Genomic DNA, 115,343 nt, shown 5'->3' on the forward strand with positions numbered 1-115,343 from the left:
CCGCCGGCCTCGGCGTCCCGGTACTGCTGGTCGTGGTCTTCCTGCTGCGCACCCACATCCGCATCCGCCGCTACCCCGGCGGCCGCTGGGAGTTCCAGATCGAGCACAAGCCCGGGGACACCAAGCTCCTGACCGATCTGCTCAGGCGCATCCAAGCGCTGCTGCCTGGAACGGGGGCCGGCGGGGATTGACCGGCTGCCGCCCGGACGGAGTCCAAGGCTGAAGCCCTGGACTCCAGAAGAACAGCGCTGGCCGCAACGATGACCAAGCTTGCTCCCGACCTATCCATGCGAATGCAGTCGCGTCAGCACGCCGGACCGGCTGAAGCCTCGACCTCCGGTGGTCGGAACGACGATCGAGGCCGCCGCGTCCGCAACGTTTCGGCACCCGGCAGGTTGGCGGACAAGCTCTGCTTGTCCGCCCGAGCCTATCCCCACCCCGCGGAGTCAGCGACCATGCCAACACGCAAGCTCATCAGCTTCGACTGGGCCATGAAACGGCTGCTGCGCAGCAAGGCCAACTTCGGCATCCTCGAGGGCTTTCTGAGCGAGTTGCTGCGCGTGGACGTCCAGATCCTGGAGGTTTTGGAATCGGAGTCGAACCGTGACACCGCCGACGACCGCTCCCACCGCCTGGATCTCAAGGTGCGCAACCACCGCGGCGAGTTGGTACTGACCGGGGTCCAGTACGAACGCCAACACGATTATCTGTCGCGGATGCTCTACGGCAGCGCCCGGACCTTAGTCGAGCACCTGGACGCCGGCCAGCCCTATGCGGACCTGGTCAAGGTCATCTCGGTCAACATCCTCTATTTCGACCTGGGTCACGGTGAGGACTATATCTACCGCGGCACCACGCGCTTCCACGGCCTGCACAAGCACGACGAGCTGGCCCTGAGCCTCGCCCAGCGCCGGCTGTTTCCGGGCCGCGAAGCGACCCACGAGTTGTTTCCCGAGTACTATCTGATCAAGGTCGACCGGTTCGACGACATCGCCCGCGACACCCTCGACGAGTGGGTCTACTTCTTCAAGCACGAGGCGATTCAGGACGGCTTCTCGGCCAAGGGACTCGGCGAGGCCAAGGAGAAGCTCGACGTGCTCAAGCTCGCCCCGGCGGAGCGCGCCGCCTACGAGCGCTGGCAGGACGATCTGCACCTGCAGGCGAGCCTGGTGGCGTCGAACTATGGGCTCGGTAAGATCGAGGGGCGCGAGGAGGGGCGCGAGGAGGGGCGAGATGAGGGTCGCGAGGAGCGCACGCTGGAGATCGCCCGGGCGATGAAGGCCAACGGCGTCGCGCCGGACGTCATCGCCCAGTCTACCGGGTTGGACCACGAGGTCATTGCCGGCCTTTGACTATCCGGACGCTTAGCGTCCGAACACGGACCGCAGCACCGCTACCGGCTTGCCATTGACGGCGAGTTGCTTCGAGCCGGACCGGGTATGCCCCATCAACCGCAGCGGGATCGGGCATTCGCCCCGTCCCGAACGTTCATTTCGTCGCCGACTACTTGGCACGCGCCCGCAGGTCCATAGAAAACGTTGCGGACGGGGCGAATGCCCCGTCCGGCGCGAGATTCAATCCGTCGCCGCTGGTCGCCTCTTTTGGCACCAACCGGCGCGACACGTCAGGCCCTTGGCAAGCTCGGATGCTGGGATGATCGTTGCTCCCATACTCAGTAGTGCCGTGAAAATCTTATCGCTAAACTTCTTAGTATCCTTTCCCTGACGTTTCGCCATTTCATACGGAATAATAAGGCACCATGCTTCATTAGTCCCGCGCACGGAAAGTTCAATCCCAAAAGGAATGCCGTTAGCTCCCGCCAAAAAGATGAAAATTAAGTTATAAGGGGTTGTGCCGGGCAGTTTTCCTTTCCACCACCTGCTCACCCCGTTCTCCTCGAATCGGCAGGAGTTAGCCGTTTCTGGGACATAAAGGGACTGCAAGAAGATCAAAGCCTGGTCTTTGGGTAGATTAGCTGCGACCTCCCGGGAAAAACCCATTTCTGCATTATAGACTTTGGTGGCGCAGGACGATACGCTCATCGCAACTAGGGTCGATAGGATAAGCAATAGAGTGAATCTTGGAATCATATCTGCCCGAGACCTCATGCCTGTTGTTTTCTTGTCTATTATTTCCAGGACCTGGCTTACTTACGCGAGTGAACTGAAGCCTTAGAATATATTGGCAGCCTTACCCCCATACTGAGTAAAGCGGTCAAAATCTTACCCGTAAACTTCGCGACGACCTTTCCATGTCGGTCTGCGTTGGATTCAGCAGCAATATCGCACCACTGCTTCCCGCTATTAGGCCCAAAAAGCGAGATGGTCACCATTACCCCCGGCCTCAGCGCAATCGCGTAAAATGAGTTATAGGGATATTTTTCGGGCAGTAATCGCCCCGATTTCTGCCATCTAAGCACGCCATCGGTCTCAAACACACAGTATGTCTGAATCACTGGACTTCTGTTGGAACCGAGGGACTTCAAGAAATCCAGAGCCTGGTCTCGTGGCAGATTATCCACGATGTCCTGGGAGATGTTCATTTCTCGAACGTCGGGGCCACAGGAGGAAGCACCTACCGTAAGTAGGGCCGAGAGTAAGAGTATGAAGGGTAGACGCTGTATCATTTTCCGGCCAAGACCTCGTTGATGACGCTTTCGGAGATACCGGCAAGCCGCTTTCCTTTAAGGAATATGCCGATTTGAGTGACTGTATCTAGTAACTGCAGTATGTCCGGCCGCGTTTACGCTTATTGGATCTGACCAAATCTCACATTTCGTTGAATCGCTTAAGTGCCCGGATCTGTTCTGGAGTGTACCGGGAAGAACCGGATTGTGAGGGGGCGGGGTGCGGTGGCTCGGGCTTACGCTGTGCGGTATCGACCTGCTTCCTGGGTTGCTGCTTTGGCTTGTCCGGGACCCTCGGCGGGCTGGCTGGAGCGCTCGGGGCGGGGCGCGTCTGTTGCTCCGCTTGACGGCGCGCCCGCTGTTCCGCCTGAAGCCGTGCCTGTTGTTCCGCCTCGCGCAAGGCTGTGATTCGCGCCCGTGCTAAACTGGCGTATTGCCCAGTGGGATAAAGGGAAACGAAGTCGGTGAGCGCTGGGGCGCTGCCGGATGATTGTATCGATTCCCAATAGATCCGCTGCGCCTGGGTCGCATCCCCCTCCTGGCCCAAGCGCTCAAGTTGAGCCCGGTCGAGAAAGCCCGAAGCGGGCAGCGCCGCGGAGCGTTGCCAGGAACGCAGCGCCTCTCTGGTGGCCCAACCGAACTCACCGTCCAGAGGACCCGGATTCAAATTCAAGCCGGTAAGCCAGGCCTGCACCTGACGGCGCTGTGCGGACGAGAGTTCAAGCGCCTGCTCGGTGAGTTCGTTCGGGGGCGAGGACAAGCCATCCGGGCCAGCCGCCGCCTGGCCTTCGGCCGACTGCGCAGGGGATTCTAAATTTGTTGGCGCCGGGGTTCGGACCTGAGGTACCGCAGCCAGTGCATCAGGGACCTCGCGGGCGTCTGTCGCAGGTTTCTCGTTGCTGGTGGGGGTGGCCGAAATGGTCGACGACACGGGGGGCGGGGGCGCGTTTGTCAGCGCGACCGCTGGGGGCATCCCGGTGCCAGGGGTCGTCGTCGGCCGGGCCGGCGTCATGCTGATTGGGTCGCCGGTGCTCGCCGTCGTGTTTTCGGCCGACGTCTGAGCTGGGGAACGCCAGTAGAGCCACGCTGCGCCAACCACCAGCAGTGCGCCAACAACGCCCGTCCCGACCCACCCCCAGGACGGTCGACGCGCCGCCGGTCCAGGCCCGGCCGGTGATTGCTCGGTCCCGGACGGACTGGTCACCGGCCGCTGCGACCGTCGCATCGACGGCAATTGGACGCTGGCAAGACTTACGTCTCGCGGACTCAATCCCGCCATCAATGCCGCGGGATCGGTCGCAACGACGGTACGCGGGCTGGCGCTCCCCGCCTGCACCAGTGCCAGGCAGTGGGAGAACTCGGCCATGGTCTGTTGGCGCTTGTGGAGATTGAGCTCCAATGCCTGGCAAATCGCGCTATCAAGAAGCGGCGGTATCTCGGGAAAGAACTTGGACGGGGGTTCCAGGACCGTTCCGGTGATGCGCTCATGGGCCGCAGGGGGGACCCGTCCGGTGATCGCGCAGTAGAGGATGGCACCGAGCGCATAGACGTCAGAGCGCACATCGGTGCCGGTCCCAAGAACCTGCTCGGGGGGGCTGAAGCCATTGCTGACGGCTCGCCCGAGGGTGCGCGTCATATTCTGTTCATTGCTCTCCTTGGCGATACCGAAGTCGATCAGCATCACCCGCTCGTTTTCGTCCAGCAGGATGTTCTCCGGCTTCAGGTCACGGTGGATGACAGGCGGGTCCTGGGAGTGCAGGTAGACCAGGGCGGCACAGACCTGCTCGATCCAGGGCAGCAGGAGAAAGACGGGGATGCGGCCTCCCTGTCTATCCATTTCGATTCGCAGGGTTCGGCTGCCGCCGAACTCCAAGACCAGATACACCATTGCGTCCACAGCGAAGCGATCGATGATGTCCGGAATGGCGGGATGATTCAGGCGGCCCAGCAGGCGGGTTTCGTACTCGTCGAACAGCAGCCCCGGGATCTCTTTGAGTGCGCGCCGTTTGCCCGCCAGGCGGATATCGTCCACCAGATAGGTGACGCCGAATCCGCCCTTGCCGAGCACGGCGGTGACCTGATAGCGTTCGTTGACCACGGTGCCCAGGCCCAATACCCAACCGAAGACCCCGCGCACGGCGCCATTGGCGGCCATGTCGATGTGGGCCAACTCCAGCCCGCAACCGACACAGCGGTATTGGCGGCGCTCCAGTGCGGCCAGTTCGTTGTGCGTCCGGCATTTTGGGCAGACCCGATCCTCCGGGCCGACGGTGCCGAGGGGTTTGGTTTGCGCAGGCATGAATTCTCCGGATTTCACACTTTCCGGTCGCGAAGCTTGAGCCCGACGGCCGCGATGATCAGGAAACCGAGCGCCAGACCGCCCAGCGCCAATGAGTCGGTGGCCCAATCCCCGTTGACCGCGATAAGTAGAGAGCCATCAGGGCCGCGCAGGGCGAGCACCGGCGCCTCAAGTGTGGCGCGCATGGCATCGACGCCCCAGTAGGCGATGACCGTCACCTTGGCCAGCGCCTCGGCGATCCCGTCGAGCGGCACTATGGCGTTGGAGAGGATGAATTGCGGGATGAGCAGAAGCGGCAGGGTCGCAATCGCCTTGTCGTTGCTGGCGACGAAGGCGCTGACCGCCAGTCCCATGCCGGTGGCCGCGAACCCCGCCAGGAAGAGGGTGAGCAGGCGCTCCAGAAAAGGCCCCGGAAAATCGAGCATCAGGGTAACGATCGCCAGAAAACTCAGGCATTGGATGGCACACAATGCCGCCAAGGGCAGCAGCTTGCTCAGCATGTACGCCGGTATGCGCAAGACCACGGCGCGCTCGCGCAGATACACCGGGAGTTCCTTGACGATCTCCCGACAGGAGTTGATCCCGCCAAACCAAATGGCGGAGAGGACCAGGACGAAGGTGATCTGGCCGTGCGTCTGGGCGCGCTCCAACGGGGTTCCGGAGGTATCGAAAATGGCCCCGACCACCAACGCGATCAGGGGTGCCTGGAGCAACAGGACCGCCAGATTGAGGCGGTCGGAGTGCAGCAAGTCCAGGTAGCGACGCGTGAGGGTCCAGATCTGGCGCGGATCGAGCCATCCCGAGCGTCCCGCGACCGCGGCGGATGACTTGGCGCGGGGGGCCGCGTCCATCCGGCGCGGGGCCGCGTCTGCGGACAGCCGCGATTGGACGAAGCGGCGGAAATGATCCGAGGCGCGGAAGCGCTCGCCCCAGCGTCGGGCATCCTCGCCGTCCAGTCGCTCGTAGACCTCCGACAGCCGGGCGATGCCGAAGTAGTCGGGAACGTCCGCGGGCGGCCCGTAATACACCAGGACTCCCTGGTGCAGCAGCGCGACCAAGTGACAACTGGCAACGTTCTCAAGCGTATGGGTGACACAGATCACGGTCTTCCCGTCGGCGGCCAGTTCCGCAAAGAGGCGCATCATCTTCTTGTCGGTGCCGGCATCCAGTCCGCTGGTGGCCTCGTCCAAGAACAGAACATTGGGGTTGGCGACCAGTTCCACGGCGAGGTTGACCCGCTTGAGTTGGCCGCCGCTCAGCGGCTCGGGGGTGTCGACCGCCAGGTTCCCCTTGTCGAACAGGCCAACCCGCTGGAGTACCCGATCGATATGTGCGGCGATCTCCGCGGCGCTGGTGTCGCGCGGGAGTCTCAGGCGTGCCGTGTAACGTAGCGCGTTGCGGATCGTGATCTTGCGGTGAACGATGTCCTGCTGCGGGACATAGCCGATACCGGCACGGAAGGCCGCGAATGAGTCATAGAGATTGACACCGTTGTACAGGACCCGTCCCGAGGTCGCCGGCCGCCTCCCATTGAGCGAATCGAGCAGGGTGGACTTGCCCGATCCGCTGGTGCCGAAGATGACCACGAATTCGCCCGGCTCGATCACCAGGTCGATCCCGTCGAGCAGGTGGCGGGGTTGCTTGGTGGTGCGGTCCGTCACCGTCTTGGTCAAGTTCCGCGCCTCGACGCGTACCCGCCCACCGGACTGCGCCGGGTGCAGGGCCGAGCCGGTGAACAGGTAAACAAAGGTGGCGAACGAAACCTGATCGCCGGGGGCGAGGAGTACCGGTTCAAGGATGCGATCGGCGTTGACGAAGGTCCCATTGGTGCTGCGCAGGTCTTCCAGATACAGGCCATCGGCCGTCGGCAGCAGACGCGCGTGTTCGCGCGAGATCAGCGGGGAGTCGATCGTCAGACCACAATTCGGGAGTCGGCCGACGACGACTGGCGCAGGCCTTGCGCTCCCGCCGAACTGGATATCCGGCTCGCGCTCGTCCGCGGCTTCGCTGGCCTCCGGGAGAAACACCTGAAAGGCGGACGAACCAAAGACCAGCCAATCGCCGTGGCGTACCGATTGTCTGGCGTCAACCGGTTGTCCGTTGACAAGGACGAACGCCTGAGGCAACGGCTCGACTGAGCGTATGACACCGCGGACTCCCTAATACGCGGACCTGTGGTTCCAGTCCCGGCGGAGCACAAGCTCGGCGCGGCGCGGCGAACGGCGCGGCAGCTTGGGGCGGTAGGAGTGGAACGACAACTGCCTACCGTCCAAACACCGACCGCAGCAGCGGCACCGGCTTGCCATTGACGCTCAGTTGCCCATCGGCAAGCCGCACGGTGCTGGTGACGCGCCCGTCCCGGGCGTTGACCCAGCCGCCGTCGATCCAGGTCTGAAGGCGCTGCGCGGGGGCGGGGGGGACGGCGGTGTCGGCGCGGGCCAGCCATTCGAGCGCGATGGCTTGGGGCAGGTCGATGGCGCCATCGCCTTTGATGCCTGCCAGCCAGTTGGCCTTGCCGCGGTTCAGCAGGGCGCCCAGGAGGGCGGCGGCACCATTGGCGCCGCCGCCGGCCTGCGCGGTGGCGCCCAGGGACAGGTGCGCGGCGACGGGGCCCTCGGGGGTAGTCAGGGTGAAAGGGTCGAGCGTGAGGCTGGGGCCGGCGGTGAGGAAGCGGGGCAGCAGTTGGGTCAGCAGCGTGGCGCCCACCAGTCCGCGCATGGCCCGCGAGGCACCGTCGTCCGACAGGGTGCGCAGTGCCGTGTTGATCTCGGCGAGTGCCGCGGCGTCCAGCGACCGGGCGGCGAGGCCGATGACGGGGGTGCGGTAGTCGACGCTGCCCAGTCGCAGCAGGTCGGCCGCGGCGTCGAGGCGCAGGTCGAGGCGCAGGGTCGGGGTCTGGCCCTGGGGGACCTGCTCCAGGTTCAGGCGCAGCCGTTGGACCAAGGCCGCCTTGGCGTTCGCATCCGGTTGCGGCGGTGGGCTGAACTCGGCCGAATCGACCTCCAGGCTGGTGCGCCCGGTGAAGAGGCCGCCGATCCAGCCGGTGAGATCGGCCTTCAGCCGGGCGTCGGTGAGGCGCGCGACGGGTCCGGCCGTGTCCAGCAGAGCCAGGCCGGGGATCCTCAGGTCGGCCGCGAGCTGCCGCGGGTTCGGCCGGTAGCGGGCCGTGCCGGTGATGTCCTGGCTTTGCAGCCGCAAGCCGTCCGGTGTGCCGCTCTGTTCCGTGGCCGGGATCAGCAGCCGCGTGAGGCCTGAGCCGTCGGCGCCGATGGTGGTGGTGAAGAGGAGCGGCGGGACCCGCAGCGGATCGGCGAGCAATTCGACGCGGGTGTGGACCTGGGTCAGTGCCGGGAAGATCTCGGCGTTGAACCAGGCCCAGGGACCCTGCTCGATGCGGCTGTCCAGACGGATGCGACTGACCCCGGCGGTGGTCTGACCGGGCAGGGGTTGCCGGGTCAGTTCGGCGTTGGCCCTGGAACTGAACCAGCCGCGCTCATAGTGCTCCACCAGGACCCAGCCGGGGGGCAGGGCCGCGACGGTGCCGCGCAGCAGATCTTGGTAGGCCTGCTGGGCCCGGGCGCCGAGGGCCGGCGGGAGGGCGATTGCCGCCAGGAGCAGGATGCCCCCGAGCGTGATCAGGGCGATGAGTGAACGCCTGGCGGTTGGGCCTGTTGGCAGTCTCATACGATCTCCCTATTGCGGGGCTGGCGCCGCACTGGGGTGCGGCGCTCCCGGTGGTGCCGGGCTTAGGCGGCGGCGATGGCGCCCAGGCACGGAATGGGCGCGAGCCCCAGTCGCTCCATCTCGGCGTGCACCCGGGCGGTGATGCCGGCGGCGTCGAGTCCGCACATGGCGAGCTGGGCGGGTTGTTCGGCGTGCTCCACGTTGCGGTCCGGCAGCCCCAGGTGGATGCAGCGCACCAGGACGCCGCGCTCCGACAGCAGTTCGGAGACGGCGCTGCCGGCCCCGCCGGCGATGGCGTTCTCCTCCAAGGTCACCAGCAGGTCGTGTCCCTGGGCCAGGTCCAGGATCAGGTCCTCGTCCAGCGGCTTGACGAAGCGCATGTCCGCCACCGTGGCATCGAGCCCCTCGGCGGCGGCGAGCGCCGGGCCGACCAGGCTGCCGAAGGCGAGCATGGCGCAGTGTCGGCCTTCCCGCAGGAGGCGCCCGCGCCCGATGGGCAGCGCCGGGGTGGCGGGGTCGATGGCCACGCCGCGGCCGCTGCCGCGGGGATAGCGCACCAGGGCGGGACCGGGATACTCATAGGCGGTGCGCAGCATGGCCCGACACTCGTTCTCGTCGGACGGGGCCAGGATCAGCAGGTTGGGGATGGGGCGCGCGAAGCTCAGATCGAAGCTGCCGGCGTGGGTGGCGCCGTCCGCCCCGACCAGGCCGCCGCGGTCGACGGCGAAGGTCACGTCCAGGTCCTGCAGGCAGACATCGTGGATGAGCTGGTCATAGGCACGTTGCAGGAAGCTCGAATAGATGGCCACGACCGGCTTGAGGCCATCGCAGGCCATCCCGGCGGCCAGGGTGACGGCGTGCTGTTCGGCGATGCCGACGTCGAAGAAGCGCTCCGGGTAGCGCTTGGCGAAGGCGGTGAGCCCGGAGCCCTCGCACATGGCGGGGGTGATGCCGACCAGGCGGGGGTCGAGTTCCGCGGTATCGCACAGCCATTGGCCGAAGATCTGGGTGTAGCTCGGGCTGCCGGGCGCGCCCTTGTGCAGACGCCCGGTATGGCGATCGAAGGGGGTCACGCCGTGATAGGTGACCGGCTCACCCTCGGCCGGCTCATAGCCGTGGCCCTTCTGGGTCACCACGTGCAGCAGGCGCGGGCCCGGGATGCCGCGCATGTTGCGCAGGGTGCGGATCAGGCTCGGGATATCGTGACCGTCGATAGGGCCGATGTAATTGAAGCCCAACTCCTCGAACAGGGTGCCGCCCATCACCATGCCCTTCATGTGCTCTTCCCAGCGGCCCACGAACTCGCGCAGTTGGGGCATGGCCTTGAGCGCGCTCTTGCCGCCCTCGCGCACCGAGGTGTAGAGCTTGCCGGAGAGCAGCCGGGAGAGGTGGTTGCTGATGGCCCCCACCGGCGGGGAGATGGACATCTTGTTGTCGTTCAAGATCACCATCAGGTCGACGTCCAGGGCGCCGGCGTGGTTCAGGGCCTCGAAGGCCATGCCGCCGCTCAGGGCCCCGTCACCGATCACCGCGACCACCTGGCGGCGCTCCCCGTGCTGCCGGGCGGCGAGCGCCATGCCGACGGCGGCGCTGATGGAGGTGCTGGAGTGGCCGACGCCGAAGCAGTCGTAGGGGCTTTCGCTGCGCTTGGGGAAGCCGGAGAGCCCGCCCTCCTGGCGTAGCGAGCACATCTGCGCGCGGCGTCCGGTGAGGATCTTGTGCGGGTAGGCCTGGTGGCCCACGTCCCACACCAGGCGGTCGCGCGGGGTGTCGAAGCAGTAGTGCAGCGCGATGGTCAGTTCCACCACGCCGAGCCCGGCCGCCAGGTGGCCGCCGGTCTGTGACACACAGTCGATCAGGAAACTGCGCAGTTCGCCCGCGAGTTGCTGTAACTGGGGCTCGGCGAGGGCGCGCAGGTCCGCGGGGCTGTCGATGGAATGGAGCAGCGGGTGCCGGTGAGGCATAGTGGTCGGTGGTCTCGCTAGCGGCGCCGGTCAGTCGTGGCCGACGGTAGCGTCCTAGTGTAGTCCAACAGCCCCGGCGGGGCACAGTTGAACATAACAGTAAGGGTCGCAGGGTCGACGCCTTCGCGACCTGGGCTTTTCGCGCGGCGGGAAGCTGCGCCGACGCAGAAAACTCAGGGTTCGAGCCCGCCGCGACGAAATGGACAGGATTGACAGGATTTCGCAGGATTAACAGGATTTCAGAGGGGGATAAGTCATGCAATGATCATCCTGTAAATCCTGAAAAATCCTGTTAATCCTGTCTAATTTCCTGCGGCTTGCTCAATGGCCCAGGCGGTGTCGGGGGCGCCGCTTCCGCGGTCGGCAAGGGCGCCGGGGCGGCGATCCGCGGCCCCTCCTGGACCACGAAGTCGCGGAAGGCACGGGCGGCGGGCGAGAGCCGCTTGCCGCGCCGGTAGACCAGGTGCCACTTGCGCGCCAGCGGGAAGCCTTCCACGTCCAGGACCATGAGCCGCCCGGTCTCCAGTTCCAGTTCGATGGTGTGCAGGGAGACGACGCTCAGCCCCAGCCCGGAGCGGACCGCCTGCTTCACCGCCTCGTTGCGGGTCATCTGCATCCCGTGGCGGATGGTGAGCCCCTGCTCCTTGAAGAAGCGCTCCATCGCCTGGCGGGTCCCGGAGCCCGGCTCGCGCATCACGAAGACCTCGCCCGTCAGGCGTGCCGTCGGGATCAGCCGCTCACTGACCAGGGGGTGGGTGGGCGGGGCTATGACCACCAGCGGGTTCTCCATGAAAGATTCGGATTCCACGTCGATGTCAGTGGGCGGCTGCCCCATGACGGCGATGTCGATGCTGTTGCTGTCGAGCAGGCGCATCAGGGTCTCGCGGTTGGTCACGTCCAGCCGCGGGGTGATACCCGGGTAGCGCTGGTGGAAGACCGCCAGCAGGCGCGGGGCGAAATAGTTGACGGTGCTGGCCACGGCCACATGCAGACGGCCGCGGTTGACGCCCTTTAAGGACTGCATGACCTCGTCCATCTCCTGGAGCGAGCGGTTGATGCTGCGGCTGTAGCTGTAGACCTCGCGCCCGGCCTCGGTCAGTCCGACCCCCTTGCCCAGGCGCTCGAAGAGCGGCAGCCCCGCCGCCTCCTCCAACTGGCGCACCTGCATGGAGACGGCCGGCTGACTCAGGTGCAATTCCTCGGCGGCGCGGGTGTAGCTCAGGTGCCGCGCGACCGCCTCGAAGACCCGGAGCTGGCGCAGGGTCAGGTGCATGGATGTTCTCCAGTGGTGGGGGAGGGCGGCCCGCCGCCGCGCGCGAGGACTGTCTCCCCCGCGGGCAGGCGCACGCCCAGACATAACCCCTGGCTTATGTGATCCATAAAATACTTAGAATGTACTTATGCTAAAAATCCAGGTAATTTACCCGTTCAGTGGATGCGCGGCGCCCTTGCGACCCACGGGGCCGGACGCCCGGCCCCCCGCACCACTGAAACGATCCCGGCTATCTTAACCCTCCAGGAAAAAAATCCATGTCGCTTGACCAGTCCGCGCGCTACTCCGACCTCAGCCTGACCGAAGCCGACCTGATCGCGGGCGGCAAGCATATCCTCGTCGCCTACCGTATGAAGCCCAAGCCCGGTTACGGCTACCTGGAGGCCGCCGCGCACTTCGCCGCCGAGTCCTCCACCGGCACCAACGTTGAGGTCTCCACCACGGACGACTTCACCAAGGGTGTCGATGCGCTGGTCTACTATATCGACGAGGCGACCGAGGATATGCGCATCGCCTATCCGATCGAGCTGTTCGACCGGAACATGACCGACGGGCGCATGATGATCGTCTCCTTCCTGACGCTCGTCATCGGCAACAACCAGGGCATGGGCGATATCGAGCACGGCAAGATCTACGACTTCTACATGCCCGAGCGTGCCATCCAGTTGTTCGACGGCCCCGCCAAGGACATCACCGACATGTGGCGCATCCTGGGCCGCCCGATGAAGGACGGCGGCTACATCGCCGGCACCATCATCAAGCCCAAGCTCGGGCTGCGCCCCGAACCCTTCGCCGCCGCTGCCTACCAGTTCTGGCTGGGTGGCGACTTCATCAAGAACGACGAGCCGCAGGGCAACCAGGTCTTCTGCCCCGCCAAGAAGGTCTACCCGCTGGTCTACGACGCCATGAAACGCGCCCAGGACGAGACCGGTCAGGCCAAGATTTTCTCTGCTAACATCACCGCCGACGACCATTACGAGATGCTCGCCCGCGCGGACTTCATCCTGGAGACCTTCGGCCCCGATGCGGATAAGGTCGCCTTCCTGGTCGACGGTTTTGTCGGCGGCCCCGGTATGATCACCACCGCCCGGCGTCAGTACCCCGGCCAGTACCTGCACTACCATCGTGCCGGTCACGGTATGATCACCTCGCCGTCGGCCAAGCGCGGCTACACCGCCTTCGTGCTGGGCAAGATCGCCCGCCTCCAGGGAGCGTCGGGCATCCATGTCGGTACCATGGGCTACGGCAAGATGGAGGGCGATCAGTCCGACAAGATCATCTGCTACATGCTGGAGCGCGACGAGTGCCAGGGCCCGGTCTACTACCAGAAGTGGTACGGCATGAAGCCCACCACCTCGATCATCTCCGGCGGCATGAACGCCCTGCGCCTGCCCGGCTTCTTTGAGAACCTGGGTCACGGCAACGTCATCAATACCTCCGGCGGCGGCTCCTACGGTCATATCGATTCCCCGGCCGCCGGCGCGATATCGCTGCGCCAATCCTACGAGTGCTGGAAGGCCGGCGCCGACCCGATCGAATTCGCCAAGGACCACAAGGAGTTCGCCCGCGCCTTCGTGTCCTTCCCGGGCGATGCCGACAAGCTATACCCCGGCTGGCGCGAGAAGCTCGGCGCCGCTGCGCAGCACAAGTAATCCCGTTTGATCCGTGGAACCTGGGCCCCCGCACCGCGGGGGCCTTTGTTGTCGGTCGTTGTCGTTGTCGTTGTCGTAATCGGAGAAGCGACGCAATTTGGGGTGCGCGAGAATCCAGCGTGCTACGATAATCTCGACAACGACAACGACAACGACAACGACAACGACAACGACAACGACAACGACAACGACAACGACGCCGATCGCATTCCCTAATGGACTTGTTTACCTTATTAGTGAACCGTTCCTAGTATAAAAGGGGTATACCCCTCACCCGCCAGCAAACCCGCGAGTCACCATGAGCATCGACACCGAGCAGTACAAGGTCCAAGCAGAGCCCTTCTACCAGCCCCAGGGCAACGAGATCGCACTCTACGAGGCCGCCTACCGGCGCCGCCTCCCGGTCATGGTCAAGGGCCCCACGGGCTGCGGCAAGTCCCGTTTCGTCGAATACATGGCCTGGCGCCTGGGCAAACCGCTGATTACCGTCGCCTGCAACGAGGACATGACCGCCTCGGACCTGGTCGGGCGCTATCTGCTGGACGCCACCGGTACCCGCTGGCTGGACGGCCCGCTCACGGTCGCCGCGCGCATCGGCGCCATCTGCTATCTGGATGAGATCGTCGAGGCCCGCCAGGACACCACCGTCGTCATCCACCCCCTGACCGACCACCGGCGCGCCATGCCGCTCGACAAGAAGGGCGAGGTCGTCACCGCCCATGCGGACTTCCAACTCGTCATCTCCTACAATCCGGGCTACCAATCCCTGATGAAGGACCTCAAACAGTCCACCAAGCAGCGCTTCTCCGCCCTGGTCTTCGACTATCCCCCGGCCGACCTGGAAACCCAGATCGTCGCCACCGAGACCGGCACCAGCCTGGAACTGGCCGCCGCCCTGGTCAAGATCGCCGCCGCCGCCCGCAACCTCAAGGGCCACGGGCTCGACGAGGGGATCTCCACGCGCCTTTTGGTCTATGCTGCCAATCTGATGGATGAGGGCATCCCACCGCGGGAGGCGAGTCGGATGGCGCTGGTTGATCCGATTACCGACGATGAGGATATTCGGTCGACACTGCACCATGCGATCGATGCGGTTTTCCTATAAGCATTTTCCCGGTGCGCGCGCCGGGCACTGTGCCGCGGTTTGTGTCAGTACCGCGTGCACGGTGGATAAATGCTTATTGTGATAGGGTCGCACGTTCGCGTGACGCTGGAGCGCGATATCGTATAATCATTTTTAGGACTGAAGTTTCCGGGTTCTGAAAGCTCTCCAGGGCCAGGCACTTGGGGGCGGGAGTTTTGGCAGGGTTTGGCTGGATCTGCGCAAACCCCCCGAAAATCCCCCCAGCGTAACCCCCCTCCCCTCCGGTACCCCCCTGGAAAAGCCGGAAACTTCAGTTTTAGGAGTCACCATGAGTAATCAATGAAAAAAATGCGGCAGTAGAAACACCGTGACCGTCAAGGCAAGAGATATGGCGGAGAAAACTGGTGACGGTAGCTTCATGACCGCTTCAAGCGGCATGGTAAGCCCAATCCTGATTGTGGAAGCCCTCAAGGCAATATTCGAGTTCCTCGGAAAGCTATTTGGATGGCTTGAAGAGGCAGAGAAGAATGATCGAAGTGTCGTTGTATGTAAAGACTGTGGATACTGGGAAAGGGTATAAATCTACATGCCACATTTCTCAATCAACACATGGGTTTGCGACGATTTAATCCAACCTTTTGGCGACGCGAACGCGAAGAATAGCTACTTGTGCTTTCAGGGCCTCGTTGGAAGAAATGGCGTGTATATTTTCCAAGATAAAGCAACGGGCGCGGTTCTATATATTGGCGAGGCACATTCACAGGATCTTAAACAGCGTATTACTCAAAATTTTGCCCCGAACGATACGGGAGGCACGTTTCGGAAAGATTGGTGTGATAAGGAGAAAAAGGAGTTCACTCAGTTCAAGGAAGCATTACAACATTGGTTGATAAGAGCGATATTGATTGAAACCGAGTCAAAAGATTTAATTCGTGCCATTGAAGAGACTTTTATTTCAGAGTTAAAACCGAAATACAACAAGTTCGTAGGTCGGCCTAGCGTAGGGTGACCCGACGCGGCGATGGAGATTCGGGCTCCGCTGCGCTAATCCGTCCTATCCACTTCCCGGCGTTCTGGGAGACATATTGCGCACATCGCGTATTTATCAATGTACAAAAAAGATGCATGAAAATTGATAGTCTTGTCTGGCCTGAGGACCGCATTGAACATATCGCACGTCATCATGTAACCCCAACCGAAGTCGAGGAAGTCTGTTTCGGTCAGCCCCTAGTACTACGTGCGAAATCAGAGGGTAACAATCCAGTCTATTATGTGCTTGGGCCGACGGCAGCGGGGCGGTATCTCTTTTGCGTTATCATTCAATTTCCCGACGGCACTGGCTATCCGGTAACCGCGCGCCCGATGACACAAGCCGAGAAACAACGATTTATGCAGTCGAAAAGACGATGAAAACACAAGAGCTTCCTCGCACTGACTCGATTGAGGAGTTGGCCCAATTCTGGGACACTCACGATCTGACTGACTTTGAGGATCAGCTTGAAGCTGTTGCCGCGCCTGTCTTTACCCCTAAGGCGGAAGCGGTGATGAAGATACATCTGCGACGCCAAGAGATCGCTGCCGTTACCCGCATCGCCCGGTCCCGCGGATTACCTAGGGAATCATTGGTTCGAGAATGGGTACTTGAAAAGCTCCGTGAGTAGTCAGTGGTTGCCAACTTCCAGGGTCGCATGCTGGGCCGGATCATAGCATTTTCCTCATTCCCACGCTCCGCGTGGGAATGCAGTTCTGGGCGCTCCAGCGGCCTGTATACGACCGCGACGCTGGAGCGTCGCGACTTGCTCCCACGCTGGAGCGCTCTTCGTTATACACAAGTGTCACCGGCTCAACGTAAATCTATGATTTTATGATGTGACGGCACTTTTTGGTACGCGTGACGAAGCTCGTAAAAACAGATACTTACGGACTTCTGTATAAGGTGGAGCGCTGGAGCGTGGGAGCGAGAAGAAAGGAAGGACCCGCCCCCCCGCGCAGATTGCCCCTCTTAATTGATCGGAGTTTCAACATGCTGCACGATGTGACGGCGGCAACCCATCAGGGTGGTTACCTCATTGAAATCGAGTTCGACGATGGCAGTCGAGGCATTGCCGACTTCTCCACGTATCTAACGCGGGGCGGCGTCTTTGAGCGCCTCAAGGACCCCGCGTATTTCCGCCAATTCACGGTTGATCAAGAGGCCGGCACCCTGGTCTGGGGCGATGAACTGGACATCGCCCCGGAGAGTCTTTACGCCCAGGCCACCGGGAAAGGGCTTCCGGCCTGGATGGCGTCGGATGAAGAAGCGGCAGCGAATCTTCGCTATGCCGTTCAACAATAGGGCGCAGCATGAACAGTTTACCGCAATGTCCGGCCTGCGGCTCGGAACACACCTACGAAGACGGGAACAGGTATGTCTGTCCGGAATGCGCGCATGAGTGGTCGAGGGATGCGCTACTGCAAGACCCTGACCAAGGGCTGGTGGTGAATGATGCCTTTGGGAACGCGCTGGCCGACGGAGACAGCGTGACGGTGATCAAGGACCTGAAGGTCAAGGGCACCTCAGCGGTCGTCAAGGTCGGGACCAAAGTCAGGGGTATCCGCCTCGTCGATGGCGATCACAATATCGACTGCAAGATCGATGGGATCGGTGCCATGCAGTTGAAATCCGAATTCGTGAAAAAGGCCTGACCGCCGCTTTCTTTGCGTCTTTGTGTCTCCGTGAGATAAACTCTTTTTCGGCGATCGGGATGAACGCAGTTCCCGAAGCCCGCAACAGTCCTGCCGGAGGCCCCATGTCCCTACCAGTCCCACTGCCGCCCGAAGTCCTCCTGCCCTACCGCGAGCAATTGCGCTGCAACTTCCCGCAACTCGATCAGGTCTTTCCCGACCTGATGGCCGAGGCGCAGACCCTGTTGAGTGCGGCGGGGATCAGGGACTATCTGGACGGGGCCTCGCTGATCTGCCGCATCGGACGGGGTTTCGAGCCGGTCCTGGTCTATCTGGAGGAACTGCCGCACGTCGCCGCCACGCTCGGCGAGCAGACCCTGGGCCTCGTTTCCCAGACCGTGTGGAAGATGTCGCGCAGTCCCAACGGCAAGGCGATCCTGCCCTTCCTGCAGAGCATCGCGGAGGCGTCGCGGCGCCTGGGCAGTGCCGAGTTGCTGGGCCGCTACATCGACCTGATTCTGGATTTCATGGAGCGCACCACCGGCTCGATCCACGGGTTCCACACCACCATCCCCAGTCCCGGCCTGCCCGATCTGCTGGAGCGCGTCCCGTTTCTCCTGGGCCAACTCACCTGCCAGGGACTGAGCAATTGGATCGAGTATGGCTTGCGTCACTATTCCGACCACCCCGACCGTCAGCGTGACTATTTCGGCCTGCAATCGACCGATAGCCGGGCCGTGCTCCAGCGGGAGCGTCACGGTACCCTGTTCATCGACAATGAGCGTCGCCTGGACCTCTACCTGCGGGCACTGTGGCGGGAGCGCCGGCCATTCGTCCCCTATTCGGATGCCTTCGACGAACTGCGCAAGCCGCTGCCCTATTTCGACGCGCTGGGCGTGCGCATCCCGGACTGTTACGACGACCGTGACGGGGTGGCCGGGATCGACCGCTACCGCGCCCTGCTGGCCCATGTCGCGGCCCATTTGCGTTGGAGCGGCTCGCTGGTGGCGGACAACCTGAGCCCCTTTCAGCGTCTCGCGGTCGAGACCTTCGAGGATTGCCGGGTCGAGACCCTGGCCCTGCGTGAATACCCGGGGTTGCGTCGGCTCTTGTTGGCCCTGCACCCCCGGCCGGTAGAAGACGCCTGCGACCCCGAGCACGAATCCTGTATCCGCCATCGTCTCGCCATGTTCTCGCGCGCCGTCCTCGACCCCGACCACGGCTACCGCAACCCCGATCTACTCGACTTCGTCGCCCGTTTTCATGCCGAATTGGCCGCCGGTCCGGCCAGCACCCAGGCCATGGCGGGGCTTGCCATTACCTATATCGCCCGCACCCGCCGCGGGCAGGACCTCTCGCCCAAGATCTGGTTCACCGACACGCAGGTGGACTATCGCGACGACAACCGCCACCTGTGGCGTTATATCGAGCAGGGCGATGAAGAGGAGGCCTTCGAGGAACCCAAGCAGCGGTCGGCCGACGAGTCCGCGGCCCTGCCGCCGCGTCACTATCCGGAGTGGGACTACCAGAGCCGGACCTACCGCCCGGACTGGGTCAGTCTCTATGAGGGCCTGCACCCGTCCGGCGACCCCGCCCGGATCGACGCGCTGCTGGCCAAGCACCGGATGCTGGCCAAGCGCCTGAAGCAGATCCTCGATCTCCTCAAGCCCCAGCAATACGTGCGCCTGCGCTACCAGGAGGAGGGCAGCGAACTGGACCTGGATGTCGCCATCCGTTCACTCATCGATCTGCGGGGCGGGGCGACGCCCGACCCGCGCATCAACATGAGCCACCGCCACGACGGGCGCGACATCGCCGTCATGCTCCTGCTCGACCTGTCCCAGTCGCTCAATCAGGTCCCGGACGGGTGTACCCAGAGCATTCTCGAACTCAGCCAGGAGGCCGTGGCCCTGCTCGCCTGGGCCATCGATCACCTGGGGGATGAATTCGCCATCGCCGGCTTCTCGTCCAATACCCGCCACGAGGTCCGCTACCAGCACATCAAGGGCTATAGCGAGGGCTGGGACGAGCAGGTCAAGGCGCGGCTGGCGGCGATGCAGGCCGGCTATTCCACCCGCATGGGGGCGGCCATGCGCCACGCCGCCCACTACCTGGAAGCCCGGCAGGCGGAGAAGAAGCTGCTGCTGATCCTGACCGACGGGCAGCCCCACGATATCGACGTGCAGGACGAGCGCCTGCTGATCGAGGATACCCACCGGGCGGTACAGGAACTCGACCAGCGGGGCATCTACACCTATTGTATCAACCTCGACGCCCAGGCCGACCAGTACGTCCGCGACTGCTTCGGCAATCGCTTCACCGTGATCGACCGGGTGGAGCGGCTGCCGGAGCGACTGCCGCAGCTCTTTATGGCCCTGACCAAATAGGTTGCGGGATGAGAGGTCCGGGCCTGATCATGGTCGCGCGGTCGCCGACCTGGGCGGCGAGTGGCACGATGCGCAACCCGGGACCCTCGGGGAGTCGGGCTAACGCGCCGGCAACGGCTGGTCGCCCTCACGCAACGGCTTGACTGGACACGCGGGCAGGCGCAGCCGCGAGCGGACGGGCGTGGCGTGCGGGTATTCGGCGAGTCAGGGACGACGCCCCATGCCGGCGGCCGGACGCGGCGGGACGGCCCTTGAAGCGATGCCGCCCCGCGCCGCGACCCGGGCGGCCCCAGTGATGAGGGTCAGCGGGCGTTCGATTCTTTTGCGAGTCCCGACTATGATGTGGGCAGGAACGGCGGGCGGGCGCATCACCACGACCTCGGCGTGGTTGAGCGTGCGGGCGCGGTGGGGTTGCGGCGGTGTGTCAAACCCTGACCCACCGGTGTGGGTCGCGCCCCGGTCGCGCGTACTGTTGCAATCTTTAAGTTAGAAGGGGATATCCCATGCTGTCGTCGCAGGTGATCGGTTTGTCGGCGCCGCGGGTAAAGTCAGGGGCGCTTGGCCGCACGCGGCCAGGTCGCGGCTTTACCTTGATCGAACTGCTGGTCGCGGTCGCCATCGTGGCCATCCTGGCCGCCATCGCCTATCCCTCGTACCGCAGCCAGATCAGTAAGACCCGGCGGGCCGATGCCGAGTCGGTGCTCATGCAGGCCGCCCAGTTCATGGAGCGGACCTATACCGAGAGTGGTAGTTACAACCCAACCGGATTCTCGTTCCCCTTCACCAAGTCGCCGATCGACGGCACCGTGACCTACTACACGATCACAAGGCGCCCGGACCGATGGGCCATAACTATTACTGGTGAACCGGCGTCGACCATGACTGCGGCAACCGGATTCGTGATTCGGGCTGACCCCGCCGGCGGCCCCGAGGCCGGTGCCGGTTTAATCGAAATCGATTCGTCCGGACGGCGGTGGTGGGACAAAGACAATGACACGACGGTGGATAGCGGTGAGGATAGTTGGTCACAGTGACCGCGCCCGCCCTTTTGCGACGCTTGCGGACGCGCAATTCACCGGATGACGTGAATGAGTTCTCCTGGGGGAGTAACACCCGCGACCGCCCTGTCGCGCCGACCTGACGATCGAGGAGACGCAACAGCAAATGGTGAAGACTGTGACATTGCGGGATGCCTGGTCCGGCGAGGCCGACTGTCGCAACTGCTCCCTGCGGACCTCGGTGCTGTTTGCCGGTCTGCAGGAGCGCGACTTCGAGCGCATCCATGATCCCATCGATCAGTTTACGCTGAAGCCGGGCCATGCCCTGTACCACGCCGGGGACACCGGTGAATTCATGTTCACCGTGCGCAGCGGTGCCTGCAAACTGATCCAGTATCTGCCCGACGGCAGTCAGCGCATCGTGCGCCTTGTGCGTACCAGCGATGTGCTGGGGCTGGAGGCCATTCTCGGGGACTGCTATCAGCACGAGGCGGTGGCCCTGCAGGTCACCGAGGTGTGCCGCTTTCCGGCCCGTATGGTGCGCGACCTGGGTACCGAAAATCCGACCCTGCATCGGGAGTTGATGGCGCGCTGGCAGCGTGCGCTGAGCGAGGCGGACGCCTGGCTGACCCAACTCTCGACCGGCTCGGCCCGGCAGCGCGTCGCGCGGCTCCTGCTGCGCCTGGTGCGCGAGGGGGCGCCCGACGAGTGTCATTTGTTCGGCCGGGAGGACCTGGGCGCCATGCTGGGGGTCACCACCGAAACCACCAGCCGGACCATCGCCGAGTTCAAGCGGCGGCGTCTGCTGGTGGAGACGAAGCCCAATCTGTTCGTGCTGGACCTGCCCAACCTGCGGCGGATCGCCGAGGAATAGTGGCGCCGCGGCTGCGTCCGGTTGTGTTTCGCTTTTTTCGACTCGTTACTTCGTCTCGTCCCCGACAGGAACAGCCCCATGCGTATCGCCGTGACCAGCCAGAACTTCAAGACCATCACCGGCCATGCCGGCAAGGCGCGCCGTTTCCTCGTGTATGAAACGGACGCCAGCGGCACCCCGCCCCAGGAAATCGACCGGCTCGACCTGCCCCGGGAGCTGTCGATCCACGCCTATCACGGCGAGGACCATCCGCTCTTCGGGCTCGGACTCCAGGCCCTGGTGACCCAGGGGGCCGGGCAGGGCTTCATCGAGCGCCTGGCGCGCCACGGCATCCTGGTCCATGCGACCAGTGAGGCCGATCCACTGGTCGCCGTGGTGCAGGTGGCCACCGGCCAACCGCTCGCCGCGGCCCTGCCGCACGACCACGACCATCAGGCGGAACACCAGGTTTTGGTTCAGATCCGGGAGTCATGAACGACCCCATCCCCAGTCTCGACGATACCCCCTCGCGCCTCGGCCGCGTCATGCTGTTCGCGGCCTGGGTCGTGGGGTTCGCCCTGTTGGTGCTGTTCTTCAAGGGCTTTATCGACCGCCAGGCCAACCCCAACCCGGAGCCGGTCGCCGGCGTCGGTCAGACCGGGGCGCCCCAGGTGGTGTTGCGCCGCAACCGTGCCGGTCATTATGTGGCCGGCGGGCGGATCAACGGGCAGCCGGTGGTCTTCATGTTGGATACCGGGGCCACGGATGTGGCTCTACCCCTGCCCCTGGCCCGGCGCCTGGGTCTGGCGTTGCGCCCGGGCGGTTTGAGTCAGACCGCCAACGGGACGGTCCAGACCTGGGCCACGCGCCTGGACAGCGTGGACCTGGGGGGGCTGGTGGCCCGCAACCTGCGCGCCAGTGTCCTGCCCAACATGGCGGGGGACGAGGTCCTGCTGGGGATGAGTTATCTGAAGCAACTGGAGTTGGTCCAGCGTGGCGATACCCTGACCCTGCGTGCGCACCGGGGGTCTCAATAACGAGGCAAGAATAAGCTAAACACAAACACAGTCGTTGTCGTAGTCGTATTCGGAGAGGCGATGCAATTCGGGGTGCGGGAGATTCCGGGGGACTAGGATAATCTCGATTACGATTACGATTACGATTACGATTACGACAACGACAACGACAACGACAACGACAACGGCGCCAACTGCAATCTCTAATGGACTGGTTGAAGTTATCCGTGAACCGTTCCCAAGTGGTATCGCCAATGACACCAATGCCTGCGCAGACCACTGCGGGTCCGGACCAGGCCCCGGGGTCGGTGCCTGACCTGCACGGCATCGTTGCGGGCTTCGCCGCCGGGGCCCTCGTCGGTCCCGTGGTTCCGCTGGGCAAGGGCCTGATCAACGACACCTTTGCCGTCACCACGACCGCCGGGCGCTATGTCCTGCAGCGTGTCAATCAGCGGGTCTTTCCGCAGCCCGAGCGGATCATGGCCAATCTCGCCGTGCTTGCCGCCCACACCGCGGGCCGCGACGGGCTGCGGGTGCCGGCCCTGGTGGCGGCGCGCGACGGCCGCCCCTTCCTGCGGACCGCGGCGGGGGACCTCTGGCGCCTGATGGAGTTGATCCCGGACGCCGTCAACCTGGAACGGCTCACGACCGCCGCCCAGGCGCACCAGGTCGGCCGCGCGCTGGGTCGCTTCCACCGTCTGACCCGGGACCTGGACCCGCGGCGCCTGGGGCTCACGCTCCCCGGCTTCCACCGCACACCGGACTATCTCGCCCGCCATCTGGCCCTGCGCGCGGCGGCGGGGCCGGGCGCGGGCGACGCGGCCGAGTGCGCCTGCATGGCCTTCATCGATGACCGCGGCGCGCTCGCCCCGGTGCTGGAGGACGCGCTCGCCGCGGGCCGCATCGGGCTGCGGGTCATCCATGGCGACCCGAAGCTCGACAACATCCTGTTTCATGCCGTGAATGGCCAGGCCCTGGCCCTGATCGACCTGGATACGGTCCAACCCGGTCTGATCCAGCACGACTTGGGCGACTGCCTGCGCTCCTGCTGCAACCGCCAGGGCGAGTCGGCGCAGGGTGTTACGGTGCGTTTCGACCTTGCGCTATGCGAGCAGATCCTGAGCGCCTATGCGGCGCAGACCCGCGACTTCCTGACCGGTGGGGAGGTCGCGGTGCTCTACGACAGCATCCGTCTCATGCCCTTTGAACTGGGTCTGCGCTTCCTCAACGACCACCTGGAGGGCGACCGCTATTTCCGCGTCGCCTACCGCGGCCAGAATCTCCATAAGGCCCGTGTCCAATTCGCCCTGGTGGCCGACATCGAGGCCCAGGGGTCCGCCATCCGCGCACTCATCGCCCGCGCCTACGGCGGCGCAGATCCCGATACTACTCGTCAATGAGCCCGGGATTGAGAAATCCGCCGGCTCTTGTGCGATTGCCCGACTGGTGTCGGGAGTTCCCCCGGGCGGTACTGCGACCCGGCGGTGACTCAGGTCGCTCCGGGCCTGGCGCCACCGGCGTCCGCGACCGTGCGGGCGATCACCTCCACCAGGACCGCGAGCTCTTCCGCGGTGATGACGGTGAGGATCCGGTCGACCAGTTCCGGGGGTAGCTGGATAGAGACGCTGCGCTCGTCCGGGAGCTTGATGGTCAGGCCGCTGCTGTAGTGCGGGTGCAGCGGCGGCGCGGCGTGCTCGACCCGCAGGGCCTCTTCCACGGCGAAGAGTTCGTCATACATCGACTCCACGCGCTCTGCCAGTTCGTCATCCAGACCGGCCTCATCGACGACCACCAGGGTCTCAAGGACGCCGGGCTCCAGGGTCCAGGCCAGGCCCTGTTCGGTCAAAAATTCCTGGAAGTGCTTGCGCGGGGCCTCCTGAAAAAAGACATACTCCAACATGGCTGCGTGACCTCCAGCGACAGTGGCGTGGTGACCCTCAGGTGGTCACCGGGATTCTCGGGGCGCTCGGCGTCCCCCGGCGCGCCCATTTTACCTTAACGGCCATGGCCGCAAGACCAAACACCCCGGATGCTGACAGGCGTGCGTGGGGGCGGCTTGCGCCGCGAGCAGGCGACGGCGGCCGGCGCGGTCGCGCCGCGGCGCAAGCCGCTCCCGCCGGGCCGGGCCTGGCGTCGCTGTCGATGGCTGATCGCTGATTGCTCTTTTCAGGTTTATGAGCCGACTTCTCATCATGAAGCTCCGAGCGGCATCCGCGCGCCTCGCCCCCGGCCGGCTGCTGACTGACCTGTTTCCGCCGACCTGCCTGCTGTGCGGTGCGCCGGGTGCGCACGGGCGTGATCTGTGTGAGGGTTGTGCGGCGGACCTGCCCTACAACCGCGACGCCTGTCCCCGGTGCGCCTTGCCCTTCGCGGCGCCGCGGCCGCCGGGCAGCCTCTGCGGCGCCTGTCAGCGGCGCCCGCCGCCCAGCGCGTGCACGCTCGCAGCGCTGCGTTATGAGACGCCGCTGCCGACCCTGGTCGGGGCGATGAAATTCCGCGGCCGGCTCAACCACGCGCGCCTGCTCGGCGCCTTGCTGGCGGATGCGGTGCAGCGCCGGGGCGCGCCGCTGCCGCAGGCGCTGGTCCCGGTGCCCCTGCACCCCGGGCGGCTGGCCGCGCGCGGCTATAACCAGGCGGTGGAGATCGCCCGCGTGGTCGGGCGCGTGCTGGACCTGCCGCTCGATGTTGCGTGTTGCCGCCGGGTCCTGGCTACCCCACCCCAGGCCGGTCTGGACGAGCCGACCCGTCGGCGCAACATCCGCGGCGCCTTCACGGCGCTGACGCCCTGTGCGTGGGGGCAGGTCGCCATCCTGGACGACGTCCTGACCACCGGGAGTACCGTCAATGAGTTGACGCGGGTGCTGCGCCTGGCCGGGGCACGGTCGGTGGAGGTGTGGGCGGTCGCGCGTACACCCTGACGATCCTCAGAAAAACGACTTGATGACCAGCGAGGCGACGCCGGCCAACATCAGGCCGAGCATCCACTGCAGCAGCACGAACTTGCCGGTGAGGTCGCTACGCAACAGCTCGATCTTCGCCTCCCGGCGTTCGCGGCGGCTCAGCGGGTTGCCGACTGCATGAAGGGCAGGGCGTCGATGCGCCGCTCGATGTGATCGGTAAGGCGCCGGTAGGCCGGGCCCTTGGTGTCCTGGAAGGCGGCCGCGAAGGCCGCCGCGCTGAAACCCTCCGGCAGTCCGTCGATGGACGGCATTATGTCGGCCTCCGTCAGCCCGCTCGCCGCGGCCTGCTGGACCAGCCGGGCGGACTTGCGCTCGCCGGTCGCGACCTCGCCGAAGCGGGTGCCCGCCCGGTCCGCGGCCAGGTCCGCGAAGCTGAATCCGCTGCCGCCTTGGGAGTCGGACAGCTCCTTGTAGAGTCCCACCAGGTCCGCGAGGGTATTGCCGCCCCCGGCCGTGATGGCCGCCGAGGTCATGAAGTGCGCAGCCAGATCGGCGCGTCCGCGCAGTTCCACGGTGCGGAAGACCGCACGGGGGGGCGCGGCGTCGGGCTGGTCCGGATCGCGGATGCCCTGGCGATTCACATACGCGGCCAGGGCGAGGATGGCCGCCCGGTTCTCCGTCGGCGCCACGGCGTCGTCCTGCCGACCGGCCGCGGACAGGACCAGGGTGAGCAGGACTGGCAGGGGGATCGCTGCGCGCTTGGGACGGCCGGCGCCGTAGCGCATCAGTTCCCCCTGATAGCGCAGCATTCGTGTCCGCTCGTCGGCCGACACCAGTCCACTGCCGACCTCGGCCAGGGCCTCGCGGTGCCATTCGTAGGTCAGGAGCGCCAGGTCCGGTTTGATTGCCACGCGCTGTATCAGGCGTGACTGGTCCAGGGCCGCGGTCAGGCGCTCCGCCAGGGTCTCCACCAACGCCTGGGGCAGGGGCAGGCCGGCGACGCGCGCCCGTTCGATGCGCGGCAGTCGCTCACCCGCCACCAGGCTCAGATCCAGATTGATGAAACGCCCCCGCGGGTCCCAGGGCAGGCCCAGGGAGGCGACCAGGCGCGCCCGGTCGCGCTCCAGACGCACCGCGACCCGCCCAGGGCCGACGCGGTCGATGAGATAGGCGCCAAGGGTGTTGGCCTGGTCCTCGGACAGGGTCAGCGTGACGCGCTCCCCGTCGCGCCGGTCGCGCGGTGTGGCCGCGGCCAGCCACTGGCTGGCCCAGAGCCGCTCGGCGCCGGTCAGGGTGCGGTCCTGGGGAACCAGGGGCCGGCTGTCGCGGACCACCTGGACGGCGAGCCCGGCGAACAGCAGCAGCGTGAGCGTCGACAGCCACGCGAGGACCTTGGTCAGTGTGCGCATGAGGACCGTCCCCTTACGGCGTCGCGAAGCCACATACCGCCTTCCCCTGTATCCTCTGTCGCCGGGCGCCCTTCTCGAGCTTGATTGTTACATCGGAAAAATCATCGAATAGTATACAGCGACCAGCGTCGATCTTGCCATTCGCCAACACTGGGTTTACCGTACAGCTGCAACCGGAAACCATTGCCGCGTCGCTCACGGCGCCGATGCGTATCGCTTCGCCCGCGTCCTGGATATCGGCTTGCTTGCCGACCGGCAGTGATCGCTGGTCAGCCGCCTGGCTGCTGCCTGGTGCGGCCGGGGCGCCTTCGCGCGCCAGTTCAGCGACGCGTTGCGAGTAGACCTTGTTCAGGCAAGCAGCGTCCCGGCAGGTATTGCGCTTTTTCATCCAATCGTAAACGCCCTGGTGCGCTGGAGCAGGAGTACCTGAGAAATCATGGTGAAGGTACCTTCAGTTCAGTCTTTGTGAGAGCAATTGCCGGATTTAGGGTCAGCGCGCCCGCGCCAGATGGGCCTGTACCATCTTGATCTCGCCATAGGAACAGTCATCGCCGAGCCTCTGCTTGACCAGCCCGCGTTCTTCCGGCCCCGTCTGCGCAAGCACGGCGCTGATCCGCGCGATCTTCTCCTCATCGATGAAGTCCGTGACGGCGAGCTCGCCGGAGCGGATATAGTGGGCCAGATGGCCCGCGATGGTGTTGGGTTGTAGCGAGCGGCGGCCGGCGATCCCCTCGATGCTCAAGCCCTCCTGATACAGGCGATAGCTGATGAGTTTTGTATCGTCTTGCGCCGCATCGTCCGCGGTCGCGGCCTCGATCCCCTGGCCGCGGCACCAGTCGGCGACGAGGCCCAGGATCTCCGGGCCATAGCGCGCGACGGAGGGCTTGCCCAGGCCTTTGACGGCGGCCAGCGTCTTCGGGTCCTGGGGCAGGGTGGCGGCGATCTGTCTGAGCACGGCGCGGGTCAGGACGCGATAGCGCTCGAGGCCCGCGCGCTCTTCCTCTGCCGCCTTCTGGTCGCGCCAGCGCCGCAGCGCCCCCAGCAGTCCGGAATCCTCGGCAGCGCCGGGCCGCGGCGCAAACCCTTGCCCGGTCGGCGGCCCTTTGGGCTCGGCGTCGATCCGCGCCTTCGCGAGCGCGCCCAGATGAGCGGCCGTCGCGAACCCCTCCCGGCAACTCGCAACGCCGGCGGTCTTGAGTGCCAACTCCTGGCGCAGGTCGTCGACGGCCTGGCCGAGCGACTTGCGCAGCGCCTTGTTATCGGTCCCGAACGAGAAGGCGGCGAGCCAGGGGCACAACCCCTGCTGGAGGTGCTCGGAGAACCAGGCGGACGCCTTGCGCAGGCGCTCCTGCACCCGCTCGTCGTCCTCCGGGGTGCGGTCCTCCCGGAACAGCGAGCGCAGTTGGCCCCGGAACTTGGCGGCGACGGCGACGACCGCCTCATGGGTCTGGCGCTCCAGCGCGTCGATGACCTCCATGCCGTTCGCGTCGATCACCTGGCGGTGGTCGCGCAGCAGCCCGAGCAGCCGCCGCAAGCGGGCGCCGAGCTCGTCGAAGTCCCAGCATTCCAGCAGGAGGCGCTGCTGGTAGGCGCTGCGCGCCTGATCGATCCGGTCCTGGGTCGGCGGGTAGCGGGTGGCCTCGGTGACATAGTCCGCCACCACCCGGTCGGTCATGACCGCCCGGCGCGGGATCGGGGTGCCGAGCACCAGCCCCTCGAAGGTCTTGCAGCGGCTTAAGGCCACATAGACCTGCCCGTGGGAGAAGGCGGCCCCGGCCTCGACGATGGCCCGCTCGAAGGTCAGGCCCTGGCTCTTGTGGATGGTGATGGCCCAGGCCAGGCGCAACGGGTATTGGGTGAAGCGGCCGATGACCTCCTCGGTGATCGCCTTGGTCTCGTCATCGAGGCGGTATTGGATATTGTCCCAGGTGACCGGCTCGACCTCGATCGCGTCCTCCTCATCGGGGCAGCGAACCACCACGCGCTCGCGCCCAAGGTGCGTGACGGTGCCGATCTTGCCGTTGAAATAGCGCTTCTCGGGTGCGCCGTCGTTGCGCACGAACATGACCTGGGCGCCCTGCTTCAGGGTCAACTTCTCGGCCGTCGGGAAGCTGTGCGCCGGGTAGTCGCCCTGGATGTTCGCGGCGAAGGTGAATGACTTGGCGGCGAGCGCGTCGAGGTGCGTCTCGTTGATGCGATCGGCGCCCTGGTTGTGCGTCGTCAGCGTGATATAGCCCGCCGCCTCCCCGGGCTGGAACCCGGGCAGATAGCGTGAATTCAACCGCTCCAGGGTCGCATCGTCCAGCCGATTGTCGCGCACGCAATTGAGCAGCGCGATGAAGTCCGCGTCGGACTGGCGGTAGATGTGCTCCAGTTCAATGGGCACCACCTCGGTCGCCTGCAGCGCCCGGCTGCCGAAGAAATACGCGGACTCATAGAATTCCCGCAGAATGGCCCAGTCCTGCCCCGGCACCACGGGCGCGAGCTGATGCAGATCGCCGATCATCAGGAGCTGGACGCCGCCGAAGGGCCGCTCGCTGCGGCGCTCCCGGCGCAGCACGAAATCGACCGCATCGAGCAGGTCGCAGCGGACCATGCTGATCTCATCGATGATGAGGAGATCCAGGCCCTGGACCAGCTCGCGCTTCTGCCGGCTCAAGCGCCGCTCCGCCGCCTGGCGCTGGACCTCCCCGCCGGGCACGAAGGGTCCGAACGGGAGTTGGAAGAAGGAGTGCAGGGTCACGCCGCCGGCATTGATCGCGGCCACCCCGGTCGGGGCGGTGACGACCGTGCGCTTGGGCAGGTCCGCTTTCAGCCGGTGCAGGAAGGTGGTCTTGCCGGTACCGGCCTTGCCGGTCAGGAAGACACTCAGATCCGTGCCGCGGATGAGGTCTTGCGCCAACTGCAATTGGGGATTGGGCATTTTCGTCTCGACGGCTGAGCGGGGCGACGGTCATTGTCCGGCTTTTCGGTCCCGGCGACCATAGGCTGTCGGGGCGTCGCACGACTCGCCGAAGCGCTCGGCAGCGTTGGGGAAAGGTCGCGGCGGTGGCGCTTGCCCGGCAGCTTGCGGTCCCGTCGGCGCCCGAGTACCATCGCCCGCATCTAGATCGCTGAAATGCTGGCCATGTCTCTCCTCGACCGCATCACCATCGACACCGAGATCTGTCACGGCAAACCCTGCGTTCGGCACATGCGCTGGCCGGTCGAGGCGGTGCTTGATCTGCTCTCGGCCGGTATGACCGCGGCCGAGATCCGGGCGGACCATCCCGAGCTTGAGTCCGAGGACCTGGCCGCCTGTCTGCAATACGCCCGGCTCGTCGTCTCGGGCGAGACCCTCGCCCACGTCGCCTGATGCGCGTCCAATCCAATCCCGTCCCGACCAGAGCCAACCGCCATGCTGCAAACCTACACAGCACGATACACCTGCCTTCACGGCGGCTACATGGGTCAGTTGATCGACTGGCCTGAGGTCGTCACTGAAGGCGCCAATCTGGAAGAGTGCCGGGCAATGCTCCGCGATGCGTTGCGCGAGATGGTTCTGGCATACCAAGACCTCGGTCGAGAGATTCCGGTCGGCAACGCCTTGCTTGAACAACTTCCAGTGGAGTTGGAGCTTGTCCGTAAAACGGCGTGATCTGGTGAGCTAGCAGGCGGGGCTGGCTCCGAAGTATTGAGATTCAGTTGGGGCAAGCCCGCGCTGAATGCGCAGCGGTTGCGCCACCCCCGCGGCTGGCGCTATGGCGGATCGCCTGGCGGGCATCGGCGCGTGCTGCGACCTTTCCATGCCCTCACCGTGTCCGCCGTGGCGCAACTGCGTGCGCCTTCCGCTGGTCTGCCCCACCGCCAGCAGACCAGCGCACCTTGCGGTCCGGCGAGACCGGCGCTCGCCCCTACTCGGCCGGGGGGATGGCGTCGAATTCGGCCTGGGTGCCGTGGCCATCCTGGAGCCAGGCAGTGCGGAGCGCCTGGAGCGCCGGGGCGATTCGGTTGCGGTAGTCGTAGGGGAAATCCGCTTCGGTGACGACGCTCTCGGTCGCCCGCACCGAGGCGATGGCCAGTCTCAGGTCCGGCCAGCCCCCGCCCATGCCTTCCCGGGCCCAATACGCCACTCCAAGGTTGAAGCGGGTCATGGCCCACTTCGTCGGCTGGGCCTCGCGGGTTCGGACCTCCAGGGCCAGCTTGTAGGCCGCGATGGCCTTGCCGAGGTTCTCGGCCCGGTCGCCGGTGGGCATGTCCCGCCAAGCGTTGCCGAGGTTGTTCTGGGTCAAGGCCCAGTCCGCCGGGTGGGCCTCACGGGTCGAGACCTCCAGGGCCAGGGTGTAGGCCGCGATGGCCTTGCCGAGGTTCTGCGCCCGGTCGCCGGTGGGCATGAACTGCCAGGCGATGCCGAGGTTGTTCTGGGTTGAGGCCCAGTCCACCGGGTGGGCCTCGCGGGTATGGACCTCCAGGGCCAGTGCGTAGGCCGCGATGGCCTTGCCGAGGTTCTCCGCCCGGTCGCCGGTGGGCATCTGCGCCCACGCGTTGCCGAGGTTATTCTGGGTCATGGCCCAGTCAGCCGGGTGGGCCTCGCGGGTAAAGACCTCCAGGGCCAACCCGTGGGCCGCGATAGCCTTGCCGAGGTTCTCTGCCCGGTCCCCGGTGGGCATGTCCGCCCGGGCGAGGCCCAAGTTGTTCTGGGTGGTGGCCCAGCCCGCCGGGTGGGCCTCGCGGGTGCGGACCTCTAGGGCTAGCCCATAGGCCGCGATAGCCTTACCGAGGTTCTTCGCCCGGTCGCCGGTAGGCATGAACAGCCAGGCGTTGCCGAGGTTGTTTTGAGTCATGGCCCACTCCTCAGGGTTGGCCTCGCGGGTTTGGATCTCCAGGGCCAGCCCGTAGGCCGCAATGGCCTTGCCGAAGTTCTCCGCCCGGTCGCCGATGGGCATATCCGCCCAGGCGAGGCCGAGGTTGTTCTGGGTCCCGGCCCACTCCGCCGGGTGGGCCTCGCGGGTCCAGGTGCCTTGGGCCTGGGTCAGGAGCGAGATGGCCTCGCGCTGATGGGCGGCAATGTCCCCCAGGCGGGCCTGCACATGGGCGATGGCTGCGTTGTTCATCGCGGCGGGCTCCTCGGGCCGCAGCGCCAGCGCCTGCTCAAAGGGCCCGATGGCCCGGTCGAACTCACCTGCGTTGTACCAATTGCCGCCCTCCAGGGTCAGGAGCCGGAAGGTCTCGGCGAGTGGGTCACGCTTCAGGTCCTGGATCAGCCGGTCGGCCTCGGCGTGCTGCTTGAGCGCAATGGCGGCCACCGCCTGCTGCTCTGTGTTGCCGCGCTCGGCAAGCTCTCGGGCCTTGGCGATCAACTCGGGGGGGAGCTGGCGTTGGGTGGGGTCCTCCCCGGCCTGTTTGGGGGTTAGGGCCTCGCGCAATTGGGCCTCGATGGCGGCGAGCCGGGCGTCGGACCTCTGCTGGCCGGCCTCCAGGGTGCCCTGGGTGCGCTGGTGCAGGTGCCAGCCGGAGAGCCCGACCGCGACCACCAGCAGAGCCACCAGGGCCAAACGCCCATGGGTGATCCCGTGCAGTCGGCGGGAGGCGCGGCCCTCGGCGCGCACGGCGCGGTAGACGCCGTCCAGACGCTCGGCCTGCGCCGCCATGCGCGCGCGGATCTCGGCCGCGTCGGCGCCGGCGACGGGCAGACCGAGGCTCAAGGTGACCCGCACGGACTCCAGCGCCCGGGCGTTGTCGTCGGTGCTGGGCAGGCCCGCGGCGCCCTGGGCCAGGAGTTCTCCGGCAATGTCGAGCCACATGCCATAGGCGGCCTCGCCGCGGTGGGCGAAGTCGCGCTTGAGCGCCTGGCGCAGGGCCTCGCCGAAGCGCCGCGCGATGGCTTGGCGCACCCTGGGGCCGGTCGCGGGGTCGGCGAACTCGGGGGCCTCGTCCAGGTCGTCGGGGTGCAGCAGGGCCAGCAGGTCCGCCACCTGGTCGTCGCTCAGGGCCGGGCGCTGGGGGTCGCGCACGAAGGCCAGCAGCCGGTCGTCCCGGATCTCCGGCAGCCGCTCCCGGGCGTGCTCCTGGGCGGCGATCTCCGGCCAGTCGCGCTCGGCGCGCTCGGCCAGGCGGTGGACGGTGCGGGCGTCGGCGTCCGGTAGCTCGGGCTCGCACGCGCGCAGCGTCATGCCGATGCTCTGGCCCACCAGTCGGGTCAGGGCATGGTTGCGAAAGAACTCCCCGGCGCTCGGCAGGCGCGCGTCCTCCCAGGTGCGGTAGGCGTCGTAGGCGCGGTTGCCGAGCACCGCGGCGACGAGGTTGAGCGCGGCGAAGCAGGTGAGCGAGAGCCAGCGCCAGTCCTGGCCGAAGGGCCGGAATTCCGCCTCCCCCGTGGCCAGGAGGGCGAAGACGGCGAGCGCAAGCCCGGTGCCCAGGGCGGCGGCGAGCGCCTGGAGGCACAGGCGGCTCCAGCGGGGCAGTCGGCTGTAGCGGCGGGCAAGCTCGAATGGCACGGACATCCCCGGGCGGCGCGGGGCCGCGGCTTCGGTGGGCGGGCAGGGTCTCGTCATTATGCCGAGTTGGGGCTGGGGTTGCAGCCCGCGTTGGGCCGAACGCATAGCGGTTCCGGCTCGCGGCGGCGCGGGTCCAGGCGGATCGCCCGCTGGAGGCCTTGATGATCACCCCGGCCACCCTGCCGGACTTGAGGTCGCTGGTCCGCACAGCGGACCCTACGGCTCTGCGCCCGTAGGGTCCGCTGTGCGGACCATAGACCTCGCAGTCGGCCCATTGGCCTGATCATGACTGGTGGGCATCCGCCCTCCGGCTATCGACTACGGCGATCGACCGGCTCACCCCCAACGGTTGACCCGCATCGCACCAGGGACTAGAGCCTGGTCAGGCTGACTAGACCACAGGAGAAGCCATGAACAGCACTGGCGCAGAGGAGCCCTCCCGTCGTGGGAATACAAGCTATTGGCAGCTTCAGGATGCCAAGCCCGCGTAGGGCGAAACGCGCATCGGTGCCGCCACCCGGCGGCTCTCGTAATGGCGGATCGCCCTGTCGGCCTCCGCCCTACGGGCTTGACGGCGATCACGGTATCTACAATCGACGATCACGCCAACCCACATCAGTTTCGATATCCCCGGGATCGGCCTTCACTGCGATTAAGTTAAGCCGCTCGGCTACTGGGAGCGCCGCACCCCAGTGCGGCGCGGCCTCTGGCGAACCCACACCGGCGGGGTTTCCTGCGAGATCGCGCCGCACTGGGGTGCGGCGCTCCCAGGCCTGGCCGGACTGGAAATGAGGCTTAACTGAATGGCAGTTCCGGATCGGCCCTGGGGCCCCGATCAGCGGCGCGCCTTCGCGTCGAGGCGCCGGACGATCAGCACGACGAGGCCGAGCCCTAAGATCCCGTGCGGCTCGGGGACCACGAGGCTGCGCTGATTGATGCCGAAGCCCTGGTCAGGCAGCGCGCCGTATTCATAGCGATAAACGATCCGCTCGGTGTTGCGGGTGTCGGAGCGCACGTCGAGAGGCGAGCAGGACACTGCGAAACGGATGGACGCGCATTGGGCTCCTGGCCTGGCGGCTTGGTCTGTACGAGGTGGTCGGCGACAAAGGGTTGTCAACCCGGATCGGCGCCGGGCCACGCCGGGGACAACCTCGATTGTCACCCGTAGGCCGCCGTCAATCCATTCAAATCCACCCGTGCCCGCAGGCGGCGACACAGCATGAAGGTGCCGACGAACTTGCGGTGCAGGAAGAAGGTCGCCGGGTCGGGGGCGTGGCCGAAGGCGTCCTGGAAGAAGAGGTCCCGGCCGCCGACATAGATCCGCTCGAAGAGATCGGAGGTCCCGAAATCATAGGGTCCCGAGTGGCGCAGCGGCTCGCCGGTGAGTGCGATCAACCCGGCGATGCTCGCGACCTGTTCCGGGGAGGCGCCAGGGTCCAGATAGCCCAGGGCCAGGGCGCATTGGCGCACCGTTTCCGTGTCGCCGACGACGGACGCCTGCAGCATCTGGCGGTAGTACCCGACCAGCGCGGGGGCAACCCGCTGGGTGGCACCGAAATCGAGCAGGACCAGCTTGCGGGTCTCGGCCTGGTAGAGAAAATTGCTGTAGTTGGGATCGGTCTGCACCAGCGCGAAGTCGAACAGCTCGCGCAGCAGCAGGTGGACCAGGAGGGTGGCGGCACGGTCACGCTCCACCTGGCGAAACGCCTGGCCGGTGAGTTGATCGACCGGGATGCCGTCGGCGAAGTCCATGGCCAGCACCCGGGTGCTGGAGAGGTCCCGGTGCACCTTGGGTACCGAAAAGTCGGGGTCGTCGCCGACGAGTGCCCCGTAGGCCTCCAGCGCATCGGCCTCGGCCACGTAATCGGCCTCCTGGTGGAGTTGGTGGCGGGCCGCGGTCAGGACCGGCTCCAGGTTCAGGCCCTTGGGCGCGAGCCCCAGGGTGCGCCCCAGGAAGGCGAAATTGTCCAGATCGCTGTCGATGCTCTCGCGCACCCCGGGAAACTGGATCTTGATGGCCAGGTGCCGGCCGTCACGGGTCTCGGCGCGATGCACCTGCCCGATGGAGGCGGCGGCCATGGGGGTGAAGTTGAAGCGGCGAAAACGCTTGTCCCAGTCGGCCCCCAGTTCGCCCGAGAGGACCTCGTTGACCTGCCCCAGCGGCATCGGCTGGGCGCGGTCGCGCAGGCTCGCCATGATCTCGGCGGCCTCCGGGGTAAGCAGGTCGGAGCCGTCCAGGGACATGAGTTGACCCATCTTCATCGCCGCCCCGCGCATCCGCGCCAGGCGATCGGTGAAGCGTTGCGTGTGCGCGGCGGAGAGTTGGACCCGGCTCATCCCGCCGTCGCGGTTCAGCGCCAGTTCGATCAAGCCGCGCACGCCCACCCCGGCCGCCAGGTCGCCGGTAGCGCGGCCCAGGTGCCAGAGTCGGGCCAGGCGTTTGCTGGGGACGGCCAGGCCGCCGGGGAGTTGGGGGTTGGCCATGGTGCGAGGCCCTCGAGAGGTGGTTGCAGGCCAGGTGGCCCATCAGTGGGCGCTAATATGCGGCCACTGATGCCGATGCGCAATCCAGGCGCCGTCAAGGTCGACTCCTGGGGCTGGTGGACGTCGGCGGCGTCTGACACCGGCCGCTGCGGCAGGTCCGCGGGCAAGGCGGCGCTGCCTCGCGGGCCTCGCACTGCCGCCAGGTCAGGCGCCGCACCACCTCCTGGAGTCCAAGGCTTCAGCCTTGGAGGGGCGCCAAGGCTGAAGCCTTGGACTCCAGAAACAGAAGTTCAGCAGCGGTTCACGTATAAGTTAAACAATTTCTATAGAGACCGCGCATAGCGCCATTTTCGTTGTCGTTGTCGTTGTCGTTGTCGTAATCGAGGTTAGCGTAGCGCCCCGGATTCTCCTGTACCCCACAGAGCATCGCTTCTCCATGCCCTATGTGCTGGGCCTGCCCGAGGCCCAGGCCCGCGCCCTGGTGCCGATCAGCCGCAACCAGGCCTATGTCGAGGAGAAGACCGGGGCCGGTCCCGGGTCCGGCTGGGGCCTTCTCTTCCGGCTGAACCCGGATGCCGGCGACGCGGTGGAGCGTTTCGCGGTCGCCGCCCCGGACGGCGTGCAGCTCATGGTCATGGGCACCACGGTGCAGCCCGCCACCGGGTGTCTGTGCCCGGAGAACGCGCTGCTCGCCGGAGTCGCCGAGGCCGTCGCGCTGCGCCGCGGCGAGCTGATCCTGATGGACACCCAGGCCGGCGTCGAGCACTTCGGCCGGGCGCTCGCCCGCGGCTTCCAGCACGCCCTGGTCGTCGCCGACCCGACCTTCAACGGCATCCAGGTCGCGGCCCACTCGGCCCGCCTGGCCCAGGGGCTCGGCATCCCGGCGGTGCATCTGGCCGTCAACCGGGTGCGCGATGCCGGGGAGCGCGCGCGGGCCGAATCGCGCCTCGCTGCCGAGGGCGCATTCCCCTTCGCCTCCGTCCATCTCCTGCCCTACGACGAGTCGCTGCGCGCCGCCGAGCCCGGGGTCGAGCCGCTGCTCGCCCCCGCCGCCGCCGACTCGGCCTTCATGCAGGCGCTCGAAGGACTGATCGCCGCACTGCTCAGCCCCACCGGGACGGTGCCGCCATGCGCCTCCTGATCCTGGGCGCGGGTCCGGCGGGGCTCGCGGTCGCCGAGCGGTTGCGCGAGTTGGAGCGACTCGCCGGGGCCGGTGCGTCCGCATGTGACATCGAGATGGTCTCCGACGAGGACCACCCGCCCTATTCGCCCCCGGCGCTGGCGGACCACTTCCTCACCGGACGCGAATCCACCCTGTTCTGGAAGGGCCGCGACGCACTCGAGCGGCTCGGCGTCACGCACCGGCGCGGCCAGGCGGTGCGCGCGGTGCACCCCGGCGAGCGGCGCGTGACCCTTGCCGATGGGACCAGCCTCGCCTACGACAGCCTGGTGATCGCCACCGGCAGTCGGCTCTACGCGCCGCTGCCCGGTGCGGACCTTCCCGGCCTCTGCAACTTCAAGTCCCTGACCGCCGCCCGCGCCCTGGTCGAGCGGGTGCGCCGCGGCGAGGCGCGGCGCGCCCTGGTGGTCGGTGCCGGCTTCATCGGCGTCGAGGTCGCGCTGGTCCTGCGCGCGCTGGGGCTCGCGGTGACGCTGGTGGAGCGCGACTGGGTCATGTCCAGCACCCTGGAGCCCGAGACCGCCGACCTGGTGCGCGCCGCGCTCTGCGCCCGCGGCATCAGGGTACTGGACGGCCAGGCCGCCGCCGCCTTCGAGGGCGCGGGTCATGTCGAGGCGGTGCGCCTCGCCACGGGCGAGCCGCTGACCGCCGACCTCTATGGCGCACTGATGCTCAAGGGTGCGGACGTGCGCGCCTATGGTATGCGGCTGCTCGACCCCGGATTCGGTGCCGGGTCGATGGCGTTCGAGGCGCTCCGGGGGCGGGGCGCTTGAAGAAGGCGAGGCCGGTAGGCCGGTAGGGCGGAACGCGCAGCGGTTCCGCCAGCGCTTGTCTGGGATGGCTACCGGAGGCCATAGAGGCTTATTCCGATAGTGGCTCCGAGCGTGGCCGTGCTCCTGACGACAGCTCGGTAGGTCGTGCCGCGCCGCTTCGGTCCAGTGCAGTGACTTTCTGGACTTTGTCGTCGACGTCATAGGTCGTTTCAATAACGATCTTATCACCGTTGAACACGGCTTCCGCGGGCGTTCCAATCACCTCCCAAATTCCGAGTGTGAAGACGTCGGCAACACCATGAACGAAGGCGCGTCCCACCTTGGCACCTTTGCTGTAGCCCTGAGTGAAGGAAAAGACATCGACCCGCTGATCGCCGTTTTTCTTGGTCGAAATCGGATAACCAAGCTCAGCGATGACCAGGCTGCGAGACGTCCCGGGCGAGAGGACCGCCAGATTCTTCTGCGGTGGCTGGTTGGCGGCCATGTAGACCGCACAGCCGGAGGCCGTCTGCAGGAACACGAGTAAGGAACCGACGCGAACGATGCGCATCAGAGTCAGAATACCGCGTTGATTTCCAAATGATTGAGTTTTCATCGGTGCTCCCGTGCTGCTGTAGGAAAAAACCTAGTGTTGATCCGTGGAAATGTTCTGTGGGGTCGCCAGGGGGCAGTTCCTGGTGTCGCTTGACACGGCGCCGCCGGGCACTCGCGGTGTTCCCGCATTCGGTTCGTCGGTGGTAAAGGTCCGGCGCGCCGCTACAGCACTCCCGCGGTCTACGCGGCGCTGTACGTAACGCCTATTGCCAGGGGGGTGGCCGGCGCGAAGCCAATCGGGCGCGGACGCGCGGGCGGCGGGGATGCCTTGGGGCTGGCACGCTTGAGTCGGCGGGCGATCTTCAACGCCAAATCCTTGCTACACGGATCCTAACCAGGTGGCAGGCCGCGGCACCGTGGCCGGCAGGCCGCCGCGACCGGCGGCCAGCGCTAGGGCATCCCCCTGCAGTTTCGTGCGGTGATCAGGACAGTCCCCGGTCTTGGGGCGGTTGGTCCTTGGTGCCGACCCGGCACGGACATCGGTGGACCTTGGCTGTGCCCCGGTGCCGTCGGCGGTTTTTGCCTGAATTTTCTGCCTGGCAAGTATCTTAGCAACATCCGGTCTTGGGTGGTTGAATTTCCGATTCGTATCCTCAGAAATGCGGTGTCGGGCTGCAACCAAGGCGCCGGCGATTTATCGATGAGGACTCGACCATGCTACGCCTACCTATGCTCGCCGCGGTGTTGCTGCTCTCGGCATCCGCCGCCCAGGGAAGTTTTGTCGTCTTCGAGGCGGCGGGCGCCGGTGCCGCCGCGATCACCTCGGCCCGTGACGGGTTCCGGACCGCCGTCGGCGGCGGCACCAGTGCCGGGGCCAATGGTTCTTTCGGCGGGCAGCGCCGGGAGATCAACTGGGACGGGGTCCCCGATACCTTCGCCGACTCCGCCCTGATGCCCGGCAACTTCTTCAACAACAGCTCGCCGCGCGGCGTCGAGTTCAGCACCCCCGGCACCGGCTTCCTGGTGAGCGCGAACTCGGGTCAAAGCTCCCCCGTCCTGTTCGGCTTCCCAACCGAGTTCCAGACCTTCAGCGCCCAGCGGCTGTTCACCGCAGTCGGCAGCAATATCACGGATGTCTCGTTCTTCCTGCCCGGCACCAGCGTCGCCGCCACCACCAGCGCCTTTGGCCTGATCTTCGTGGATGTCGAGACCATTTCCGCCAAGGTCGAATTCTTTGATCAGGACGGAGCGGCCATCTTTACCCACGACGCCCTGCAAGCGGGGAACCAGGGTTTGTCGTTTCTGGGCGCCGTGGCCAATGCCGGCGAGCGCATCGGCCGTGTCCGCATCACCGCGGGCCTCAACACCATCACATCCAATGGTACCCTCGGCAATCCCAATGACGACGTCGTGGTGATGGACGACTTCCTCTATGCCGAGCCCCTGCAAGTGCCGGAGCCTCCCGTTTTGCTGCTGCTCGGCCTCGGGTTGCTGGCCGGATGGGTCCGCCGCGGGCCGCGCCGGGGCCTGACCTGACGCTGATCCGGCGTAGTTGGGTAGGTCGGGTTAGCGAAGCCGAACCCGACGGCCACGGCGCCTGTGGGAGCGGCTTTAGCCGCGACGGGGCGCGCGTACAACGCCGCGCCGTATCGCGCCCAGCCCCCGCTCACGCAAGGAAGTCCATTCTGAGCACCTCACCGATCGGCGCGGTCCGGCCGGACCGGGCCTCACGCAGCCGGTCGGTATCGATCCGCGTGACGAGCGTCTCGGGCGTCTATAATCCGCCCCATCCCCGACCGCGGAGTTGCCCCATGTCCCTGCAACCCAAGCTGCAACTGACCTTCGAGGAATGGCTGGAAGACGAGCGGGCGTCCCTGGAGGGGCGCAGCGAATACCTGGACGGCGAGGTATTCGCCATGACCGGGGCGAGCGTCGAGCACAACGCCATCGTGGTCAACATCGCCAGGGAACTGAGCATCCAGATGAAGGGCCGGCCCTGCCAGGTCTACGCCAACGACCTGAAGGTGCGTATCCGCTCCGCCGACGCCGGCAAGTACCCGGACCTGATCGCCCTGTGTGGCGAGCACCAGTTTCAGGATGGCCGCCGCGACGTGCTGCTCAATCCCAGCCTGATCGTGGAGGTGCTCTCGGATTCGACGGAGGCCTACGACCGCGGCAAGAAATTCGCCATCTACCGCCAGCTCCCGAGTCTGCGGGAATACCTCCTGGTCTCCCAGCACCAGGCCCAGGTGGAACTGTTCAGCCGGGGCGACGACGGCCGCTGGAGCCTGTCGGACTTTTCCGCCCTGACCGCCAGCGTGCCCCTGCCCAGCGTCGGTTGCACCCTGTTGCTGGCGGAGGTCTACGACAAGGTGGAGTTCCAGCCGGCCTGAATGCGCGCCGGGGGCCGCCTGGCATACGCTCGGATCCTTGCCGCCGGTGACCTGCCGGCCCATCCAGGCCGCCTGACTCCTGGCGGTGTCGGGCGTCGGCGCTCCCCAACACCCGCCGTCGCAGCCGCGCTTGCTCGAATTCGTGCCGAAAGAGTGCGCCACGGAAGCCGCACTTTCGCAGCCTCCGCCAGTTGGCCTGTTACCGACTGAGTTTAGCAATCTCCCGTTCAAGTCGGGCGATCATGTCGTCCGTGGAAACGTCATCCTTCTTGATTCGCAGGCTGTCGGCAACACGTGCCGCCGCGTCGAGTGCGCATCCGAGGAGGATTTGGGGCACATCCACATAACCGTCGTCACCGATCTGGGGCAAGGTCACCTCAAACAGGCTCGCCGGAAATTGGCGCGCGACTCTCACCGGGATGGGCTTGACCCGGATCAGGTCGCGGTCTGCATAAGCCTTCTCCATGCTGGCCAACTCGTGCCAGAAGCGGTCGGCTCCGCTGAGCTTACGCCGCGCCGCCATCAGACGGCTGGCGACCAGGTAGGCCAGGGCCAGTTGACCGCGCCCGCTCCGTTCGTTTTGCGCCTCGATCTTGCCCACTGCCTTGAACCGGTCGCCACGTGGTTTGGCCAGGGAGGCAAGTTGGCCGAGCGCCTCAACAGCCCAGGTCTCGTCAACGACCCGGGCCTCGTCCGGGACCAATCCGGTAAGGTCGCGCCAACGTCGAACGAGCCGAACCGGCCCCTGACTGCCGAAACCGCTGTCCGCGACCGCATAGCCAACCAGCCGTGCGTTGCTTCCCGGAATCTCCAGGTCCAGTCGGCGCATGCAGCAGGGCAGCTCGAAGGTCGCGAGATGCGTCATCAGGGTCTCGAAGGTCGGGTCGCCATAGGTCGCAAAGCCGGGGGCTCCCTCAAGGCCAGGGATGCCCTCGTCATATCCCTTGCGCGAGACGGTCAACGCCTTGCCATCTGGAATGCCCGGCACATTATTCAGCACCATGCAGCGCATGGCGAGGTCAGGAAGCACGGTGCAACCCAGGTCCCGCAGGTAAACGGACGTGGACAGGGCGTCCCAGATCGCCTTCAGATCGATGGGCGGCGCCTCATCGGCGCTACCCTGGGACAGCCTGAGATAGGTCTCGTAAAGGTCCTCCGGCGGGATCTCCATGCTCGCCGTGCGCCGCTGGGCCAGCCGTGCCCGCTCCTCGGCACGTTGGGCCAGTTCGTCCTCCGATAGGGTGCCCGCCGCCAGGTCTTGAAATTCCTCTGCCGTCACCGGCAACATCGAGATTTGCTGGGTCCCTACCACGCCGCTGGCCTTGCTCAAGCGTTTGAGGAGTCGTCCATAGACGATCTCCTCGGCCGAACCCAGATAGCAGAGGTTGCTGACCAGAATAGTGTCGTGGGTCTGGCCGATGCGGTCGATGCGCCCGATGCGCTGCTCAACTTTCATCGGGTTCCAGGGCAGGTCGAAGTTGACCAACAGGTCGGCGGTTTGCAGGTTCAACCCCTCCGCCGCCGCGTCAGTGCACACCAGCACGTCGATTTCGCCCTTCAGGAACCGCTGTTTGATGGCCTCTCGGTCGATCCCAGTGAGTCGACGGGTCCGCGCGTTCACATAGGAGCCACCCTGGCCCGAGTAGGTCCCGATCAGCATGTGCGGATCGGCCTGTCGCAACCTCCGGACGATGTCCGTTAGGGTGTCGTAGAAGCGGGTGAAGACCACTGTTTGGGCGATGCGCCCGCCGGCACCGCGACGCTTGTTCAAGTGCTCCAAGAGGCGCTGCATCTTCGACGAGGTCCCGCTGAGGTCCCGCAGCCCGGCGAGCATCTCCAAAAGCCTGTCCCGCTCCCAGATCAAGTCCGCGGAGGCGCGCCCCGCCAGGACCAGACCCACCGCCTCCTCGTCGCCTTCGCCCCCGTCGAGCAGGTCGGTGAGGGACAACTCGTCCAGGTCGATTTCCTCGGCCGGCGCCACATGCTTCAACGTCGCTTCGACCTTCTCCCGGCGCCGTCGCAGGGACTCGCGGATCGCGAACAGGCTGGACGCGAACCGCAAGCGCAGGAAGCTCAGGATCATGCCCAGGGCGAAGCTGGCCTTCTTGCCCTGGCTACCCTTGCCAAGCTGCGCCGCCAGGCCCAGGCAATAGCCCTCCAGCCGGTCGTAAGCCGCTTGCTCCTGGGCGGTGAACGCAATGGGCATCAGTGGCAGCACCACGCGCCGTGCCAGATTGGCAGTGAGCTTGCCGCGACGACGATACAGTTCCAAGAGCGGGCGCGTGTGGCGCAGCATGACCCGCGACAGGGGCGCAGCCGCGAAGGCCAGCCGCCGCACCCCCTCCTCGCCGCCCCCCTGTGAAACTGGGGGCGGCTCGCCGGACTCAAGCCAGGCATCCACATCGAAGCGCGAGAACTCGTCGATCACGGCCTCCTGCACGTACTGCCACAGCAAGGGGTCCTGTCCGGCCACCGCCGTCACTGCGCGATGCAGGAAGGCCCATTCCGTGGCGTCCAACGTTTCCCCGCCCACCAGCTTGGCGAGCAGCGCGTAATAGGCATTCGTCAGGCTGGGGTCGAGCTGGAAATGGCCGACCCGGTTGGTCAGGCGGATCAGATCGGCCACCTCCACGGGGTCCAATTGCATCGGCGTGGCCGTTGCCAGCAGCAGGCAACGCGCTTGGGTGCGTAGCACGTCCCCTAAGATTCGGTAGAGATTACCGTACCGGGGTTCGGCCCGCGTCCCCTGGGTCGCATTCTTGCGCCGGGCGTAGTGGGCCTCGTCCACCAGGGCGATGTCGAAGGGTGCCGCGGCCCGCAACTCGCCGCGCCGTCCAGCCCGCGCCAGCAGACCGCTGGAGACGATGACCAAGTCCGGCTCATACAGAGACTTGGCGGGCCGCTCCTCGGGTCCCGGGAGCAGGTACTCATGCCGCGCGGACGCCCCGGTCAGGGCGCGGCCGAAGGGCAGCAGGAACTTGCTCGCCATCTCCCGGTGCCACTGGGGCGTCAGGCTGGCCGGCGGTGCAATCAACACCCGGCGCACCAGGCCGGCCAGATAGAGCGCCCGGATCGCCAGCCCCGCCTCAATGGTCTTGCCCAGCCCCACCTCGTCGCACAGGAGCCAGCTATAGGGCCAGGTGTCGATCAGTCGCTTGGCCACCACCGCCTGGTGGGGCCAGGGCTCCACCGGCGCCGTCACCATGCCCACGTACTCCCCATTCGGCAACCGCGGGCCGTCCCGCAACAGGGCGAAGCGCAGCCGCTCGAAGGCCGAGGGTGCAGGTACCGCCAAGGGGATTGCGCTGGAACCGTCGACCTCCAGGGGCCGATCGGACGCCCCGGCCAACTGGATCAAACGTTGACGCACCGCCTCCGGCAGGGTCAGCACCCGTAGGCTCGGGTTCTGGTTGCCCCAGGTGCGTTTGAAGCGGGCCTCGGCATCGTCCGCGCGCTGGCGATTCTCCGCACCGGTCCAGTCGCGGTGCAGGTCGATGTTCTCGGCATTCAGGACCAGTGCCGTCCGCGATTCGTTGAAGGAGCCGGTGGCATAGAGCCGATCGCCCGCGGCATCCCGAAAGACGGCCCATTTTTCGTGCACATAGCCGTCGGCGGCGGAATCGGCGGCGAGCGGTTCTCCGGTTTGCTCATGCACCCGGAAGGCGACCCGCACTTCCAGGCGCCCATGGGCGACCATCCAGGCCAACAGGGCCACGCCCCGCTGTTCGGCCTCGGGCCACTGCTCCGCCTGGTCCAGTGCGTCGTTCAGGAAAACTGTCAGTCGCGCCTCGTCCCCGGCGAGGATGGCGGCCACGTCGTCCCCGTGCATGTCCGCGCCCACCACCATCCGGGCGTTCCCTCCCTGGGCGACGAAGGCTGAGAATCCTTGGGACGCGACCGCCAGCGACGAGGACCGAAAATAGCCGGCGACCCGGTCATAGCCCGTTGCCCGGCTCAAGGCGGGGATGTAGAACTGGTGCAGGATGTCGACCGGTTGGTCGCCCGCGGCATGGCTGGACGTGCTGTAGGTCAGTTGCCAGGGGTAGTCGCGCAGGCGGGGTGGATTGTCCATCGTTGAAACACCTGCTTGGTTGAAGTGCTCTGCGTCCACGACCCGTCACAGATAAACCCGTAAATCAGGTATTGGCGTAGTCGCTTCACAGTGCACGATAGCCCTGACGCGAATACGATGCTGGTTTTCCCATCGCTCCTTCTCCGCTTTCGATGGGATCGCATTGCTGACCACAAACGCCTTCTCGACGACTCGTCCCCGGCCGCACCTTCGCAGCATTTCAATCAAGTCCATATATTCCTGTCGATGCTGCTTGACGTATGCCAGTTGCTCGTAGGCGTGCGCAATATCCCTCCCCTTCAACTCGACCAACAGGGCTGCGGCGCGGTGGTTGTCCAGAAAGAGAAACAACCCGTCGCATTTCGGCTTGCCGTCATTCAATACGCATCCGTCGATCACCAGGGCCTTGGCCTGCTCGCCCGAGCGAATACCCAGCGTCACCTTCTTCCCCTGCTCCGCCAACGTCAAAGCTCCTACGCACAAGGCGTGCACCTTACCGAACTAATCGCAGACGCAATGTTCGAAAGACGCGACATCGATCATGTCCGGCGCTCCCATTCGATGTCCCGCATCTTGTCGTATAGCCGCGTCAAGTCATTGAAATATTGCAGCAGCCGGTCATCCAGGAGTCCGAGCTCGGCGTCCAGCAAGTCCTGCTTTCCATCGGTGGTCGTCAAATAAGCCGTGACATCGTCCGGCGACAGGGGAAGGATTTTGTCGACTTCTTCGTCCCACCTGTAATAAATCGAGATTCGGTGTCGCTTCAGATGGTTGTTAATCGCCTCGACGATGTATGGGCTATGCGTCGTGACGATAAATTGCGTGTTCGGGAACGTCCGCAACAAGTCGCCTACCACCCGCTGTTGCCAGGACGGATGGAGATGAAGATCGACTTCATCGATCATAACGATCGCTTCGGTCGTAAGCGGATCATCGCGTTTCGGATTCCCCCCGGCCATGCGTCTGCTCAGGTCGAGGGCCAAACCGAGCAATGTCTGGTAACCGTCGCTCAATTGTCCGATGCTCAGATACTCGCCACCTTGCTTGACGACAAAGCGCAGCGGGTTCAGCTCGATATGGGGCTCGGAAATATCCGGGAATAGAGATGCAATCGCGCGGCGCGCAGCATCCAACTCCGGCAAGGTCACGTCGAAATCGCGACGCTCCTTTTGCAACCTGCTCTCTTCGTTTTCTTTATTGTAAAACCAAACGAACGCCGATCGGAAACGGCTATCGGCATTCAAGGCATCCGCAAGCGCGTCCAAGCGGGAGTGTTGCCTTGGGAAACCCTTGCGACTCAATGGCAAGTCGAGAAGTGCCCGGCCGACGCCGTAGTAAACGAATAACGGCACAGTAAAATTTTCGCCTGAGTTGAATGGATCAATGATTTCCTTGTCCAAATATCGCTCAAGCTCCCGCAAGCCGAGACCGGACCCGGCGAGCAGCGTGGTCGCCTTGCTCTTATCCCGGCGTTGCGTTCTGTCCCATGCCAGGCCAGACACCATTTCGAGAGTGACGCGGGCATACGGCGCCAATCGATTTCCGGTTTGACGGATATCCCCATTCTTCTTGAACGACAGGCCCGACAGATTCGGCAGATAGGTGAGCACCGCACCAAGCCCGATAGCAATGCCATCGAGTATCGTCGTCTTACCCGACCCGTTCGGACCGACCAGCAATGTCAGGCGTCGTCCCAAACCCAAGGTCACCTCCGGCTTGGCACGGAAATTCTCCAGTCTGACGCTCTTCAGTCGCATGAGTCACCACCGTCGAGAATCGAAAAGTGAAGGATTTCGGGGGACGGCGCATCAAGACAACTGCCGCAACCCGAAGAGTAGCCCCTCGGCCTCCCGGCGGGCGGACTCGTCGGTCATCTCCCGCGCCCAGACGGCGAGCAGGTCGATGACACGCCCGCCGGAGTCGGCGGCCTTGGCGGCCAGGTATTGGCGAGCCACCGGCAGTTCGCCGCGGCGATAGGCGAGCAGCAGGCCGTGCAGGCGATCCCAATCGGTCTGGGGTGTCTCCAGGCGGCGGGGGTCGCGCTCCTCGGGCAGCGCCAGGCGCAGTTTGGACCCCTTGCGGGCGAGTGGTGCCGCGAGGCCGCGCTCCTCGGCCTTGGCTGCTTGGGCACGGCGTCCGCTGGCCTCCTGGTTGATGCCGATTGAGCGCTGCCCGGGCTCGATGCGGTAGCCCCCTGGCTTGCCCTCCAGGCGGATGTTCATGGATTTGGACAGGCTCAGGACCTCGTTATAGGCGACCTCGCCGAGCCCGTAGATGCCGTAGACTGTCAGGGCCATGGCGGTTTCGGGGTCCAGGTCATCGACCTTAAGCCGGCCCTCGGTGATGCGGTGAATCTGGTGCTCGGCCACCACCCGGCTGGCCTCGTTCATTGCCCGGATCGGCGAGACTTGCTCGTCGCCGTCCATGACCGGCCAGTGTTGAGACAGCACATGCAGCGCTCGGCCGTAGGAGGCGACCATCTCGTCCACCGGGTTCAGGCGCAGGGGCTCGAACTCCCGCAGGCCGTCTGCGACCGCGTCGCGAATCTGGTGCTGCACGCCTTGGCCGCCGAGACCGGTCCAGGAGGCTTGGAAGTCTGACGCCAGCGGGCGTTTGCGGCAGGCGATGAAGATGGAACTGGCGGCAGCGGCAACATTCATCTGGTGTGTGGAGTAGGCGCCCTCCGATTCCACGGGGAATGCCGCCGTAATATCCCAACCAGACTCGATTAGCGCTTGCGTTAGCGCCTCCCAAGCATCCTGGGACTTATGAGTGAACATCACTGTCATAATCCCCTGCTCTTTCAGGACGCGCCGGCATTCGCCGAAGATCTCGCGCATCCGGCGCTCGTACTCGACGTGAGATTGATCGACGCCACCGTCACGGGTCGGGTTTGCTACGGCCTCGTCTGCCTTGTTAACGAGTCTGCGGGAGAAAATCTCCGGATACAGATGCTTTAACGTTCGACGCTGCCACACATAGAAGAAATCGGAGAGCTCCCCGTATTGAACGTTATCGTAGTACGGGGGGTCCATGCATACCAGATCGACGCTAAGGTTTTTGACGCTTGCCAAATATGCTCCGGTACCATTGAGAATTCGAAGAGACCCCTGATCGGGCCGACCAACGCGACGATGATTGGGAGCAACCAAATCGGAGATTCCCTCGTAGGCATCAATAACCTGACTCAGACCCCATGCGGCCCCAGAGTTTGGGCCGGTGAAGATCATTTCGCCGAAAGTCCATTTCAGTGAAAAATTATGGCTGCCGAATGTCCCTTTCACTATGCCTCGGGTAAACTCCCAGCGAGTCATTTTGCTGTTATAGTCGGCACCCTTGTCGATGGCGAATTGCAGGTAGGTCACTACCGCTCGCCCTTTTTCCTTGCCAAGTTGTGAAAGAATATCAGGCGTCAGTCCTTTAAGCCCTTCAATTAGCGAAATATGCCCTAGTAACTGGCGGGGCGTGAACAGATCGCACCACCTCGTCATACCATATAACCGGTGTCCGCGGTTGTAATTGGAGTCCTTCGGAATATCCTCGGTGGGAATCAACCCCTCTGCTTCCCACGCCGGCCATTTCTCTTTTAGTCCCCGCTCAGCCTCTGCGATGGCAGCCAAGTCACGGGCATTGGGTGGGCGGAAGAAGCGGACCTTCTCCGTCTTGATCTCACCGGCTCGCTCGCCAGTCTTGTAGCGTTGGGGCTGGCCGTGCTTGTCGAGCTTGGGCTGGAGTCGGACCGCGACCACGGTGTAGAGCCGGTCGGTCCAGGTGCCACAGGGCGATTCGCCGCGGGCCTGGGCCTTGATCTCGTCGCCGGGAATGCCCTGTTTGCAATGGACGCAGGTACCGACACCGCGGTTCACGAAGGCCCCGTTCGGGTCTTCGCCGTTTGGCCCCCGGCCTTTGTGGACACGGTAGGTCTCGAAGTGGACCTTCCCGTCGGTGGCCCGGCCATCGGTCAGGACGCGCACGCCCCACGGATCGCCGGCCTCCTTCGACAGCCAGCAGGTGTTCAGCAACGGCACGTCGCCGCCGCAATGATGGCATGTGACTTGGCGGGCAAAAAGATAAGTTGTGACGCCTTCTTTTGAAAACTCCGGGAGAAACTCAGGGCACCGAGAGAGATGCCTCTTGAGGGCCGCTTCTTCGTCGGTCGGCAACGGACCCGTGCGTTGGAAGGCGTCGGGCAGTTCATCGTCCAGTATGGCGAGCAGCTTTCTGCCCCAGTACTGGATGTCGGTGGACAACTCCGGTCCGAAGCGTGCCGGATAGTCCAGGGTCGCATACAGAATGGTCGTGGCAACCGGGTTCAACTCATTGGCAATGACGTTGTGGCCCAGGCGCAGGGCCTCGAAGGGAATAGAGCCGCCGCCGGCCGTCGGGTCGAGGACCGTCAGCCCACTTGGTCTCGGGTCAACTGGGCTGGAAAATGCGCGCTCGTACCCGTACAAGTTCGGCACCCTGACATCCGTAGCTTTGGCGAGGTCCATAAGGGCCTTAAACCAAGCCGGATCGCCCATAACCCGCCGCACCGGCAACAACGCCCCGAGCATCGGCATAGGTTCGAGCAGGGGCCTGGACTCCTGTGCCCACCGCAGCAGCACAGGATCTTTTGCGAGCGATGGGTCCTTGTCCCGCATCCGCGCGATCAGGGCGCGGTTCTCCCCACGCCGTGCCTGCTCATCCCGCAGTGTGTTCAGAACCTTGTCATCGACCGCAAGGGACTCACAGCCGCCCGCATCGCGCTCCACCCGCCCCGGCAGGTCGCCGGTTAGGGTCCAGGGCTCGCCGTCGACCACGGCTTGTATTCGCTCGATCCCGAGTTGGCGGACGAACAATTCCGGGTCGGCATCCCAAGGGGCCAGGGACGCGACGATCGCCGCCCGGCTCGGTGTCAACGGGCGGCGTGCCCACCAGACATGCAGCCTATTGACGGGCGGCGCCTTGCCTGTATCGCGCTCGCGGATCGTTTCGGCCCCAACCTGATGGCAGGGGAAGCCATGCTCGATGAGCCGCTTGTCGGTGACAACGTCGGGGCGCTCTTGTTCCATTGTTCCTATAGGCTCCTTGAATGGCTAGGTTGGTAGGCCTCGTCCCGCTCACTGCATCTTTTGCTCAGATGGCACCCGCGGGAACTATCGCCTGATACGACATCGGCTGCTCGTGTGGCGCCGCGTCTCAGTCCGCCTCAGCCGAAAATGTCTCTTGGACAATCTCGGCGAGCATGTCGGCAATGACCAGTCGGAATGCCAATCCTGTGGCAATCCCTTCATTGATGGTCGCTGGTCTGCAAAAACGGCTGACGTGATCCAAGTCTGGGACCTGATCGCCCTTCACTACAGCGCATCTCCCGGATTCTTCGCTTCTGCCCATCGGCGAACGCCATAGGGCTCAGCAAGTCGCATGACGCTGTCCACCGTAGCGCTTCCTGAAACCCGAGCGATCTTGTCCGGTCGCTTGGGATCGGGAGCAAAAATAACGAAACGGATGTCACCGTCTCCCACGAATTCCACGGCAAAATGTTCGCCTTTCGTCCGGCGCCATTGGATACGAACGTTTCCCTCGTGCGTCAGCACTACGCTGGGATAGGCTAGCTCCGGGTGGTCCGCCAGAAAGGTCATCACATCCATCACCGATGCAAGGGCGGGGGGCGCCTGGTCGGGCTGCTCTTCCCGACTGATTTCGAGAAGAGCGAGCAATCGCTCAGCCAGTCTTTCACCGTAGGCAAGCCGCGGGTGACGGCGAACGCCGTCTATCAATTCCGTTAACGAACTTTCACGATCCGCTGTGGGTCGTGTCGAATCCTCTGGGACGGTGCCCCTACACCTTAGGAAATCGGGATTGAGAATTGTTGGGTTGCAGTCCTCGCCGACAACGACGACGGAAAACTCCAAGGGGATAATATTCATTATTGGTTTCAGTTCTGAAGGCGCAAACCGCCATTGAACAATTGGTGTCGGTACGATGCTCCGGCAACCCTGCCGCTAGGCGCGCAGCCGCTCCAGCATGCGCTCGACCCCTGAGTCGTTGGCCTGACCGCCCAACATGAGGCGCATGCCAGCGACCGCCCAGCGCCGGGCATCGGGGCTGAAGCTGGTCATGCGCGAGAGCCAGTAGGCGGCCTCCTCGCGGGTGAAGCGCTCGACGCGGCGGGCCATCAGCTCGACGCGGTCCTGGTCGGCGACCCGCTCTTGGAGTCGGAAGATCAGGGCGAGCTTGGCACCGGACTCCTCGTCCAGCGGCAGGTTGACCCGCAGGCGCAGGCCATCCTGGGTCAGGTAGCGCTGGATCTCCAATGGTACGCCCGACTCGTCTTGGACGCTCGCGACGATGTTGCGCAGCACCGGCAGACAGCGGCGCAGGTTGTCTCCTGAGACATGCCCCCGCTCGGCAAGTTTACCCTTGGGGCCGGCATCCGCACCCGACGACGCCGTGGTGTCAACGGACTCTCCCGCGTGGGAGCGGCGTTCTTTTAGAACCAGAACCGGGATCGGCGAGCCTTTCCATTCGGTAATGCGTAGGACGAACGGTGCCTTGCGCCAACGCGGCTCCAGGTGCGCGCGGTGATGCTCGGCCAGGCTCGGGGTCTTCTTCGCTGCCACTGCTGTCAGTCCTGGGTGAGTGTCTTGACCAGCGGGCAGTCGTCCCGCGGGTCAGTGATGCGAATGCGCGCCTGGGTACGTTCGTTTTGGCTGACCAGTCCGGCAAGGACCTCGAACAGCTCGCCGAGGCGCTTCATATCCTCCGGCGGGCAATCCTGCAACAGGAGGCGCATGCGGCCGCCGCCTTGCAGTTGCAGTTCCACCAGGTCCAACACGTCGAGCTTCGAGCTGGCACCGCGACCGTAGAGGCCGCCGATGCGGCGGAGGAGGGGCAGCAGTCGGGCGGCGGCCTCAGGGCCTTTCAGGTCCAAGTATCTGGGGTCGATCTTGATCCAGCCGCGGCGCGCGGCCTCGGCGGGGGAGAGGATGACATCGTCCTTACCGACCGAGTGCAGGATCGCGGTCGGCCCTTGCACGAGCGCCGACGGCGCGGCCTCCTGCTCGGGGGTGCCGCTGTAGGTCAGGGCCTTGGCCTCGCGCACGGCATTGTCGATGGCAGTCAGGATGTCCGACTCGGGTATCTCGCCGTGGGCGCCGACCACCTTGTCGATGATCTGGAAGACATAGGCCGCCGGTTCTTCCCGCATCGCATCCGCCACCCAGGTTTCGACGCGCGCCGGGTCTGCGATAACCGCCCCGCCGAGCCAGCCGCGCTGGTTGGCGCCGGGCAGGGTGACGATGGCCCAGCCCGGCGCGCTCAGGTCCAAATCCAGGGGCAGGGTGTCGGCATCGCGGCTGTAGATCGCTTGCGGCTTGGCGCTTTGTTCGTCCTGCATGCGGAACAGGCACCAGGCGCCGCGAGTGACGCCCTCGCGGACGATCTGGTCGAAGATCGTCGCTGCTTCGAGGACGGGCCAACGGCGGTTGACGGCGAAGTTGGTGCGCAGTTGCTCCAGGGTAGGGGTCTGACCGGCGCCGAAGAAGAGCTTGCCGAGCAGGTTGAGCCCCTCTTGGGTGCGGGCGCGTTCCTCCGTGATCAGTTCGCCATCCTCGCGTAAGACGCGGTGGATTTCGGCGATGATGGGGGCGCCGCCTTCCCCGCCGGCAGTGTGGATCTCCTTGCGCACCACATGCCCTGACGCGGACGGGTACCAAAGCCCATCGTATTGCTGGGTGATGGTGGTCTGAAGGGCCAACTCGCGCTCTTTGGTCTTGTCGCCGAAGCCCTCCTCGCTCAGTTGTTGGGGCTTGATGCCGTAGTTCTCCGGCTTGTCCCGCAAGCGACCGCGGGCGATGACATCGCGGGCGAGGTCGTCCAGGCGCTGGTGCGACTCTTGGGCCTTGGCAACCCGATCCTCGTTCCAGATTTCGCCTTGGACATGGACGGTGCGCGGAACCAACAGGAATACGAGGTTCTGCTCGATGCGCGGCCGGTTTGGGCCAACCGTCGTCACGAACGCCTCGGCGTCGATCTCGTCGGCGCCCAGCGTCACCAGACCCAGCGTGGTGCGCCCGGTCTTATCCTTGATGTGCTCAGGGTGAGTCACGTCGTGGGCAACGTGGAAGGTCGGATCGGTGCGGATGATCTTGCGCGCGGCGGCATCGAGGAAGTCCGTGACCTGACCCTTGCCCAGGCTGCCGCGGATGGACGCCAGCGCACGGTTGATGGATGCGTCGAGACTGGCATAGTAGCGCCCGTACTGGACGCTGTGGCGCAGATAGAAGGCGCCGCGGTCGCTGTCTTCGATGGTCTTCAGGGCCGACTCCACCTGGGACGGGGAAAGGCCGGGGAAGCTGATCTCGAGGAGTGCATCGCGCTCGCCGATCCCGAACAGAGGGGTCCCGAGCCCCTCGTGGCGCCCCACGAGGCTGTGCAGGAAGACGGTCTTCCAGGCGTACTCATGGAACGGATAGCCCTCGGGGTGCTTGTTCTTGCGGTCTGCCTCCTCCGCACGACTGGCGCCGCCGACCAGGGTGGCAGTGTCCACACCGCCGATGTCGGTGTTGAGGATCGGCAGCAACTCCCCGCCCCCGGTGCGGCTGATCAGTTCGTTGACGATGCGCGCATCCCGCAGGTTCAGGTGGCAGGTGTGGATCATCGGCACAGGCTGGCGCTTCTCCCACAGACTGCGTACGGCCAGCGACAGCACGCGCAGGACCCCACGGGTGCCCTGGAAGTTGGCGAGCGTCGCCATCTTCTGGTTCAGGAAATCGACGAACGTGGGGTGGAAGGGATACAGGTCGCGCATGGTGGCGCGGTAGTCCTCCCGGCTCGCCTGGTCCGGGAGCAAGTCGGGGGTCTTCTGGTAGAGCGCCCAATAGTCGGCGACGGTCTCGGCGCCGGCCGCCTGGTCGACGCTTAGGAACAGGCGTTTCGCCAGGACCCGGGAGATCTCGTTGGCCTGGACCGGGACGACGCCTGTAGCATCGCGCGAGACGACGCTGAGCACGCCGGCCTGCGCGCTCTGGGCCATGGCCACGGCCTCTTCCTCCGTGACCTGCTCGCCGCGGATCGCGCTCAGCAGCCGGACCAATTCTTCGGTCTGGGTGGCGAAGGCGTCCGTCTGGCTCGCCAGGGTCAGCACCACGGCGATGTTGGAGTGACCGCGGGCATAGCCGTTGAGGGCCATCAGGAAGGCGGACAATTGGTTTGCGCCCTGGGGGTGGGCAGCGGCCAGCCGAGCCGCGTACTGGGCCAGCTCGTCGAGCAACAGCAGGGCCTTGCGCTTGTCGAAAATGGAGTCCAAGAACGCCTTACCTGGCGCCGCTCGGGAGGTAGCCTCGGTCTCGACACTCCGGTAAAGGGCCTCCCCGCCGATTTGGAAGGCGATCTCGCCCCAGAGGGTGTAGGGGACCAGCGCGGCGCCATGTGGTTTGTGGACCGGGATCTCGTCGCCGGCGATGCCGACCACCTGCACGGTCCCCGGCTCATGCAAGGCGGTGGCCTCGAGCACACTGGCGTCGATGCTTGGCGCGGCGGCATCCGCCAGTTCCCGGCCGCGAAATCCCAGGTGAGTCAGCGCAATCAGGGTGTGCGTCTTGCCGCCGCCGAAGGCCGTTTCGAGCCGATGTATGGCGGGGACGCCGTTGTCCCCGGCCAGGCGCGCCATGACCTCGGAGATGACCATGCGCATGCCGTCGGTGGGGAAGGTTGCCTGGCGGAAAAACTGCTCCGCGTCCGTGTAGAGGTTGGTCACGCTGCTCGTCCGGCCCCGGTAGTAGTCCATGACCTGGGACAAACTGGCCGTGAAGATTTCCGGGTTGAAGGTGCCGGTGAGCAGGTCCGCACGTGGCGTGCAGGTGTCAAGTATCGATCGCATCAATCGGTTCCTTATCGACGGCGCTGGGCAGTTGGTTATCTACTTGATTTGGTAAGCGCGGGCGGATTGCGGCCCGGCAGGATCTGTGCGGCAACTCGGCCAGGGCAGCGACTCGGCCAGCATGGAGCGTTGCGCATCGGCAGCTGGTTCCGGTCCGTGCAGGTCCGACTGACTCATCGCCGAATCCCCCTGATTGCGTTGGTCGGGGTCTTGGTCAGGACATCGCGCGCTCTTGGTGAGCGGGCCGCTGGTCCCTGTCGTCGGCTTGGCAACACCTGCTCGGCCCCGGCCGCCGCGACAAGAGGTAATAGAATGCCACAAGACGCACCAAGACATCCGCTCGCCGTGCCTTCCAGAGGCGTCCCGGGGCGCGCCAGCGCGGTCCCGCTGTGCTGACCGCCGGCCGCCGCAAGAGCCACCCAGGACAGCCCCATGACTCAGACCGCACGCTACGAGGACGACGTGGTCGGGGCCAACGAGCAGGCAAGGTTCCTGCGCGAGGGCCGCCTCGACCTGTTGGACACCCCGCACCTGGCCGAGTGGTGACAGGAGGTTTGGGACGATGCCACGGCCCAGGTTGCATCCGAGGCGAGTCTGTCCGGTTTTCCCGAAACCTGCCCATGGTCGCCCGAACAGGTCTTGGCCGAAGATTGGCTGCCCGAGTAGGCTTGGATTTTCCCTATAAAAGCAAAGCCGCTACGACCTGGCCCACGCCCTGGCGGAGCAGGGCTGTCGCCTGGTCATGGTCACCAACACCACTTGCGTGCCCGCTGCCCGTCGGTCCTGCGCTCGCCCGGCGACGTAACCCCGCACTCCGCACTCCGAACCCCCGAACCCCGAACCCCGAACCCCGAACCCCGAACCCCTTTGACTCCCCCCCTTTTCTCCGTATAATGCCCGGTTTCCCGCGAGCCGGGAAATCTCCTTGCCTCACCCCCGGCGTCGGTTTCCGACCGCCCCGGGCGGGAGGCTGTCAAGCCATGAGGAGCAGCAATGCGACATTTTGAAGTGGTGTTTCTGGTTCACCCGAGCCAGAGCGAACAGGTGCCGGCGATGGTAGAGCGCTACCGCGGCAACCTGGAGAAGCGCGGCGGGGTGGTGCACCGGTTCGAGGACTGGGGTCGGCGGCCCCTGGCCTATCCGATCAACAAGGTCCACAAGGCCCACTATGTGCTGATGAACGTGGAGTGCGACCAGGAGGCGATCGACGAGCTGGAGAGTGCCTTCCGCTTCAACGACGCGGTCCTGCGCAACCTGATCCTGCGCCGTAACGCGGCGGTCACCGAGCCGTCCCCGCTGCTGAAGACCGGTGAGGAGCGCGAGCGCCCCGAGCCGCTTGGCGGCGACGCGGACAGCGACTGAAGACCGACCCCGCTCATCGACATTCAAAGGGCCAGACACCATGGAAAATAGCTCCCGTTTCTTCCGTCGCAAGCGTTACTGCCGGTTCACCGCCGAGGGTATCGCCGAGATCGACTATAAAGACCTCAACCTGCTCAAGGCCTATGTGAGCGAGTCCGGCAAGATCGTGCCGAGCCGCATCACCGGCACCTCCGCCAGGTACCAGCGCCAGCTCGCCCAGGCGGTCAAGCGGGCGCGCTTCCTGGCGCTGTTGCCCTACACCGACGCGCATTGATCCGGGGCCCCGAGCGGGCGCCTGAGCGCCACGCCCGGGACCGGTCCGGCCCTGCCGCGCCTCCCAGCCGATGAAACCCCTGGCCGCGTTCATCATGCGCGGGCCGGTGCAAGCCAGCCTGGTGGCCTGGTTCACCGGGCTCTTGTCGCTGCTGCTCCCGCTCGTGGGCCTCTTAAGCAGTGCGACCCTGGCCCTGGTGACGCTGCGCGGCGGGACCTGGTGCGGGGTGCGGGTCGGCGCCCTGGCGGGGCTGGGCTGCCTGGTCCTGTGTACCCTGCTGCTGGGTTCGCCCTGGCCGGCGCTCGCGATCCTGCTGGTCCTGTGGCTGCCGGTGTGGGGGCTCGCGGCGATCCTGCGCTTCTCCCGGTCACTGGCGTTCACCGCCCAGGCGGCGGCGCTGACCGGGGTCCTGGGCGTCCTGTCCATCCATGCGCTGATCGGCGACCCGACCAGCGCCTGGCTGCGCTTGTTGGAGCCCTTGCGCGCGGCCCTGATCAAGGATGGGGGACTGGACGAGCCGGCCGCCGCGGCGGTCTTTGCGACCCTGGCCCCCTGGATGACCGGGGCCCTGGCCGCGGCCCTGATGCTGCAGGTGCTGGTGGGGCTCTTTATTGGGCGTTGGTGGCAGGGCCAACTCTACAATCCGGGCGGTTTCGGGGCGGATTTCCGCGCCTTCCGGTTACACCCGGTGGTCGGCCTCATCGGCCTGCTGCTGGTGGCCGGCGTCGGTTTTCAGCCGGGCCCCGGCCTGATCCCGGACCTGTTGCTCGTGCTCTCCCCCCTGTGGCTGTTCCAGGGGCTGGCGGTCATCCACCAGTTGATTGCGCAGCGAGGCGCGCGGCGTGGTTGGCTGGTGGGTTTCTATGTGTTGTTGGTCGTGTTCATGCCCCGCACCCTGGTGTTGGTGGCCTGTCTGGGCCTGGTGGATATCTGGGTCGACCTGCGTGCCCGCCTCGGGCCGCGGCCCCCGGCCTGAATTGCCGGACCGCGCGTGCGCTGTACGCACGGCCGTCCCCCTAAAGACTCGAGGAAAAGCGAAGTGGAAGTCATCCTGCTGAAGAACGTCGGTGGTCTGGGCAGCCTTGGCGAGAAGGTCAAGGTGCGCCCCGGTTATGGCCGCAATTATCTGGTCCCCGGCGGGTTCGCCGTGTCGGCCACGGCCAAGAACCTGGAAGCCTTCGAGGCCCGGCGCGCGGAACTGGAGCGCGAGGCCGCCGCCAACCTGGCCAGTGCGCAGGAGCGCAAGGCTGCCATGGAAGGGCTGCGCCTCACCATCGCCCGCAAGGCCGGTGACGAGGGCCGCCTGTTCGGCTCGGTGGGCGCGGGCGACATCGCCACCGCCCTGACCGGCGCCGGGGTGGCCATTACCAAGGCGGAGGTGCGCCTCCCGGCCGCGCTGCGTGCCGTCGGTGAGTTCCCGGTCACGCTGCGCCTGCACCCGGAGGTGGAGGCGATCATCACGGTGGACATCGTCCCCGGGACCTGATCAGGCGCGCCGCGCCCGGCGGGCTGGACGCCTGCTCATGACCCGACCCGGCGAACGCCGGGCCGGGTTTTTGCGTCGTTGTCGTTGTCGTAATCGTGGTCGGATTATTCGATTACGACAACGACAACGACAACGACCGCCTATCCGGGATCTCGGTTACCACATCAGTTCTGATCGCACCCATCTGCAAGGGCAACCCCTACATGGCCACCGTCCCCCCGAAGCCCCGCGCCGCCTATGTGTGCAACGCCTGCGGGGCGGCGCAGCCCAAGTGGAGCGGTCAGTGCGCCGATTGCGGGGCCTGGAACAGTGTGGAGGAGGCGACACGGCCGCCGCCGTCCCAGCACCGGGCGGCCGGGCGGGGCGGGTTCGCGGGTGCGGCGCAGTCGGAGATCCAGTCCCTCGCGGACCTGAAGCCCGAGGAGCGGGTGCGCACCGGCACCGGGATCGGCGAACTGGACCGGGTGCTGGGCGGGGGCCTGGTGATCGGCTCGGTAGTGCTCTTAGGCGGGGACCCGGGGATCGGCAAGTCGACCCTGCTGCTGCAGGCGTGCGAGTCGCTCGGCGCCCAACACCCGGTGCTCTATGTGAGCGGGGAGGAGTCACCCCAGCAGATCGGGCTGCGCGCCCGGCGCCTGGGGGTGACCGGGGCCGGGATCCGGCTGCTGGCGGAGACCTGCGTGGAGCGCGTCCTGGCCCTGGCGGAACGCGAGGGGCCGCGGGTGATCGTCGTGGACTCCATCCAGACCCTTTACACGGACCTGCTGCCCTCGGCCCCGGGCTCGGTCAGCCAGGTGCGCGAGACGGCGGCGCAGTTGGTGCGCTTCGCCAAGCGCGCGGACACGGCGGTCTTCCTGGTCGGGCATGTGACCAAGGAGGGGGCGCTCGCCGGCCCGCGGGTGCTGGAGCACATGGTCGACACGGTCCTCTATTTCGAGGGCGAGGCGGGCGGGCCCTTCCGGATGGTGCGGGCAATCAAGAACCGCTTCGGGGCGGTGAACGAACTGGGGGTCTTCGCCATGGGGGACCGGGGCCTGCGGGAGGTCAGGAACCCCTCGGCCATCTTCCTGTCGCGCCACGACCAGCCGGTGCCGGGCAGCGTGGTGATGGTGACACGCGAGGGGACCCGGCCGCTGCTCGTAGAGGTCCAGGCCCTGGTCGACGAGAGCCCGCTCGCCAACCCGCGGCGGGTCGCGCTGGGGCTGGACCAGAATCGGCTCGCCATGCTGCTCGCGGTGCTGCACCGCCATGGCGGCATCGGCATGTTCAATCAGGACGTCTTCGTCAACGTGGTGGGCGGGGTGCGGATCAGTGAGACGGCGGCGGACCTGCCCCTGGTGCTGGCGGTGCTCTCCAGTTACCGCGACCGCCCCCTGCCGCTGGAGCTGATGGCCTTCGGTGAGATCGGGCTCTCCGGTGAGGTCCGGCCGGTGCCCAACGGCCCCGACCGGTTGCGCGAGGCCGCCAAGCACGGCATCCGCCGGGCCATAGTCCCGGCCGGCAATGTGCCGAAGGAGGGAGTGGAGGGGCTTGAAATCCTGGCGGTTAAGACGCTGGCCGCGGCGATCGAGGGGGTTTGATCCCGCCACCATCTGTCGGATTCTTGAGAAAGCCCGTCTAATCGCAGGATTTCGTTTGGAAAAGGTCCTTGGACCGTGCTATCTTTTGGTCATGCCTGTCGCCGCATTCTGCCCTCGGGTGAACGCCGTGAAGCCGCTGCTCGCCGTCCTGTTGCCGCTACTCCTGCTGTTGCTGTCGCCCACCCTGGCGGCGGAGCCGGTGCGGGTGACGGGTGTGCGCGTCACGCCGGCCCCGGACAAGACCCGGTTGGTGCTCGCCCTGAGCGCGAAGGTTACCCCGCAGATCTTCCTGCTCGCCGGGCCGGACCGGCTGGTCATCGACCTCGCGGACGCGCGACTCGCCGCCAGGCTCCCCAAGCCCGCCGGGGGCGACCCGAACCTGAGCGGGCTGCGCAGCGGGGTGCGGGAGGGGGACGACCTGCGCATCGTCCTGGACCTGAAACGTCCGGTGGGGATCAAGAGCTATGCCGTGGCGGCGGCCGCGGCCCAGGGACCCCGGTTGGTGGTGGACCTGATTCCCGCCGCGGGGTCCAAGAATGATGCCGATGCCCGGGCCGACACCGACACCGTCACCGCTGCCGCCGTCGCTGCCGCGGCTGAGGCCCTGAACGCGAGCACCCCCCCCAGTGCCCAGCCGCCGCCGCGCACCAAGGCACGGGCGCGGGGGCGGGCGGCGCGTACCCTGGTGGTGGCGATCGACGCCGGCCACGGCGGCGCTGATCCGGGGGCGATCGGCCCCCACGGCACGCGCGAGAAGGACATCACGCTCGCCATCGCGCGGCGTCTGGCCGCCCTGGTGGCAAAGGAGCCGGGGATGCGAGCGGTGCTGATCCGCAACAGTGACACCTTCGTGCCCTTGCGCGGACGCATCCGCAAGGCGCGCAAGCACAACGCGGACCTGTTCGTTTCCATCCACGCGGACGCCTTCGACAGCCCGCGGGCGCGGGGCTCCTCGGTGTTCACCCTGTCGCGCCGGGGCGCCAGCAGCGAGGCGGCCAAGTGGCTGGCGGACAAGGAGAACAGCGCGGACCGCGTGGGCGGAGTGGACCTGGGGGAGCACGATGACCAACTCGCGACCGTGATGCTCGACATGGTGCAGAACGCCGCCCAAGAGCGCAGCGTGAAGGCCGCGGGCGCGGTGCTAAGTAACCTGAGCCGACTCGGTGCGACCCACAACCAGGGGGTCCAGAAGGCCGGGTTCGTGGTGCTCAAGTCACCGGACATCCCCTCGATCCTGGTCGAGACGGCCTTCATCAGCAACCCGGGCGAGGAGGCGCGCCTGCGCAGCGGCGCGCAGCAACAACGCCTGGCGGCGGCCATCCTGGCGGGCATCAAACAATATTTCCATCATTACCGGGAGCAGACCGCGGCACAGCCTCTGAGTGCCGACGCGCAGTCCGGTAATGGCGCGGGCGACGGCTGAACACCTTTGAGCCCAAGAATCCACAGATGAACACAGATGAACACAGAGTTTCTCTGAATTGTCATAGGCGTATCGCTGATGTCACGATCACCGGCAAGGCGAGTTCCCGACCAAGCGTAAGTCAATCAATGAATCATCTGTGTTCATCTGTGTTCATCTGTGGATAACCGCTCTTTCCAGGTTGAGGGGATTTCGTCCGTAAATGATCGCAACGGGTTTCTTTGGTTCGACTCTTGATCCATTCATCGACTCCGGCCGCCAGTATTGATCCGGACCGGGCGGCCCCAGGCGCCCTGCCGATCCGGGTCCTGCCCAGCCATCTGGTCAATCAGATCGCCGCCGGCGAGGTGGTGGAGCGCCCCGCCGCGGTCGCCAAGGAACTGCTCGAAAACAGCCTGGACGCGGGCGCCGCCCGCATCGAGATCGAGGTGGAACAGGGGGGGATCAAACGCCTGCGGGTGCGCGACGACGGGCGCGGCATACCCCCTGGGCAACTGGCCCTGGCCCTGGCCCGACACGCCACCAGCAAGCTCGCCGATCTCACCGACCTGGAGGCGGTGGCGACCCTGGGCTTTCGCGGGGAGGCCCTGCCGAGCATCGCCTCGGTCAGCCGCCTGACCCTGACCTCACGGGTTGCGGACCAGGGCAGCGGCCATGAGGTGATGGTCGGGCCGGACGGGACCCCGGGTGAGTTGCGCCCCGCCGCCCACCCCCCGGGAACCACGGTGGACGTGCGCGACCTCTTCTACAACACCCCGGCGCGGCGCAAATTCCTGCGCACCGACAAGACCGAGTTCGGGCACTTGGAACAGGTGGTGCGGCGCATCGCCCTGGCCCGTCCGGAGCTGGGCCTGCGCCTGCGCCACAACGGCCGCACCGTGCTGGACCTGGCCCCGGCCGGGGTCGACCCGGCCCTGGTGCGCGCCCGCCTGGAGACCCTGCTCGGTCAGGGTTTCGGCGACCAGGCGCTGTGGCTGGACGAACAGGCGGTAGGACTGCGCCTGTCCGGCTGGGTGTTACGCCCGGCCTTCTCCCGCAGCCAGCCGGACCAGCAGTTCTTCTATGTCAACGGGCGTATGGTGCGCGACAAGCTGGTGACTCATGCGGTGCGCCAGGCCTTCAGCGACGTACTGCACCAGGCCCGCCACCCGGCCTATGTGCTCTTTCTCGACCTGCCGCCGCGGCTGGTGGACGTGAATGTGCACCCGACCAAGCAGGAGGTGCGCTTCCGCGAGGGGCGCCAGGTGCACGACTTCATCTTCAGCGGGCTCAAGCGGCGGTTGGCGGTTGGGAGTCTGGGGGCGGTGGGTGAGGGGACCGCGTCGGCCGCGGTAGCGGGGCTGGAATGGTCGGACCCGGGACCGTCCGACGGGCTCAGGCCGCTGTCGCGAGCGGATCTCGGCACGGCGGCGCCGGGGACTGGTCGCCTCCCGCTGGGCGTGGCCGAGGGGTCGGCGGGACTCTATGCGGCTGGACTCGCCTTTCAACGGCCGGGGGAGTCCGGCACCACAGTAGCGGAGAGTGCCGCACCGGGCTGGGGCACGGCGCTCCCGGCGACGGACGGCGAGGCCCCGCCGCTGGGGTTCGCCCTGGCACAACTCGGCGGTGTCTATCTGTTGGCGCAGAACGCCGCGGGGCTGATCATCGTCGACATCCACGCCGCCCATGAGCGCATCGGCTACGAGCGACTCAAGTCCGCCTGGGGCGCCGGGGGCATCGTCAGCGCACCCCTGCTGGTGCCCGTCTCCCTGCATGTCAGTCCGCGCGAGGCGGACCTGCTGGAGACCCACGGGCAAGTCCTGACGGGTCTGGGTCTGGTGATCGACCGCCTCGACCTGGGGACGCTCGCGGTGCGCGAGGTCCCGGCGCTGCTGCGCGACGCGGACCTGGAGCGCCTGGTGCGGGACCTGCTCTCGGACCTGGCGGTGCACGGGGAGTCCGCGCGGGTCGACGAGGAGGTCAATCGGGTCCTGTCCACCATGGCCTGCCACGGGGCCGTGCGCGCCAACCGGCGCCTGACGCTCGACGAGATGAATGCGCTGCTGCGCGCCATGGAGCGGGTCGAGCGCGCCGACCAGTGCAACCACGGCCGCCCGACCTGGATCCAGGTGACCCAGGTGGAACTGGATCGGTTGTTCTCGCGGGGCCGTTAGCGATGAGTCAAGTACAGCTCCAGCTCACGAAGGTCGAGGCGCTTGCCGGGTATCGACTGCGTCTGACCTATGCCGATGCGCAGACCTGGGAGGTCGACCTGGAGGACTGGATCAATGTCACCGCGAGCCTGATGCCGCTCAAGGACTTGGCACTGTTTGCACAGGCCAGGCCGGGCGCCGGCGGTTGGACGGTGGACTGGAACCGCGATGAATTGGAGTAACTGTTCAGGTACCCTTGCCAGCCAGCCGGCTAGCCGTGTAAGTTTGCGCCATGCCTGAGCACCTGCCCGCACCCGTCTCCCTCGAAAGCCCGGACGCCGAGTTGGCGCGCCTGCGCGCGGAGAACGCGACCTTGCGTGCCCAACCACTCCTCACGGAGCGCCGCAATGCGGTTTTCCATCTCGTTTGGGTCGCTTAGCGGACGTTGGGCGAAGCCTCGGCCAACCATCCGCCGCGGAAGCCGGCGCGGTGCAAACCCGTGCGGATCGTGACCGAGCCGCGCAGCAGGCGCCACAGCAGGCCGGTGCGGAAGTTCTCGATCATCAGCACGATCAGGCCCTGGTCGAGCCCGAAGGTGCCTGCGGAGACCCAGCCCCCGTGCACGGTGTCGTTGAAGCCGCCGGCGCGCGCGGCACGGTCGTCGGTGGCGGACCCGCGCGCGAGCATTCGCCGGATGGCCGGCAGTGCGATCTCGGGTGCAAAGACCAGCGACGCCACCACCGACGGGCCGGCGAGCGTGCCGTCATCGGGGCCGTAGGGCACGCCGCGCGCGGCGTAGCCGTAGAACGACTGGCGGCGCCCGGCGATGCGTTGCCGCGGGGCGCGGGGCCCGTCGCCGGCCGACAGGCCCCAGGCGTCCTCCCCGTAGCCGACGAAGCCGCGCGGGTTACGGATGGCATACGCGCGCTGCACGTAGGTGGCGCGGCGGCTGTTTTCAAAATAGTCGCAGCGCTTCTCGCGCATGACGTCGTCGCGGATGCCGCGCAAGTCGATCCAGGCGTGCGGGAACTGGTGGATGAAGAGCGGTCCGGCATAGAGGTAGTCGATGCCGTAGAGGTTCTCCCACCGGTAGGTGCCGGTCCAGACCGCGAAGCTGGCCTCGGTCAGCGGATGGGTCGGCGAGCCCAGGCCGAGCGTGTAGAGCAGGATGGCCTCGCTATAGCCTTCCCAGCCGTACTTGAGAAAGCCGCGCTCGGGCCTCCAGCCGTGCACGACGGTGGCGCCTTTGCGCTGCGCCCAGCACCAGTCCACGCGGCGGTAGAGCGTATCGGCCAGCGCGCGCAACTCGGCCTCGTCCGTGGTGTCGGCGGTGAAGTAGGCCGCGGCGGTGATCATGCCGGCCAAGAGCAGCGCGGTGTCGATCAGCGACACCTCGCAACGCCAGGCGCGCGTGCCGCGGTCCAGGTGCAGGAAGTGGAAGTAGAAGCCGCGGTACCCGGTCGAGTCCGGCGTGCCGCTCTGGTCGCTGTCCCGGAAGAAGCGCAGCGCGGCCAGGCTGCGTTGCAGCGCGTCGGCGCGCGTCATCCAGCCGCGCTCGACGCCCACCGGGTAGACCGAGAGGGCAAAGCCGACGACCGCGATGCTCGCGTGTGAGCCCGGCCGCGAGGTATCGGCCACCAGGCCGTTGGCGCGGTTGGTGTGCCGGGGAAAATAGTCGAAGGCGGCGCGCTGCAGGCCGTCCAGCATGACCGCGTCGGCCGGCGTCAGGGGCTTGGCCTGTGCCGCGGGAGGCAAGACCGCGGTTTGCCTCAGGGTCGCACGCTCGATGGCGTTGGCGATACGGTTCTTCGAGACGACGCTTGGGCCGCCACGGCGGTCTTGGTGCTGGCTGAAGCGAGCGCCCGCGCCAATCAGCCGCCGTCGGCCAGGTGCAGCCAAATCTCATTGCGCCGCAGGAACCATGGCATGAACGGCGGGTTGTAGCGCGAGTAGACGGGCTCCCCCGACCAGGCGAGATCGGCGGCGCGCAAGGCGGCCTGTAACTTCGCCAGGTGTTCGTTGTAGTTGGACTCCGACCAGAACCCGGAGAAGCGGATGACCGCCACGCGACTGGGCGGCACTTCGCGCAGCTTGACCCGTGGGTCCAGGGGTTCGGGCGCGCTGGCCAGGGTCACGTCCTTGGGCAACACGAACTGCACCAGAAAGCCGCCGGGCGCGGCGGCCTGGGTGACGGGTGCGGTCATCGCAAGCTTGACGGGGACGGCCGCCTGGGTCACCGGCGCCGTCATCGCGAGCTTCCGCTCGCCCTTGTTCTTGCCGAAGATGTAGCCCGCCAGAATCGGGAACGCCTGGCCGCCGGCGTCGCCCGCGGGGCCGGGCACCACGATTTCGGCCACGGTGTAGGCGCCGTACTCCCGTACTTCGACGCCTGGGAGTGTGCGGACGACCTTGAATGCGGGCTCTTCTGTAGCGTGGCTGGGCATAGAAACGGCGAACAGGGCTAGGGTCGAGAACAGGGTGGCGACAAGCGCGGCGGCGGGTCCGAATGGTTTGGAGGCGGCAGGTGGTTTCATGGTCAGTGTGGGCATGGTCATTCTCCTTGCGCCAGGATGGCCTGTTGTTCGGGGTCTTCCGAGTCAGGCCGCCAAGGCGGGATAGTCAGTGTAGCCCTATTTGGAGTCGGGCGCGCTCAAGCAAACGGCGCAGGCAAGCGGGCACGCCACGCCGACGATCCAGCCGTAGATCGCGGCCTGCACCGACCTGCTGCTGCAACACCCTGCCGTCAGCAGCCCGAACCAGTCTGTTGTCTGCCGTACAGACCACCGCGACGCCGTTGCCTACGCTGCCCGGGTTTATTGTCGGGGTTGCCATTCAACCAGCAGACGCCTGATCACGCTCGGTGGCGTCTGGCCTCGCCCACATCGAGCGTCGCTGTTCACCGATCCATCCAAGATAAGGCTATCCCATGTCGCAAAGCCCCACAGTCAATCGCCGTATCGTCCTGAACGCTCGTCCTATCGGGGTTCCGACCGCCAAAGACTTCCGCATCGAAAGCGGTCCGGTGCCGCAACCCGAGCCCGGCCAGGTACTGCTGCGCACGCTGTACCTGTCGCTGGACCCCTATATGCGCGGCCGCATGAGCGATGCCCCATCGTACGCGCCACCGGTGGCCATCGGCGACCCGATGGTCGGCGGCACGGTGTCCCGCGTCGAGGTGTCCCGACATGGTGATTACACGGTTGGTGACTTGGTGCTCGGCTACACCGGCTGGCAGGACTACGCGCTGCCGGCGGGCCCGGACCGGCTGGGCTTGCTCGTCGGCACGCTGCTGCGCAAGCGCATCAAGATGCAGGGCTTTATCGTGTTCGACGACTACGGGCCGCGCTGGGGCGAGTTCGCCGGCGCCATGGGCGAGTGGGTGCAGCAAGGTAAGGTCAAGGTCCGCGAGGACATGGTCTTCGGCCTGGAGAACGCACCCGAGGCCTTCATCGGCCTGCTGCAGGGCAAGAACTTCGGCAAGTTGGTCATTGCGCTCGCGCACGATACCCATGAGTGGGATCGCCTCGGCGCTTAAGCACAGGTTGACATCGGCCCCCGTGCGGCCCAGATTCCGGAGTCAACTCCCAACGCCGGACCCCGACCGATGGATGCACTGGAACAAATCGCCGCCCGCTTCGCCGCCCTGGCCCCCGCCTGCGACTACTGGACGCTGCGTCTGGTCGAGGAGTCGTCCGAACACCTGGAGGTCCGCCAGGGGGTGGTGGAGCCCAGCGCCCTGGGCGAGTCACTGGGGGCCATGTTCACGGTGGTGGCCGGCGGCGGGGTCGGCTACGGGGCGACCAGCGACCTCAGCGCGGCGGGCCTGCGGGCGGCGGCCGCCGCGGCACTCGGGTGGGCGGCGGCCCACGCGGAGCTTGGCCTGTTCGCGGGGACCATCTACCCGCGCAGCGCCCTGCGGGCCGACTACCGCTCCCCGGTGGCGGAACCCTGGGACTCGATCGGCCTGGCCGACAAGCTCGCGCTGCTCCAGGACGCCAACACGGCGTTGGCGATCGATGAGCGTATCGTCGACTGGTCCGCCTGGCTCGCCTGGCGCCGCGTCCGGCAACTGCTCCTGACCAGCGACGGGGGGCGCATCGACCAGCTCTGGGAGTATGTGAGCCCGGGCCTGGCGGCGGTCGCCAACGCGGGGAGTCAGACCCAGCACCGTCACGGCGGCGGCGCGGACTGGTCGCAACAGGGGGGGCTCGAGCGGATCACCGCCGTTGGCCTGCTGGCCGACGCGCCCCGGGTGGCGGCGGAGGCCATCGCGCTGCTTGAAGCCCCCGAGTGCCCGAGCGATACCCGTGACCTGATCCTGACCCCAAGCCAGATGGTGCTGCAGATCCACGAGAGCATCGGCCACCCGCTGGAACTGGACCGCATCCTGGGCGACGAGCGCAACTATGCGGGGACCAGCTTCGTGACGGCGCAGATGTTCGGCACCTATCGCTACGGCTCGGACCTGCTGAATGTCACCTTCGACCCCGGGGTCCCCTCTGAACTGGTCAGCGGCGCCGCGGACGACGACGGCACCGCGACCCGGCGCGAGTTCCTGATCCGCAACGGACTGCTGGAGCGTCCACTGGGCGGGCGCCTGTCGCAGGCGCGTAGCGGACTCGGCGGGACCGCGAACGCCCGCGCCTGCGCCTGGGACCGGCCGCCGATCGACCGCATGGCCAATGTCAACCTGGAGCCGGGGCAGGGGAGCCTGAACGACCTGATCGCCCGGGTGGAGCGGGGCGTGCTGATGGACACCAACCGCTCCTGGTCCATCGACGACAGCCGCAACAAGTTCCAGTTCGGCTGCGAGTGGGGGCGGCTGATCGAGGACGGCACCCTCAAGGGGCTGGTGCGCAACCCCGGTTACCGCGGCCTCTCGGCCGACTTCTGGCGCAGCCTGGACGGGGTCGGCGGAGCGGATACGCGGGAGGTGCGCGGGGTGCAGAACTGCGGCAAGGGCGAGCCCAACCAGGCGGTCTATGTGGGACACGCCACGCCGCCCGGGCTCTTTCGCAATGTGGACGTCTTCGGGGGTGGCGAGTGAACCAGGAAAGCTTCTATCGGCTCGCCGGCCGGCTCTTCGAGCAGCTCCAGGGCGCGGAGCACCTGTTCTGCGACCTGGGTTGCGAGTCATCGGACTTTGTCCGGCTCAACCAGAACCGCATCCGCCAGGCCGGGGCGGTACGCTCGGCCGGTCTCGGGCTCAACCTGATCGACGGGGAGCGGCAGGCCCAGGCGTCCTGTGATCTGAGCGGCGACCTGGACGAGGACTTGAACCGCGCCCGGCATCTGCTGGGGCGGCTGCGCGAGCGCATCGTCCATGTACCGGCGGACCCCTATCTCAATTTCTCGACCGAGCCCACGGGCAGCGAGCGCTGGGTGGGCGAGGACCTGCCGGACGCCCGCGCCGCGGTCGCCGAGGTCATCGCAGCGGGCGCCGGTCTCGATCTTGTCGGCATCTGGGCCTCCGGGGAGGTCCAGGAGGGCCTGGCCAGTTCCATCGGGCACCGCCACTGGTACGGGGGCCGCAGCTTCAATCTGGACTGGAGCTGCTACCTGGAGGCGGACAAGGCGGTCAAGGCGGGCTACAGCGGGCTCACCTGGGAGCCGGCGGTGCTGGCCGCGAAGCTCGCGCAACTGCGCCAAGGTCTAGAGGTAATGGGCCGTCCCGCCCGCACCATCGCCCCGGGACGCTATCGCGCCTATCTGGCCCCCGCGGCGGTGGCGGAACTGATGAACATGCTCGCCTGGGGCGGATTCGACCTGAAAAGCCAGCGCACCCGTCAAACCCCCTTGCTGAAACTGGTCCGCGGCGAGCGCGCCTTCGACCCCCGGGTCAGCATCCGCGAGGAGCAGGACCGGGGCCTGACCCCCGCCTTCACGCCGGAGGGCTTCACCACGCCCGACCGGGTCACCCTGATCGACGCGGGCCGTTTCGGCACCTGTCTGGTGGATGCGCGTGACGCCAAGGAGTACGGCGAGCCGGTCAACGCCGCGGGCGGGGCGCCGCAGTCCGTCGGGCTCGACCCGGGTGACCTCCCGCAAGCGGAACTCCTGACCCGACTCGACACGGGCCTGTGGATCGGCAACCTCTGGTACTGCAACTGGTCGGACCCCAACGACTGCCGCGTCACCGGCATGACCCGCTTCGGCACCTGGTGGGTGGAGCACGGCGCGATCGTCGCCCCGGTCAAGGTCATGCGCTTCGACGACAGCCTCTATCACCTGCTCGGCGACCGGCTGGAGGGGCTGACCCGCGAGCGGGAACTGCTGATGGACCCGGGGACCTATGAGGGGCGAAGTACCGAGAGTGCGCTGTTGCCGGGGATCCTGGTGTCGGGGATCGAGTTGGCGCTGTAGAACGTAGGACAAAGGCCATCGACCATGCAAGAGATCGTCTCCATTCGCGATGCCAACCAGCATCTCTCCCGCTACCTGGACCGGGTTGAGCAAGGCACCGAGATCCTCATCACCCGTCGCGGCCAGCCGATCGCCCGTCTGCTGCGGGTGGACCCCCAAGGCGGGCTTTCCGACGCCCAACGTGCAGCCCGCGAGCGGTTGCGTGCACGCATGGAGACTGGCTACGCGCTTGGCGGCGTGCGCCTCGAGCGTGAGGCCCTGCACGAGCGCGGCGAATGACCGGGCAGCGCTTCAGCGTCGATACCAATATCCTGATTTACAGCATCGATAAGGACGCGGGCACCAGGCATCAGCAATCCCGGATCATCCTCGACGCCCTGGCCGATGCGGATTGTGTGTTGACCCTTCAGGCGCTGCCCGAGTTTTTCAACGCCGTCACGCGCAAAGACAAAATGTCCAGGGTCGAGGCCGCGGACACGGTGCGGGATTGGATGGAATTGTTCCCGGTCGCCGCCGCCGATGGACGCACCCTCGCGGACGCAATGCGCCTGCGCATCGACCACGACTTCGCATTCTGGGATGCGATGCTGGTGCAAGCCGCCAGGGCCGCGGGCGTGACCCGCCTGTTGACTGAGGATATGCAGGATGGCCGTGTCATTGGCACGATGCGCCTGGAGAATCCGTTCAAGGCGGGTTTCGACCTTCGGCTGCTTTAACCCGGAGCGGCGCGCTGATCGCAGTGCGTTGCCCTCGATAAACAAACCTGGTTTTGTCAAACGTGAAGGGACTCGAAGGCGTTGGGCCGATCACCGCACGGGTGACCTCGCAGACCTACGTATCGCGTTGAAGATCTTTGTGATCTTTGTGTCTCTGTGTGAGAACTGCTCTTTCTAGGCTCAAGCGTCGCGCGGGCATTCGGGCCGCTGGAGCGGCCAAGACTGCATTCCCACGCGGAGCGTGGGAACGAGAAACGACAACCCTTCATCCCTCACCCCTCACCCCTCACCCCTCGACCCTCACCCCTCGACCCGATTCACATCCACCGCCACCGTCAACTCATGCCCCCCGCCGCCGTAAAAGATCCCATGCATGGGGGTCACGTCATGATAGTCGCGCCCGACCGCGGTGGTGATGTGCTGCTCGCCCGGAATCAGGTCGTTGGTGGGGTCGAAGTCGACCCAGCCGAGATCCGGGATCATGATCGCGAACCAGGCATGAGATGCGTCGGAGCCCTGGAGCTTGGCCTGGCCGGGGGGCGGCAGGGTTTCGAGATAGCCGCTGACATAGCGGGCGGCCAACCCCAGGCCGCGCAGGCCGGCGATGGCGAGGTGGGCGAAGTCCTGGCAGACGCCGCGGCGATGGGCCATGACCTCGGCCACCGGGGTCGCGATGCTGGTGAAGTGGGGATCGTAGGCGAACTCGCGGAAGATCCGCCCCATGAGGTCGATGCCGGCCTCCAGGATCGGGCGCCCGCGGGTGAAGGAGCCAGCCGCGTAGTCGCGGGCGGCGACATTGAGCGGGACCAGGGGGGAGGCGAGGGTGAAGATGCGCGACGCGTTCATGGCGGGTTTGCGGTGCTGGTGCAGGCAGTCGCGTGCCACCTCCCAGGCGGGGGTGGCGGGCGGTTCCGGCAGGTCTTGCAGGCCGACCTCGACCTCGCTGACGGCGGTGACCTCCAGGGCGTCGTGGGCCTGTTGGATGGAGAAATAATTTACCCGGTTGCCGAAGAAGTCCTCGTGTTCGCGGTTGACCGCCGGTCCGGGGTCGATCCGCAGGGAACTGGACAGGCAGCGCTGGCGCTCGCTCTGGCGGGGCTTCAAGTGGACGATGTTGTGACACAGGGAGACGGGCTCCGCATAGTCATAGCGGGTCAGGTGGCTGATGCGCAGTCTCATTTGACCACCCCGATGCGCCGCAGCAGGCTGTGCGGCTGTTCCTCGTGACGGAAATACTGGGCGGTCAGGGCGTTGGAGATGGCGGCCAGATCGGACTCCAGGGCCTCCAGCACCTTTTCAAGGCTTACGCGCCGCTGCGTCTGGGGGTCCGGCTGGACCAGGGTGTCGAGTTCGGCCAAGCGCACACCTGTCAGGGTTTTGAGCACCAGCTTTTCCGCCGGGGTCCGCCCCACCGCCAGTTCGCCCTTGGGCATGACCGTGACCAGCCGCTCGAGCGCGACCAGTTGATAGGCCAGGGCGCGCGGGTTGCCCTCGTCCTGTAACACCAGGTCGAGCAGGGCCCCGATACGGGTGCCGGCCCGATAGCGGCGGCGATAGGTGATGGTACTGTCGGTGACGCCGAGCACGGCCTCGATCAGGGTGGTCTCGTCCTGCTCCGGGGTCAGGGGGGTCAGGGTGGAGCGCAGCAGGGCGGCGAGCGCCGCGCCGCGCTCCAGGCGGCGCCCGGTCTCCAGGAAGTGCCACCCCTCGTTGTGGGTCATGTTCTCCTGGGTCAGGCCGGAGAAGGCGACCAGCGAGGTGACCAGCGGGTCGAGCTCGTCCAGGGCCGCCGACGGCTGGGTCGGCGGGGTGCTGGTCAGGGCGGCGAGCCGCGCCTCAATGTCGCTGACGATGCGCCAGGTGTCCACCGAGAGCCGCTCGCGTACCGAGTAGGCGGCCTGGCCCAGGGCCTGGAGGGTCTGAGGCAGCCCGCCCAGGCGACGCGGGTTGGAGATCAGCGACAGCAGTTCCGGCCAGGGGTCACGCAGGCGGGCCGCCGCCCCCTCGCCGAGAAAACCAGGCAAGGATTGTGTTTGATGGGTCAGGGCCTCCAGCAGGGAGCGCATGAAATAGGTGCCCGGTTTGGCCGGGGCCGTGGTCGGGGCCACCTCGGTCCGCTCCGAGAGCTTGAAGATGATCATGCGCAGCAGCCGCACCAGGCCTTCGGCCCGTTCCGCGTAGCGGCCGATCCAGAACAGGTTGTCCGCGACCCGGCTGGAGACCTCGCTCTCCTGGGTCACGGCCGGGGCCTGGGAGTCCCCGCTGATCAGCAGGGTCTCCTGGCGCTCAGGCTCCGAGGCCAGCACCCAGGCGTCCTTGCCCAGACCGCCGAGTTGGTTGCTGACCAGGGCCGCATCGCTGGTCAGGGCCACCCGTCCCAGACCGCCGGGCAGCACCGTGTAGCCCTCGTCCTCCGCGCACAGGAAGGTACGCAGCGTGATCGGGCGCGGCTCCAGGCGTTGGCCGACCAGGACCGGGGCGGTGGAGGGCTGCACCCGCTCCTGGGCGACGAAGCGGTTGGGCGACGCCTGGATGGCCTGGATCAGGGCCTCCCGCGACGCCGCCTCCATGGTGCCCGGGAAGACGCAGCGCTGGCCCTGGGGCTTACCGGCCTGCTTGATCACCAGGTTATCGAGGTGGGCGAGCACGAAGGCGCGCGCCTTGGGGTCACCGCACCACCAGGTCGAGATGTCGGGCAGCAGCAGGTCCTCACCCAGCAGGTGGCGGCACAGGGCGGGCAGAAAGGCCATGAGCCCAGGGTGCTCCAGGACTCCGCTGCCGAGCGCGTTGGCGATCACCAGGTTGCCGGCGCGCACCGCCTCGACCAGGCCCGGGACGCCCTGGCCGGCATCCTCGCCCAGTTCCAGGGGGTCGCACTCGCTGGCCTTGACCCGGCGCATCATCGCGTCGATGCGCTCCAGTCGGCCCAGGGTGCGCAGCCACAGGGCGCCGTCGCGCACCGAGAGATCCCCGCCCTGGACCAGGTCGTAGCCCAGATAGTTGGCCAGATAGGCGTGCTCGAAATAGGCCTCGCTCTGGGGGCCGGGGGTGAGTACGACCACCCGGGTATGCCCGTCGCGCCCCGGGGCGAGCCGGGTCAGGGTGCGGCGCATGGAGCGGAAGAAGCCGGCCTGGCGATGGACGTGGGAGTCGCGGAACAGGCTCGGCAGGACGCGCGAGAGCACCACCCGGTTCTCCAGGGCATAGCCGGCCCCGAGCGGCGTCTGGGTGCGGTCGCCGATCACCCGCCACTGCCCGTCCGGCATCCTTGTCAAGTCCGCCGCATAGTGGACCAGGGGCCGCCGGCCCGCGACCTCCAGGCCGTGACAGGGGAGCAGATACTCGCGGTAGCCGTCGATCAGCTCGGCCGGCAGCAGCCCCCGGTTGATCAGTTCACGCGGGCCGTAGAGGTCCAGCAGGATCAGGTTGAACAACTCGGCCCGCTGCATCAGGCCCCGTTCGAGCACGGCCCACTCCTCGCTGGGGATGAGCAGCGGCAGCAGGTCCAGTTCCCAGGGCCGGGACATCCCCTGGGGATCACCGTTCAGATTGTAGGTGACGCCGTTGTCGCGGATCATCCGCGCGGCCTCGCGCCAGCGCTCCTCGATGCCGGCGGGACCCAGGGTGCGCAGGGCCTCCAGGATATAGCGCCACTGGGGGCGGACCTCGCCCTGCGTCGGGCGCATCTCGTCGAAGCAGCCGGTGAGCGGCAGGTAGTCGTCGATCAGCCCGGGGCGTGCCAGGGCGGCGGCGAGGTTGGTAGCGGACATGGGCGGGGCTCTCGGCGTGTCTTAAGGGCCGATTAGACACGGCGCGGGCGGAGGTGACAAGGCTGTATCTGCGCTGGGGCGCTCGCGACCTTGATCATACCCCCGGCCGCGTTGCTATCGGCAAGGGCGCGGGTCCGCACAGCGGACCCTGCGGGCTGACCGTGCGGGCGCTGGTCCGCATAGCGGACCCTGCAGACTGACCGCGGGGGCGCTGGTCCGCACAGCGGACCCTACCAGCAGTCGGCCGTCGCGTCCCCGCCCGCGGCGGTCGTGGCCGTGCGGCCGCCGCTGCTGGTGTATTGGAAGAGCGCGCAGCGGCTGTCCTGTGCCTGACTCCCCAGAGGGATGGCGAAGAGGGTGTAGGATTCCCCATCGCCGGCCAGCGTTTCACCGCCCCCGGTCGCGGGGTTGATGCTCGTGATTTGATAGTAACCCGCACAGGAGGGTGCCGCGATGGTGAGGCCGTCGGGCACCAGCGATTGGCCGGCGGTCTTATAACAATCGAGGCGGCTGGCGCAATCGTGGTGGTTGTAGCGGTGATAGGCGGTGTAGCAGCGTTCCAACTGATGGGCGACCGCCAGCAGCGATTTTTTGGCATCGCTGCGGCGGATCTTGAGGGTCTGGCCTTGGTAGGAGGGATAGGACACCAAGACCAGGATGGCCAACACCGCGATGACGACCAGGATTTCGATCAAGGTGAAGGCGCGGTTGCGGGTGCGGCGCATTGGGCAAGCCCCTGGTATGTCCATCATATTTTAGTGCAGTTGCAGCCAGGAACGGCGGCCGCCGGCCAGGTCACCGGGGTTTTCGACCGTGATCTCGATGGCCGCCTCCCGCGCGCCGCTGGCGAACTTGTACTCCTTGGTTCCGGCGCCGATGATGGCGGGTTCCTGGATGATGCCGACCGTCGATTTCTTGCCGGAAGGGGCAAGCATGGCGGCGGCCCCGTTGACTTGAACGCTCACCATGTCGGCCAGATTAAAGACGGTGTCCGCATTGAGGTCGAATACTACCTCGGTTCTGCGCGCGCCGTTGAGTGCATTCAACTCGATCAGCCAACCGTCACCGCCGAAGTCACACAGGGCGGTGCCGGGGTCCGAGGGGATCAGCGAGGTGAAGATGACCCGTCCGCCGCGCAACTGCGGGTCGGTCACCTGCACCTCTCCCTCGGCCGTGCCGTCCAAGGGCTGGCGAAGTTCCAGGTACCAACCCAGGTGGGTGGTTGGCGGGGAGTCTGTCGGCTTGCCGCTGTCCAGGCGCCAAGTGATCGGATTGTCGGTAGTCACACGCACATCAAAGGCGCCGCTGACCGTCTTGGCGAGGATCTGCTGTTTCAACAGGTGCTCGCGGGCGATTGCGGAGGTCCCGTCGAAGCGGTCCCAGATCCCGTAAAAGGCATTGATGGCCGTCGTGTTGGGAATCCGGTCGCCTTCGCGAAAATAGGCGCCGCTACCGAACAGGACGACGACGCCGCGCATGGGGTGGCGCATGACCTCTGGGCGGACCGTGATCGGGCTCGTGGTACCGGTCAGCCCGGTCAAGTCGCTGAAGAGCGGCACACCGGCAAAGGAGACCTGCATGTCAGACCCCACCGAGGGCTCGAAGCGCCACAAGTTGCCCTTAAGGTCACCCGCATAGAGGTAGTCCACGCGCCCGTCCCCGTCATAATCCACCGGGGCGACGCTGGACAACCCGTTCCCCGGACCGGCATCGGCGACCACGCTCGACAGGAGGGTCCCGGTTTTGGCATCCACCACATAGAGCACCGCCTTCCCATCCGGGCTTTTGTAACCGTTGCCGAAGACGACGACCCAGGCACCGCTAAGGACGGTGTCGGGCATCCGCGCGGCCACCGGCCGACTGTAGGTATAGCCTAAATCGTCGAAGTCGTGGACCCCGTCTCCCCCGTCGTCCCCGCCGACGATATCCCACAGGACCCGCGTCGCCGCGGTCTCCTCGCTGGCAGCGAAGTCGGCGGGATTGGTGACGTCGATGGCGAAGACCCCGCGGCCGCCGGCACCCAGACTGCCGAGCAGCAGGGTACGCCAGGCTCCCTCCTCGCCAAGATAGTCCCTCAGATAAACATCCCCGGCGACGGCCCCGCCGTCAACGAAGGATTGGTGGTGATCGCGATAGTCGACGGCGGTGAGGGCCGAGAGCTTGGGATAGACGGCACGTGGGACATAAGCGAACAGTTCCGCCCCGGTGTCCGCGTTGAAGCCGTGGATCATGCCGTCGTTGGCGCCGACATAGACGATGGGCTGGCGGTCCGCTTTGGCGGCGGCGAAGGTTCGGTAGGGGTGTTCTTCCAGGGTATCCGGATAGAGCGACATGGGGGCACCGATATAGACCGGATCGGAGTTAACCACGTCCCCCAACACATGGGCCCGGGTGCGCAGGGTCCCCCCCGTCTGGGACGTCTCGGCCGCATGACTGCCGCGCAGGTAGTTGAGCCGGGCCTCGCCCTTGGCGTCGTGGACCGCGGCGCAGGTCGTGCCCCAGCAGGGCTGCAGGCCCAGGTCCTCCTTCTGCTCTTGCGCGATCCCGTCGTTGTCGTCGCTATCGTCATTGCCCCACCGGAAGGGGACGCCGGGGCCGCCCGTGACGGTGCGCCGCTCCTCGTTGCTGGTGATGATGCGGCGCGTGCCGGCGGTGGCCTGTGCGTCGATCTCGGTGCGTCCGCTCCAGATGAGGGTGGAGAGGGACCCATCGGTGTTGACCGGAAAGGCGACCACATCCCCGGACCAGTCCGAACTGTCGTAGCGTCCCTGGAAGATGCGGGTGTCCTCGTTGAGCGTGATCGAGTTGGCGACCACGGAGGCCGAGGACGAGATGGTGGCGATGACCTCCAGGAACCGCTCCAGTGAGGTTCCCAGCAGGGCCGGGTTGTCGGCGTAGAAAAAGCGGTCCGGGGTGTCGTCGTCATTGGAGTCCCATTCGGTCGCCAGATCCGGTTTGGCATTGGCGTTGACGTCGGTGAACCCGCCGTACTTGGCAGCGTACCACAGGGCCGGCTCCAGCAGCCGGGCGGGGTTGGAACCGGCAGTGAACATCCGCACGCAGGCAGCCGGTTTATTGGCGGGGGTATCCACCGGCGTCGTGAGCATGCTGAAATTCTTGCCGTCCTTACGGACGACTTCCCGATAAACGCCGTCCTGATGGTAGGCGCCATCGCACAGGGTACTCGCAGTGCCGGCGGCATTGGTCGGACTGGTGCCGGCGGAGGTCCCGGTGATGGTATAGCCGAACAAGAGGGCATGCCCGGCGTAGACCTGTTCGGCCGAGCTCGTGATCCTGATCTGATTGGCCGCGACCGTGGAGCAATCGCTCTTACAATTGGCGGTGGCCGTACAGGCTGCCAGACAGTTGGTCCGGTTGTTCTTACAGGTGTCGGTAGTGCCGCAGGCAGTATAGATCTTCTCGCAGGTGGTCGGACACTCGGTCTCCGTGCAGGCAGTGCAGAACGCCTGGCAGGGGTTTGGTTCCCCGAGGATTCCCGCGCTCGGCCCGGCGCAGAACTTGAGCCGCTGGGCACCGTCCATGTCGAAGTCGTTGCCCCAGGTGGAATCCTCCCAGATGACCAGGAGGCTGCCGCCGACCAGTTTGCCCGCCGTGTTTTTCACCAGGTTCTCGACGCTCAGGTCCACTAGACTGCCCATACGCCAGCCGCTGGTGGCTTGCACCGCGGTGGTCGTCGTGTTGGCTTCCAGATGGGGCAACAGGGTCACCGTATCGCTGCCCACCGCGATATTGAAGCGCGGCAGGTCCCGCGCCAGGGCCACTGTCTGTGTATTGACCATCTGTTGCTGATCCTTCACCCGGCGCAGGCCGTTCGTGTGGGCGAAATAGGCCGCGCCCGCTACGAGATAGCCGCCATCGAGGGTGGGGCCCTCCGGGCACACGCCCTGGGCCACGGCCAGTCCCGTGGTGCTCTTCGCCGTGCACTGCTTGGTCGTGCCGCTGCCGCCCAGGATCAGGCTGTTGCCAATCGGGTCCGCGGTACCGACCGCGTTGCTCGCCGCGGTGAGGTCGAGTCCGACTATATCGGTCGCAAATTCATCGCGGTCAAACGAGTTGACGGCAGTGGACAGGAAGATCAGGTTGCACTTGGCGCACCAATCGGTTTCTGGCATGGGGTCGCCCCAGGTGCTGACCTTGGTCAAGGCGCTGAAATAGCTGCTGTCATCGGCGTCATAGGCGGGCGTCGCGGTCAACTTGCCGGCAAAATAACGTAGCGTTTCCATGTAGATCTCGGCGATCGGGTTGCCCCAGTTGGTGCAGACCCCATTCTTATAGCAACCGGTTGATGAACTGGTGGCGCAGATGGGCATGCCGGGCGAAGCGCAGCTGTCCTGGTAGTTGTGGGTCGTGTAGTCGTATTTGTTGATCCGGAACGCGTTGATACTTTTTATGATTCCGGAATGGCCGGTAAACTGGCCGGTCAGCAGATTGATCTCATTCTGTGCGGCATTGGCCACGGTATTGCCGGCGAGCAGTCCGATCTTGCGGCGCAGGACGCCGCCCGACATCCGTTGCTTGTAGCTGCCGCTCATCAGGCCGAAGCGCAGGGAGCCGTTATCGCCGTATTTCTGTAGCAGCCCGATCGGCTTCATGTGCGTGACGTCGCTGTCGTCCTTGTAGCCGCGGCAATTGTCCTCGATCAGATCCGAGACACAGACCGCGACGCGGGCGTTGAGTTCGGCCTTGAAAGAAACCGGAGCGTTGGTCTTTTTCGGTGCGGTGGCATTGGCCCTTTCCTCGTACCAGGCGCATTCCACCACCTCACCGGAGGACCACATGGGCCAGGCACCCGTCGCGATCCGAATCAGCGGCGGAGAGACGGAGGTATCGAGGGATTGACTCTGGCCGCTCGTGGCGTAAGTCACATTGCAAAAGGTAATCTTCTCGTCGCGGTACGGCGTATAGAGCGCCATGTCGTCGGCACCGCCAGGCGGGGCGAATACTTTGGCGAAGGCGTGGGCATCCGTCGGCAGCAGGACCCGCTCCAGAATCGTCAGGTCCGGGGTGGCCGTATCGGTGGAGCGGAAACCGCCATAGAGCACCTTGCGCAGGATGTCCATGCGGGTCATGGCGGCCCAATTCAATAAATTACCGCTCCAGGCGTTACTGCATTGATGCTCGGTGGCCATGGCGGTCGGATTGAAATAGCCGCTGGTGTAGGTATAGCACTTATTAGAGTCGAAATAACCGTAATAAGAGTATAAGTTATTGTAGGTGGTGTCGATGCTCCCATCGCCGTCCAGGTCAGAGTAATCGTTGTATGCCTTGCGATAAAGTTGGTGGTCGTTGGAGAGCGCAAGCATGACCATCGGCCGGATCGTCTGGGTCACGCTGAGCGGTGTCTGGGCAATGTCATCGCTGGCCGCGTGAACCGCGCCGGCAATGGCTAATGCTCCCCAAAAGAAATAGCTGATTCGCTGGTTCATTTCAATGCCTCATTGGTATCCCGGGTCCAACCGCTTCAGGTTCGGCGGCCAGGCCCGGAGCATCATGTCAGTGCGTAAACTCGGTGCAGAATCGAGGTTGCGGTGCGCTTCAGCGCCGATAAGAACTTTGTAACACCGCCCGGGTGGTCGCCGCCCCCCCATAGCCGATGGCAGTGATGCGATAGGTGGCGCGCATGTCTGTGCCATAACGGGTGCCGACGACCAGGCTCGCACCTTGTTCGACCCCGGGTTCCATTTGCTCGATGATGTAGAGCGGTCGGCGGGCGACGACGCCCAAGTCGTTGCGATATTCGCGCGCATTACCGGTAGCAAAGCCGAAGGCGGTGGGGATGTCGGTCTGGTCGTACCGATAGAGCCCCATGGCCGCCCCGAAGGGCGGCAGCGAGGGCTGGCTGAGCAGTTCCTCGGCCTCACGCAAGGCCGCCTCCGCGGCCTGAAATGCCAGGTAGCGATCCTGCAGGTTGCCGGCCATGCGCTCCTCGGTCTTGATCGCCTTGAGCGAGGTCAGCGCCACGGCGCTCATCAGCAGCAGCAGGATCATGCCGATCAGCAGGGTCGCGCCCCGTGCGCAGTGCGCCCGGCCGTGGCGAATGCGCTGTATGTGGATCATGGCAGATAGTTGCGTAAGGCGACCACGCCGCCGAAGCTGCGACGGATGCGCCGATCGGCCGTCGGCGTCACGGTTGCGCCGAGCAGGTCATAGGAAGGGCTGGCCGTCTCAGACCGGACATTCGCCTCACGGGAGCGGATGAGGAGGGCGAACCGGATACTCACCACCGCAGCCCAATTCGTGACGAGATTCGCGCTCACATAATCGTCCACCCGGTGGTTGGTATCGGCGGTCGTATCGCGGCCGTAGAGGACCTGGAAATTCTCCACGTCGCGGATCAGTTCTTCGGTGATCAGCGTGGCCTGGCCGTTCGCCTGAGTCAGGCGTTTGCGCACGAGGATGGGCGGTTGCGTGAGGGTCCCGGCGGTCACATAGTAGGCGTGAACCGCGTAGCGGCTGACCACCGATCCAGGACGAAACACTCCGGTCTCGGCGACGGCCTGTTGGCTGCAATTGAAGGTACCGAACAGGGCGCCGGTACAGTTTCCGAGGTCTAAACCAGCGGCCGGTCCGTACTTGACGGCGTCGAATACATCGGATTGCTCAGGGTGATCCAGATTCAGGGTCCCGCTTACCTGGAACAGCGAGGCCTGCGTGCAACTGGGATTGGAGACCACCAGGATCTCGCCGACCTTGAAGCCGTGATCGACCTGGAGTTTGATGGTGCCGGCGGTGGAGTCGTTCAAGATCACTCTGCGCTCCACCTCCAATGAGGCGCGCCGCACGATGAGGATGTCCGTACCCGAGACCCGGTCGCTAAAGCTCGTCGGGGGGGAGCCGGCCTCGCCGTCGTAGCCCGCGAGTCCGCGGGTGTCGTAGATCCAATTGTCGCCGCTGTTCACCGGGGGGTTCACGCTGTTGCCGATGCGTGCGGATTCGCCGCCGCAGGAGAGGTAGCCGGCCATCCGGATGTCGTTGGCAAGAAAATCGACGGCGAAACGGCCGTTTTCATCGAGCCGTGCCAAGGCGTCGCTCAGCCGATAGGTCTGCAGGCTGCCGGAGTAGAGTTGGCCCAGCGCTGCAATGACCACCAGGCCAAGGGCGAGCGCGATCATGATCTCGACCAAGGCCAGCCCCGCCCCCGCGCGACCGACCTGGGCTCCGCGGCGGTACGCCGGCAGTCCGCCGGACATCGCGGTGATGAGGGGTCTGGTCATAGTTGCGTCATGATGCAGATTTCCTGCATCGCCGTCGGCATTTCGGAACCGAGACAGGACGCGCGCAGGGTAACGGAACGGTCACCGTCGTCCTCCGTACGGCCATCGTCCCACTGCACCGATACGGTAAAGGTCTGCCCGGCGCGGCGGATGGCAGCGTACCATCTCGGCAGTCCGGAATTGTTGATCGAGGTCCACCAGGCACGCAGGTCGATGGCAATGCTGCCGGTGTCTGTGTTGCTGGGCGGCGCGCTGATTCCGCAGGGCTGGGTGTCGTTGGCGCGGCGGGCGGTCTCATTACAGAAGGTCCTGTCGTCATAGCCGCCGCCTAAGGCGGTGTCGGTCAATCCGCTCGCCCCCCGGTTCAGGCGCATCCGGTCGATGATCTCGTAGGCGAGGGCCGTGGCTTGGGAGCGTTGCAACGAACTATTGGCCGCGCGTAGGGTCAACACCTGTAGCGTCGCGAGACCGGTGAGCGCGATCATGGTCACGACCGCCGTGATGAGCACCTCCACCAGTGTGAAGCCGCCGTGGTACCGCCGCGACGGGTGGCCGGCAGTCCGCTGGCCGGGCGGCGCCCGGGTACCGGTGTTCATGAGGGTCCGGAGCCGGAGCCACTGCCGGTGAGTTCGATCCGCCCGACATAGCTCAGGGTGAGGACCTGGTATTCCCGGTCGTCGGTGTAACGGAAGCGGCCGATGTCGCCTTCATCCGGATAGCCGCTGTTCTGGAAGGATACTCCCTGGGCGATCTTGCAGCCGGGGCTGATGCATTCCGGGGTGAGGAGGAAGGCGGTATGGTCGAAATGCACCGTTTGGATCACGTTATCCGTGCCGCTGTCGACGAATTTGTCCATGTCGGCGTCCGTGAAGACGATCCAGCCGTTGCGCCAATTCGGTGTCTGACTGGTGTCGCAGGTCAGCCGATCGGACGATGCACAGACTGTCACCGGGACCGCTCGGCGGGCCGCTTCGCTCCGGGCCATCGTGAAGGACGACAGGAGTTCCGAACTTGCCTGACCGCGTTGGATGGTCGCTTGGAGACTGGTGAAGGTCGGCACACCCAGGGTCAGAGTAATGGCGAGCGCGCTGACCGTGGTCATCAGCTCGATCAGGGAGACACCGCGCAGGTGGCGTAATGTTTTCATTGGGGTCTCACATAGGGTCCGCGCCTGGGTTCGGGGTCGCCGGCGACCGGGTGTCCGGTGATGGCGTGCAAGGCAAGTCGCTGTGATTAAGGATACTTAATCCAGGATTTACGGCCGTGATTGGGGTCGCAAGTCCTTGGATGGGTGCCGTCGGTCGCGATATTTCGGTCGCTTTCGTGAGCGCGGGCAAGGTTCGCGCGTCCGTGCCGCGGCGCGCCCGCAAGGCAGCGGGTCCGCCCGGCGGACCCTCCGCGGCCTTGGCGTCCAAGGCTTCAGCCTTGGCGGCGGGGCCGCGGCCTCCGGCGATGCTGCCGGTCCGCGCGGCGGCCCGGGACTCTGTCGACACCGCTGAAAACCTGACGGTATATTCCGCGACGGGCCAGGCCGCGCCAAGTCAGGTGGCGATCTCCAGGGTGGGCGAGGGTCGCTGCAGGAAGTTGCCCTGGACATAGTCCACCCCGGCCGTCCACAGGATGGTAATGGAGCGGGCGTCTTCGACCCCGGTCACGACGCTCTTGACATTGAACTCCCGGGCCAGGTTGGCCAAGGCCAGCAGGCGTTGCTGCTTATCCTTGTCATCGGCCAGGCCCTGGGCGAACTCCGGCAGCAGCAATACAAAGTCGAGCGACAGCCCCTGGAACAGCATTTGGGGGTGATCGGTGGCACCGAAGCGATTGACCGCCACCCGGCACTTGATCTTTTTCAGGCTCTCGACGAGCCGGCTCAGGCTCGCCAGGTTGCCGTCGACCAGCTCTTCCTGAATCACGAAGGTGAGCCAACTCCCGCGGACATCGAACTCGCGCAGACAGTCGCAAATCCAGATCATGACACCGGGGTCACGGAAACTGTCCTCCGCCAGATTAAGGAAAAAATTCAATGGATGCCCGGCCTGGCGGTGCTCGCTCATGGCCTTGACGGCGTGGCGGATCGCCCATTTGTCGATGCGCTCGATCAGCCCGCTGCGGATCGCCGCACCGATGAACTCCTTGGCCTCGATCAGGTTCTCGGCGTCGTCGATCATGCGTACCAGGACGCTGTAGTTTTCCTGGCTGTCGCCCATCAGGCTGATGATCGGCTGGTAGACCAGCATGAAGCGATCATTCGTCAGTGCCCACTCGATCTTGGCGGTCACGGCGCTGTCGTTGTCTTCGGCACTCTGCTTCTCACGGGCGGCGAGCGAGGTCGGCCGCTGGGGCACCGCGGCCTTGGTTTGACCCGCCACCCCGCCGTGGCAGGCGCGATAGGCCTCGTCGAGCAGGTTGGATGAGTTGGGACAGGGGCCGGCGACGATGACATAACCGACGTCGCAATCGGCCTCGATCCGCGCCTTGCCGCCCGGCCCCGGACCCAGACGGACCTGCGTGCGGATGCGTTCCGCCAGGCTCTCGGCGCTGGCCTCGTCCAACCCCGGGGCTAGAAGGGCAAAACCGTCGTCGCTGATGCGTACCAGCAGGCCAACACCGGCGCACAGTCGGGTCAGCGCGGCGGCGAGTGCGCCGATGACGGCCAGACCGCGGGTGAGGCCGAAGTCACGGAACAGGTTGGCGGCGGCGCGGATGCGGACATAGAAGACGGCGAAAGGCTGGGGGGCGCGGCGCTCGGCACCCACGGCGGCATCAATCGCCGCGAGCAGCGTGGCGGCGCTCGACAGACTGGCGGCGGCGGGGGTGGGCACGGCCGGCGGCGTCAGGGGTGTGCGGTCAGCGGCGCGCACAATCAGCCGCAGGCAGGGTTCGCCGTCGATCTCGGCCGGCGCGACGGCCAGGGTCCCGGGGAAGCGACTGGCATCGGCCCGCACATAGGTCACCGGCAGTTCGGCGGGGCCCTGGGGTTGCGCGGATTGGCGTTCGCGTAGAAAGTCACGGATCGGTGTGCGCTGTTCGGGCTCGATCAGGTCCAGAAAGGCGGCCGCTTGCAGGTCGTCCAGCGAGGGGAAGCGAAACAGGTTCAGATAGGCGGGGTTGGCGTGGACGTGCATGCCCTCTTGGATAAAAGTCACCGCCTCGTCGCTGCCGTCGACCAGTTCCCGCGCCCGCTGTTCGCACTGGCGCAGCCGTTGGGTGAGACGCCGCAACTGGCGGCGTGCCCGCAGATCGGCCAACTCCCGCCCCACGATCAGCTGCAGCCGTTCGGCATCGTTGTTCGCGGTGACGTCGCGCGCCCCGCCGGCCATGGCGCTGATCGTGGCGGCCGGCGCGTCGGCCGGGTCGACGATCACGATCAATGGGACGTCGGCCTCCAACTCCCGGTGGCGCAGCAGGACCGCCTCGAGCGTCACCGCCGGGTCGTAGGCGCAGCAGATGATCAGGTCGCAGGCGCGCCGCTCCACCAGTTCCTCGATGCGGTCCGCGTGGGCGGTATACATGCCGCGCACCGGCAGTCCGCCGTCGCGCAGCGACGTGATCAGGCGCTCCGCTTCGCTGGCCTGGGAGGTCATGACCAGCAGGATGACGGTTTGGGCTTGGTCGGGCATGCGCGGGGGATCGGTCGGTTTCATTCAGGGGCCATTATCTGCGTAGCGGGGTGGAGAGGGAACTGGTCATTGCCCGGGAGCACCCTCGGCGCGCCGGGCACCTGTGCGGTGCCTCACTGCCGATCAGTCAGGCTCCAGAGCGGGATTTTTATGCAAATTCAGTCGTTTGGACGCACCGCTGCCAGTCCGCGAGCAAGCCCTTGAGACGCGTCGAGAGCTGATCGTGGACGCCGCACCACGGCGAAACTCGTCGGATGGGCAGAGCGAGAGCGATGCCCGTCATCGCGGATCGCGGCGGTCGATGGGCAGCGCTGCGCTCTGCCCATCCTAAAAACTTCGGTGCCCCCGGGCTGCCCCGCGGTGGTCAACCCAGCGGCTCCTTGCACGGCGCTCCGGCCGTCTCGCGTACCAGGCGCGGTACCAGATAGCCCGGCAGGCGCGCGCGCAACGCCGCCATCAGCCCCCGGGCCTCGCGGTCAGACACCGCGAAGTGGGCCGCCCCCTGTACCGGGTCCAATTGGTGCAGGTAATAGGGCAGCACACCGCAGTCAAACAGCCGCTCACTGAGCGCGGCGAGGGTCGCCGCGTCATCGTTCACCCCGCGCAGCAGGACGCTTTGGTTCAGCAGCGTGACGCCCACCGCCCCCAGGGCCGCCAACCCCGCCTGGGCCGCGGCACCGAGCTCCCGGGCATGATTGGCGTGGATGACCAGCACCGGGCGGGGCGTCACGGTGCCCAACAGGGCGCACAATCGCGCCGTGATGCGCGACGGCAGTACCAGGGGCAAGCGGCTGTGCAGGCGCAGGCGGCGCACATGGGGGATGGCGGCGAGCCGCGCGAGCAGGTCCCCCAAGGCGCCATCAGCGAGCAGCAATGGGTCCCCGCCGCTCAGGATTATCTCGTGCAGCGTGGTGTCGGCCTGGATCTGCGCGAGCGCGAGCCCGATGCGCGAGTCGTAGGTCCCCAAGTCGCCGTAGGGGAAATGGCGGCGGAAGCAATAGCGGCAGTGGACCGCGCAGGCGCCCTGGGCCAGCAGCAGGGCGCGCCCCGCGTACTTGCGCAGCAGCCCCGGGGCCTGGGCGGCCGGCCCGTCGCCCACCGGGTCGCACCGAAACCCGGCGGTCAGGACCCGCTCGGCGGCGAGCGGCAGCACCTGGCGCAGCAGCGGGTCAGCGGGTCCGCCCGCGCGCATGAGGGCGGCGAAGCCCCGTGGTACCAGCAGCCGGAAGGGGCCGGGCTCCGGGTCAAGGGTGGGGACCTGGTCGCGGCGCAGGCCCAGGAACGCAAGCAGGGGCTCGACCCGGGTGAAGGCCTGACCAAGCTCGCGCCGCCAGGCGTCGCTTGCAGCGGCCTCGATCTGACAGTGGGCACTGCTTCGCGCTACCATTGCGGGCTCATTTTTCACCGGTAACGAGGACGACATGGCGAACTACAGCACCAATGAGTTCAAGAGTGGGCTCAAGATCATACTGGATGGGGACCCGTACAACATCGTCGAGAACGAGTTCGTCAAGCCCGGCAAGGGTCAGGCCTTCAACCGGGTGCGGGTGCGCAACCTCAAGACCGGGCGGACGGTGGAGAAAACCTTCAAGTCCGGCGACACGGTCGAGGGCGCCGATGTCCATGATACCGATATGCAATATCTCTACAACGACGGTGAGTGGTGGCACTTCATGGACCCGGCCAGTTTCGAGCAGATGACCGCCGATGCCACGGTGGTCGGGGAGGCGGCCAAGTGGATCAAGGACCAGGACATGTGCAAGGTGACCCTGTGGAACGGCGTGCCGCTCGCGGTGGAGCCGCCGAACTTCGTGGTGCTGCTGATTACCGAAACCGACCCCGGCCTCAAGGGCGACACCTCCGGCGGCGGCGGTAAGCCGGCGACCCTGGAGACCGGTGCGGTGGTGCGCGTTCCCTTGTTCGTGCAGGGCGGCGAGCTGATCCGGGTCGACACCCGCACCGGCGAGTACGTCTCGCGCGCCAAAGAGTAGTGATCGCCGACGTGTCCCCGACAGCGACCGGACCTTCTCACGAACCGGGCGTTGTCGTTGTCGTAATCGTTGTCGTAATCGAACAATCCGACAACGACAACGACAACGACAACGACCCGCACAGTGTACCCGGGATCTCGGTCACCACATCAGTTCTGATCGCCCCCGTCGTTCCGATCCTGTCCATTCTCCTCAGGCGACTGGAACCTTAGAGAAGTGACTCATAACGCCGGGCCAGGATCCACGGGCTCCGACTGGCCCCCCACTGCCGACCTCACGGCGCTCCGGGCGCGGGCCGCCATGCTGGCGCGCATCCGCGGCTATTTCGCGGACGCCGGGGTCTTGGAGGTGGAAACGCCCATCGCCTCGCGTTGCGCCGGGTCCGATCCGGCCCTGGACAGCCTGCACACACGCTGGCACGGCCCCGGCCATGCCCGGGGTCTGCCGCTGTATCTGCATACCTCCCCCGAGTTCCCCATGAAGCGCCTGCTGGCCGCGGGGATCGGTCCCATCTATCAGATCTGCAAGGTCTTTCGCGACGGCGAGCGGGGCCGCCTCCACCACCCGGAGTTCAGCCTGCTGGAGTGGTACCGGCCTGGCTGGGGTTACCGGGACCTGATGGACGAGGTGGCCGTCCTGGTGCGGCTGGTGCTGGGGCGTCCCGACCTGCCCTGTGAGCGCCTGACCTACCGCGGGCTCTTTCGCGAGCGGCTGGGTCTCGATCCCTGGGCGACGGACCTGTCGCAACTCGCGGACTGCGCCGCGGCGGCCGGGATCGGTGGTGCCGCGTCCCTGGCATTGGACCAGGACGGCTGGCTCGATCTGCTGCTGACCCACTGCCTGGAACCCGGCCTGGGCGCCGGGCGTCTGACCTTTCTCTGTGACTATCCGCCGAGTCAGGCGGCGCTGGCCCGCCTGCGCCGGGATGCGGTGCCGGTGGCGGAGCGTTTCGAGGTCTATCTCGAGGGGGTCGAACTGGCCAACGGGTTCCAGGAGTTGACCGATGCCGCCGCGCAATCGGCACGCCTGCACGCGGATCTTGAAACCCGCCGCCGCCAGGGTCGCGACCGCCCGCCGCTTGACCAGTCGTTCCTCGCCGCCCTGGCCGCAGGGCTCCCGGAGAGCGCCGGCGTCGCTCTAGGCCTGGACCGGGTGCTGATGGCTGCCCTGGGTGTACGTGAGATCGACGCCGTGCTGGCGTTTCCGGTGGAGCGGGCTTAGGAACCCGATGGTCCGCGCAGCGGACCCTACCCGCCGAAGGCCTTCTGGAGCGCATTGAGGTCCACTGACTCGACATACTGCTGCACCGCTGTGCCGTCAGGCAGCCCGCTGCCCTTACCCTGGATCAGGATGCGGTTGCCGATCATGAGTGTCACCTCATAGTCGCTCGACTGCGGATCGTGCTTGATGAGGCCCTGCTGGCCCTTGAAGGCGTAGGGCTTGGAACCGGGATCGGCCTGCATCATGAAGGGCGAGGCCAGGAACATGGTCAGCATGGGAAGCAGGGGGGAGTCCGCCGTCACGGTGAGTTTGACCTCCCCGCCCTCCGGGCGGAAGTAGCGTCGGGTCAGGTTGGTGCCGGTAATCATGCTCGCAATGCCGGGCGTCTCGGACTGGGCGGGATCGGCCTGCCAACCGGCCAGGGGCGCCGGCAGCAAGGTCAGCAGGCGCGCCGTCTCCTGCTCGCGGATCTTGGCGATCACGAAATTGAGGCTATTGACGGCGTTGCGCAGGTCGCCGGCGTCGTAGGCCTCGCGGGCGGCGGCGAGTTGGTCGGTCACCTCATCGGCGCACGCGGCGGACGTGAAGATCAGGAGCGCGGCGAGTGCGGCGTGGCGTCTGGCGGCGAATTTCATCGGGAGTCCTCCGGTGGGGTCCTGGTGGCGAGACATTATGGCGCCGACCCGCCGCCGGCGCCCGGATTTTCAACCCATGGCCGGGGGCCGAGCGCCCGGCATCAGGGTCGTGGCGCCCGCTGCTGGCGTAGCGCCGACGCTGACTTTATCATAACCGGGCCTGATCACCCTGATGCCTGGTCATTGACCCGGCGGGCCGCGCTCCGGTGCGAGCCGCGGCCGGCAACACGGATGGACCACGATGCCCGAAGACAGCCACCCCTCAGCTACGACGGTCTTTTTCTTTGGTTGCGACGCGCCCCTGAGCGCGGCGCTGCAGACCTGCGCGGCTACGCACGCGATTGATCTGATGAGTGTCCAAACCGTGGCTGGCCTGATGTATGCGGCGGCTATCCGCAAGCCGTGGGTCCTGATCCTGCAGACCGACGCCCTCCCGCCGGGGCGTTCGCTTGCGGCCATTCTGGAGCGGCTGCAGGAGACCGCGGGGACCTCTCCGCGGTTGATCCGTCTGGTGGCCCAGCCGTCGTCGCCCGGGGCATCTGCCGCATCCGGCCGCGCGACCAGTCCGGCGGCGTTCGCGACCTTCCAGGCCCCGTTCGACGCGGCGCGCATCTGGGCCCGGGTCAGCGACGCGCTGGCGCAGCGCAGCGCCCGCGCGCGGCGCGTCCTGGTGGTGGATGCGGCACCCGCGGAAGGCGCCGAGATCGTTGCCGCCTTGAGTGCCGCCGGCCTGCTGGTGGAGCGCTTGGCGGACCCGCAGCGGGCGATGGCGGTGCTGGAACAGACGCCCGCGGACCTCATCGTCCTGGATCTCAATCTGCCCCAGGATGCCGTCCGGGCACTGACGGCCGCGATTCGCCGCCACGAGTCGCTCGGTGAGGTGCCGATCATCTTTCTCTCCGCGCCGCTCGGCGCGGACCATCAGGGGGAAGTGCTGCACCTGGGCGGGGACGAGTATCTGGCGCGCCCGGTGGTGGGCGAGCGGCTGTTAACGGCGGTCTTCGAGTGTCTCGCCCAGCGCGCCGCCGCCCCTGACCCGGTGCCCGACACCGTGGGGGCAGGTGCCCCGGTGCTCAGCCGCACCCAGTTGATCAAGCGCCTGGACGGCGCCATCCTCGACCGCGCCGCGCCCGCGCAGGCTCAGGCGGTTCTGTTCATCCGGGTCGATGACGCCCCGGCACGCGGGCGACTGGATGCCGCCGGGCTCGACGCGGTCCATCCACTGATCATCGAACTGGTCCGCCGGTGCGCGGGCGCGGCCCAACGCGGCGTCTGTCGGCACGACGGCGGCGTCTGTGCCTGGGTGCACTGCCCATCCGAACCGCAGATCACTGACTTGGTCGCGGCCATTCGCGCGGGTGCGGCGACCCTGGTCCTGCCGTCCGGTCTCACCGGCATCACCTTGAGCATCGGAATCGGCTCCTTCGAGCCCCCGGCGGACAATGCCCTCAGCCTGATCTCGCGCGCCTGGGCCGCTGCCGAAGAGGCCTACCGGGCCGGCGGTGATCGCGTGCTGCGGCGGCGGGACCCGGACCCCCCGGCGCCACCCGGCGTCGACACCGCCGACGAACTGACCCTGCGCCTGGTGCGGGACGCCCTGGACGGGTCAGGTTTTCACTTGGTGTACCAGCCCATCCTGTCGCTGCGCAAGTCCCAGCGGGAACGCTACGAGGTGCTGCTGCGGCTGCGCACGCCCGAGGGCGAGATCCTGCCGCCCGCGGCCTTCCTGCCGGTGGCCGCCCGGCACGGACTGCTCCCGGCCGTCGACCGCTGGGTCCTGCGGCGGGCGCTGGAGACCTTGCGCCAGGAGCGCGACGCCGGCCGCCCGACCCTGCTGGTCATCTTCCAGTCGGGCGCCAGTCTGGCCGAGCCCGACTGGATCGACTGGGTGAGGGCCGAGGTCCTGCGACTGGACTTGATCCGCCAGCGTCCGGTGCTGGAATTCAACGCCCAGGATGTCCTCGCCGCCGAGGACCAGGCGCGGGTCCTGTTTCCGGAACTGGGTCGACTGGGGATCGAGGTCTGTCTGGCCGGTGTCACCGACCGCGAGGACCTGCTCGGCCTGATCGCCCGCCGCCCGATCGGCACGGCCAAGCTGGCGCGGGACCTGATCGGCCGGGCGCGGGGCGCAGAGTTCAAGTCCTTGGTCGAGGCCCTGCACCGGCGGCACGCCCGCGTCATCGCGGCGGGGATCGAGGACCCGGAGACGATCGGGCGCCTCTGGTCCAGCGGGGTGGACTACCTCCAGGGCAACTTCATCCAGTTCCCCGAGGAGACGTTGAATTTCCAGTTCTACGCGGGGGTGGTCGAATGAAACTGCTGGCCCTCGACACCTCCGGGGAGGCCTGCTCGGCCGCCCTCTATCTGGATGGTGCCAGCCGGCACTGTCTGGAACTGGCCGCGCGTCGGCACGGGGACTTGATCCTGCCCATGATGCAGTCGCTGCTCGACAGTGCCGGGATCGGCCTTAAGGCCCTGGATGCGATCGCCTTCGGGCGCGGACCCGGGTCCTTCACCGGCGTACGGATCGCGGTGGCGGTGGCCCAGGGGGCGGCCTTCGGCGCGGGGCGGCCGACGGTCCCGGTCTCCACTCTGGCCGCCCTGGCGCAGGGCGAGTTCCGGCGCAGCGGACGGCGGCGCCTGCTGGCGGCCCTGGACGCGCGCATGGGGGAGGTCTACTGGGGCGCCTACGAGGTCGGGGCCGATGGTCTGGCGGCGGCCTGCGGCGCTGAATCGGTGTCTGCGCCGGGGGCGGTCCCGGTACCCGCGGGGGAGGGCTGGTGCGGGGTCGGGCCCGGGTGGGGGCGCTATTGCGAACTACTCACACGGCGCCTGGGCGCGGGGCTCGCGCAGGTCTCGAGCGACGCGGTCTGTGAGGCCCGGGACATCGCCCTGCTCGCCGCGGCGCAGGCGCGGGCCGGGCAACTGGTCCCGGCGGAACTGGCCCGCCCGGTCTATCTGCGTGACCGGGTGACACACGCGGGGGCGGCGGCCGGCAGTGGCGGCGTGGCGGTTTGAGTCCGCGGCGGCTGTCAGATCTCCGCGGCGGCGCCAACGGCACCGAGGCGTGATCCCGGTCGGTCGTTGCCCGGCTGACCAGGCGAATCGAGGACCGCGCGCCGCGCCGCCGAGCGCTCGTCATGCCGACAATGCCGCCGCAGACAGCTGAGCACATAGTGCAGCAGGGCCCACCCCACGACCACGAAGGCCAGGGCGCTGGCCGCTGCCCGGGGCGTAGTCTGCGTGATCGAGAGTCCGACGGTGAGCCAGGTCACGAAGGCACTGACGGACGCGACCACGAACACCATGAGGAAGGGCAGGGGGGAGTGATTACACTTGGGGCAGAGTTTCATGGGTGGCTTGCTCACTTCAGACTGGCTGCGGGTTGATCGGCCTGGGTTCTTGGCGACAAAGATCCAATTCTTTATATTAAAGCAGCATCGGGCGTCTCCTGCATTGCTGATCGTCAATCGACAACCCCTGTTCCGGTGCCCCCGTGCCTCGTGTCAGCCCGTGGCGGACTGCCCTTGCTTCCGTTTTCTCCAGATTTAACAGAAACTCGACCGATATTTAAGGAACCAGAGGATGATCCCGACCAACCCGTTCGGCCCCGTCCCATCGGTCCCGCAGCCAGACCCCGAGGGCACTCGGCAGGCGCGCTGCCGGTTGGAGTCGGTCTTCGCCGCGGCCCTCCAGGCGGTGGACGGACGGGCGGCGGTGCGGCGCGCCCTGGGGGCCGCTGCGCCGGCGGCGCCCTGTTGGCTGATCGCCATCGGTAAGGCCGCCGCCGCCATGACCCTGGGCGCCCTGGATTGCCTGGGGTCGCAACTGCTCGGTGGACTGGTCATCGACAAGGCCCCGCCGCCGGACCCCCGGCCCTTCGCCGCCCGCGGTATCGAGGTCTTGACCGGCGGTCACCCGCTGCCCACGGCCGCCAGCATCCAGGCCGGGGCGGCACTGCTCGCCGCGCTGGCCCGCACCCCGCCCGGTGCGACGCTGCTGTTCCTGATCTCCGGGGGGGCCTCCAGTCTGGTGGAGGTCCCGGTTGCCGGGCTGGATCTCGCGCAGTTGGCGCGGCTCAATGACTGGCTCTTGGGCTGCGGCTTGCCGATCGGCCCCATGAACCGGGTGCGCACGGCGGTCTCCCGCATCAAGGGCGGCGGACTCCTGGCGGCCCTGCCGCAGCGGCCCCTGCGGGTGCTGGCGATCTCCGACGTGCCCGGGGATGATCCCGCGGTGATCGGCTCCGGGCTCCTGGTCCCGGCGTCCGGCCTGGAGGCGGCGGTCGCGGCGCTCGAGCTGCCGCCCTGGGTGCGGGCCTGGGTGGACCGCGGGCTCCTGGGGCGCGCGGCGCCGACGCGCCCGGGCCCACCCATCGAACTGGTCGCGACGCTGGCCCTGGCCAAGGCCGCCGCGGCCGATGCGGCCCGCACGGCCGGACTTCCCGTCCGCGTCCACCCGGAGTTCCTCGCCGGGGACGCCGCCGAGCGGGGGCGAGAGTTGGCCCGCCAGGTCCGCGACGGCCCCCCCGGACTCCAGGTCTGGGGCGGCGAGACCACGGTCCGCCTGCCCGCGCGGCCGGGACGGGGCGGACGCAATCAGCACCTGGCCCTGGCCGCCGCCCGCGAGCTTGCGGGCCGCCCGGACTGCCTCCTGCTCGCCGCCGGTACCGATGGCAGCGACGGCGCGGGGGCCGATGCCGACGCCGGGGCCCTGGTGGACGGCGGGACCCTCGCGCGGGCGGCGCTGGATGGATACGAGGCGGCCGACTGTCTGCGCCGCGCCGACAGCGGCCGCCTGCTCGCCGCCGCCGGGGACCTGATCCACACGGGGCCGACCGGGACCAACGTCATGGATCTGGTGCTCGGGCTGCGGTGGTGATCGGTGGAGAATGGGCCGCTTGACTTCTGGTTGCCGACCTTAGTACTTCCTGAGACCTCTCTGACCGGAGAGGTCCGCGGCCCGCGCAACCAAGTCATCGACCAATACCCAAAACGACCGCTCGGTTGTGGACGGGGAGACAGCCTCGTGCGTCTCCGGCGACTGGACGCGAGATCAAGGTGCGACCGCCTCGAGATGGATCGTACCCACCGTGCCGTCACCATAATAACCGTCACCACCATGGGTCTGGATATTGCCCCCCGGCAGGCTCAAGATGCCGCTGTAGCGGATGCCGATGCGCCCGCCGCCGCCGCCGACGTGATTGCCGCCCCCGGTGGTGCCGCCGCTGGCCGTGATCAGCCCGCTGCCGGTCAGGTCGCCGGTACGGATATTGACCGTGCCGCCGGACCCTTCGCCTGAGACCGAGCCGGTGGAGAGACTGCCATCGGCGCGGATCGCCCCGTCGTTCTCCATGACTCCGGCGGTGATGAAGACCCGGCCGCCGCCGTCGCCGCCCGTCCCGCCCCAGGCGCCACCGCCGCTGCCCAGGTCCGCGGGGTCGGTTGCGCTGCCATAGACGAGGTTGGTTGCCCCGCTGGCCCCGCTGTAATGGCCACCGATGCCGCCGTAGCTCCCGCCGTTACCCCGCTGGGCGCCGGGAGCGAAGTTCAGGGTATACGCGGTCTCGCCCAGCCCCCCCTTGTTGCCCCCAAGGTACCCGCGGCCGGTGACGTCGATCCGTCCGGTGGTGTCGATCTCCAGCCGCCCAGCCTCGATATCGAGCATTGGCGCATAGGTGGTCGTGGTCTCCGGATGCGTCATCAACCCATGCTCGGTGATGCGCAGGGTATCGGTGATCGTCAGCCGATCCCCGAGATCCAGATGACCGGCCCCGCGTAGCGTCAGATTGGTGTAGCGATAGTCGCCGATATAGCCCTTGCCCACAGCCGCGACATCCATGAAGTCCACTCCATGCTCGTTGGGGGTCTCCACCACGATCTCGGTCCCTGTGTTGGCGAGGATAGTGAAGGACTCCCCCTGCTCGAAGTCCGGATTGATCCGCAGGCCCACCAAGGCGTTGGTCAGCAGGGGTATCACACCATCGGTCGTCAGGCTATCGGCCGTCACCGCAGCCGTCACACCCGGTCCCATCAGCGACAGCGGGGTGCCCGTCGGAGAACTGACGCTCGTGTCGTTGTCGTCGATAATCAACTCCTCCACACCGCCGATCTTCAGATAGACGGTCCCGGCGCCGCCGCGGATGCTGTCGTAGTAGCCTCGCCCGCGCCAGGCGCTGATCGCCCGCAGACCGGCGAAGGCGTCGCTGCCGTCCACCGCGTCCGCGTCGATGGCCACCCGTCCACCGCCGCCGCCGGTATGGTTGTAGCCGCCGGTGGTGCCGCCGTTGGCGGAGATGCTGCCGGCACCGGCCAGGTGCGCGGTGGTGATCCATACCGAACCGCCGGCACCCTCGCCCGAGATGCTCCCGCTGGAGAGACTGCCGTCAGCGCGGATAGCCCCCTCGACGACGACCGATTCGCTGGCCTGGATGCGGACATAGCCGCCGCCGTCACCGCCGGCCCCGCTCCAGGCGCCGCCGCCGCCGCCGAGCCGGTTCGGCCGCGCGGGATCGCCGTAGACCGGACTTGCGTCCCCGCTCGCACCGCTGTAAGAGGCACCGAGCCCGCCGTGACTGCCGCCGTGGCCATGCTGAGCGCCGGCCGCGAAGCCCAGGGTGTGGGCAGTCTCGCCAAGCCCTGACTTGTTACCCCCAAGGTACCCACGCCCCGTCACATCGATGGCACCACCGGATTCCACGACGACCCGCGCGGCCTCGATCTGCAGACCGGCCTCAAGACCGCCGCTGTGGGTCAGGGTGGAATTGGCGCCGATCGACAGGGTTCCGAGCACGTGCAGTCCCGCATCGGCCACCACCCGGGCACCGTTGCGCAACAGGATATTGTCGAAGGTCAGGCCGCCCGGGATGGTCACCGTATCCGCTGGCTGGGTGAACCCTGATCCGTCGATGGTCAGGTCGCCATAGGTCTGACCCGCCCGCTGCAAGTAGATCGTCCCATGACCGCCGTCGCCATAGTAGCCGTCCCCGCCGCGACTCTGGATATTGGACTGCGGCAGGCTCAAGGTACCGCTGTAACGGATGGCGATCCGTCCGCCGCCCCCCCCGATGTGGTTGCCACCACCGGTGGTGCCGCCATTGGCCGTGATCAGCCCGTTGCCGGTCAAGTTCCCGGCACGGATGTTGACCGTGCCGCCGGACCCCTCGCCAGACACCGAGCCGCTGGAAAGGCCGCCATCGGCATGGATCGCCCCCGCGTTGTGGATCGCTGCCGCGGTGATGAAGACCCGGCCCCCGCCGTCGCCGCCCGCCCCACCCCAGGCACCGCCGCCACTCCCGAGGTCCTGCGGGTCGGTCAGACTGCCGTAGATTGGGTTACTGGCGACGGACCCGCTGTAATGGCCGCCGAGGCCGCCGTAGCTGCCGCCGTTGCCCGACTGGGCGCCGGCGGTGAGGCCCAGGGTGTGCGCGGTCTGGCCCAGCCCCGCCCGGTCGCCCCCGAGATAGCCGCGACCCGTCGCGTCGATGCGCCCGGTAGGATCGATCTCCAGGGTGCCGACCTCCAGGTCCAGCAGCGCCTCATAGCTTATGGTCGTCTGCGGGTGCGTCAGCAGGCCGAATTCGGCGATGCGCAGGGTGTCGCTGACCGTCAGCCGATCCCCCATTTCCAGATGACCACCGCGGCGCAGCCGCAGGTTGGTGTAGCGATAGTCGCCCGCGTAGCCCTTACCCACCCCGGCGACATCCGCGAAACGGACGCCATGCTCATTGGGCGTCGCGACCCGAATGCTGTCGGTGCCGTTGGCGAGGATCGCGAAGCTCTCGCCCTGATCGAGGTCCGGGTTGAGCCGCAGCCCCGCCAAGGCATTCGGAAGGAGCGGCAGGATGCCGTCCGTGGTTAGGGTATCCGCGGTCGCCGCTTTGGTCAGGCCCGGCCCCATCAGGGGCAAGGGGGTCCCGGTCGCCGCCGTGGCCGTGGACTCGTTGTCATCGATGATCAGGTCCTCGACACCGCCGATCTTCAGATAGACGGTCCCGGCGCTGCCGCGGGTGTTGTCGTAGTAGCCCCGCCCACGCCAGGCGCTGATGGTCCGCAGACCGGCAAAGGTGTCGCTGCCGTCCACATAGTCGGCGTAGACCGCCACCCGCCCACCGCCGCCGCCGGTATGGTTGTAGCCGCCGGTGCCGCCGCCGTTGGCGGAGATGCTGCCGGCCCCGGCCAGGCGCGAGGTGGTGATCCACACTGAACCGCCGGCACCCTCGCCCGAGGCGCTCCCGCTGGAGAGGCCGCCATCGGCGCGGATGGCCCCCTCCACGATGACCGCCTCGCTGGCGATGATCCGCAGATAGCCGCCGCCGTCGCCGCCGGCCCCACCCCAGGCGGCGCCACCGCTGCCGAGCCGATCCGGCCGCCTGGGGTCACCGTAGACCGGGTTGGTCAGCGTCCCGCCACTGTAGTGGGCGCCCAGACCACCGTGACTGCCGCCGTTGCCCACCTGTGCCCCGGATGTGAAGCCCAGGGTGTGGGCAGTCTGGCCCAGCCCCGCCTTGTCGCCCCCAAGGTATCCGCGGCCCGTCACGTCGATGGCACTGCCGGACTCGACGATCACGCGCCGCGCCTCGATCTGCAGACCGGCCTCGCTGGCGGTGGGACTGGTGAGCAGGGAATTGTCCCGCAGGCGCAGGGTCTGCGCGATCCTGATGGGTTCCTGGACGATCACCCGTGCCCCGTTCTGCAGGGTGATGGCATCCAAAGTCTGGCCGGGCGGCATGATGAGGTCCGTGAAGGGCGAGTTGGCCCCTTGCCCGTTGAGCACCAGTTCACCGCCGGCCTGCCCTTCCGCGAGCAGGTAGACGGTGCCATCCGCCCCGTCCCCGTAGTAGCCGTCGCCGCCCTTTGCCGTGATACCGGCCAGGTTCAGGGTGCTGATATCCAGAGAGCGGATGGCGACGCGCCCGCCGCCGCCGCCGGTGTGGTTTGCCCCGCCGGTGGTGCCGCCGTTGGCCGTGATGGTCCCCTTACCGGAGAGCGTGCGGGCCGCCAGATTGATGCTGCCGCCGGAACCCTCGCCGGAGACCGAGCCGCTGGAGAGACCACCGTCGGCCCGGACTGCGCCGTCGAGCGCGAGGTTGATGGCCGAGAGCAAGACCCGCCCGCCGCCGTCGCCCCCGGCACCGCCCCAGGCGCCGCCACCGCTGCCCAGGTCGACCGGGTTGACCAGATTACCGTTAACCGGGTTCGGCACAGCGCTTCCGGAGCTGCTGGAATGACCGCCGAGACCGCCGTAACTGCCGCCGTTGCCCCGCTGGGCGCCGGCCGTGAAGCCGACGGTGTGCGCGGTTTCCCCGAGTCCGGCCCGGTTCCCGCCCAGATAGCCCCGCCCAACCGCGTCGATCCGGCTGGTGGTATCGACGCTCAAGGTCCAGACCTGTACATGCAGGCCGAAGGCCTCGGTTTGCGTGGTCTCACGGTGGGTGAGGACAGCGCCGTTCAGGAGTTCGACATTATGGAAGGTCCGCTCGCCGACCAGGGTCAAGGTGGCGCCCTTGACACGGACGTTCTGGCCGTCGAAGGCGGCATTGGCAATCTCGGTATCGCTGGTAATCAGCAACACCGGGGCGCCGGTGGCAAAGGTGGCGGTGACGCCCGCGTCCCCGGCCGGGGCGCCCTGGCCGTCCGCGGGCAGGGCCTCGCGGTTGCCGGCCAGGTCCACACCGACGGTGGCGAACTCATAGTTGCCATCGCCGCCCATGCGGGCCGCGTCGAAGGCTATGCTGCCGGTCGCACCGCCGGGGGACGGGAACTCCCCGTTGCCGGTGCCGTCCGCGCCGGTGTAGCGGTTGAAGGTGCCGAGCCCATTGCGGCGGAACCACAGTTCGACATGCGCCAGGTCCGTGAGGCCTTCGGTGATCGTGTAGCTGACTTGGGTCGAGGTGCCGGGGGCCGAGGCCGCGGTCGCAACCGTTGCGGGCGGCGTGATGTCGGCCCCGGTCAGGATCACATCCACCGGGATCGCCGCACCCTCGTTGCCGGCTGCATCGCGGGCAAAGGCCAGTAGCCGTAGTTCGGTGCCGGGGGTGCCGGGCGGCACGGTGAGCGTGAAGGTGGCGCTCGCCGGGGTCGCAGCCGGCTGCACCTGGGACTGATCGGCCAGGGTCAGGGCGCCGGTGGTGGCGACAAGGAGCGAGGCCACGCCCACCGCGTCCGCCGCGGTGACCTGCACCAGGATGTGGTCGCCGAAGTTGTACGGGGTCTGCGGCGCGGGCGCGGTGATCGACACCGTCGGCGCGGTCTGATCGACCACGGTCAGCGTCACCACCGCGACCGGGGCGCTGTGCCCGGCGGTGTCGGTGGCCGCAGCCTCCAGACGCAGGGTGCTGCCGATGGCCGCGGTGCCCGGCACCGTGAAACTGACGCTGCGCACGGCGTCGTTGGCGGCCGGGCTGACCGCGACCTGGCGGCTGTCGCTGACGGCGCCGCTGGCCGTGATCGTGATGTCGGTGACACCACCGACCGCATCCTGGGCGCGCACGGTGACGCCGATGACGGCGCCGGGTTCGACCTGACCGCCGGTGGCCGGGGTCAGGATCGCCACCGTCGGCGGGGTATCCGCGGCGCTGTTGATGGTCACCGGCACCGCGACCGGCGGCAGACCACCGGCGGCGACATACATTAGCGTTGCGCCGTTGCTGACCGCCCGGACCAGGCCGGTGCTGGTCACCGTGGCCAGCGCCGTATCGGCGCTGGAGAAACTGGCCTGGCCGGTCAGGTTCTGGGTTGAGCCGTTCGAATACTGGCCCGTGACCGCGAGTTGGGCGGTCGCGCCGATGAAGGTGAACCCGACCGCCGCGGGCGTCACCGCGATGGACTGCAAGGTCACGATGTTCACCGTGACCGGCACCCGCGCCTCGCGGCCCCCGACGGTGACAACGACCTCCGCGCTGCCATTGCCGACCGCGGCGACCCGACCCGCGGCGGTGACCGTGGCGACGGTCGTGGCCGTTGATCTGAAGGCTGCGCCCGTGGTCAGGTCGGCGCTGCTGCCGTTGTCGTACTGGCCCCTGACCGTGACCTCGCCCAGGGCCCCGGCGCTGGTGAAGGCGAGGCTCGCCGGGGTCGCGCTGATCGAGACCAGTTGCGGCGGCGTTGGCACCGTCGCCTGGGTCGCGTCGCTCGGGTTCGGGGAGCTGGCCAGGTTGAAGGCCACGGCGGTGAGCCGGTCACCGGGCGCCGCGTCGATGACGGTGCTGAACAGCCCGCCGGCGTCGGCGGTGACCTGGGTCGCGAAGGCCGTGGTCTGGTTGGTGATGGTGACCCGCGCACCGGCGACGCTTTGGCCGCTGACGCGCACCTGGCCGGAGGCCAGCGGTTCCAAGGTACTCAACACCGGCGTCGGCGGCGGTGCGCCGGCGGGCGGGGTGACGACGACGAACTCCAGATAGGAGCCCGGCGCGGCGGGGTCGTTGCGGACGCCGACCCCGTTGGTCGCGAGCACCACCAGCCGATGGTTGCCGGGCGCAAGCCCGTTGGTGTCGATCCGCACCCCGGTGCCGGCGATGGCGAGGGGCTGGGGCAGGGCCGGGTCGTCCAGATACACCTGGGTCGCGGTGATGCCGGTCCCGTCCTCGACCGCGATGCCGACGGTCAAGGACTCCCCGGCCACGATCTGTTGGCCGTTGCCGGCGCCGGGGAAGCGGATGGTCGGTGGTGTGTCGTTGGTGCCGACCGCGAACGCAAAGGCCGCCTCACCGGTCTGGCCCAGGCCGTCGGTGGCGACCACGCGGACGCTGTGGGGCCCCGCCGGCAGGTTCAGCGTGCCAAGTATCGCCTGGAACGGCGCCGTCGTGACCGTCCGCCATGGCGCCGGGGCGCCGTCGAGGTAAAACGCGACCTCGCGCACGCCGGCGCTGACCGCCGTCGGCGTCAGATCGACCGAAACGCCCTGGGGCACCGGCTGGGCCGGGGGCGCCGGCAGGGTGACTGCCGGCGGCGCCGCGTTCGCCGCGAGCAGCAGGGCCAGCGTTGCATCCCGGGCATTGCCGGCGCCGTCGTAGGCGGTGACCAGCAGTTGGTAGTCGTGGCCGGGGATGAGGTTGGTCGAGTCGATCGCGAAGATGAACGGCGGCAGATCGCCTCCGAACACCGAGCGCTGGTCCATGAGTTGGTAGAGCGCGCCGGGTACGCCCAGGTCCTTGATGCGCGCCTCGACCCGCACGATGCCGCTGCCCTGGTCCGCGGCATAGGCATTGATCTGCACCACCTGGCCCGGAATCACGTGGCTCGGGTCCGCCGGCGGGGCCACCGACAGCGTCAGTTCCGGCGGCGTGACGTCGTCGCCGTCAGTACCGGTGGTGGTAAAGCGGCTGCTCCATGGGTTGGTCATCGCGAGGCCGTCGGCGTCCACCACGTCCGTGGTGATGACGACCGTGTACTCGCCATTGCCCGCCAGGGCCCCGCTGAGGGGCTGCCAGACGACGACGGTGCGCTCATTGAGGGTGTCGAAGCGCAGCGTGCCCGGGATCAGGTCGCCGCCGCTGGTGTAGACGTTGAAGGCGCCGGCCGGCCCGGTGGTAATCGACGCGGTGCGCATCATTTGGCTGAAGAACGCGGCCACCGGCGACTCGCCGCCAACGCCGGTCATGTTGGCCGAGGGCAGCACGCTGACGGCCGGGGTGCCGTCACTGTTGCTGCGCACCGGCGGGAACTCGCCAACCAGGCAGCCGATGGTCCCCACCACGACGCGCAGACTTAAGTTCTGGTCCGCCGCGGCCATGCAGGTGGTGATAGTGCCGGAGCGCAACGGGCGCACGGTAAAGACCTGGGTCGTGCTCTCACCGGGCAGCAGATGGCCGAGGTTGCGCAGGTCCGCACCGGTGATTTCCGTGCAGACCGGCTCGCCAACCGGGTTGATCGCGCAGCGCAGCAGTTGGGAGTCAAAGCCGACGGCCAGATCGAGGGTCGCGTACAGGGCCGGGATGGAGTCCGTGTTGGTGATCTGCACCTCGAGTGCGTAGGGCACCCCGGCGACCACCGCATCCGGATGCACCACCTGCACGTCGAAGGTCGGCGGGCCGCGCACATCGACCGTGGTCCCGGCGCGACCGCTGAACGGGATCGGCTCCTCGATCGGGATGCCGGGGCCGGTCAGGAAACCGCCGAACTCCACCGACACCGGGCGCTCGCCGATCTCATCGCCGCGCACCACGAACTCGCGCTCGGCCTGCCCCGGCTCCTCGGCGTTACCCGGAGCAATCGCGCCAAAGGCGGCAACGCCATCGACCGGCAGCATGCTGGTCAGCCCGCCAGTCGGGAACAGGATCGAGGCATTGACATCACTGAGCGTGAAGATGCCCGAGGTATTCATCAGCAACAGCCGAACCGAAAAGAACTCCTTCAGGGACTTGATCCGGCCCTCGATGACGATGACGCCGGGCAGCGAGATGGCGGGTTGCCCCGGCACGGCGATTGCCTGCTCGAAGACGATGATCTGGGTATCTTGAACCTTGGGGCTGCTACCGCCGTCGCCGCGCCCGGCCGGGATGGCGTAGGTCTCGTAACCGGTCTCTTCGGGGGCGACAATCGGACTCGCGATCGGCACCGACACGGGCACCGGGCGATTGCCGATGGTGAGTACGATATTGAACACCGAGACGTTGTAGTTGGCCGGGTTGTCCAACGCGATCACGCCGTCGGCGACCAGGGCCTCGATCTGTTGCGGCGCGAGCCGCTCGGAGGTGACGCGCGACACCACCACCGAATCCAGGGAGACCTGGGTAATAACAACCGACTGCTCGGCGCGGTTGCCGTTGGCGTCCACTGCACTGACGCGGACGTTGTTGACCGCGTTGCGGGTCAGCGGCAGGTTCAGGTCGAAGCCACCGCCGGCGTCGGGCAGGGTCTGGGTCGCGCGCCCGCCGGGGCCCACGACCTCGACCTGCACCGCGGCGAGGGCCGGGGCCAGTGGCAACAGCCACAGCAGCAGCCAGCACAGCAGTGCGCGGCGGGGGGCGCTCCAGGACCAAGACATCACGGGCACTCCGGCGTTCATTGGCATCCCCCGCGACTACTCGGTAAAGACCAGTTCGACGAAGGTCGGGCCGACCGGATTCAACGCCACCGGCCAGGCCTTGGTTTGACCCCGATGGCTCACCGTCACGACCACGGTGGGGGCACCACCGCCCATGGCTGGGGCGAGCAGATCCGGCACATGGAACTCGCCGTTGTCGTTGGTACGGAAGGCGTTCTCGGGCGACGCGTCCCCCGGCAGGGTGCCGGCCGGGGTCTCCACGTGGACCAAGGCACCGGTGAGCAGGGCGCCGGCGGTGTCCCTGACCGTGCCGGTCAGGCCGAAGTAATAGCGCCCGACCTTGCCCTCCGCCTGGGCTACCAGCAACGAGCGCCCGCGACTGTCCACCTCCACGTCGCCAGGCTGATCCAGGCCGCTCAGGATCACGCGCCCGACCCCGCCGGGCGGGATGAAGGTCAGGGTGCCGGCGTCGCTGTCGGTGACGTACAGGTTGCCGACGCTATCCAACGCGAGCCCAGCCGGTGCGCGAATCACCGCGGTGCGCACGGTCACCGCGCCGGTCAGCGCGGGCTGGTCCGCCGGCAGGATCGACTCGCCGTCGGCATCGGTGACGACCGCCTGGAAACTGTACCGACCCGGGGTGCTGCCGGTACTGAGATTGAAACTGCTCGCCGCGCTCACCGACGCCGCACTGATGGTCCCGAGGTTCGGCGGCACCGTGAAGGCGACCTGGTAGAACTCCGGGTCCATCGCCACCGATGCGCCCTCGATCTGAAAGCGCAGATCAAAGTTCAGATTGGTCTGGTAACGGCCGACGATCTGCTCCGGGAACACCCGCACATCGGCCTGCGCGAGCCGCAGTTCCCGATCCGAACCCGCCTCGACGGTGAGCGTGGTCGTGGCCTCCGGCGGCAACACGAAGAAGCGCCGCACCGCGCCCTGGTAGCCGGCGGCCAGGATGCGCACCGGCTTGCCGGACGGGACGGTCAGCACCCGGCGCAGATCGCCGGCGGCACCGGCGACGTGTTCGGGCAGGATGTCCGTCTGCCAGGTCCTGGTCACGCCGCCCCCCAGCGTGACCTTTGCGGTCACGTGGATGCGGTCGATCCCGCCCCCGGCGAACAGCGTACCGGGATCGAGCTTGAGGTCGCCGGAATCGATGAGGTCAGTCAGCTCCGCGAGCAATGCCGCGGCGTTCATGCCGCTGTCGTCGATCTGCGCGTCGTTCCAGAGGTCCGGGTCGGCCATGACGGCCAGGTCGTCGGCGGTCGCGACGCCGTCGCCGTTGAAGTCGACGCGCGGGTAGACATTCTCCAACGCCGGGGCCTGGATCAGGCGGTCGCCGTTCAGGTCCCGCTTGAGGCTGTCCAGCGGGCCGTCCAGGAAGGCCCCGCGGGCCTGGACCTGCAGCAGCGCATCGCGGAAGCGGCGGAAGTCCGCCAGGTCGATGCGCCAGGTCGGCGCCGCGGGGGGCGCGATGCCGCTGCCGTGGGCGTCCGCGGTGACGAGCCGGTCATTGCCGTCCAGGCTGCCGTCGTCGATGTTGACCAGGGCCTTCTGCACCCACTTGCGCTTGCCGGGGTCCGCGGTGCGGATGCTGTCGATGTAGACCATGGCAGCAAAGGCATCGATGGCCGGGGCCGCCCCACCGCCGCCACGGCTGGTTTGGCGCAGACACTCCAGCACCTGGGCGGTGGTGAGTTCCGGGTCGACGGACAGCAGCCACGCGACCAGACCGCTGACATGGGGTGCGGCCATGGAGGTGCCGCTGTACTCGGCATAGCCGCTGAAGCGGCTCGCGCCGGTGGCCGCCTCATCGGTAAAGGTGCCGTCCGGCTTCTCCCACAGGGGCACCGAGCTCAGCACATCCACGCCGGGGGCGCTGAAGTAGAACTGCGCACCGACCATGTTATTGGCGATGCCGGAAAATTCGGCCCGAATGATGTTTGCCCGGTTATCGGTCTTGTCCAGGGCCTCAACGACAATGACGTTGCCCGCGCCGTTGTAGGCCGCCCAGGCCATGGGGCTGTTGTACTGGGCGCTGATCACATTCCATTGCGCGGCCCGGACCGGAATGTTCGGGTCATCAAACTGAGCCGGATCGGAGTGGAGCTGGCCGGCGATGTCCCAGCGGTCATTGCCAGCGGAGACCACAAACATCACGTTGCGGCCGGACTCCGGATGACGGGTTGGGTCCGCCCACCAAGCCACGCGCCGGGCGATCTTGCCCTGGGCCTCCACAAAGGCGCGGATCACCGGATTGTTGTCCGGCGTCGAGGGCACGCGGGTCAAGCGTATCTCACCACCGGCGGCGGGGTCCGGCTGACCGGAGAACAGGGCCGGCAGATAGTAGTCACCGGGGTCGGTGTAGTTACCATCCCCGTTGCCATCGTAGGTCCAGTTCTTGCGGCCATTCTTCTTCCAGTTGTAGCCCTGGCTGCTGTTGATCACCCGCACATCCGGGCGGGCGTGGATGAGGCGGCGCATCTGCCCATAGAGCATGTCCCCAAGGCTGGTGAAGAACGCCCCCCAGGTGCCCATCCCGATGCCACCGTTGCTCGGCTGACTGGCAATCACCGCGAACGGCGAGGCGCCGTCGATCCCCTTGCCGTCCCCCCAAGTGGCGGCGATGGTGCCGGCCACATGGCTGCCGTGGCCCTCGGTGACGGTCTGGTCGGTCACACCCTCCCAAATCACCGTGCCGCTCAGGTCCGGGTGGATGCGAAAGGTGCGGGTATCCGACAGTCCGACCTCGATGCGGCGGTCGAACTTGCCCACATGCGCCTTCAGGTTCCAGACCTGCGGGAAGTTGGCGTATTCCAGCCCCCAGTTGCCGCGGGACGGGGCCAGGGTCCAGTCCCAAATGAAGTCCGTTGCGAAGTCGTAGACCTGTTTCTCACGCAGTACCTTCAGCGTGCCGGGCGTGGCCGGTGGCAGCGCCGTGGCGCTGATCAGCGCATCGTGGGCCACCGCCTCGACCGCCGGCAGCGCCGCCAGCGTCGCCACGAGGGCCCGGATCGCGCTGTGATCGTTGCTGTCCGGGATCTCGATATACGCCGTGCCGATGGCCGGGAGGCCGCCCACCACCCGCGCGTTGGCGGCGGCCGACGCGGTGAGCACCGGGCCGAGGCTTGCCCCCTCGCGCAGCATGACCATCAGCCGGGTGCGGGAGACGGGCTGGAAGATCTCGGGCTCCACGCTGAAGTGGGCCGGGTCCGCCGGGGTCAGCGGCAGGTCCGGCACGCCCCCCGCGGGGTCGATCAGGCGCACCTCGGCAATCGCCTGCACCGCCGGGTTGGCCACCGCCCGCACCGCGACCCGCACCACCGGCTCCGGCGGCAGGGTGTCCGGCGCCTGGTAGATTGCCGGGGTCCCCTGGGTGATGGTGCCATGCACCGCGTCGCCGCCGTCGCCGCCGGCCACGCTCCAGACCAGCGCCGACGGGCCGCCGGCGACCAGGGCAGTGAACGGCGCGGTCCGTTCCAGCGGCAGATTGACCGCCGTCGGGGTCAGCGTCAGGGTCAGCGGGGAGACGAGGAAGGGCTCCGCGGTGGTCGCTTCACCGTCCGCGGTCAGAACCCGCAGCGGGTCGGTCGTGGCGCCCGCCGGAATGGTCACCCTGACCTCCTCTTCGCTGCCGCCCTGCACCTCCAGGGCGAGGTCTCCGATCCTGACTGTCAGCGTCTCGGGTGCCAGGTTGGCACCGACCAGACGGACTTCGGTGCCCGCCGGGCCGCCCGTCGGGCTGAAGTAGTCGATGACCGGCGGCGCGGCGGCCGTCAGCGATGCGCAGAGGGCGAGCAGCACCAGCAGCGCGCCTTGAAGGGGGGTACGGATTCGCCTGATCATCGCGCTTACTCCGGCTCGAACAGGGCGTCGAGGGTCGGCACGCCGTCGGTGAAACGCAGCACGCGCCAGCCGTCCAGCAGGAACAAACGGCCCTCGCCGTCAAAGGCCATGTCGATGGCCCGCCCGGCGGAGTGCTCGTCGGGCGGGATCGTCGCCCAGATCTGGCCGACCCGCCGGAACGGGTCCCAGGGCTGGTTGACCGGCACCCGTTTGATCTGCATGGTCGAGTTGTCGACGATGTAGAGATCCTCCGCGACCGGATCGGCGGCGCGCCGGATCACCATCGGCCCGGACAGGGTCGGCCGCGCGAACATCAGCATCTGGCTGAAGTAGTTGATGCTGCCGGTGAAGCTCCGCGCCCCGTCGGGTTGCGCGAAGCGGAACAGGCGCCCGCCGAAGGCGTCCTCCGAGGCCGGGTTGGCCGCATAGAGGTTGCCGAGGCTGTCGATGGCGAGCCCCGCCTGGACGATCAGGCGCCCGTCGCGCAGCGAGGCCTTGAAGCCGGCGTCGACAAAGCGGATGCGGCTCGCCCCGCGGGTGCCGACGCCACTGCCGGGGGCAATCAACTGGTAGAATGCGCCGAGTTCGGCATCGCTGTAGTAGGCGATGTCCCGATCCGGGTCCGGGTCCACCTCGATGCCGTCCAGGGTCACCGAGAAGTCCAGTGGCCCCACGTAGAGGGACCGCGGCGCCGAGAAGTCGCTCATCAGGCGACGCGCCCCGAAGGCGAATACGGACTTGGCGCCGGCGAAGCTGGCTGGCCACCAGTCCCCGCCCGGTCCGCCGACGTCCGGGTCGACGCCTTGGTAGCGAGTCGCCCGCAGGGAATAGAAGCTGGTGCCGTCCGGCGGGTCCGGGTCCACCAGCAGCAGATCGTCGCCGCCGTCGAAGCGACCGCGGGCCGCCAGTTCCGGCACCTGGTCACCCTGGAACCGATAGAGATCGTAGACGAAGGCCCGACCGGGCCGGGCGGGGTCGTCGCCGGTGCTGCGCCGGAAGGCGGCCTTGACCAGCGCGGTGCCGTCCTCCTGGGTCTCCAGGTCGAGCCCGGTCAGCAGCGGTGCAGCCGGGACATGGAGCGCGACATTGGCGTTGATCATCGCCGCATGCATCTCGTCGATGGCCGGGCCGGCCAGGAATATCGGCGCGGCCAGCGTGCCGAGCAGCGAGCCGCTGGACATCAGCATGCCGCCCAGCATCACCGACACCGCCGCCTCGGCCATGCCGACCTGAATCTGGCCCTGGATCACGCCGTCCTTGGAGGTGAAGAAGTTGCGCCAGAAGCGGGTGAAGGGCCGATTGGCGGACGGGAACGGCGGTGACGCGGGCAGCACCTGCGCGAGCAGAATCTGCTCGAGCACAGGCGCGTCCGTCGCAATGGTCGGATCGTAGCGGGTGGTCTGCGCCGCGAGCATGGTCCCGGCCAAGCGGCCGAGCAGACCGTTCTTGCGCAGGTGGACATAGGTGAACAGGCTGTTCAGCAGCAGGTGCGACTGCAACGCGTTCAGCCGGGTGTAGGGCGACAACACCGGGGCCTGCGGCAGCAGCGTGCGCCCGCTGTTGAAGACCAGCACCGCCAGGGCATTGCCGGGCGCGGTCGGATCCTGCCAGGCGGCGTCGATCTCCGCCTGCAGGCCGGCGAGCCATTCGCCGAGGTCCGGCGACCCGCTGCCGGTCCAGCGGAAGCCGGCGGACAGGCCGTATAGCAGCGCCTGCAGGGACAGGCCCTCGCCGCGGCTGAGCGCATCGGTCAGTGCGGTGATCCCGGTGTCGGTGACGGACACCAGGCCATCGCCGGTGAGTGCGGGGTTCAACTGGTTGCCGTAGGCGTCGTGCACGCCGGCCTCGTCGCCGCCGACCAGCAGCAGGGCCTCGGTGATCAGGCCACGCAGCCGGGCCGGGTCGAGGACCGTCGCCGGGTCGCCGAGCCCGCGCCCGAGGATGCTGAGGGTGCTAATGGACGGCGCCGAGGTCGGGTCGAACACGGTGGCCGCGGCGTCCAGGGCACCGACGGCCACCGGCAGGCCGATCCGGGTCTCCACGGTCTGGCTCAGGAACCGCCGGTTCGGGGCGTTGACGATGAGCTGGTAGGTGCCGGGCGGCATGCCGGTCAGCGTGAACCGCCCGTCGGCGCCCAGGGCGACCTGGAAGTTCGTCCCGGACAGGGCCACGGTACCGGCAGTGACCGGCGCGCCGCTATCGGGGTCGCGGATCAGGCCGGTGATGGTCGTGCTGCCGGGCTCCACCGTGAAGGCGTTCACCGACACCGCGACCGCGCCACCGGTGACGATGCGCGGCGCACGTGGTCCGGGGTTGGCAGCCGGGTCGATCCGGATGCGGGCGACCGCCAGGTTCGACGCCAGCACCGTCAGGGATTCCACGGTGATGCCGGCGCCGGCCTCCAGCCGGCTCTCGCCGGCGACGAAGGCGGTCGCGTAGCGGCCGTCCGCGGCGCCGGAGAACTGGACGTCCAGGGTCGCGCCCTGGGGTGCACTGGTCGGCACCAGGCCGGTGATGACGCCGGCCCCCGGCGACGGCAGCGGCGGCAGGCCGCCGGGGGCGTTCACGGTCCCGAGCACCCGCTGGGTGGCCTGGAACGTGGGCGATCCCACCGGCGCCACCTGCAGGACCAATTCGCGGGCCTGGCCGGTGCCGGGCTGGGTATCGGTGACGGTGATTGTCAGGGTCGCGGGTCCGGTGGTCACCTTGCCGTCGGTGGCGGTGAGGTCGATCCGGTACTCCCCGGCCTGATCATAGTCCGGGGCGAAGGTCAGCACCCCCGCCGCCGCGGCGAACACGGCGTTGACCGGCAACGCGTCGGCGGTGATGCGCACCGCATCGCCATCGAGGTCACTGGCGCTGATCGGCACGTTCAATACGCCACCCTCGGCAACCGTCGCCGTCGCGGGCAGGTCCAGCACCGGCGCCCGGTTGGTGTCGCTGACCTCTACCCGCACCGCGGCAGTGCGGGTGTAGCCCTCCGGGTCGCGGGCGGTGAACGTCAGGTAATGGGTGCCCTGCTGGGTGTAGTCCGGGCTGAAGCTCAGGCGGCCGGTCGCGACCGGACCCGGGGTCGCGTCGAAGCGGGCATTGGTCAACGGCGGAGCCGCGGTGAGGGTCACGACGCCGCCGTCCGGGTCATCGGCGCTGACCGGAATCTCCAGCGTCCCGCCCTCCGCGATGTTGTGGTTCGGCACGATGGTCAGGGCCGGCGGACTCGGCGGCGGGGCCTGGGTCACGGTGATCTGCACGGTCGCCGGGGCGCTGTCCTGGCCTTGGTTGTCGGTGACGACGAGCGTGAAGGTATGGCTGCCCGGCGCGAGGGGCAGGGTCGGATTCACGACGTCGCCGGGGTCCGGCGCGCCGGTCCAGCGCCAGGCGACGACTGCGCCATCCGGGTCCGTCGACCCACTGCCGTCCAGGGTCACCGCGACAGTGCTGCTGTCCCAGGGGACGACGGCTGCGATCGCAGCCCCGGCGTCGGCCCGCGGCGGCTGGTTTGGCGGCGGCGCCGGAATCTCCCGCTCCAACCGCAGCGTCGCCACCAGTTGCCCACGCCCGCCGCTGAATTTGAGCTGGCGCTTGTGCGTGGCACCAGCGGCGAAGGCCGCGCCCTGGCCGGTCAGCAGGCCGTAGAAGGGCTCGTTGGCGGCGGTGGCACCCATCGGTTCCAGCGCGGTCTTGTTCGCGCTCGCGACCACCAGCCGGTACTGACCGGGCAACGCGGTGCGCCCGGTGTTGGACACCGAGACATCGAGCAGAAAGGTCTGGGTGCGGCTGTCCAGGATGGGCCGCGCCTGGGTGATCTTAAACGCCGGGTCGGTGACCGGCAGGAACTCGGCCGCGGCAGGTGTTGCCAGGGTCAGCAGACCGAATACCAGGCCCAGCGCCGCGAACCACCCGCGGGGACCAGGACGTTGCGTCGAAGGGTGGCGGGCGGTGGGGCGGTGCATGCTGGCGTCCTTAGGTTACGAGGGTCGCGAGCCGACGACCGGCGCGATGCCAGTCGGCGCGGCGGACGAGCAGGCCGAGGCCCGGCAGCAGCAGCACCAGGGTTGGCGGCAGCGGCACCGCGGCTGCGGCAATCGCGACATTGCCGATGGCGAACCAGTCCGCTTCGTCGAAATCGCCATCCTCCAACAGGAACTCAAGCACGACGGACTGGCCGGCGAAGGCGCCGATCGCGGCGCTGGCAGTGTCCTTGCCGGTTGGGGCACTCGTGTCGAAGGGGGGTTGGGGGAACAGGTCGATGTAGTTGGTGAAGCCCGCAAGCCACAACACCGCTTGGACGAAATCCGCTGGCGGGTCGGCGGCGGTCAGCGCCCATTGGTAGTCGAAGCTGAGTGTCTGGGCACTGGGGTCGAGATCGAAGGACTGGAACAGCGAGACCTCGAAGTTGACGGGGTCGTTCGCGAGCTTGGCGAAACCGCCGTTCATCAGCGTAAACTGGGGTCCGGTCGGCGGATCGACCAGACTCCGGTTAGAAGTCACGCTGTCGCGTACCGCGCCCGTCCAGCCCTCGAAGTTTGCAAAGGCGCCGTTGACGAATGGCCCGGCCCAGGCGGCTGACTGCGTCAGCCCCAGGCACAGCGCCACGGCTGATAAAAGATTGATTATGCTTCGCATCATCCTCACCAGGGTTGCGCTGCGCCACCGCAGCTGGGACTGCCGCAGCGGTCGAAAATGTTCCCTCCGGGCCTCTGCTTACAATTATTTACAGTAGTGGGCGTCGTATGTCAAACCATCACACTAGGATCATGGGCGGCCCGCCCGTCGCCACTGCTTCGCACCGGCTGAGGTCCGGCCTGTTCGCCGCGGTGTCGCTGCCTGCTGCACCGGAGGCCCGCAGGACGATCGCCACTGCGCCATGAGCACCATGGCGGGGCCGCCCTACGCATGGGTCCGGGCAAAGTCCAACATGCGCTGGATCGGGATCACGGCGGCTTGGCGCACGCCCTCGTCGATCGCGATCTCCTGATCCTGGGTGAGCAGGACGCGCTCCAGGCTTTGCAGCGCATTCATGGCCATCCAGGGGCAATGGGCGCAGCTCTCGCAGGTGGCGCCCTCACCGGCCGTTGGCGCCGCGATCAGGGTCTTGTGGGGGGCGAGCTGGTGCATCTTCCAGAAGATGCCCGCGTCGGTGGCGACGATGAACTCCTGGTTGGGCAGGTCCACCACGGCCCGGATCAACTGGGTGGTGGAACCCACCACATCGGCCTGGTCCACGACCTCGTCCGGGGCCTCCGGGTGCACCAGCACCGCCGCCTTGGGGTGCAGCCGGCGCACCCGCTCCAGGGCAAAGGACTTGAACTCCTCGTGGACGACACAGGCCCCGTCCCACAGCAGCATCTCGGCCCCGGTCTGCCGCTCGATATAGTGACCCAGGTGCCGGTCCGGCGCCCACAGGACCTTCTGTCCCTGTGCCTTCAGGTGCCTGACGATCGGCAGCGCGATGCTGGAGGTGACCACCCAGTCGGCCCGCGCCTTCACCCGGGCGCTGGTATTGGCATAGACCACTACGGTGTGGTCCGGGTGGGCGTCGCAGAAGGCGGCAAAGGCGTCCGCCGGGCAGCCCTCGTCCAGTGAACAGGTCGCCTTCAGGTCGGGCATAAGTACCCGCTTCTCGGGGTTTAAGATTTTGGCCGTCTCACCCATGAAGCGGACCCCGCAGACCACCAGGGTGCGGGCCTCGCTGGCCGCGCCGAAGCGGGCCATCTCCAGCGAATCGGCCACACAGCCGCCGGTCTCCTCGGCCAGGGATTGCAGGTCGCCGTCGGTGTAATAGTGGGCGACCAGGACGGCGCCCTGGGCGGCCAGCAGGGCGGCGATGCGCGCCTTGAGTGCGTCGGTCTCGCCCGCGCTCAACGCCGGCCACCGTGGGTGGGGCGGGACCGGGAGCGGGGGGCGGGGAGGCGCGGTGACGGGGGTGCTGCTCATGAAGTGGTGCTCGGCGGGGGCCGGTGGGTCCGGCAGGCATTGGAATAGGCCCATTATGCACCGACCCGTGGCTGCGGCTGAGCCCCGGGGAGGTCCGGACCACCACGGAGCGGCCGCGGGTACGCTGTGCTGGTCGTTGTCGTTGTCGTTGTCGTGATCGGATTGTTCGATTACGACAACGACAACGACGTCCAGTCCGTGAGAAGGTCCGGTCGCTGTAGGGTACGCATCGCATACCCGGCCCCAGAGGTTCCCGCGGCGGCATGGACCGGTGTCGGTCCCTGGCGGATAATAGGCCGCCGGCCTGGCGCCGGCGTTAGGTTTCCCAATCCGAATTCCGTCCATTGAGGATCACACGATCATGCAGACGAAAGAAGAGTATCTGGCGAAACTGAAGGTCCAACTCGACGAGTGGCAGGGCGACCTGGAGGTCCTGCGCGGCAAGGCGGAGACCGCCACCGAGGACGCCAAGGTCAAGATCCACGAGCAGATCGCCGAGCTGCGCGCCAAGTGGGACGAGGGTCATGCCCGGCGCGAGGAGATCAAGGACGCCGCCGACGACAAGTGGGAGGAATTCAAGGACGAGGCCGAGGCGAAGTGGGAGGAGTTCAAGGTCGGCGCCAAGGACTCCTTCGATAAGGTCAAATCCTACTTCAGCTGAGTCTGCCGTCAACCCCGCGGGTCCCGGCCAGCCGGGGCTCGCGCCCCGTAGCCCGTAGCCCGTAGCCCGTAGGATGGGTAGAGCGCAGCGAAACCCATCTCCCTCGCGGGACGGGGCATTCGCCCCGTCCCAAGCGCTTCTGCAATCGCCGATCCCAGGCGCAGGCCTGCGGGTCCGCAGAAAACCTGGCGGACGGGGCGAATGCCCCGTCCGACCCGCAAACCCATCCTGTGCGCCCCAGTTTACCGGTCCTCCAACAACTCCCGCCACGCCGGATGCCCGGCGATCAGCCCGAGCCCCCGCGCCAGCAGCGCTTTGCCCGGCTCCATCTTGAACCAGGTGGAGGCCCCGGACGGGTGGGGCAGTGGGATCAGGTCCGCCGTCGCCCCGCCCGCGCAGCGATAGGGCCATTGCTGACCCACCAGGCCGTCGAGCCGCGCCCCCGCGGGCAGTTGGTCCGCGAACTGGGCGATGGCCAGCTTGCCGACCGGGATGATGAGCCGCGGCCGGCTGATCGTCATCTCAGTGCGCCACCAGCCTGAGCAGTTCGCGACCTCGGGCCGATCCGGCACCCGGTCCCCGCCCTTGGGGTTCTTACCGGGAAAGCAGCGGCACACGGCGCTCATCAATACCCGCTCGCGCACCCGCGCCTCGTCCAGCCCGATCGAGGCGAACCAGCGAAACAGCGTCTTGCCCGCAGTCCAGCAAAAGGGTCGGCACTGTTCGATCTCCTTGGTGCCCGGTGCCTGGCCGATCATCATCACCGGCGAGGACACCGCCTGCCCATGCACCGGCGGGCCGAACATGCCGGGGCAGCGGCGGCAGCGCAGCAGGTCGCGGTAGAGGTCGGCGAGTTGACTCGACCGATCCGCCGCGCCCAGCAGAGCGCCCGCGTTCCCCCTGGTGACATCATCCATCGTAAGCTCCCGTCAAAGCCCTTCATCATAGCGCGCGGCGGAGCCTAACCGGCTTGCGCCGCGAGGGTGCGATCAGAACTGATGTGTTAACGCACATGTCGTAGGGTACGCATCGCGTACCCTACAGCTACAGCTCCCGGACGTTCTCACGGACCGGGCGTCGTTGTCGTTGTCGTAATCGTGGTCGGATTATTCGATTTCGACAACGACAACGACAACGACAGCGTACCCGGGGTCGCGGTCGCCACATCAGTTCTGTTCGCACCCCGCTCCCACAGCGTCGCTGCGCGACTGCGGGTCGGGGTGCTAGACTGGACTGCATGGCCGTCACTGCCCGTGGCAACATCTATGTCTCAGACCATCCTTGCCGAAGGGCGCCGGGGCCGACTGGACCGGGCGCCCGCTCCGCCGCCTGCCGGGCCCCCCTCCCAGGCCGGCCGCTGCTGCTCCGAGGAGGAGTACTGGAACACCTACTACCTCGAGTCCGACCGCCATTATGAATGGAACAACGGCCGCCTGGAGGAGAAGCCCGTGTCCGACTACGAAACCTTCCTGGTCTATCACTGGTTCATGCTGCTCCTGGACCACTTTCTGCGGACCCGGCCGATCGCCAAGCTCGTCGCCCTGGAGATGGGCTTCCGGCTGCCCCTGCCGACCGGCACCGTCATCCGCAGGCCGGACTTCGGCGTGGTGCGCAACGACAATCCCCAGCCGCTCCTGCCGCTGGAGGCGTCCTATCACGGCATCTTCGATCTCTGCATCGAGGCACTGTCGGATAAGAAGCGCGCCGACAGCGAGCGCGACACGGTGGTCAAGAAGGCCGAGTATGCCGCCGGGGGCGTCCCGGAGTATTACATCCTGCACCGCGAGCCCGGGCGTCAGGCCTTCTTCACCCGCACGGCCGCGGGGGTCTATGTCCCGCTCGCGCCCGCGCAGGGCCTGATCCACTCGCGCGTGCTGCCGGGTTTTGCGTTCCGCCTCACCGATCTCTGCCGCCGCCCCGACCACGAGACCCTGCGCGATGATCCCGTTTACCGCGCCTTCGTGGTGCCCGGCTGGCAGGAGGCCGAGCGGCGGGCCGCGGCCGAGGCCTGCGCCCGCGAAGCGGCCGAACGGCGGGCCGCGGCCGAGGGACAGGCCCGGGAGGCAGCCGAACGGCGGGCCCAGGCCGAAACCTCGCGCGCCGACACCGCGCAAGCCGCGTTGCGCCAGGCCGAAGCGCGCGCCCGGGCGGCCGAGGAGGCGCTCGTCCGCCTGCGGTCCCAATGACATCGTCCAGCGCAGCGTCGCGCCAAAGCCCCTCACCATAGCCCCCTCACCAAAGCGTGCATCGCAGCGTTGCCACCTCCCGGAGCCGCGATGCTCGCTCCCCAGTGTGCCCCCGCCGGGAAGTCAAGCGATGCACGCTAGCGATGCACGCTAGCGCTGTGCCTTCCCCCAGGTATCCTTGAGCCCCACGGTCAGATTGAAGACCGGCCGTTGTGGCGTGCCGTCCGCGTCGGCGACGAAGTAGCCCTCACGCTCGAACTGGCAGCGCTCCCCGGGGGCCACCCCGGCGAGCGAGGGCTCCACCAGGGCCTCGGTGAGCACGGTGAGTGA

The 115,343-nt window shown here is 67.0% G+C and carries 87 protein-coding genes (2 of these 87 running past the window's edge); 44 read left to right on the forward strand and 43 right to left on the reverse strand.

Annotated elements, in window-relative coordinates; all coding sequences use genetic code 11:
* A protein-coding gene (locus THSYN_RS37275; RefSeq protein ID WP_418219937.1) for a DUF2290 domain-containing protein crosses the window boundary here: on the reverse strand, positions 1-107 show its start. It extends 454 nt beyond the left edge of the window; only the first 107 of its 561 coding nucleotides appear in the window; its start codon is at positions 105-107; its stop codon lies off the left edge, out of view.
* Here THSYN_RS37275 and THSYN_RS35305 point away from each other — a divergent pair.
* Complete coding sequence (locus THSYN_RS35305; RefSeq protein WP_216644755.1) at positions 33-191, forward strand: hypothetical protein; 159 nt, start codon at positions 33-35, stop codon at positions 189-191. The two genes, THSYN_RS37275 and THSYN_RS35305, sit on opposite strands and share 75 nt — an antisense overlap.
* A gap of 264 nt (positions 192-455) precedes the next feature.
* Entirely contained in the window at positions 456-1,352 is an 897-nt protein-coding gene (locus THSYN_RS13325; protein WP_100919579.1) for an Rpn family recombination-promoting nuclease/putative transposase, read from the forward strand.
* Between the two features lie 222 nt (positions 1,353-1,574).
* Here THSYN_RS13325 and THSYN_RS33835 read toward each other — a convergent pair whose 3' ends face one another.
* From THSYN_RS33835 to THSYN_RS13350, 6 genes are all read right to left on the reverse strand, one after another.
* Positions 1,575-2,042 carry a hypothetical protein gene (locus tag THSYN_RS33835; protein ID WP_157817646.1) on the reverse strand — a complete coding sequence of 156 codons (468 nt, stop codon included), beginning with the start codon at positions 2,040-2,042 and terminating at the stop codon, positions 1,575-1,577.
* Between the two features lie 726 nt (positions 2,043-2,768).
* Positions 2,769-4,739: a serine/threonine-protein kinase gene (locus tag THSYN_RS13330; protein ID WP_236848890.1), complete on the reverse strand. Its 1,971-nt coding sequence runs from the start codon at positions 4,737-4,739 to the stop codon at positions 2,769-2,771.
* A 200-nt stretch (positions 4,740-4,939) separates the two neighbouring features.
* The gene (locus THSYN_RS13335) at positions 4,940-7,051 is read right to left on the reverse strand and encodes an ATP-binding cassette domain-containing protein (protein WP_236848891.1); all 2,112 of its coding nucleotides are present in this window, start codon (positions 7,049-7,051) and stop codon (positions 4,940-4,942) included.
* Positions 7,052-7,187: 136 nt separating this feature from the next.
* Positions 7,188-8,609, reverse strand: a complete 1,422-nt coding sequence (locus tag THSYN_RS13340; RefSeq protein ID WP_100919582.1) for a DUF945 family protein — start codon at positions 8,607-8,609, stop codon at positions 7,188-7,190.
* A 62-nt stretch (positions 8,610-8,671) separates the two neighbouring features.
* On the reverse strand, positions 8,672-10,573 hold the full coding sequence (dxs, locus tag THSYN_RS13345; RefSeq protein ID WP_100919583.1) for a 1-deoxy-D-xylulose-5-phosphate synthase: 1,902 nt from the start codon (positions 10,571-10,573) through the stop codon (positions 8,672-8,674).
* A gap of 292 nt (positions 10,574-10,865) precedes the next feature.
* Positions 10,866-11,846, reverse strand: coding sequence for a LysR family transcriptional regulator (locus tag THSYN_RS13350; RefSeq protein WP_100919584.1), 981 nt, complete (start codon positions 11,844-11,846; stop codon positions 10,866-10,868).
* A 257-nt stretch (positions 11,847-12,103) separates the two neighbouring features.
* On the opposite strand from THSYN_RS13350, the gene THSYN_RS13355 reads away from it, so the two are divergent.
* The 13 genes from THSYN_RS13355 to THSYN_RS13415 all read left to right on the forward strand — a co-directional run bounded on the left by THSYN_RS13355 (position 12,104) and on the right by THSYN_RS13415 (position 23,900).
* Positions 12,104-13,498 carry a ribulose-bisphosphate carboxylase gene (locus THSYN_RS13355; protein WP_100919585.1) on the forward strand — a complete coding sequence of 465 codons (1,395 nt, stop codon included), beginning with the start codon at positions 12,104-12,106 and terminating at the stop codon, positions 13,496-13,498.
* 298 nt (positions 13,499-13,796) lie between these two features.
* Positions 13,797-14,603: a CbbQ/NirQ/NorQ/GpvN family protein gene (locus THSYN_RS13360; protein ID WP_100919586.1), complete on the forward strand. Its 807-nt coding sequence runs from the start codon at positions 13,797-13,799 to the stop codon at positions 14,601-14,603.
* 346 nt (positions 14,604-14,949) lie between these two features.
* On the forward strand, positions 14,950-15,162 hold the full coding sequence (locus tag THSYN_RS33840; RefSeq protein ID WP_157817647.1) for a hypothetical protein: 213 nt from the start codon (positions 14,950-14,952) through the stop codon (positions 15,160-15,162).
* 120 nt (positions 15,163-15,282) lie between these two features.
* On the forward strand, positions 15,283-15,591 hold the full coding sequence (locus THSYN_RS13365) for a GIY-YIG nuclease family protein (protein WP_157817648.1): 309 nt from the start codon (positions 15,283-15,285) through the stop codon (positions 15,589-15,591).
* Positions 15,592-15,988: 397 nt separating this feature from the next.
* The gene (locus THSYN_RS13375; protein WP_100919589.1) at positions 15,989-16,243 is read left to right on the forward strand and encodes a CopG family antitoxin; all 255 of its coding nucleotides are present in this window, start codon (positions 15,989-15,991) and stop codon (positions 16,241-16,243) included.
* Positions 16,244-16,605: 362 nt separating this feature from the next.
* Positions 16,606-16,917, forward strand: coding sequence for a DUF2442 domain-containing protein (locus THSYN_RS13380; protein ID WP_100919590.1), 312 nt, complete (start codon positions 16,606-16,608; stop codon positions 16,915-16,917).
* A gap of 8 nt (positions 16,918-16,925) precedes the next feature.
* Positions 16,926-17,267 carry a zinc ribbon domain-containing protein YjdM gene (locus THSYN_RS13385; protein WP_100919591.1) on the forward strand — a complete coding sequence of 114 codons (342 nt, stop codon included), beginning with the start codon at positions 16,926-16,928 and terminating at the stop codon, positions 17,265-17,267.
* Positions 17,268-17,371: 104 nt separating this feature from the next.
* Positions 17,372-19,633 carry a nitric oxide reductase activation protein NorD gene (locus THSYN_RS13390; protein WP_100919592.1) on the forward strand — a complete coding sequence of 754 codons (2,262 nt, stop codon included), beginning with the start codon at positions 17,372-17,374 and terminating at the stop codon, positions 19,631-19,633.
* 503 nt (positions 19,634-20,136) lie between these two features.
* Positions 20,137-20,667, forward strand: a complete 531-nt coding sequence (locus THSYN_RS35910) for a type IV pilin protein (protein WP_100919593.1) — start codon at positions 20,137-20,139, stop codon at positions 20,665-20,667.
* A gap of 130 nt (positions 20,668-20,797) precedes the next feature.
* Positions 20,798-21,505 (forward strand): Crp/Fnr family transcriptional regulator, encoded by a 708-nt coding sequence (locus THSYN_RS13400; RefSeq protein WP_100919594.1) that lies wholly within the window; start codon positions 20,798-20,800, stop codon positions 21,503-21,505.
* A 78-nt stretch (positions 21,506-21,583) separates the two neighbouring features.
* The gene (locus THSYN_RS13405; RefSeq protein ID WP_100919595.1) at positions 21,584-21,979 is read left to right on the forward strand and encodes a NifB/NifX family molybdenum-iron cluster-binding protein; all 396 of its coding nucleotides are present in this window, start codon (positions 21,584-21,586) and stop codon (positions 21,977-21,979) included.
* Positions 21,976-22,521, forward strand: coding sequence for a retropepsin-like aspartic protease family protein (locus THSYN_RS13410; protein ID WP_100919596.1), 546 nt, complete (start codon positions 21,976-21,978; stop codon positions 22,519-22,521). Before THSYN_RS13405 ends, THSYN_RS13410 begins: the two co-directional genes overlap by 4 nt.
* Before the next feature lie 233 nt (positions 22,522-22,754).
* A complete protein-coding gene (locus tag THSYN_RS13415) occupies positions 22,755-23,900 on the forward strand; it encodes a phosphotransferase enzyme family protein (protein ID WP_172965275.1) in 1,146 nt (381 codons plus the stop codon).
* 89 nt (positions 23,901-23,989) lie between these two features.
* Here the strand turns inward: THSYN_RS13415 and THSYN_RS13420 are convergent, their stop codons facing one another.
* A complete protein-coding gene (locus tag THSYN_RS13420) occupies positions 23,990-24,400 on the reverse strand; it encodes a hypothetical protein (protein ID WP_100919598.1) in 411 nt (136 codons plus the stop codon).
* Positions 24,401-24,692: 292 nt separating this feature from the next.
* On the opposite strand from THSYN_RS13420, the gene THSYN_RS13425 reads away from it, so the two are divergent.
* A complete protein-coding gene (locus THSYN_RS13425; RefSeq protein ID WP_100919599.1) occupies positions 24,693-25,418 on the forward strand; it encodes a ComF family protein in 726 nt (241 codons plus the stop codon).
* 140 nt (positions 25,419-25,558) lie between these two features.
* Here the strand turns inward: THSYN_RS13425 and THSYN_RS13430 are convergent, their stop codons facing one another.
* The 3 genes from THSYN_RS13430 to THSYN_RS13440 all read right to left on the reverse strand — a co-directional run bounded on the left by THSYN_RS13430 (position 25,559) and on the right by THSYN_RS13440 (position 29,732).
* Positions 25,559-26,809, reverse strand: a complete 1,251-nt coding sequence (locus tag THSYN_RS13430) for a YfiM family lipoprotein (RefSeq protein WP_100919600.1) — start codon at positions 26,807-26,809, stop codon at positions 25,559-25,561.
* Positions 26,810-26,822: 13 nt separating this feature from the next.
* On the reverse strand, positions 26,823-27,197 hold the full coding sequence (locus tag THSYN_RS13435) for a hypothetical protein (RefSeq protein ID WP_100919601.1): 375 nt from the start codon (positions 27,195-27,197) through the stop codon (positions 26,823-26,825).
* Positions 27,198-27,299: 102 nt separating this feature from the next.
* Positions 27,300-29,732: a helix-turn-helix domain-containing protein gene (locus tag THSYN_RS13440; protein WP_100919602.1), complete on the reverse strand. Its 2,433-nt coding sequence runs from the start codon at positions 29,730-29,732 to the stop codon at positions 27,300-27,302.
* A gap of 204 nt (positions 29,733-29,936) precedes the next feature.
* Between THSYN_RS13440 and THSYN_RS13445 the strand changes: the two genes are divergently transcribed.
* Both THSYN_RS13445 and THSYN_RS13450 read left to right on the forward strand, forming a co-directional pair.
* Positions 29,937-30,164 (forward strand): DUF433 domain-containing protein, encoded by a 228-nt coding sequence (locus THSYN_RS13445; protein ID WP_100922416.1) that lies wholly within the window; start codon positions 29,937-29,939, stop codon positions 30,162-30,164.
* A 42-nt stretch (positions 30,165-30,206) separates the two neighbouring features.
* A complete protein-coding gene (locus THSYN_RS13450; protein WP_100919603.1) occupies positions 30,207-30,446 on the forward strand; it encodes a type II toxin-antitoxin system HicB family antitoxin in 240 nt (79 codons plus the stop codon).
* Between the two features lie 256 nt (positions 30,447-30,702).
* On the opposite strand, the gene THSYN_RS13455 is transcribed toward THSYN_RS13450, so the two are convergent.
* The 3 genes from THSYN_RS13455 to THSYN_RS13470 form a co-directional block, all read right to left on the reverse strand.
* The gene (locus THSYN_RS13455) at positions 30,703-33,285 is read right to left on the reverse strand and encodes a tetratricopeptide repeat protein (RefSeq protein ID WP_157817649.1); all 2,583 of its coding nucleotides are present in this window, start codon (positions 33,283-33,285) and stop codon (positions 30,703-30,705) included.
* A gap of 835 nt (positions 33,286-34,120) precedes the next feature.
* The gene (locus THSYN_RS13465) at positions 34,121-34,300 is read right to left on the reverse strand and encodes a hypothetical protein (protein ID WP_157817650.1); all 180 of its coding nucleotides are present in this window, start codon (positions 34,298-34,300) and stop codon (positions 34,121-34,123) included.
* A gap of 143 nt (positions 34,301-34,443) precedes the next feature.
* Positions 34,444-35,769, reverse strand: a complete 1,326-nt coding sequence (locus THSYN_RS13470) for an ABC1 kinase family protein (protein ID WP_100919606.1) — start codon at positions 35,767-35,769, stop codon at positions 34,444-34,446.
* A 436-nt stretch (positions 35,770-36,205) separates the two neighbouring features.
* On the opposite strand from THSYN_RS13470, the gene THSYN_RS13475 reads away from it, so the two are divergent.
* Both THSYN_RS13475 and THSYN_RS13480 read left to right on the forward strand, forming a co-directional pair.
* Entirely contained in the window at positions 36,206-36,910 is a 705-nt protein-coding gene (locus THSYN_RS13475) for an ATP-binding protein (RefSeq protein ID WP_100919607.1), read from the forward strand.
* Positions 36,898-37,722 (forward strand): NAD(P)/FAD-dependent oxidoreductase, encoded by an 825-nt coding sequence (locus tag THSYN_RS13480; RefSeq protein ID WP_100919608.1) that lies wholly within the window; start codon positions 36,898-36,900, stop codon positions 37,720-37,722. The genes THSYN_RS13475 and THSYN_RS13480 overlap by 13 nt, the downstream gene beginning before the upstream one ends.
* Before the next feature lie 88 nt (positions 37,723-37,810).
* Here the strand turns inward: THSYN_RS13480 and THSYN_RS13485 are convergent, their stop codons facing one another.
* The gene (locus THSYN_RS13485) at positions 37,811-38,317 is read right to left on the reverse strand and encodes a hypothetical protein (RefSeq protein ID WP_216644756.1); all 507 of its coding nucleotides are present in this window, start codon (positions 38,315-38,317) and stop codon (positions 37,811-37,813) included.
* A gap of 653 nt (positions 38,318-38,970) precedes the next feature.
* Here THSYN_RS13485 and THSYN_RS13490 point away from each other — a divergent pair.
* Both THSYN_RS13490 and THSYN_RS13495 read left to right on the forward strand, forming a co-directional pair.
* Positions 38,971-39,792, forward strand: coding sequence for a PEP-CTERM sorting domain-containing protein (locus THSYN_RS13490; RefSeq protein ID WP_100919609.1), 822 nt, complete (start codon positions 38,971-38,973; stop codon positions 39,790-39,792).
* A 275-nt stretch (positions 39,793-40,067) separates the two neighbouring features.
* Entirely contained in the window at positions 40,068-40,649 is a 582-nt protein-coding gene (locus tag THSYN_RS13495; protein ID WP_100919610.1) for a Uma2 family endonuclease, read from the forward strand.
* Positions 40,650-40,848: 199 nt separating this feature from the next.
* Here THSYN_RS13495 and THSYN_RS13500 read toward each other — a convergent pair whose 3' ends face one another.
* The 7 genes from THSYN_RS13500 to THSYN_RS13530 form a co-directional block, all read right to left on the reverse strand.
* Positions 40,849-44,721, reverse strand: coding sequence for a DEAD/DEAH box helicase (locus THSYN_RS13500; protein WP_100919611.1), 3,873 nt, complete (start codon positions 44,719-44,721; stop codon positions 40,849-40,851).
* 45 nt (positions 44,722-44,766) lie between these two features.
* Positions 44,767-45,183, reverse strand: a complete 417-nt coding sequence (locus tag THSYN_RS13505; RefSeq protein WP_100919612.1) for a hypothetical protein — start codon at positions 45,181-45,183, stop codon at positions 44,767-44,769.
* A gap of 77 nt (positions 45,184-45,260) precedes the next feature.
* Positions 45,261-46,478: an AAA family ATPase gene (locus tag THSYN_RS13510; protein ID WP_100919613.1), complete on the reverse strand. Its 1,218-nt coding sequence runs from the start codon at positions 46,476-46,478 to the stop codon at positions 45,261-45,263.
* A 51-nt stretch (positions 46,479-46,529) separates the two neighbouring features.
* Entirely contained in the window at positions 46,530-49,775 is a 3,246-nt protein-coding gene (locus tag THSYN_RS13515) for a DUF1156 domain-containing protein (RefSeq protein ID WP_100919614.1), read from the reverse strand.
* 285 nt (positions 49,776-50,060) lie between these two features.
* Complete coding sequence (locus THSYN_RS33850) at positions 50,061-50,633, reverse strand: hypothetical protein (RefSeq protein WP_157817652.1); 573 nt, start codon at positions 50,631-50,633, stop codon at positions 50,061-50,063.
* 75 nt (positions 50,634-50,708) lie between these two features.
* The gene (locus THSYN_RS13525) at positions 50,709-51,326 is read right to left on the reverse strand and encodes a DUF7680 family protein (RefSeq protein WP_100919616.1); all 618 of its coding nucleotides are present in this window, start codon (positions 51,324-51,326) and stop codon (positions 50,709-50,711) included.
* A 5-nt stretch (positions 51,327-51,331) separates the two neighbouring features.
* Positions 51,332-54,586 carry an ATP-binding protein gene (locus THSYN_RS13530; protein ID WP_100919617.1) on the reverse strand — a complete coding sequence of 1,085 codons (3,255 nt, stop codon included), beginning with the start codon at positions 54,584-54,586 and terminating at the stop codon, positions 51,332-51,334.
* A gap of 432 nt (positions 54,587-55,018) precedes the next feature.
* Between THSYN_RS13530 and THSYN_RS35915 the strand changes: the two genes are divergently transcribed.
* The 10 genes from THSYN_RS35915 to THSYN_RS13575 all read left to right on the forward strand — a co-directional run bounded on the left by THSYN_RS35915 (position 55,019) and on the right by THSYN_RS13575 (position 63,085).
* A complete protein-coding gene (locus THSYN_RS35915) occupies positions 55,019-55,132 on the forward strand; it encodes a DUF29 domain-containing protein (protein WP_236848892.1) in 114 nt (37 codons plus the stop codon).
* A gap of 48 nt (positions 55,133-55,180) precedes the next feature.
* A complete protein-coding gene (locus THSYN_RS35920) occupies positions 55,181-55,252 on the forward strand; it encodes a DUF29 domain-containing protein (RefSeq protein WP_236848946.1) in 72 nt (23 codons plus the stop codon).
* A 327-nt stretch (positions 55,253-55,579) separates the two neighbouring features.
* Entirely contained in the window at positions 55,580-55,948 is a 369-nt protein-coding gene (gene rpsF, locus THSYN_RS13540) for a 30S ribosomal protein S6 (RefSeq protein ID WP_100919618.1), read from the forward strand.
* Positions 55,949-55,988: 40 nt separating this feature from the next.
* Positions 55,989-56,222: a 30S ribosomal protein S18 gene (rpsR, locus tag THSYN_RS13545; protein WP_100919619.1), complete on the forward strand. Its 234-nt coding sequence runs from the start codon at positions 55,989-55,991 to the stop codon at positions 56,220-56,222.
* A gap of 70 nt (positions 56,223-56,292) precedes the next feature.
* Positions 56,293-57,198 carry a hypothetical protein gene (locus THSYN_RS13550; protein ID WP_100919620.1) on the forward strand — a complete coding sequence of 302 codons (906 nt, stop codon included), beginning with the start codon at positions 56,293-56,295 and terminating at the stop codon, positions 57,196-57,198.
* Positions 57,199-57,261: 63 nt separating this feature from the next.
* Positions 57,262-57,708 (forward strand): 50S ribosomal protein L9, encoded by a 447-nt coding sequence (gene rplI / locus THSYN_RS13555; protein ID WP_100919621.1) that lies wholly within the window; start codon positions 57,262-57,264, stop codon positions 57,706-57,708.
* A gap of 203 nt (positions 57,709-57,911) precedes the next feature.
* The gene (radA, locus tag THSYN_RS13560) at positions 57,912-59,288 is read left to right on the forward strand and encodes a DNA repair protein RadA (protein ID WP_100922417.1); all 1,377 of its coding nucleotides are present in this window, start codon (positions 57,912-57,914) and stop codon (positions 59,286-59,288) included.
* Between the two features lie 127 nt (positions 59,289-59,415).
* Positions 59,416-60,711 (forward strand): N-acetylmuramoyl-L-alanine amidase, encoded by a 1,296-nt coding sequence (locus THSYN_RS13565; protein ID WP_216644757.1) that lies wholly within the window; start codon positions 59,416-59,418, stop codon positions 60,709-60,711.
* 236 nt (positions 60,712-60,947) lie between these two features.
* Positions 60,948-62,864: a DNA mismatch repair endonuclease MutL gene (gene mutL / locus THSYN_RS13570; protein WP_236848947.1), complete on the forward strand. Its 1,917-nt coding sequence runs from the start codon at positions 60,948-60,950 to the stop codon at positions 62,862-62,864.
* Positions 62,865-62,866: 2 nt separating this feature from the next.
* On the forward strand, positions 62,867-63,085 hold the full coding sequence (locus THSYN_RS13575; RefSeq protein WP_100919623.1) for a DUF2442 domain-containing protein: 219 nt from the start codon (positions 62,867-62,869) through the stop codon (positions 63,083-63,085).
* Between the two features lie 193 nt (positions 63,086-63,278).
* On the opposite strand, the gene THSYN_RS13580 is transcribed toward THSYN_RS13575, so the two are convergent.
* Together THSYN_RS13580 and THSYN_RS13585 are read right to left on the reverse strand one after the other, a co-directional pair.
* Positions 63,279-64,598: a glucoamylase family protein gene (locus THSYN_RS13580; protein ID WP_236848893.1), complete on the reverse strand. Its 1,320-nt coding sequence runs from the start codon at positions 64,596-64,598 to the stop codon at positions 63,279-63,281.
* Positions 64,599-64,714: 116 nt separating this feature from the next.
* Positions 64,715-65,392 (reverse strand): SOUL family heme-binding protein, encoded by a 678-nt coding sequence (locus THSYN_RS13585; protein ID WP_236848894.1) that lies wholly within the window; start codon positions 65,390-65,392, stop codon positions 64,715-64,717.
* Between the two features lie 377 nt (positions 65,393-65,769).
* Between THSYN_RS13585 and THSYN_RS13590 the strand changes: the two genes are divergently transcribed.
* From THSYN_RS13590 to THSYN_RS13610, 5 genes are all read left to right on the forward strand, one after another.
* Positions 65,770-66,378, forward strand: a complete 609-nt coding sequence (locus tag THSYN_RS13590; RefSeq protein ID WP_100919624.1) for a zinc-binding dehydrogenase — start codon at positions 65,770-65,772, stop codon at positions 66,376-66,378.
* A gap of 69 nt (positions 66,379-66,447) precedes the next feature.
* Complete coding sequence (locus THSYN_RS13595; protein ID WP_100919625.1) at positions 66,448-67,890, forward strand: TldD/PmbA family protein; 1,443 nt, start codon at positions 66,448-66,450, stop codon at positions 67,888-67,890.
* Positions 67,887-69,206: a TldD/PmbA family protein gene (locus tag THSYN_RS13600; protein ID WP_100919626.1), complete on the forward strand. Its 1,320-nt coding sequence runs from the start codon at positions 67,887-67,889 to the stop codon at positions 69,204-69,206. Before THSYN_RS13595 ends, THSYN_RS13600 begins: the two co-directional genes overlap by 4 nt.
* A 24-nt stretch (positions 69,207-69,230) precedes the next feature.
* Entirely contained in the window at positions 69,231-69,485 is a 255-nt protein-coding gene (locus THSYN_RS13605; RefSeq protein WP_100919627.1) for a type II toxin-antitoxin system Phd/YefM family antitoxin, read from the forward strand.
* Positions 69,482-69,922: a PIN domain-containing protein gene (locus THSYN_RS13610; RefSeq protein WP_100919628.1), complete on the forward strand. Its 441-nt coding sequence runs from the start codon at positions 69,482-69,484 to the stop codon at positions 69,920-69,922. Before THSYN_RS13605 ends, THSYN_RS13610 begins: the two co-directional genes overlap by 4 nt.
* A gap of 300 nt (positions 69,923-70,222) precedes the next feature.
* Here THSYN_RS13610 and THSYN_RS13615 read toward each other — a convergent pair whose 3' ends face one another.
* The 10 genes from THSYN_RS13615 to epmB all read right to left on the reverse strand — a co-directional run bounded on the left by THSYN_RS13615 (position 70,223) and on the right by epmB (position 85,934).
* Positions 70,223-71,101: a transglutaminase family protein gene (locus tag THSYN_RS13615; RefSeq protein WP_100919629.1), complete on the reverse strand. Its 879-nt coding sequence runs from the start codon at positions 71,099-71,101 to the stop codon at positions 70,223-70,225.
* Entirely contained in the window at positions 71,098-73,692 is a 2,595-nt protein-coding gene (locus tag THSYN_RS13620; RefSeq protein ID WP_100919630.1) for a circularly permuted type 2 ATP-grasp protein, read from the reverse strand. The genes THSYN_RS13615 and THSYN_RS13620 overlap by 4 nt, the downstream gene beginning before the upstream one ends.
* Positions 73,693-73,922: 230 nt before the next feature.
* Positions 73,923-74,417, reverse strand: coding sequence for a type IV pilin protein (locus THSYN_RS13625; protein ID WP_172965276.1), 495 nt, complete (start codon positions 74,415-74,417; stop codon positions 73,923-73,925).
* A 30-nt stretch (positions 74,418-74,447) separates the two neighbouring features.
* On the reverse strand, positions 74,448-79,139 hold the full coding sequence (locus tag THSYN_RS13630; RefSeq protein ID WP_100919632.1) for a pilus assembly protein: 4,692 nt from the start codon (positions 79,137-79,139) through the stop codon (positions 74,448-74,450).
* Positions 79,140-79,248: 109 nt separating this feature from the next.
* Positions 79,249-79,770, reverse strand: coding sequence for a pilus assembly PilX family protein (locus THSYN_RS13635; protein WP_100919633.1), 522 nt, complete (start codon positions 79,768-79,770; stop codon positions 79,249-79,251).
* Positions 79,767-80,927 (reverse strand): PilW family protein, encoded by a 1,161-nt coding sequence (locus THSYN_RS13640; protein ID WP_100919634.1) that lies wholly within the window; start codon positions 80,925-80,927, stop codon positions 79,767-79,769. The genes THSYN_RS13635 and THSYN_RS13640 overlap by 4 nt, the downstream gene beginning before the upstream one ends.
* Positions 80,924-81,523 carry a type IV pilus modification protein PilV gene (gene pilV, locus THSYN_RS13645; protein WP_100919635.1) on the reverse strand — a complete coding sequence of 200 codons (600 nt, stop codon included), beginning with the start codon at positions 81,521-81,523 and terminating at the stop codon, positions 80,924-80,926. The genes THSYN_RS13640 and pilV overlap by 4 nt, the downstream gene beginning before the upstream one ends.
* Positions 81,520-82,074: a GspH/FimT family pseudopilin gene (locus THSYN_RS13650; protein ID WP_236848895.1), complete on the reverse strand. Its 555-nt coding sequence runs from the start codon at positions 82,072-82,074 to the stop codon at positions 81,520-81,522. Before THSYN_RS13650 ends, pilV begins: the two co-directional genes overlap by 4 nt.
* 394 nt (positions 82,075-82,468) lie before the next feature.
* Positions 82,469-84,547, reverse strand: coding sequence for an EAL domain-containing protein (locus THSYN_RS13655; protein WP_100922422.1), 2,079 nt, complete (start codon positions 84,545-84,547; stop codon positions 82,469-82,471).
* A 364-nt stretch (positions 84,548-84,911) separates the two neighbouring features.
* Positions 84,912-85,934 (reverse strand): EF-P beta-lysylation protein EpmB, encoded by a 1,023-nt coding sequence (gene epmB, locus THSYN_RS13660; protein ID WP_100919636.1) that lies wholly within the window; start codon positions 85,932-85,934, stop codon positions 84,912-84,914.
* A 34-nt stretch (positions 85,935-85,968) separates the two neighbouring features.
* Here epmB and efp point away from each other — a divergent pair, with 34 nt between their 5' ends.
* Both efp and epmA read left to right on the forward strand, forming a co-directional pair.
* Entirely contained in the window at positions 85,969-86,538 is a 570-nt protein-coding gene (gene efp / locus THSYN_RS13665) for an elongation factor P (RefSeq protein WP_100919637.1), read from the forward strand.
* A gap of 300 nt (positions 86,539-86,838) precedes the next feature.
* Positions 86,839-87,759: an EF-P lysine aminoacylase EpmA gene (epmA, locus tag THSYN_RS13670; RefSeq protein WP_236848948.1), complete on the forward strand. Its 921-nt coding sequence runs from the start codon at positions 86,839-86,841 to the stop codon at positions 87,757-87,759.
* A 26-nt stretch (positions 87,760-87,785) separates the two neighbouring features.
* Here epmA and THSYN_RS13675 read toward each other — a convergent pair whose 3' ends face one another.
* Complete coding sequence (locus THSYN_RS13675) at positions 87,786-88,394, reverse strand: hypothetical protein (RefSeq protein WP_100919639.1); 609 nt, start codon at positions 88,392-88,394, stop codon at positions 87,786-87,788.
* Between the two features lie 349 nt (positions 88,395-88,743).
* Here THSYN_RS13675 and THSYN_RS13680 point away from each other — a divergent pair, with 349 nt between their 5' ends.
* Positions 88,744-90,708, forward strand: a complete 1,965-nt coding sequence (locus THSYN_RS13680; RefSeq protein WP_172965277.1) for an EAL domain-containing protein — start codon at positions 88,744-88,746, stop codon at positions 90,706-90,708.
* The gene (tsaB, locus tag THSYN_RS13685; protein ID WP_100919641.1) at positions 90,705-91,412 is read left to right on the forward strand and encodes a tRNA (adenosine(37)-N6)-threonylcarbamoyltransferase complex dimerization subunit type 1 TsaB; all 708 of its coding nucleotides are present in this window, start codon (positions 90,705-90,707) and stop codon (positions 91,410-91,412) included. The genes THSYN_RS13680 and tsaB overlap by 4 nt, the downstream gene beginning before the upstream one ends.
* A 14-nt stretch (positions 91,413-91,426) precedes the next feature.
* Here tsaB and THSYN_RS13690 read toward each other — a convergent pair whose 3' ends face one another.
* Positions 91,427-91,747, reverse strand: a complete 321-nt coding sequence (locus THSYN_RS13690) for a hypothetical protein (protein ID WP_236848896.1) — start codon at positions 91,745-91,747, stop codon at positions 91,427-91,429.
* Between the two features lie 232 nt (positions 91,748-91,979).
* On the opposite strand from THSYN_RS13690, the gene THSYN_RS13695 reads away from it, so the two are divergent.
* Positions 91,980-93,275, forward strand: coding sequence for a DUF4147 domain-containing protein (locus THSYN_RS13695; protein ID WP_100919642.1), 1,296 nt, complete (start codon positions 91,980-91,982; stop codon positions 93,273-93,275).
* A 174-nt stretch (positions 93,276-93,449) separates the two neighbouring features.
* Here the strand turns inward: THSYN_RS13695 and THSYN_RS13700 are convergent, their stop codons facing one another.
* The 5 genes from THSYN_RS13700 to nadA form a co-directional block, all read right to left on the reverse strand.
* Positions 93,450-102,380 (reverse strand): Ig-like domain-containing protein, encoded by an 8,931-nt coding sequence (locus THSYN_RS13700; RefSeq protein WP_172965278.1) that lies wholly within the window; start codon positions 102,378-102,380, stop codon positions 93,450-93,452.
* Positions 102,381-102,416: 36 nt separating this feature from the next.
* Positions 102,417-106,229, reverse strand: coding sequence for a S8 family serine peptidase (locus tag THSYN_RS33855; protein ID WP_157817653.1), 3,813 nt, complete (start codon positions 106,227-106,229; stop codon positions 102,417-102,419).
* A gap of 5 nt (positions 106,230-106,234) precedes the next feature.
* The gene (locus tag THSYN_RS13710; protein WP_100919644.1) at positions 106,235-110,182 is read right to left on the reverse strand and encodes an Ig-like domain-containing protein; all 3,948 of its coding nucleotides are present in this window, start codon (positions 110,180-110,182) and stop codon (positions 106,235-106,237) included.
* Between the two features lie 10 nt (positions 110,183-110,192).
* Complete coding sequence (locus THSYN_RS13715; protein ID WP_157817654.1) at positions 110,193-110,858, reverse strand: hypothetical protein; 666 nt, start codon at positions 110,856-110,858, stop codon at positions 110,193-110,195.
* Positions 110,859-111,119: 261 nt separating this feature from the next.
* A complete protein-coding gene (nadA, locus tag THSYN_RS13720) occupies positions 111,120-112,166 on the reverse strand; it encodes a quinolinate synthase NadA (protein ID WP_100919646.1) in 1,047 nt (348 codons plus the stop codon).
* Positions 112,167-112,527: 361 nt separating this feature from the next.
* Between nadA and THSYN_RS13725 the strand changes: the two genes are divergently transcribed.
* Complete coding sequence (locus tag THSYN_RS13725) at positions 112,528-112,827, forward strand: sll1863 family stress response protein (RefSeq protein ID WP_100919647.1); 300 nt, start codon at positions 112,528-112,530, stop codon at positions 112,825-112,827.
* 242 nt (positions 112,828-113,069) lie between these two features.
* Here the strand turns inward: THSYN_RS13725 and THSYN_RS13730 are convergent, their stop codons facing one another.
* Positions 113,070-113,744 carry a uracil-DNA glycosylase gene (locus THSYN_RS13730; RefSeq protein ID WP_216644758.1) on the reverse strand — a complete coding sequence of 225 codons (675 nt, stop codon included), beginning with the start codon at positions 113,742-113,744 and terminating at the stop codon, positions 113,070-113,072.
* 348 nt (positions 113,745-114,092) lie between these two features.
* Between THSYN_RS13730 and THSYN_RS13735 the strand changes: the two genes are divergently transcribed.
* Positions 114,093-115,013, forward strand: coding sequence for a Uma2 family endonuclease (locus THSYN_RS13735; protein WP_100919648.1), 921 nt, complete (start codon positions 114,093-114,095; stop codon positions 115,011-115,013).
* Positions 115,014-115,163: 150 nt separating this feature from the next.
* On the opposite strand, the gene THSYN_RS13740 is transcribed toward THSYN_RS13735, so the two are convergent.
* Positions 115,164-115,343, reverse strand: partial view of a glutamine--tRNA ligase/YqeY domain fusion protein gene (locus tag THSYN_RS13740; protein ID WP_100919649.1) — the 3' end only. 1,494 nt of this gene lie beyond the right edge of the window; 180 of the gene's 1,674 nt are visible here — the last part of the coding sequence; the start codon falls outside the window, past its right edge — the gene reads right to left on this strand; its stop codon occupies positions 115,164-115,166.

The organism is Candidatus Thiodictyon syntrophicum (assembly GCF_002813775.1).
Classification (GTDB): Bacteria; Pseudomonadota; Gammaproteobacteria; order Chromatiales; family Chromatiaceae; genus Thiodictyon; species Thiodictyon syntrophicum.

Excerpts from the sequence above, each read along its gene's own strand:
- THSYN_RS13325 (WP_100919579.1), top strand. The coding sequence starts at position 456 with ATGCCAACACGCAAGCTCATCAGCTTCGACTGGGCCATGAAACGGCTG.
- THSYN_RS33835 (WP_157817646.1), bottom strand. The coding sequence starts at position 2,042 with ATGAGCGTATCGTCCTGCGCCACCAAAGTCTATAATGCAGAAATGGGT.
- THSYN_RS13340 (WP_100919582.1), bottom strand. The coding sequence starts at position 8,609 with ATGAGACTGCCAACAGGCCCAACCGCCAGGCGTTCACTCATCGCCCTG.
- dxs (WP_100919583.1), bottom strand. The coding sequence starts at position 10,573 with ATGCCTCACCGGCACCCGCTGCTCCATTCCATCGACAGCCCCGCGGAC.
- THSYN_RS13350 (WP_100919584.1), bottom strand. The coding sequence starts at position 11,846 with ATGCACCTGACCCTGCGCCAGCTCCGGGTCTTCGAGGCGGTCGCGCGG.
- THSYN_RS13355 (WP_100919585.1), top strand. The coding sequence starts at position 12,104 with ATGTCGCTTGACCAGTCCGCGCGCTACTCCGACCTCAGCCTGACCGAA.
- THSYN_RS13360 (WP_100919586.1), top strand. The coding sequence starts at position 13,797 with ATGAGCATCGACACCGAGCAGTACAAGGTCCAAGCAGAGCCCTTCTAC.
- THSYN_RS13375 (WP_100919589.1), top strand. The coding sequence starts at position 15,989 with ATGAAAACACAAGAGCTTCCTCGCACTGACTCGATTGAGGAGTTGGCC.
- THSYN_RS13380 (WP_100919590.1), top strand. The coding sequence starts at position 16,606 with ATGCTGCACGATGTGACGGCGGCAACCCATCAGGGTGGTTACCTCATT.
- THSYN_RS13385 (WP_100919591.1), top strand. The coding sequence starts at position 16,926 with ATGAACAGTTTACCGCAATGTCCGGCCTGCGGCTCGGAACACACCTAC.
- THSYN_RS13390 (WP_100919592.1), top strand. The coding sequence starts at position 17,372 with ATGTCCCTACCAGTCCCACTGCCGCCCGAAGTCCTCCTGCCCTACCGC.
- THSYN_RS35910 (WP_100919593.1), top strand. The coding sequence starts at position 20,137 with ATGCTGTCGTCGCAGGTGATCGGTTTGTCGGCGCCGCGGGTAAAGTCA.
- THSYN_RS13400 (WP_100919594.1), top strand. The coding sequence starts at position 20,798 with ATGGTGAAGACTGTGACATTGCGGGATGCCTGGTCCGGCGAGGCCGAC.
- THSYN_RS13405 (WP_100919595.1), top strand. The coding sequence starts at position 21,584 with ATGCGTATCGCCGTGACCAGCCAGAACTTCAAGACCATCACCGGCCAT.
- THSYN_RS13410 (WP_100919596.1), top strand. The coding sequence starts at position 21,976 with ATGAACGACCCCATCCCCAGTCTCGACGATACCCCCTCGCGCCTCGGC.
- THSYN_RS13415 (WP_172965275.1), top strand. The coding sequence starts at position 22,755 with ATGACACCAATGCCTGCGCAGACCACTGCGGGTCCGGACCAGGCCCCG.
- THSYN_RS13420 (WP_100919598.1), bottom strand. The coding sequence starts at position 24,400 with ATGTTGGAGTATGTCTTTTTTCAGGAGGCCCCGCGCAAGCACTTCCAG.
- THSYN_RS13425 (WP_100919599.1), top strand. The coding sequence starts at position 24,693 with ATGAAGCTCCGAGCGGCATCCGCGCGCCTCGCCCCCGGCCGGCTGCTG.
- THSYN_RS13430 (WP_100919600.1), bottom strand. The coding sequence starts at position 26,809 with ATGCGCACACTGACCAAGGTCCTCGCGTGGCTGTCGACGCTCACGCTG.
- THSYN_RS13435 (WP_100919601.1), bottom strand. The coding sequence starts at position 27,197 with ATGAAAAAGCGCAATACCTGCCGGGACGCTGCTTGCCTGAACAAGGTC.
- THSYN_RS13440 (WP_100919602.1), bottom strand. The coding sequence starts at position 29,732 with ATGCCCAATCCCCAATTGCAGTTGGCGCAAGACCTCATCCGCGGCACG.
- THSYN_RS13445 (WP_100922416.1), top strand. The coding sequence starts at position 29,937 with ATGTCTCTCCTCGACCGCATCACCATCGACACCGAGATCTGTCACGGC.
- THSYN_RS13450 (WP_100919603.1), top strand. The coding sequence starts at position 30,207 with ATGCTGCAAACCTACACAGCACGATACACCTGCCTTCACGGCGGCTAC.
- THSYN_RS13470 (WP_100919606.1), bottom strand. The coding sequence starts at position 35,769 with ATGGCCAACCCCCAACTCCCCGGCGGCCTGGCCGTCCCCAGCAAACGC.
- THSYN_RS13475 (WP_100919607.1), top strand. The coding sequence starts at position 36,206 with ATGCCCTATGTGCTGGGCCTGCCCGAGGCCCAGGCCCGCGCCCTGGTG.
- THSYN_RS13480 (WP_100919608.1), top strand. The coding sequence starts at position 36,898 with ATGCGCCTCCTGATCCTGGGCGCGGGTCCGGCGGGGCTCGCGGTCGCC.
- THSYN_RS13485 (WP_216644756.1), bottom strand. The coding sequence starts at position 38,317 with ATGAAAACTCAATCATTTGGAAATCAACGCGGTATTCTGACTCTGATG.
- THSYN_RS13490 (WP_100919609.1), top strand. The coding sequence starts at position 38,971 with ATGCTACGCCTACCTATGCTCGCCGCGGTGTTGCTGCTCTCGGCATCC.
- THSYN_RS13495 (WP_100919610.1), top strand. The coding sequence starts at position 40,068 with ATGTCCCTGCAACCCAAGCTGCAACTGACCTTCGAGGAATGGCTGGAA.
- THSYN_RS13500 (WP_100919611.1), bottom strand. The coding sequence starts at position 44,721 with ATGGACAATCCACCCCGCCTGCGCGACTACCCCTGGCAACTGACCTAC.
- THSYN_RS13510 (WP_100919613.1), bottom strand. The coding sequence starts at position 46,478 with ATGCGACTGAAGAGCGTCAGACTGGAGAATTTCCGTGCCAAGCCGGAG.
- THSYN_RS13515 (WP_100919614.1), bottom strand. The coding sequence starts at position 49,775 with ATGGAACAAGAGCGCCCCGACGTTGTCACCGACAAGCGGCTCATCGAG.
- THSYN_RS33850 (WP_157817652.1), bottom strand. The coding sequence starts at position 50,633 with ATGAATATTATCCCCTTGGAGTTTTCCGTCGTCGTTGTCGGCGAGGAC.
- THSYN_RS13530 (WP_100919617.1), bottom strand. The coding sequence starts at position 54,586 with ATGCGATCGATACTTGACACCTGCACGCCACGTGCGGACCTGCTCACC.
- THSYN_RS35915 (WP_236848892.1), top strand. The coding sequence starts at position 55,019 with ATGACTCAGACCGCACGCTACGAGGACGACGTGGTCGGGGCCAACGAG.
- rpsF (WP_100919618.1), top strand. The coding sequence starts at position 55,580 with ATGCGACATTTTGAAGTGGTGTTTCTGGTTCACCCGAGCCAGAGCGAA.
- rpsR (WP_100919619.1), top strand. The coding sequence starts at position 55,989 with ATGGAAAATAGCTCCCGTTTCTTCCGTCGCAAGCGTTACTGCCGGTTC.
- THSYN_RS13550 (WP_100919620.1), top strand. The coding sequence starts at position 56,293 with ATGAAACCCCTGGCCGCGTTCATCATGCGCGGGCCGGTGCAAGCCAGC.
- radA (WP_100922417.1), top strand. The coding sequence starts at position 57,912 with ATGGCCACCGTCCCCCCGAAGCCCCGCGCCGCCTATGTGTGCAACGCC.
- THSYN_RS13575 (WP_100919623.1), top strand. The coding sequence starts at position 62,867 with ATGAGTCAAGTACAGCTCCAGCTCACGAAGGTCGAGGCGCTTGCCGGG.
- THSYN_RS13585 (WP_236848894.1), bottom strand. The coding sequence starts at position 65,392 with ATGCCCACACTGACCATGAAACCACCTGCCGCCTCCAAACCATTCGGA.
- THSYN_RS13590 (WP_100919624.1), top strand. The coding sequence starts at position 65,770 with ATGTCGCAAAGCCCCACAGTCAATCGCCGTATCGTCCTGAACGCTCGT.
- THSYN_RS13595 (WP_100919625.1), top strand. The coding sequence starts at position 66,448 with ATGGATGCACTGGAACAAATCGCCGCCCGCTTCGCCGCCCTGGCCCCC.
- THSYN_RS13605 (WP_100919627.1), top strand. The coding sequence starts at position 69,231 with ATGCAAGAGATCGTCTCCATTCGCGATGCCAACCAGCATCTCTCCCGC.
- THSYN_RS13610 (WP_100919628.1), top strand. The coding sequence starts at position 69,482 with ATGACCGGGCAGCGCTTCAGCGTCGATACCAATATCCTGATTTACAGC.
- THSYN_RS13615 (WP_100919629.1), bottom strand. The coding sequence starts at position 71,101 with ATGAGACTGCGCATCAGCCACCTGACCCGCTATGACTATGCGGAGCCC.
- THSYN_RS13620 (WP_100919630.1), bottom strand. The coding sequence starts at position 73,692 with ATGTCCGCTACCAACCTCGCCGCCGCCCTGGCACGCCCCGGGCTGATC.
- THSYN_RS13625 (WP_172965276.1), bottom strand. The coding sequence starts at position 74,417 with ATGCGCCGCACCCGCAACCGCGCCTTCACCTTGATCGAAATCCTGGTC.
- THSYN_RS13630 (WP_100919632.1), bottom strand. The coding sequence starts at position 79,139 with ATGAACCAGCGAATCAGCTATTTCTTTTGGGGAGCATTAGCCATTGCC.
- THSYN_RS13635 (WP_100919633.1), bottom strand. The coding sequence starts at position 79,770 with ATGATCCACATACAGCGCATTCGCCACGGCCGGGCGCACTGCGCACGG.
- THSYN_RS13640 (WP_100919634.1), bottom strand. The coding sequence starts at position 80,927 with ATGACCAGACCCCTCATCACCGCGATGTCCGGCGGACTGCCGGCGTAC.
- pilV (WP_100919635.1), bottom strand. The coding sequence starts at position 81,523 with ATGAACACCGGTACCCGGGCGCCGCCCGGCCAGCGGACTGCCGGCCAC.
- THSYN_RS13650 (WP_236848895.1), bottom strand. The coding sequence starts at position 82,074 with ATGAAAACATTACGCCACCTGCGCGGTGTCTCCCTGATCGAGCTGATG.
- THSYN_RS13655 (WP_100922422.1), bottom strand. The coding sequence starts at position 84,547 with ATGCCCGACCAAGCCCAAACCGTCATCCTGCTGGTCATGACCTCCCAG.
- epmB (WP_100919636.1), bottom strand. The coding sequence starts at position 85,934 with ATGGTAGCGCGAAGCAGTGCCCACTGTCAGATCGAGGCCGCTGCAAGC.
- efp (WP_100919637.1), top strand. The coding sequence starts at position 85,969 with ATGGCGAACTACAGCACCAATGAGTTCAAGAGTGGGCTCAAGATCATA.
- epmA (WP_236848948.1), top strand. The coding sequence starts at position 86,839 with ATGCTGGCGCGCATCCGCGGCTATTTCGCGGACGCCGGGGTCTTGGAG.
- THSYN_RS13675 (WP_100919639.1), bottom strand. The coding sequence starts at position 88,394 with ATGAAATTCGCCGCCAGACGCCACGCCGCACTCGCCGCGCTCCTGATC.
- THSYN_RS13680 (WP_172965277.1), top strand. The coding sequence starts at position 88,744 with ATGAGTGTCCAAACCGTGGCTGGCCTGATGTATGCGGCGGCTATCCGC.
- tsaB (WP_100919641.1), top strand. The coding sequence starts at position 90,705 with ATGAAACTGCTGGCCCTCGACACCTCCGGGGAGGCCTGCTCGGCCGCC.
- THSYN_RS13690 (WP_236848896.1), bottom strand. The coding sequence starts at position 91,747 with ATGAAACTCTGCCCCAAGTGTAATCACTCCCCCCTGCCCTTCCTCATG.
- THSYN_RS13695 (WP_100919642.1), top strand. The coding sequence starts at position 91,980 with ATGATCCCGACCAACCCGTTCGGCCCCGTCCCATCGGTCCCGCAGCCA.
- THSYN_RS13700 (WP_172965278.1), bottom strand. The coding sequence starts at position 102,380 with ATGTCTTGGTCCTGGAGCGCCCCCCGCCGCGCACTGCTGTGCTGGCTG.
- THSYN_RS33855 (WP_157817653.1), bottom strand. The coding sequence starts at position 106,229 with ATGATCAGGCGAATCCGTACCCCCCTTCAAGGCGCGCTGCTGGTGCTG.
- THSYN_RS13710 (WP_100919644.1), bottom strand. The coding sequence starts at position 110,182 with ATGCACCGCCCCACCGCCCGCCACCCTTCGACGCAACGTCCTGGTCCC.
- THSYN_RS13715 (WP_157817654.1), bottom strand. The coding sequence starts at position 110,858 with ATGATGCGAAGCATAATCAATCTTTTATCAGCCGTGGCGCTGTGCCTG.
- nadA (WP_100919646.1), bottom strand. The coding sequence starts at position 112,166 with ATGAGCAGCACCCCCGTCACCGCGCCTCCCCGCCCCCCGCTCCCGGTC.
- THSYN_RS13725 (WP_100919647.1), top strand. The coding sequence starts at position 112,528 with ATGCAGACGAAAGAAGAGTATCTGGCGAAACTGAAGGTCCAACTCGAC.
- THSYN_RS13730 (WP_216644758.1), bottom strand. The coding sequence starts at position 113,744 with ATGGATGATGTCACCAGGGGGAACGCGGGCGCTCTGCTGGGCGCGGCG.
- THSYN_RS13735 (WP_100919648.1), top strand. The coding sequence starts at position 114,093 with ATGTCTCAGACCATCCTTGCCGAAGGGCGCCGGGGCCGACTGGACCGG.